The organism is Bacillus sp. FSL W8-0848, from assembly GCF_038007805.1.
Taxonomy (GTDB): domain Bacteria; phylum Bacillota; class Bacilli; order Bacillales; family Bacillaceae; genus Bacillus; species Bacillus glycinifermentans.
This window is the reverse complement of record NZ_JBBOYB010000001.1, coordinates 2,872,501-2,987,843: the sequence shown is the minus strand read 5'-3', so window position 1 is coordinate 2,987,843 and position 115,343 is coordinate 2,872,501. Positions and strand designations below refer to the sequence as shown.

The 115,343-nt window shown below is 45.5% G+C and carries 119 protein-coding genes, 1 tRNA gene, 1 rRNA gene, 1 pseudogene and 1 riboswitch (2 of these 123 only partly in view); of the genes and pseudogenes, 74 read left to right on the top strand and 48 right to left on the bottom strand.

The genetic code is table 11. From position 1 onward, the window contains the following. On the bottom strand, positions 1-241 hold the start of the coding sequence (locus NSQ39_RS15775; protein WP_046131714.1) for a biotin transporter BioY. It extends 356 nt beyond the left edge of the window; only the first 241 of its 597 coding nucleotides appear in the window; it begins with the start codon at positions 239-241; the stop codon falls past the left edge of the window. A 100-nt stretch (positions 242-341) separates the two neighbouring features. Between NSQ39_RS15775 and NSQ39_RS15770 the strand changes: the two genes are divergently transcribed. Further along, positions 342-938, top strand: coding sequence for a sulfite oxidase-like oxidoreductase (locus NSQ39_RS15770; protein ID WP_216898677.1), 597 nt, complete (start codon positions 342-344; stop codon positions 936-938). 63 nt (positions 939-1,001) lie between these two features. Here NSQ39_RS15770 and ald read toward each other — a convergent pair whose 3' ends face one another. Together ald and NSQ39_RS15760 are read right to left on the bottom strand one after the other, a co-directional pair. After that, complete coding sequence (gene ald / locus NSQ39_RS15765) at positions 1,002-2,141, bottom strand: alanine dehydrogenase (RefSeq protein WP_175077279.1); 1,140 nt, start codon at positions 2,139-2,141, stop codon at positions 1,002-1,004. A gap of 113 nt (positions 2,142-2,254) precedes the next feature. Further along, the gene (locus NSQ39_RS15760) at positions 2,255-3,493 is read right to left on the bottom strand and encodes a PucR family transcriptional regulator (protein WP_341015862.1); all 1,239 of its coding nucleotides are present in this window, start codon (positions 3,491-3,493) and stop codon (positions 2,255-2,257) included. A 485-nt stretch (positions 3,494-3,978) separates the two neighbouring features. Between NSQ39_RS15760 and NSQ39_RS15755 the strand changes: the two genes are divergently transcribed. The 9 genes from NSQ39_RS15755 to NSQ39_RS15715 all read left to right on the top strand — a co-directional run bounded on the left by NSQ39_RS15755 (position 3,979) and on the right by NSQ39_RS15715 (position 15,976). Continuing rightward, positions 3,979-4,275 carry a WXG100 family type VII secretion target gene (locus NSQ39_RS15755; RefSeq protein WP_046131711.1) on the top strand — a complete coding sequence of 99 codons (297 nt, stop codon included), beginning with the start codon at positions 3,979-3,981 and terminating at the stop codon, positions 4,273-4,275. Positions 4,276-4,355: 80 nt separating this feature from the next. Next, a complete protein-coding gene (locus NSQ39_RS15750; protein WP_046131710.1) occupies positions 4,356-4,595 on the top strand; it encodes an EsaB/YukD family protein in 240 nt (79 codons plus the stop codon). Between the two features lie 14 nt (positions 4,596-4,609). Beyond that, a complete protein-coding gene (gene essB / locus NSQ39_RS15745) occupies positions 4,610-5,926 on the top strand; it encodes a type VII secretion protein EssB (protein ID WP_175077277.1) in 1,317 nt (438 codons plus the stop codon). A 36-nt stretch (positions 5,927-5,962) separates the two neighbouring features. Beyond that, positions 5,963-10,447: a type VII secretion protein EssC gene (essC, locus tag NSQ39_RS15740; RefSeq protein ID WP_341015857.1), complete on the top strand. Its 4,485-nt coding sequence runs from the start codon at positions 5,963-5,965 to the stop codon at positions 10,445-10,447. Continuing rightward, complete coding sequence (esaA, locus tag NSQ39_RS15735) at positions 10,444-13,542, top strand: type VII secretion protein EsaA (RefSeq protein ID WP_175077275.1); 3,099 nt, start codon at positions 10,444-10,446, stop codon at positions 13,540-13,542. Before essC ends, esaA begins: the two co-directional genes overlap by 4 nt. Position 13,543: 1 nt before the next feature. Continuing rightward, positions 13,544-14,014: a type VII secretion protein EssA gene (gene essA / locus NSQ39_RS15730; RefSeq protein WP_231947385.1), complete on the top strand. Its 471-nt coding sequence runs from the start codon at positions 13,544-13,546 to the stop codon at positions 14,012-14,014. An 11-nt stretch (positions 14,015-14,025) separates the two neighbouring features. Continuing rightward, on the top strand, positions 14,026-14,481 hold the full coding sequence (locus NSQ39_RS15725) for a hypothetical protein (protein ID WP_175077274.1): 456 nt from the start codon (positions 14,026-14,028) through the stop codon (positions 14,479-14,481). Between the two features lie 21 nt (positions 14,482-14,502). Continuing rightward, entirely contained in the window at positions 14,503-15,234 is a 732-nt protein-coding gene (locus tag NSQ39_RS15720; RefSeq protein ID WP_046131704.1) for a (S)-benzoin forming benzil reductase, read from the top strand. 211 nt (positions 15,235-15,445) lie between these two features. Then, positions 15,446-15,976: an HD domain-containing protein gene (locus NSQ39_RS15715; protein ID WP_046131703.1), complete on the top strand. Its 531-nt coding sequence runs from the start codon at positions 15,446-15,448 to the stop codon at positions 15,974-15,976. Here the strand turns inward: NSQ39_RS15715 and NSQ39_RS15710 are convergent. The 3 genes from NSQ39_RS15710 to NSQ39_RS15700 all read right to left on the bottom strand — a co-directional run bounded on the left by NSQ39_RS15710 (position 15,973) and on the right by NSQ39_RS15700 (position 19,035). Beyond that, the gene (locus tag NSQ39_RS15710) at positions 15,973-17,427 is read right to left on the bottom strand and encodes an esterase/lipase family protein (protein WP_175077273.1); all 1,455 of its coding nucleotides are present in this window, start codon (positions 17,425-17,427) and stop codon (positions 15,973-15,975) included. The two genes, NSQ39_RS15715 and NSQ39_RS15710, sit on opposite strands and share 4 nt — an antisense overlap. 146 nt (positions 17,428-17,573) lie before the next feature. Next, positions 17,574-18,470 carry a prolyl oligopeptidase family serine peptidase gene (locus tag NSQ39_RS15705; RefSeq protein ID WP_175077272.1) on the bottom strand — a complete coding sequence of 299 codons (897 nt, stop codon included), beginning with the start codon at positions 18,468-18,470 and terminating at the stop codon, positions 17,574-17,576. A 124-nt stretch (positions 18,471-18,594) separates the two neighbouring features. Next, positions 18,595-19,035, bottom strand: a complete 441-nt coding sequence (locus NSQ39_RS15700; protein WP_175077271.1) for an Rrf2 family transcriptional regulator — start codon at positions 19,033-19,035, stop codon at positions 18,595-18,597. Between the two features lie 181 nt (positions 19,036-19,216). On the opposite strand from NSQ39_RS15700, the gene NSQ39_RS15695 reads away from it, so the two are divergent. The 7 genes from NSQ39_RS15695 (at position 19,217) to NSQ39_RS15665 (ending at position 24,980) form a co-directional block, all read left to right on the top strand. Beyond that, entirely contained in the window at positions 19,217-20,320 is a 1,104-nt protein-coding gene (locus tag NSQ39_RS15695; protein WP_175077270.1) for an AI-2E family transporter, read from the top strand. 72 nt (positions 20,321-20,392) lie between these two features. Further along, the gene (locus tag NSQ39_RS15690; RefSeq protein WP_046131698.1) at positions 20,393-20,617 is read left to right on the top strand and encodes a spore germination protein; all 225 of its coding nucleotides are present in this window, start codon (positions 20,393-20,395) and stop codon (positions 20,615-20,617) included. Positions 20,618-20,691: 74 nt separating this feature from the next. Next, positions 20,692-20,940 (top strand): YueH family protein, encoded by a 249-nt coding sequence (locus NSQ39_RS15685; protein ID WP_046131697.1) that lies wholly within the window; start codon positions 20,692-20,694, stop codon positions 20,938-20,940. A gap of 99 nt (positions 20,941-21,039) precedes the next feature. After that, positions 21,040-21,432, top strand: coding sequence for a YueI family protein (locus NSQ39_RS15680; protein ID WP_046131696.1), 393 nt, complete (start codon positions 21,040-21,042; stop codon positions 21,430-21,432). 137 nt (positions 21,433-21,569) lie between these two features. Further along, on the top strand, positions 21,570-22,121 hold the full coding sequence (locus NSQ39_RS15675; RefSeq protein ID WP_046131695.1) for a cysteine hydrolase family protein: 552 nt from the start codon (positions 21,570-21,572) through the stop codon (positions 22,119-22,121). 17 nt (positions 22,122-22,138) lie between these two features. Then, entirely contained in the window at positions 22,139-23,608 is a 1,470-nt protein-coding gene (locus NSQ39_RS15670; protein ID WP_046131694.1) for a nicotinate phosphoribosyltransferase, read from the top strand. 154 nt (positions 23,609-23,762) lie between these two features. Further along, complete coding sequence (locus NSQ39_RS15665; RefSeq protein WP_046131693.1) at positions 23,763-24,980, top strand: EAL and HDOD domain-containing protein; 1,218 nt, start codon at positions 23,763-23,765, stop codon at positions 24,978-24,980. A 50-nt stretch (positions 24,981-25,030) separates the two neighbouring features. Here the strand turns inward: NSQ39_RS15665 and NSQ39_RS15660 are convergent, their stop codons facing one another. Next, a complete protein-coding gene (locus NSQ39_RS15660; protein ID WP_236809861.1) occupies positions 25,031-25,378 on the bottom strand; it encodes a hypothetical protein in 348 nt (115 codons plus the stop codon). A 492-nt stretch (positions 25,379-25,870) separates the two neighbouring features. Between NSQ39_RS15660 and degQ the strand changes: the two genes are divergently transcribed. From degQ to NSQ39_RS15630, 6 genes are all read left to right on the top strand, one after another. Beyond that, positions 25,871-26,011 carry a degradation enzyme regulation protein DegQ gene (degQ, locus tag NSQ39_RS15655; protein WP_046131692.1) on the top strand — a complete coding sequence of 47 codons (141 nt, stop codon included), beginning with the start codon at positions 25,871-25,873 and terminating at the stop codon, positions 26,009-26,011. Between the two features lie 186 nt (positions 26,012-26,197). After that, positions 26,198-27,079 carry a polyprenyl synthetase family protein gene (locus NSQ39_RS15650; RefSeq protein WP_175077268.1) on the top strand — a complete coding sequence of 294 codons (882 nt, stop codon included), beginning with the start codon at positions 26,198-26,200 and terminating at the stop codon, positions 27,077-27,079. Positions 27,080-27,082: 3 nt separating this feature from the next. Next, the gene (gene comX, locus NSQ39_RS15645) at positions 27,083-27,256 is read left to right on the top strand and encodes a competence pheromone ComX (protein ID WP_175077267.1); all 174 of its coding nucleotides are present in this window, start codon (positions 27,083-27,085) and stop codon (positions 27,254-27,256) included. Between the two features lies 1 nt (position 27,257). Then, a complete protein-coding gene (locus NSQ39_RS15640; RefSeq protein WP_175077266.1) occupies positions 27,258-29,561 on the top strand; it encodes an ATP-binding protein in 2,304 nt (767 codons plus the stop codon). An 82-nt stretch (positions 29,562-29,643) separates the two neighbouring features. Next, complete coding sequence (locus NSQ39_RS15635) at positions 29,644-30,282, top strand: response regulator transcription factor (RefSeq protein ID WP_046131689.1); 639 nt, start codon at positions 29,644-29,646, stop codon at positions 30,280-30,282. Between the two features lie 19 nt (positions 30,283-30,301). Next, on the top strand, positions 30,302-30,694 hold the full coding sequence (locus NSQ39_RS15630) for a hotdog fold thioesterase (RefSeq protein WP_046131688.1): 393 nt from the start codon (positions 30,302-30,304) through the stop codon (positions 30,692-30,694). A 41-nt stretch (positions 30,695-30,735) separates the two neighbouring features. Here the strand turns inward: NSQ39_RS15630 and mnhG are convergent, their stop codons facing one another. The 7 genes from mnhG to NSQ39_RS15595 are packed head-to-tail and all read right to left on the bottom strand — an operon-like array spanning position 30,736 to position 36,502. After that, complete coding sequence (gene mnhG / locus NSQ39_RS15625) at positions 30,736-31,110, bottom strand: monovalent cation/H(+) antiporter subunit G (RefSeq protein ID WP_046131687.1); 375 nt, start codon at positions 31,108-31,110, stop codon at positions 30,736-30,738. Beyond that, a complete protein-coding gene (locus NSQ39_RS15620; protein WP_046131686.1) occupies positions 31,094-31,378 on the bottom strand; it encodes a Na(+)/H(+) antiporter subunit F1 in 285 nt (94 codons plus the stop codon). The genes mnhG and NSQ39_RS15620 overlap by 17 nt, the downstream gene beginning before the upstream one ends. After that, positions 31,378-31,854, bottom strand: a complete 477-nt coding sequence (locus tag NSQ39_RS15615; RefSeq protein WP_046131685.1) for a Na+/H+ antiporter subunit E — start codon at positions 31,852-31,854, stop codon at positions 31,378-31,380. Before NSQ39_RS15615 ends, NSQ39_RS15620 begins: the two co-directional genes overlap by 1 nt. A gap of 5 nt (positions 31,855-31,859) precedes the next feature. Then, the gene (locus NSQ39_RS15610; RefSeq protein ID WP_046131684.1) at positions 31,860-33,338 is read right to left on the bottom strand and encodes a Na+/H+ antiporter subunit D; all 1,479 of its coding nucleotides are present in this window, start codon (positions 33,336-33,338) and stop codon (positions 31,860-31,862) included. Next, entirely contained in the window at positions 33,331-33,672 is a 342-nt protein-coding gene (locus tag NSQ39_RS15605) for a Na(+)/H(+) antiporter subunit C (protein ID WP_046131683.1), read from the bottom strand. The genes NSQ39_RS15610 and NSQ39_RS15605 overlap by 8 nt, the downstream gene beginning before the upstream one ends. Continuing rightward, entirely contained in the window at positions 33,672-34,103 is a 432-nt protein-coding gene (locus tag NSQ39_RS15600) for a Na(+)/H(+) antiporter subunit B (protein WP_046131682.1), read from the bottom strand. The genes NSQ39_RS15605 and NSQ39_RS15600 overlap by 1 nt, the downstream gene beginning before the upstream one ends. Next, entirely contained in the window at positions 34,100-36,502 is a 2,403-nt protein-coding gene (locus NSQ39_RS15595; RefSeq protein ID WP_046131681.1) for a Na+/H+ antiporter subunit A, read from the bottom strand. The genes NSQ39_RS15600 and NSQ39_RS15595 overlap by 4 nt, the downstream gene beginning before the upstream one ends. Before the next feature lie 243 nt (positions 36,503-36,745). Between NSQ39_RS15595 and NSQ39_RS15590 the strand changes: the two genes are divergently transcribed. Next, positions 36,746-36,967: a hypothetical protein gene (locus tag NSQ39_RS15590; protein WP_046131680.1), complete on the top strand. Its 222-nt coding sequence runs from the start codon at positions 36,746-36,748 to the stop codon at positions 36,965-36,967. Positions 36,968-37,015: 48 nt separating this feature from the next. Here NSQ39_RS15590 and NSQ39_RS15585 read toward each other — a convergent pair whose 3' ends face one another. The 10 genes and pseudogenes from NSQ39_RS15585 to malK all read right to left on the bottom strand — a co-directional run bounded on the left by NSQ39_RS15585 (position 37,016) and on the right by malK (position 48,067). Next, complete coding sequence (locus NSQ39_RS15585; RefSeq protein ID WP_341015829.1) at positions 37,016-38,356, bottom strand: 2-hydroxycarboxylate transporter family protein; 1,341 nt, start codon at positions 38,354-38,356, stop codon at positions 37,016-37,018. Between the two features lie 263 nt (positions 38,357-38,619). After that, entirely contained in the window at positions 38,620-39,408 is a 789-nt protein-coding gene (locus NSQ39_RS15580) for a phosphatidylserine decarboxylase (RefSeq protein ID WP_046131678.1), read from the bottom strand. A 34-nt stretch (positions 39,409-39,442) separates the two neighbouring features. Then, positions 39,443-39,925 carry a DedA family protein gene (locus tag NSQ39_RS15575; protein WP_175077264.1) on the bottom strand — a complete coding sequence of 161 codons (483 nt, stop codon included), beginning with the start codon at positions 39,923-39,925 and terminating at the stop codon, positions 39,443-39,445. A 6-nt stretch (positions 39,926-39,931) separates the two neighbouring features. After that, a complete protein-coding gene (pssA, locus tag NSQ39_RS15570; RefSeq protein WP_046131676.1) occupies positions 39,932-40,465 on the bottom strand; it encodes a CDP-diacylglycerol--serine O-phosphatidyltransferase in 534 nt (177 codons plus the stop codon). A 228-nt stretch (positions 40,466-40,693) separates the two neighbouring features. Beyond that, positions 40,694-41,653, bottom strand: coding sequence for an ABC transporter permease (locus NSQ39_RS15565; protein ID WP_341015826.1), 960 nt, complete (start codon positions 41,651-41,653; stop codon positions 40,694-40,696). Continuing rightward, positions 41,654-42,686, bottom strand: a pseudogene (locus NSQ39_RS15560) (ABC transporter permease). Continuing rightward, positions 42,679-44,214, bottom strand: coding sequence for an ABC transporter ATP-binding protein (locus tag NSQ39_RS15555; protein ID WP_046131673.1), 1,536 nt, complete (start codon positions 44,212-44,214; stop codon positions 42,679-42,681). Before NSQ39_RS15555 ends, NSQ39_RS15560 begins: the two are co-directional and overlap by 8 nt. A 114-nt stretch (positions 44,215-44,328) precedes the next feature. Further along, complete coding sequence (locus tag NSQ39_RS15550) at positions 44,329-45,408, bottom strand: BMP family lipoprotein (protein WP_175077262.1); 1,080 nt, start codon at positions 45,406-45,408, stop codon at positions 44,329-44,331. Between the two features lie 357 nt (positions 45,409-45,765). Then, positions 45,766-46,473 (bottom strand): response regulator, encoded by a 708-nt coding sequence (locus NSQ39_RS15545; protein ID WP_046131671.1) that lies wholly within the window; start codon positions 46,471-46,473, stop codon positions 45,766-45,768. Next, positions 46,466-48,067: a malate sensor histidine kinase MalK gene (gene malK, locus NSQ39_RS15540; protein WP_046131670.1), complete on the bottom strand. Its 1,602-nt coding sequence runs from the start codon at positions 48,065-48,067 to the stop codon at positions 46,466-46,468. The genes NSQ39_RS15545 and malK overlap by 8 nt, the downstream gene beginning before the upstream one ends. A gap of 192 nt (positions 48,068-48,259) precedes the next feature. On the opposite strand from malK, the gene NSQ39_RS15535 reads away from it, so the two are divergent. Both NSQ39_RS15535 and NSQ39_RS15530 read left to right on the top strand, forming a co-directional pair. Next, complete coding sequence (locus tag NSQ39_RS15535; protein WP_046131669.1) at positions 48,260-48,817, top strand: YufK family protein; 558 nt, start codon at positions 48,260-48,262, stop codon at positions 48,815-48,817. A 95-nt stretch (positions 48,818-48,912) separates the two neighbouring features. Then, positions 48,913-50,468 (top strand): IS3 family transposase gene (locus NSQ39_RS15530; protein WP_341014421.1). Its coding sequence is split into 2 segments (ribosomal slippage): positions 48,913-49,570 and positions 49,570-50,468, totalling 1,557 coding nucleotides; the frame shifts between segments, so codons are not numbered across the junction. A gap of 62 nt (positions 50,469-50,530) precedes the next feature. Here the strand turns inward: NSQ39_RS15530 and NSQ39_RS15525 are convergent. The 3 genes from NSQ39_RS15525 to NSQ39_RS15515 all read right to left on the bottom strand — a co-directional run bounded on the left by NSQ39_RS15525 (position 50,531) and on the right by NSQ39_RS15515 (position 54,111). Beyond that, positions 50,531-50,929 carry a thiol-disulfide oxidoreductase DCC family protein gene (locus NSQ39_RS15525; RefSeq protein WP_046129953.1) on the bottom strand — a complete coding sequence of 133 codons (399 nt, stop codon included), beginning with the start codon at positions 50,927-50,929 and terminating at the stop codon, positions 50,531-50,533. 30 nt (positions 50,930-50,959) lie between these two features. After that, complete coding sequence (locus NSQ39_RS15520; protein WP_046129928.1) at positions 50,960-52,843, bottom strand: transglycosylase domain-containing protein; 1,884 nt, start codon at positions 52,841-52,843, stop codon at positions 50,960-50,962. A gap of 89 nt (positions 52,844-52,932) precedes the next feature. Then, the gene (locus NSQ39_RS15515; RefSeq protein WP_175077107.1) at positions 52,933-54,111 is read right to left on the bottom strand and encodes an MFS transporter; all 1,179 of its coding nucleotides are present in this window, start codon (positions 54,109-54,111) and stop codon (positions 52,933-52,935) included. A 296-nt stretch (positions 54,112-54,407) separates the two neighbouring features. Here NSQ39_RS15515 and kapD point away from each other — a divergent pair, with 296 nt between their 5' ends. Then, positions 54,408-55,025 carry a 3'-5' exonuclease KapD gene (gene kapD / locus NSQ39_RS15510; protein ID WP_046129929.1) on the top strand — a complete coding sequence of 206 codons (618 nt, stop codon included), beginning with the start codon at positions 54,408-54,410 and terminating at the stop codon, positions 55,023-55,025. Positions 55,026-55,053: 28 nt separating this feature from the next. Here the strand turns inward: kapD and NSQ39_RS15505 are convergent, their stop codons facing one another. After that, the gene (locus NSQ39_RS15505; RefSeq protein WP_046129930.1) at positions 55,054-55,440 is read right to left on the bottom strand and encodes a kinase-associated lipoprotein B; all 387 of its coding nucleotides are present in this window, start codon (positions 55,438-55,440) and stop codon (positions 55,054-55,056) included. A gap of 59 nt (positions 55,441-55,499) precedes the next feature. Here NSQ39_RS15505 and NSQ39_RS15500 point away from each other — a divergent pair, with 59 nt between their 5' ends. Continuing rightward, positions 55,500-55,694, top strand: coding sequence for a hypothetical protein (locus NSQ39_RS15500; protein WP_046129931.1), 195 nt, complete (start codon positions 55,500-55,502; stop codon positions 55,692-55,694). A gap of 29 nt (positions 55,695-55,723) precedes the next feature. Here NSQ39_RS15500 and NSQ39_RS15495 read toward each other — a convergent pair whose 3' ends face one another. After that, positions 55,724-56,887, bottom strand: coding sequence for a MalY/PatB family protein (locus tag NSQ39_RS15495; protein ID WP_216899553.1), 1,164 nt, complete (start codon positions 56,885-56,887; stop codon positions 55,724-55,726). 168 nt (positions 56,888-57,055) lie between these two features. Between NSQ39_RS15495 and NSQ39_RS15490 the strand changes: the two genes are divergently transcribed. Then, positions 57,056-57,310 (top strand): DUF1871 family protein, encoded by a 255-nt coding sequence (locus tag NSQ39_RS15490; RefSeq protein ID WP_046129933.1) that lies wholly within the window; start codon positions 57,056-57,058, stop codon positions 57,308-57,310. Between the two features lie 308 nt (positions 57,311-57,618). Here NSQ39_RS15490 and NSQ39_RS15485 read toward each other — a convergent pair whose 3' ends face one another. Beyond that, positions 57,619-58,440 carry an alpha/beta fold hydrolase gene (locus NSQ39_RS15485; protein ID WP_046129934.1) on the bottom strand — a complete coding sequence of 274 codons (822 nt, stop codon included), beginning with the start codon at positions 58,438-58,440 and terminating at the stop codon, positions 57,619-57,621. Between the two features lie 180 nt (positions 58,441-58,620). On the opposite strand from NSQ39_RS15485, the gene NSQ39_RS15480 reads away from it, so the two are divergent. From NSQ39_RS15480 to yugI, 3 genes are all read left to right on the top strand, one after another. Further along, a complete protein-coding gene (locus NSQ39_RS15480) occupies positions 58,621-59,121 on the top strand; it encodes an Lrp/AsnC family transcriptional regulator (RefSeq protein ID WP_046129935.1) in 501 nt (166 codons plus the stop codon). A gap of 1 nt (position 59,122) precedes the next feature. Then, on the top strand, positions 59,123-60,283 hold the full coding sequence (locus NSQ39_RS15475; protein WP_046129936.1) for an aminotransferase: 1,161 nt from the start codon (positions 59,123-59,125) through the stop codon (positions 60,281-60,283). 206 nt (positions 60,284-60,489) lie between these two features. Next, positions 60,490-60,879: a S1 domain-containing post-transcriptional regulator GSP13 gene (gene yugI, locus NSQ39_RS15470; RefSeq protein WP_046129937.1), complete on the top strand. Its 390-nt coding sequence runs from the start codon at positions 60,490-60,492 to the stop codon at positions 60,877-60,879. A 55-nt stretch (positions 60,880-60,934) separates the two neighbouring features. On the opposite strand, the gene NSQ39_RS15465 is transcribed toward yugI, so the two are convergent. Beyond that, positions 60,935-61,171 (bottom strand): DUF378 domain-containing protein, encoded by a 237-nt coding sequence (locus NSQ39_RS15465; protein WP_046129938.1) that lies wholly within the window; start codon positions 61,169-61,171, stop codon positions 60,935-60,937. A gap of 136 nt (positions 61,172-61,307) precedes the next feature. Between NSQ39_RS15465 and NSQ39_RS15460 the strand changes: the two genes are divergently transcribed. From NSQ39_RS15460 to NSQ39_RS15445, 4 genes are all read left to right on the top strand, one after another. Continuing rightward, the gene (locus NSQ39_RS15460) at positions 61,308-62,471 is read left to right on the top strand and encodes an iron-containing alcohol dehydrogenase (protein ID WP_216899551.1); all 1,164 of its coding nucleotides are present in this window, start codon (positions 61,308-61,310) and stop codon (positions 62,469-62,471) included. Positions 62,472-62,753: 282 nt separating this feature from the next. Further along, positions 62,754-64,106, top strand: a complete 1,353-nt coding sequence (locus NSQ39_RS15455; protein WP_046129940.1) for a glucose-6-phosphate isomerase — start codon at positions 62,754-62,756, stop codon at positions 64,104-64,106. 132 nt (positions 64,107-64,238) lie between these two features. Beyond that, a complete protein-coding gene (locus tag NSQ39_RS15450) occupies positions 64,239-64,805 on the top strand; it encodes a DUF421 domain-containing protein (protein WP_046129941.1) in 567 nt (188 codons plus the stop codon). A gap of 44 nt (positions 64,806-64,849) precedes the next feature. Beyond that, on the top strand, positions 64,850-65,254 hold the full coding sequence (locus NSQ39_RS15445) for a YugN-like family protein (protein ID WP_046129942.1): 405 nt from the start codon (positions 64,850-64,852) through the stop codon (positions 65,252-65,254). On the opposite strand, the gene NSQ39_RS15440 is transcribed toward NSQ39_RS15445, so the two are convergent. Together NSQ39_RS15440 and NSQ39_RS15435 are read right to left on the bottom strand one after the other, a co-directional pair. Continuing rightward, the gene (locus NSQ39_RS15440; RefSeq protein ID WP_046129943.1) at positions 65,251-66,234 is read right to left on the bottom strand and encodes a potassium channel family protein; all 984 of its coding nucleotides are present in this window, start codon (positions 66,232-66,234) and stop codon (positions 65,251-65,253) included. The genes NSQ39_RS15445 and NSQ39_RS15440 overlap by 4 nt on opposite strands. Continuing rightward, positions 66,231-66,485 (bottom strand): protein mistic, encoded by a 255-nt coding sequence (locus NSQ39_RS15435; protein ID WP_046129944.1) that lies wholly within the window; start codon positions 66,483-66,485, stop codon positions 66,231-66,233. Before NSQ39_RS15435 ends, NSQ39_RS15440 begins: the two co-directional genes overlap by 4 nt. Positions 66,486-66,675: 190 nt before the next feature. Between NSQ39_RS15435 and NSQ39_RS15430 the strand changes: the two genes are divergently transcribed. The 7 genes from NSQ39_RS15430 (at position 66,676) to NSQ39_RS23130 (ending at position 72,573) form a co-directional block, all read left to right on the top strand. Beyond that, the gene (locus NSQ39_RS15430) at positions 66,676-66,900 is read left to right on the top strand and encodes a hypothetical protein (protein WP_046129945.1); all 225 of its coding nucleotides are present in this window, start codon (positions 66,676-66,678) and stop codon (positions 66,898-66,900) included. Positions 66,901-66,999: 99 nt separating this feature from the next. After that, positions 67,000-67,677 (top strand): zinc metallopeptidase, encoded by a 678-nt coding sequence (locus tag NSQ39_RS15425; RefSeq protein ID WP_046129955.1) that lies wholly within the window; start codon positions 67,000-67,002, stop codon positions 67,675-67,677. A gap of 76 nt (positions 67,678-67,753) precedes the next feature. Further along, positions 67,754-69,016 carry a hemolysin family protein gene (locus NSQ39_RS15420; protein WP_373688043.1) on the top strand — a complete coding sequence of 421 codons (1,263 nt, stop codon included), beginning with the start codon at positions 67,754-67,756 and terminating at the stop codon, positions 69,014-69,016. Between the two features lie 238 nt (positions 69,017-69,254). Further along, positions 69,255-69,986: a GH12 family glycosyl hydrolase domain-containing protein gene (locus tag NSQ39_RS15415; RefSeq protein ID WP_046129956.1), complete on the top strand. Its 732-nt coding sequence runs from the start codon at positions 69,255-69,257 to the stop codon at positions 69,984-69,986. A gap of 91 nt (positions 69,987-70,077) precedes the next feature. Continuing rightward, positions 70,078-71,763: a glycoside hydrolase family 13 protein gene (locus tag NSQ39_RS15410; RefSeq protein WP_046129947.1), complete on the top strand. Its 1,686-nt coding sequence runs from the start codon at positions 70,078-70,080 to the stop codon at positions 71,761-71,763. Positions 71,764-71,799: 36 nt separating this feature from the next. Beyond that, positions 71,800-72,201 (top strand): secondary thiamine-phosphate synthase enzyme YjbQ, encoded by a 402-nt coding sequence (locus tag NSQ39_RS15405; RefSeq protein WP_046129948.1) that lies wholly within the window; start codon positions 71,800-71,802, stop codon positions 72,199-72,201. A gap of 249 nt (positions 72,202-72,450) precedes the next feature. Further along, entirely contained in the window at positions 72,451-72,573 is a 123-nt protein-coding gene (locus tag NSQ39_RS23130; protein ID WP_302052233.1) for a hypothetical protein, read from the top strand. Here the strand turns inward: NSQ39_RS23130 and NSQ39_RS15395 are convergent. Next, positions 72,553-73,290, bottom strand: coding sequence for a protein-glutamine gamma-glutamyltransferase (locus tag NSQ39_RS15395; RefSeq protein WP_046129949.1), 738 nt, complete (start codon positions 73,288-73,290; stop codon positions 72,553-72,555). The two genes, NSQ39_RS23130 and NSQ39_RS15395, sit on opposite strands and share 21 nt — an antisense overlap. Positions 73,291-73,466: 176 nt before the next feature. Here NSQ39_RS15395 and tlpB (NSQ39_RS15390) point away from each other — a divergent pair, with 176 nt between their 5' ends. From tlpB (NSQ39_RS15390) to tlpB (NSQ39_RS15380), 3 genes are all read left to right on the top strand, one after another. Continuing rightward, a complete protein-coding gene (gene tlpB / locus NSQ39_RS15390; protein WP_046129950.1) occupies positions 73,467-75,452 on the top strand; it encodes a methyl-accepting chemotaxis protein TlpB in 1,986 nt (661 codons plus the stop codon). Between the two features lie 144 nt (positions 75,453-75,596). Beyond that, positions 75,597-77,582: a methyl-accepting chemotaxis protein TlpB gene (tlpB, locus tag NSQ39_RS15385; RefSeq protein ID WP_046129951.1), complete on the top strand. Its 1,986-nt coding sequence runs from the start codon at positions 75,597-75,599 to the stop codon at positions 77,580-77,582. A 129-nt stretch (positions 77,583-77,711) separates the two neighbouring features. Next, positions 77,712-79,697 carry a methyl-accepting chemotaxis protein TlpB gene (gene tlpB, locus NSQ39_RS15380; protein ID WP_216899546.1) on the top strand — a complete coding sequence of 662 codons (1,986 nt, stop codon included), beginning with the start codon at positions 77,712-77,714 and terminating at the stop codon, positions 79,695-79,697. Positions 79,698-79,744: 47 nt separating this feature from the next. On the opposite strand, the gene NSQ39_RS15375 is transcribed toward tlpB (NSQ39_RS15380), so the two are convergent. Further along, complete coding sequence (locus tag NSQ39_RS15375; RefSeq protein ID WP_046131325.1) at positions 79,745-80,731, bottom strand: Gfo/Idh/MocA family protein; 987 nt, start codon at positions 80,729-80,731, stop codon at positions 79,745-79,747. 217 nt (positions 80,732-80,948) lie between these two features. On the opposite strand from NSQ39_RS15375, the gene NSQ39_RS15370 reads away from it, so the two are divergent. From NSQ39_RS15370 to NSQ39_RS15360, 3 genes are all read left to right on the top strand, one after another. Further along, a complete protein-coding gene (locus NSQ39_RS15370; protein WP_175077093.1) occupies positions 80,949-82,100 on the top strand; it encodes an AI-2E family transporter in 1,152 nt (383 codons plus the stop codon). Positions 82,101-82,201: 101 nt separating this feature from the next. After that, positions 82,202-83,032 (top strand): undecaprenyl-diphosphate phosphatase, encoded by an 831-nt coding sequence (locus tag NSQ39_RS15365; RefSeq protein ID WP_216899544.1) that lies wholly within the window; start codon positions 82,202-82,204, stop codon positions 83,030-83,032. 187 nt (positions 83,033-83,219) lie between these two features. After that, positions 83,220-84,038, top strand: coding sequence for a metallophosphoesterase (locus NSQ39_RS15360; protein WP_046131328.1), 819 nt, complete (start codon positions 83,220-83,222; stop codon positions 84,036-84,038). 29 nt (positions 84,039-84,067) lie between these two features. Here NSQ39_RS15360 and NSQ39_RS15355 read toward each other — a convergent pair whose 3' ends face one another. Further along, positions 84,068-84,616: a YkoP family protein gene (locus tag NSQ39_RS15355; protein WP_046131329.1), complete on the bottom strand. Its 549-nt coding sequence runs from the start codon at positions 84,614-84,616 to the stop codon at positions 84,068-84,070. 94 nt (positions 84,617-84,710) lie between these two features. On the opposite strand from NSQ39_RS15355, the gene NSQ39_RS15350 reads away from it, so the two are divergent. Both NSQ39_RS15350 and NSQ39_RS15345 read left to right on the top strand, forming a co-directional pair. Further along, positions 84,711-85,823: an MGDG synthase family glycosyltransferase gene (locus NSQ39_RS15350; RefSeq protein WP_175077092.1), complete on the top strand. Its 1,113-nt coding sequence runs from the start codon at positions 84,711-84,713 to the stop codon at positions 85,821-85,823. Positions 85,824-85,857: 34 nt separating this feature from the next. Beyond that, positions 85,858-87,339 (top strand): alkaline phosphatase family protein, encoded by a 1,482-nt coding sequence (locus NSQ39_RS15345; RefSeq protein WP_175077091.1) that lies wholly within the window; start codon positions 85,858-85,860, stop codon positions 87,337-87,339. Positions 87,340-87,353: 14 nt separating this feature from the next. On the opposite strand, the gene NSQ39_RS15340 is transcribed toward NSQ39_RS15345, so the two are convergent. The 3 genes from NSQ39_RS15340 to NSQ39_RS15330 all read right to left on the bottom strand — a co-directional run bounded on the left by NSQ39_RS15340 (position 87,354) and on the right by NSQ39_RS15330 (position 88,336). Further along, positions 87,354-87,527 carry a hypothetical protein gene (locus tag NSQ39_RS15340; RefSeq protein ID WP_164918174.1) on the bottom strand — a complete coding sequence of 58 codons (174 nt, stop codon included), beginning with the start codon at positions 87,525-87,527 and terminating at the stop codon, positions 87,354-87,356. Between the two features lie 19 nt (positions 87,528-87,546). After that, entirely contained in the window at positions 87,547-87,753 is a 207-nt protein-coding gene (locus NSQ39_RS15335) for a zinc ribbon domain-containing protein (protein WP_216899542.1), read from the bottom strand. A 109-nt stretch (positions 87,754-87,862) separates the two neighbouring features. After that, a complete protein-coding gene (locus NSQ39_RS15330; protein ID WP_216899540.1) occupies positions 87,863-88,336 on the bottom strand; it encodes a hypothetical protein in 474 nt (157 codons plus the stop codon). 313 nt (positions 88,337-88,649) lie between these two features. Between NSQ39_RS15330 and NSQ39_RS15325 the strand changes: the two genes are divergently transcribed. From NSQ39_RS15325 to NSQ39_RS15250, 16 genes are all read left to right on the top strand, one after another. Then, entirely contained in the window at positions 88,650-89,012 is a 363-nt protein-coding gene (locus tag NSQ39_RS15325; RefSeq protein WP_216899537.1) for a hypothetical protein, read from the top strand. An 18-nt stretch (positions 89,013-89,030) separates the two neighbouring features. Continuing rightward, complete coding sequence (locus NSQ39_RS15320) at positions 89,031-89,387, top strand: WXG100 family type VII secretion target (protein WP_216899535.1); 357 nt, start codon at positions 89,031-89,033, stop codon at positions 89,385-89,387. Positions 89,388-89,398: 11 nt separating this feature from the next. Beyond that, positions 89,399-90,106 carry a DUF5081 family protein gene (locus tag NSQ39_RS15315; protein ID WP_216899533.1) on the top strand — a complete coding sequence of 236 codons (708 nt, stop codon included), beginning with the start codon at positions 89,399-89,401 and terminating at the stop codon, positions 90,104-90,106. After that, the gene (locus NSQ39_RS15310; protein WP_046131336.1) at positions 90,103-90,426 is read left to right on the top strand and encodes a hypothetical protein; all 324 of its coding nucleotides are present in this window, start codon (positions 90,103-90,105) and stop codon (positions 90,424-90,426) included. The genes NSQ39_RS15315 and NSQ39_RS15310 overlap by 4 nt, the downstream gene beginning before the upstream one ends. 15 nt (positions 90,427-90,441) lie before the next feature. After that, positions 90,442-92,169 carry a glycohydrolase toxin TNT-related protein gene (locus NSQ39_RS15305; RefSeq protein WP_216899530.1) on the top strand — a complete coding sequence of 576 codons (1,728 nt, stop codon included), beginning with the start codon at positions 90,442-90,444 and terminating at the stop codon, positions 92,167-92,169. Between the two features lie 13 nt (positions 92,170-92,182). Further along, a complete protein-coding gene (locus NSQ39_RS15300; RefSeq protein ID WP_341015791.1) occupies positions 92,183-92,788 on the top strand; it encodes a hypothetical protein in 606 nt (201 codons plus the stop codon). 262 nt (positions 92,789-93,050) lie between these two features. Continuing rightward, a complete protein-coding gene (locus NSQ39_RS15295; RefSeq protein ID WP_341015787.1) occupies positions 93,051-93,314 on the top strand; it encodes a hypothetical protein in 264 nt (87 codons plus the stop codon). 158 nt (positions 93,315-93,472) lie between these two features. Then, positions 93,473-93,760: a hypothetical protein gene (locus NSQ39_RS15290; protein ID WP_341015785.1), complete on the top strand. Its 288-nt coding sequence runs from the start codon at positions 93,473-93,475 to the stop codon at positions 93,758-93,760. Positions 93,761-93,785: 25 nt separating this feature from the next. Further along, positions 93,786-94,184 carry a hypothetical protein gene (locus NSQ39_RS15285; protein WP_341015782.1) on the top strand — a complete coding sequence of 133 codons (399 nt, stop codon included), beginning with the start codon at positions 93,786-93,788 and terminating at the stop codon, positions 94,182-94,184. A 191-nt stretch (positions 94,185-94,375) separates the two neighbouring features. Then, positions 94,376-95,107, top strand: coding sequence for an EndoU domain-containing protein (locus NSQ39_RS15280; protein WP_341015779.1), 732 nt, complete (start codon positions 94,376-94,378; stop codon positions 95,105-95,107). 20 nt (positions 95,108-95,127) lie between these two features. Further along, positions 95,128-95,511, top strand: coding sequence for a ribonuclease toxin immunity protein CdiI (gene cdiI / locus NSQ39_RS15275; protein WP_341015776.1), 384 nt, complete (start codon positions 95,128-95,130; stop codon positions 95,509-95,511). A 219-nt stretch (positions 95,512-95,730) separates the two neighbouring features. Further along, positions 95,731-96,039, top strand: a complete 309-nt coding sequence (locus NSQ39_RS15270; RefSeq protein WP_341015772.1) for a hypothetical protein — start codon at positions 95,731-95,733, stop codon at positions 96,037-96,039. A 377-nt stretch (positions 96,040-96,416) separates the two neighbouring features. Next, entirely contained in the window at positions 96,417-97,388 is a 972-nt protein-coding gene (locus tag NSQ39_RS15265; RefSeq protein WP_341015769.1) for an ADP-ribosylglycohydrolase family protein, read from the top strand. Positions 97,389-97,568: 180 nt separating this feature from the next. Beyond that, entirely contained in the window at positions 97,569-97,772 is a 204-nt protein-coding gene (locus NSQ39_RS15260) for a hypothetical protein (protein WP_006640628.1), read from the top strand. A 102-nt stretch (positions 97,773-97,874) separates the two neighbouring features. After that, positions 97,875-97,947: transfer RNA gene (locus NSQ39_RS15255), tRNA-Ala, on the top strand. 1,031 nt (positions 97,948-98,978) lie between these two features. After that, positions 98,979-99,704, top strand: a complete 726-nt coding sequence (locus tag NSQ39_RS15250) for an NPP1 family protein (RefSeq protein WP_175077079.1) — start codon at positions 98,979-98,981, stop codon at positions 99,702-99,704. A gap of 141 nt (positions 99,705-99,845) precedes the next feature. Here the strand turns inward: NSQ39_RS15250 and NSQ39_RS15245 are convergent, their stop codons facing one another. From NSQ39_RS15245 to cudC, 3 genes are all read right to left on the bottom strand, one after another. After that, positions 99,846-101,153 (bottom strand): bifunctional DedA family/phosphatase PAP2 family protein, encoded by a 1,308-nt coding sequence (locus tag NSQ39_RS15245; protein ID WP_175077078.1) that lies wholly within the window; start codon positions 101,151-101,153, stop codon positions 99,846-99,848. A gap of 12 nt (positions 101,154-101,165) precedes the next feature. Next, entirely contained in the window at positions 101,166-102,386 is a 1,221-nt protein-coding gene (hmpA, locus tag NSQ39_RS15240) for an NO-inducible flavohemoprotein (RefSeq protein WP_175077077.1), read from the bottom strand. A 100-nt stretch (positions 102,387-102,486) separates the two neighbouring features. Further along, positions 102,487-103,041: a choline uptake/conversion transcriptional regulator CudC gene (cudC, locus tag NSQ39_RS15235; protein WP_046132342.1), complete on the bottom strand. Its 555-nt coding sequence runs from the start codon at positions 103,039-103,041 to the stop codon at positions 102,487-102,489. A 321-nt stretch (positions 103,042-103,362) separates the two neighbouring features. On the opposite strand from cudC, the gene betB reads away from it, so the two are divergent. The 3 genes from betB (at position 103,363) to NSQ39_RS15220 (ending at position 106,757) form a co-directional block, all read left to right on the top strand. After that, entirely contained in the window at positions 103,363-104,835 is a 1,473-nt protein-coding gene (gene betB / locus NSQ39_RS15230) for a betaine-aldehyde dehydrogenase (RefSeq protein ID WP_175077076.1), read from the top strand. 17 nt (positions 104,836-104,852) lie between these two features. Then, complete coding sequence (locus NSQ39_RS15225) at positions 104,853-106,061, top strand: iron-containing alcohol dehydrogenase (protein WP_046132340.1); 1,209 nt, start codon at positions 104,853-104,855, stop codon at positions 106,059-106,061. A 114-nt stretch (positions 106,062-106,175) separates the two neighbouring features. Then, the gene (locus tag NSQ39_RS15220; protein WP_046132339.1) at positions 106,176-106,757 is read left to right on the top strand and encodes an MOSC domain-containing protein; all 582 of its coding nucleotides are present in this window, start codon (positions 106,176-106,178) and stop codon (positions 106,755-106,757) included. Between the two features lie 52 nt (positions 106,758-106,809). On the opposite strand, the gene NSQ39_RS15215 is transcribed toward NSQ39_RS15220, so the two are convergent. The 5 genes from NSQ39_RS15215 to NSQ39_RS15195 form a co-directional block, all read right to left on the bottom strand. Beyond that, complete coding sequence (locus tag NSQ39_RS15215; RefSeq protein WP_236809849.1) at positions 106,810-107,295, bottom strand: DinB family protein; 486 nt, start codon at positions 107,293-107,295, stop codon at positions 106,810-106,812. A 124-nt stretch (positions 107,296-107,419) separates the two neighbouring features. Next, positions 107,420-108,067, bottom strand: a complete 648-nt coding sequence (gene pcp, locus NSQ39_RS15210) for a pyroglutamyl-peptidase I (protein WP_175077074.1) — start codon at positions 108,065-108,067, stop codon at positions 107,420-107,422. A 108-nt stretch (positions 108,068-108,175) separates the two neighbouring features. Next, positions 108,176-108,304: a hypothetical protein gene (locus tag NSQ39_RS15205; RefSeq protein ID WP_269082056.1), complete on the bottom strand. Its 129-nt coding sequence runs from the start codon at positions 108,302-108,304 to the stop codon at positions 108,176-108,178. Next, on the bottom strand, positions 108,305-109,417 hold the full coding sequence (locus tag NSQ39_RS15200; protein WP_046132336.1) for a response regulator aspartate phosphatase: 1,113 nt from the start codon (positions 109,415-109,417) through the stop codon (positions 108,305-108,307). Positions 109,418-109,649: 232 nt separating this feature from the next. Next, the gene (locus NSQ39_RS15195; RefSeq protein WP_046132335.1) at positions 109,650-109,838 is read right to left on the bottom strand and encodes a hypothetical protein; all 189 of its coding nucleotides are present in this window, start codon (positions 109,836-109,838) and stop codon (positions 109,650-109,652) included. Positions 109,839-109,996: 158 nt separating this feature from the next. On the opposite strand from NSQ39_RS15195, the gene NSQ39_RS15190 reads away from it, so the two are divergent. Then, positions 109,997-110,992 carry a processed acidic surface protein gene (locus NSQ39_RS15190; protein ID WP_046132334.1) on the top strand — a complete coding sequence of 332 codons (996 nt, stop codon included), beginning with the start codon at positions 109,997-109,999 and terminating at the stop codon, positions 110,990-110,992. 66 nt (positions 110,993-111,058) lie between these two features. Beyond that, positions 111,059-111,631: a class D sortase gene (locus NSQ39_RS15185; protein WP_046132346.1), complete on the top strand. Its 573-nt coding sequence runs from the start codon at positions 111,059-111,061 to the stop codon at positions 111,629-111,631. A gap of 15 nt (positions 111,632-111,646) precedes the next feature. Here the strand turns inward: NSQ39_RS15185 and thiT are convergent, their stop codons facing one another. After that, positions 111,647-112,231, bottom strand: a complete 585-nt coding sequence (gene thiT, locus NSQ39_RS15180; protein ID WP_175077073.1) for an energy-coupled thiamine transporter ThiT — start codon at positions 112,229-112,231, stop codon at positions 111,647-111,649. A gap of 108 nt (positions 112,232-112,339) precedes the next feature. Beyond that, positions 112,340-112,439: riboswitch (TPP riboswitch) on the bottom strand. Between the two features lie 157 nt (positions 112,440-112,596). On the opposite strand from thiT, the gene NSQ39_RS15175 reads away from it, so the two are divergent. Together NSQ39_RS15175 and NSQ39_RS15170 are read left to right on the top strand one after the other, a co-directional pair. After that, entirely contained in the window at positions 112,597-113,700 is a 1,104-nt protein-coding gene (locus tag NSQ39_RS15175) for a GntR family transcriptional regulator (RefSeq protein ID WP_216899526.1), read from the top strand. A gap of 560 nt (positions 113,701-114,260) precedes the next feature. Next, positions 114,261-115,343: ribosomal RNA gene (locus NSQ39_RS15170) — 16S ribosomal RNA — on the top strand (it continues 467 nt past the right edge of the window).

The following is a 115,343-nucleotide window of genomic DNA, read 5'->3' as shown; positions in this document are numbered from 1 at the left end:
ATTGCGCGAAAACAGGAGCCCCTATAATGCCGACGAGAGCATAAACGATCATCGCAAGCGTACCGAGCCTTCGTCCGAGCAGCAGGCCCGCCAACAGGCAGAAGAAGGGCTGCATCGTAAGTGGAATACCGCCGATTTGCAGAAACGGGGCAAACGATGTGATATTGGCGCCGATCCCCATCAGGGCGGCAAACATTCCGACAAGCGCCATGTCACCGGCGCGAAGCTTTTGCTTTTTCATGTTTGTTCCTCCTAGAAAGCCATTCACACACTTATCGTAAGAGATCGGCAAACAGTTTGTCAACCTATAAATTTAATAAGTTAACAAAAGGGGAGATCGAATGTTTTTCGGGAAAATAAAACGGCACAATTTGTCTGACAGAGTTCCGCCTAACCAAAACGTTACAACGTCATTCCCGGTTCTTCATGCGGGCAGCGTCCCCGATTATCACGATTTGTCAAAATGGAATCTGCAAATCTACGGCCTTGTAGAATGTCCGCTTCTGTTAACCTTTGAAGAGCTGAAAAAAATGCCGCAAAGCGAAGTGACAAATGACATTCACTGTGTAACGGGATGGTCGAAGCTCGATAATGTCTGGAAAGGGGTTAAAACAAAGGAGATCGCGGAAAGGACAAAGCCGCTTAAGGAAGCGCGGTACGTCATCCTGCACGCTGAGGAGGGATGGACGGCAAATGTTCCTTTGGAAGACTTTTTGATGGATTCCTCGCTGCTCGCCCATTCTTACAACGGCGCTCCGCTCACTCCCGAGCACGGCTTTCCGCTCAGGGCCGTCATGCCGCACCTCTATTTCTGGAAAAGCGCCAAATGGCTGAGGGGCATACAATTTACAAAGGAAAACCACCCGGGATTTTGGGAGAAGAACGGCTACCATATGAGGGGTGATCCATGGAAGGAAGAAAGGTACAGCTTTGATTAAAGAGCGGTTTTTAATAAAGCGAAAAAGCAGAAGCCCCTTTAACGGGCTCCTGCCTAAAGCCGATTATGCTTCAGCCGCGGATGACAAGTTTTCGATCGCCAGTTCGGCCGGCACGTAATCGTAATTTAAATCTCTTGCCACTGCTTCATATGTGATATGTCCGTTCGCCACATTGACGCCCGCTTTTAAGGCCGCATTTTCCAAAATGGCTTTCACTGCGCCTTTGTTCGCGATTTCAAGCGCGTATGGAACCGTAACGTTTGTCAATGCCACGGTTGACGTTCTCGGTACGGCGCCCGGCATGTTGGCGACGGCGTAATGAACGATTCCGTGTTTTTCGTATGTCGGGTTGTCATGGGTTGTGATATGGTCGACCGTTTCGACGATGCCGCCCTGGTCAATGGCTACATCGACGATCACAGAGCCCGGCTTCATTTGCTTCACCATTTCCTCCGTCACCAAAGTCGGAGCTTTGGCGCCCGGAATCAGCACAGCGCAGATGAGAAGATCCGCTTCAGCCACTGCGTCAGCGATATTGACCGGATTTGACATGAGCGTTTTAATTTGATGGCCGAACTGATCGTCAAGCTGGCGCAGCCGGTCTGCGCTTAAATCGATCATCGTCACGTCTGCTCCAAGACCTACTGCGACCTTTGCGGCGTTCGTACCGACAACGCCGCCGCCGATGATGGTCACTTTTCCGCGGGCGACGCCGGGAACGCCGGCTAACAGGATTCCTTTGCCTCCTTTCGGCTTTTCAAGGAATTGCGCGCCGATTTGGGCGGCCATCCGCCCGGCTACTTCCGACATCGGCGTCAGCAAAGGAAGGGAGCGGCCGTCGCTCACCGTTTCGTAGGCGATGGCAGTGACCCCTTTTTGTTTTAACGCTTCAGCCAATGAAGGCTCTGCAGCCAAATGCAGATATGTGAATAAGATCAGACCTTCTCTGAAATACGGATACTCTTCAGGAAGAGGCTCTTTTACTTTCATCACCATCTCGGCAGAATCCCAGACGGCTTTCGCCTGTTCAGCGATTTCGGCTCCCACGGACACGTAATCTTCGTTATCAAAACCGCTTCCCGCACCGGCATTTGTTTCTATGATGACGCGGTGCCCTGCGGCGATAAGCTGCGAAGCTGCACCGGGTGTCAAAGCCACCCTGTTTTCATTGTTTTTAATCTCTTTTGGAACCCCGATAATCATCGTAAATCCCTCCCCCTTCTTCAAAAAAACTTTCTGTTCTTTAAGTGTATATTGATTTTTTGGAATTTTCTTTGTTTGATCGAGAAAATAAAAAAACACGCATTTGTGGAATTTCACAAATGCATGTTTCTCAGTTTGATTTCAAGGTAAATCGAGAATTTCTCATTGATATTTTTTAAATCGATTTCCGCGATGTTGCCGATGCGTTTCAGCCGGTAATTTAATGTATTGACGTGAATGTTCAGCTTTTTGGCGGCCGTGTTAACATTGCTGTCGCATTCGATAAATTGCTCAAGCGTTTCGACAAGGTTTGAATTGTGTTCTCTGTCATACGCTTCAAGCCGTGTCAGAGAATAGTTTGGATAGTTGGCGTGCTTTCGTTTTTCGGCAAGCACGTCGAGATATTGATAAATGCCGAGTTCAGAAAAGCTGACAAGGTGCTTTGTTTCCGCAGCAAACCGTTCTTTTACCTTTAAAACGGAGAGCGCTTCCTGATAGGACTGATCGACGCGGGTGATCAATTCATACATTCCGCCGATCGACAGCGTGCAGTCATGGAGCTTGTAGCGTTCTTCAAGCTGTTTTTGAATATTTGCGGCAAATTGTTTTAAATCGTTGAACGGCTGTCCGTTAAGCCCCTTTTTTGGGGATGCGAGGATAATCAGTTCATTATAGTCAAGCGTGGCCAGCAGAATTTGCACCTGCTGAGTCGTTTCCAATAAATAATGAAGCTGTTTTTCCGTTTTCTCGTCAATTTCGTTTTTCAGGCGCACGATCAGCACCGAATAGGATGAGGGAACACCGATGCCGAGCTGGTGAAAGCCGTCCGCGATTTCCCGTTCCTCTGAAATGTGCCCGGTGAGCAGCTTCCAGAAAAACTCCTGGCTGCGCTGTTCGTTTTTTCTTTTGCGGATCTGGTAGGGCAAAAGCTTATTTTTAACAGATTCGGCTGCCAGTTTCAGAAGATGCAGCTCTTCCTCAGAAAGCGTTTTTTGGCTTTCGAGCGCCCAAATAAATCCGATGACTTCGCTGTTTTTCCAAATCGAAATCGCGACGCGGCTGCTGAGCCCGACTTCGTTAATCTGTTTTACCCTGACAGGCTCGTTCGTTTTCAGCAGGGCTGGAATGGTCCCGTCTTTCCAGAGCTTGTTGATCACCTTTTCGGGTACGCGGCGGCCGATGATCGTCGATGTTCTCGCCGGATCCGTATAATCGCTGTGCGTGCTGTAGGCGAGAAGCCGGTGATTGACATCTTCTATTGTAATAGGACAGTTCAGCACCTCGCTGATATGGTCTGCGATATCTTCGAGACGATCGTAGCTGTATTTAAAAGGATTCGGTCGATTGTTCATAAAAAACCCCTACTTTGTTCATGAAAAATTTATAGCTCATCCCCATCTTACTTTTATTATGGATATAGGTGTTTGGGGAAAGCAACAAAAAAGTTTCCTGTTATTTGTTGCTTTTATAAATATGAAACAGTGCTTCAGCAGGTGTGCGTTAATCAAGATGACATTCATTATAATGAGGACACAACCTTTTACCTAATGTCCGTCCGCTTGCGATCGATGAAAAGCAGGCGGATGTTACAGTGATTATATAGAACTATGTCTTTTGATTCATTCTTTGTCAAGACACAAAATTGAGATATTTTTACTAGATTTCTATAATTTCAGCCGCCTGGAAACAGAGGAACGATAAACCTTTAGACTCATTTTGTAAAAATACAACAGATTTGTTTGACTGTGCCTCAATCTTGTTTTTATAATAAGAGCGTTCAAAAAAATAAGTTATTTAGCCCATATCTAGGGCGAATAGCGCAGGAGGTATAAGGAATATGTCAGGAATCATTCGTGTAACGCCGGCTGAGCTGCGGCAAATGGCTGACAGATATCAAAAAGAAAGCGGAGATGTAACTGAACAAGTAAACCAGCGTCTTGATCAAATGATCAACCAGCTTCAAGATATGTGGGAAGGTGAATCAAGCCGGGCATTCTCAGAGCAATACCAAGAGCTAAGACCTTCTTTCCTTAAAATGGCTGAACTTCTAAGCGATGTTTCTAAACAGCTTCATCAGACTGCTAACACTCTTGAAAGCACTGACCAAGATATCGCTAGCCAAATCCGCGGCTAATTACAGATTAGAAGAACGAGAGAAGCGCCTAATTCAAAAGAAGATGACGGCGCTTTTTCTAATTGAGAGGTGATGAACCGGTGTATGTTGACATTACCATCGATTTAAAGCACTATGACGGCAGCGCTTTTGATCTCAGACTGTCAGATTACCATTCTATTAAAAAGGTCATCGACATCGCATGGCAGGCCAAAAGCATTCCCTTGCCCCCGCGCGAAGGCTGCTGGATAAGGGTGACGAATAAAGACGCCGTTTTTTCAGGCGAATACACGCTGGCCGACTGCGGGATTACGACAGGAGACCGCCTGGAAATACTATGAAAGGATCTGAATGAATGGCAGAAAAAAAGAAAACGTATTTGGAAAAGCAATTAGAGGCCGTCATGACGAAAGAAAAAGATGCCTATATCTTTCGTTTTCAAAGAGAAAAAATCAATCTTGTAAACGGCTTGGAAGCAAACGTCATTAAAGAAGTAAATCCTTCCTTTCAAAAGGAAACCGTCATGACTGAAGACGAAGTTCAAATTTCGATTCAGCCTCCTTCAGAATACAAGCCGTTTCGTCATTTGAAATCGAAAAACAAAAAGAGCAAGTGGCTGTTTGCCTATCAGCTCGTAAAGGCTGTTGAGGAGCATTCGGTCAAAAGGCTGCACATGATCGCAGCACCAGAAAACATTGTCTTTGACAAGGGGCTTACCCCTGCATTTTTACATTATGGAGTGAAAGAAAGCATTCCGCCATACGAAAACGACGAAGAACGACTTTTTAATGAAGTGAAAGCGGCGGCAGCGCTTGCCGTCGACTGGGAATTTTCCTTCGAAGATTACTTGAAATACAGCGAAACGATGAAGTTTTCTGACCAGGCCAAAGACATCATCTCAAGCGGAACGTACGGCGATTTGAAAGCCGTCATCCAAAAGAAGATCGATGAACTGGATGCCGAAGAAAAAACGCTTGTCCATCTTCCGAAGAAAAAATGGAAGAACCAAAGATACATAGGATTGGGACTCATTATATGTTTAATACCGGCTGTTTTATTTACATTTTATTCGCTGTTCTTTATCCAGCCGAAACAGGAAGCGTTTATCGAAAGCAACCGCCACTTCTTGAATAAACAATACAGCAAAGTCATCAGCACGCTCGATAAATATGGCGCCGGAGATATGCCGGAGTCTGTTCAATATCAGCTTGCTTATTCTTACGCGTCCGTCGACAATTATCTGAAGGAAACCAACGGAGGACAAGAAGCTGCCCTGAATTTGCTCACTCTTCAGGCCGATCCGAGGTATTTTCAGTACTTTATTCAAATTGGCCGGGGCGAAAATAAGGAAGCTTTAGAAACGGCCCGCCTGTTGGAGGATAACCGCTGGATCGGGTATGCGCTCATCAAATATGAGCAGGAAATCAAAGCGGATGACAAATTGTCGAGCGAAGAAAGAGAAAAACAGCTTGAGCCGATTGAAAAAGAACTCGAACAAGTGAAAGAGGATCAAGAAAAAGCAAAAAACTCCGAAGAAGCCGAGCAGACTTCCAGCGACCAGCAGCAGGCCGCACAAGAAGCGGAAAAGGCTAAACAGGAGGAAGAAAAAGCGAAACAGGCTGAAAAGGAAAAAAAAGAAAAGGAAGACAACAAGAAAAAAGATGACAAATAAAAGCGATAAAACCTGTTGTTTGCAGGAGGCGGAAAAATGAATCAGTTATGGATTTTTTATAACGAAAACTATCAAAACCTAAAGCTGGATCATCCCAGCACCCGCACGCTGACCATCGGTCCCGAGCTGAAGCATTCCGTCACCATCCGGCAATTCCCGTTTAAAAAAGGTCCGGTGATTTTGGAAAAGCATAAGGATGCCGACGCATACAGCGTATATCAGGAGGGAGAGCCCGCCCAGGTACTGGCGCTCGGCGAAAAAGCGGCAGTAAATGACGGGGAGGAGGAACTGGTCCTCTTTTTAACCGAAGTACATGAAAGCGCCCCTGCTTATTATTTAGGAGAAAGAAAGGAAATTACGATTTCCTCCGTTGATCAGGAAGCAGACGTCTATTTCTCCGGGACGGATTCATGTTTCGGAAACAAAGGTGCTTTCTCGATCATCAAGCTTGAAGACCGATGGAATGTCGTACCGAATGGCGAGAACGTCTATTTGAACGGAGAAAAACGATCAAAACCCGCCTCATTGCAAAACGGAGACGAAATCCTGTACGGACTCAATACCTTCCGGGTGATTGAAGGCGACCTTTTGGAAATCAATGCGTGGGAACCGTTTGAAACTGCCTTGGAACAAACGGTCAGACCAAGCTCTGAAACGAAAAATAAATACCCGCACTACCGCAGGCCGCCAAGAATGATCTATGATCTGCCTGATGACAAAATCTCCTTCAGCTTTCCGGCTCAGGAGTCAGACAATGACAACAAGGGGCTATGGCTCATGATCCTGCCTCCGATTGTCATGCTGGTCGTCATGGGAATCGTGGCGATCATTCAGCCGCGCGGAATTTTTATCCTCGTCTCCCTGGCGATGTTTATGATGACGCTGATTACGTCGACGGTGCAATATTTCCGCGACAAAAACCAGCGCAAAAAGCGCGAAGAGAAAAGGGAGCGGGTCTACAGCCTTTACCTCGAAAATAAAAAGAAAGAGCTGCATGAGCTTGCAGAAAGGCAAAAATTTGTCCTGAACTTTCATTTTCCTTCATTTGAAAGAATGAAATATTTAACGAGGGAAATCAGCGGCCGGATTTGGGAAAGGTCGATCGAAAGCGAAGATTTTCTGCAAATTCGCCTTGGTACCGGGACGGTTCACTCCTCCTACCAAATCAATTTGAACGGCGGGGATTTGGCAAACCGCGACACAGACCACCTTCTGGAACAAACGCAAAGAATGGAAGAGGTCTACAGAGAGCTGAAAAACGCTCCCGTCACCGTGAACCTTGCCGAAGGTCCGATGGGTGTCGTCGGGAAAGCAGCCGTTGTAAAAAATGAAATTCATCAGCTGGTCGGACAGCTTGCTTTTTTCCACAGCTATCACGATCTGCGTTTCGTGTTCATTTTTGACGAAGAGGAATATAAAGACTGGGAATGGATGAAATGGCTCCCGCATTTTCAGCTTCCGCATACATATGCGAAAGGGTTTATTTACAATGAACAGACGAGGGACCAGCTGCTGTCAAGCATTTACGAGATTTTGAGAGAGCGCGATTTGGACGAAAACAAAGAAAAAACGCGGTTCAGACCGCACTTTGTCTTTATCATCACAAATCAGCAGCTCATTGCAGAACACGTCATCTTAGAGTATTTGGAAGGCAAGCTGAGACATCTCGGCGTCTCGACGATCGTTGCCGCAGAGACGAAGGAAAGCCTGTCCGACAACATTCATACGCTTGTTCGTTATATTACTGAACAAGAAGGCGACATTTTGATCAAGCAAAAGAAAGCCGTCCAAATTCCGTTTCAATTGGATCACCATAAGAGGGAAGACAATGAAATCTTCTCACGGACATTGCGGACGCTTGATCACCAGATGGGCATGACCAATTCGATCCCTGAAACCGTATCGTTTCTTGAGCTCTTCCATGCAAAAGAAGTCAATGACATCGGAATCAGGGAGAAATGGCTGTCAAGCGAGTCGGCTAAATCGCTGGCCGTGCCGATCGGCTATAAAGGAAAAGATGACATCGTCTATTTAAACCTGCACGAAAAAGCGCACGGGCCTCACGGCTTGCTTGCGGGGACAACCGGATCGGGGAAAAGTGAATTTCTACAGACGTATATTTTGTCTTTAGCCGTTCACTTCCATCCGCATGAAGTCGCTTTTCTGCTGATTGACTATAAAGGGGGCGGAATGGCGCAGCCGTTCAGAAACATTCCGCATCTGCTCGGAACGATCACGAACATCGAAGGCAGCAAAAACTTCAGCACGCGCGCCCTGGCGTCGATTAAAAGCGAGCTGAAGAAAAGACAGCGCCTCTTTGACCAGTACAACGTCAATCATATCAACGATTACACAAAGCTGTACAAACAGAACAAAGCGAAAACGGCGATGCCGCACCTGTTCTTAATATCCGACGAGTTTGCCGAGCTTAAAAGCGAAGAGCCCGAATTTATCCGCGAGCTTGTCAGTGCCGCCAGGATCGGACGGAGCCTTGGGGTGCATTTGATTTTGGCGACGCAAAAACCGGGCGGCATCATCGATGACCAGATTTGGAGCAACTCCAGATTTAAAGTCGCTTTAAAGGTGCAGGATGCAAATGACAGTAAAGAGATCCTCAAAAACGGGGATGCGGCGACCATTACGGTCACAGGCCGCGGCTATCTTCAGGTCGGCAACAATGAAGTGTACGAGCTGTTCCAGTCGGCGTGGAGCGGTGCGCCTTACATGGAGGATGCATACGGTACAGAGGACGAAGTCGCAATCGTAACCGATACCGGGCTGATTCCATTGTCAGATGTAGACGCCGATCAGTCCGCGAAAAAAGAAGTTCAGACGGAAATTTCGGCAGTCGTTGAACAAATCGAGCAGATTCAGGAAGAACTGGGCATCGATAAGCTCCCGAGCCCGTGGCTGCCGCCGCTTGAAGAGCGCATACCAAAATCGCTGTATCCGTCAGATGAGGCCGATACGTTTAACTTCGCCTTTATCGATGAGCCGGAGAAACAAAGCCAGGAGCCGATCAGCTATCGCATGATGGAGGACGGAAACATCGGTATTGTCGGATCTTCGGGCTACGGAAAATCGCTCACCGCCATCACCTTCCTGATGAGCTTTGCGGCCGAATACACGCCTGAAGAGCTGCACAACTACATCTTCGACTTTGGCAACGGAACGCTTCTGCCGCTTGCGAGACTTCCGCATACGGCCGATTATTTCCTGATGGATCAGACAAGAAAAATCGAAAAATTCATGGTCCGCATCAAAGAGGAAATCGAGCATCGCAAAAATCTGTTCCGCGCGAAAGAAATCAGCCATATCAAGATGTACAATGCGCTGAACGAAGAAAAGCTGCCGTTCATTTTCATTACGGTGGACAACTTTGACATTATTAAAGACGAAATGCACGAGCTTGAAGCTGAATTTATTCAGTTTGCCCGTGACGGCCAATCGCTGGGAATTTATTCAATCCTGACGGCGACAAGGGTCAATGCAATCAGGCAGTCGCTCTTAAACAACCTGAAAACAAGGGTCGTCCATTACTTGATGGATCAGTCTGAAGCCTATTCGATCATCGGAAGGCCGGAGTACAGCCTTGAACCGATTCCGGGACGGGTCATCATCAATAAAGAGAACCAGTACTTCGCCCAGATGTTTATGCCTGTTGAAGCAGACAGCGAGATCGAACTGTTTGAAAACATCAAAGCCGAAATTCAGGCAATCGCGGACCGCTATGAAGGCATGAGAAAGCCAGCTCCGGTGCCGATGCTGCCGCTTGAGCTTTCCGTGACGCAGTTTATGAGAGATTACCCGCTTCAGCCTGAAAGAGGCATGATCCCGATGGGGCTTGATGAAGAGACCGTCGAGCCTGTTTATTTCAATCTTGAGAAAAACAAACACTGCCTTGTCATGGGACAAACGCAGCGCGGAAAAACAAACGTCATCAAGATCATCCTCGAGCATCTGCTTGATCACGACACGAAAAACATCGCTGTGTTTGATTCGATAGACCGCGGCTTGTCGCAATACGCAACAGAAGATGAGATCAGCTATCTTGAAACGAAGGATGACATTCTGCTCTGGCTGTCCGAGACGGAAGAAATTTGCCGGACGAGGGAAGCGATGTACGTGGAAGCCGTCAGACAAGGACAAAGCGCAAACCTCGATTTCTCGCCGATGGTCTTTATCGTTGACGGAATTTCGCGCTTCCAGCAAACGATTGACGCATCGATCCAAGACAGGATGGTCACGTTTATGAAATCGTACGCCCATTTAGGTTTCCATTTTATACCTTCCGGAAACCACAACGAGTTTACGAAAGGGTACGATTCATTAACAAGCGAGCTCAAACAAGTCAGACATGCTGTCCTGCTGATGAAAAAGTCCGAGCAAAACCTTATCCAGCTTCCGTACGAGCGGCAGGAGCCTGAAATTCAGCCGGGCTTCGGCTACATCGTTGAAAACGGTAAGGAAAGGAAAATTCAAATTCCTTTATGCTCTGTAGAAAGGAAGAAAACGATATGACGGAACAACAGAAAAGCTCGCTGAAAATCATCAGCGCCGTGCTTGTCATCATATTGCTGCCCGTCTTATTTTTCCGCTTCATCGGAGAGGATCCGACGAAAAAGGTATCGAACGAGACGAAGGAGATTGCCGTTGTCAATGAAGACATCGGCAGCGATCAAACCAATGGAAACGATCAAAATTTAGGCCGCGATATGTCGGCTGTGCTGGCTGAACGCCCTAACTATAAATGGACGGTCGTCAGCCGCAGCACCGCCGAGAGCGGACTCGCCGACCAAAAATACGATGCGATCGTCTATATTCCATCAGATTTTACGAACAATATTTTGAGCTACAATCATAAGCGTCCGCAAAAAGCCCAATTGGAATTCAGAATTCAAGGAAAGCTTGACGCGGTCAACAAGGAAAAAGTCCAGCGGGAGCTTCAGGACGCGCAAAAAACTGTCAGCAAAAAGATGACCTCCTTCTATTGGAAGGCTGTTAAAGAGAATATGAAAACCGTCAGGGACGAATTCGACAACATCGTAAACAAAGAATCAGAATTCCAAAACGCGATGTACAACTTTTACAAACCGAGCTCAAACAACCTGGCGGGCGAGGTCGAAAAACAAAAAGATATGATCGACACCTTGAAAGACTCGATCAACCAAACGAAAGACACGTCAAAAGACCGCAATGCAGGCGTTGAAGAAACAAAAAAACAACTGGACGCTTTTATCGAAAACGTCAACCAGTATAAAAAATACCAAGAGGAGCAGGCCAAACTGCTTCAAGCCGCCCAGGCTGACAGCGAAAAGCAAATCCAAACCGGCCTCGCGTCCATCAACGAAAAGCAGGCGAGCGCAGAAACAAGCTTCAACCAAAGTATGAACAATATGAACACGGCATTTGGGAATTTGCAGCAGCGATTCAACTTGGTTGTGAGATCTAAAGATATTTTACAGGAGTACAGATATAATCAGGTGCCACAGCAGCAGTTTAATGGAATTAATACGATTGAAAACAACCTGATTGATGATTATCAAGCCCAGACAAGACTATACAATTTAGATCGGATTCAGCCTTCAATGATTGATGCACGGTCGCGTTTAACCGAGGGACCGGGAGATGATTCACCGGGTACCGATCCTGGCGATGATCATAATAACGATGATAATAAAGATGATGATGAAGAACAGCCGAAGGATTTAAAGATTGACCTTCAAGAGCAGCAGGACGAATTAAAAAGCGTCGCAGCTGAACTAAAAGAGATATCGGACGGGTTGAAAGAATCTCCGGACAACGGAAGCGAAAACCCCGGCGATAATAATTCTACAGATGGATCAGATCAAAACCAGAATCAGGGGAACGGTCAAACCGGAAATCAGGACAACAGTCAAACAACAGATGACAATCAGACAGCTTCAGAAACGGCTGAAAATGGACAGCAGGATGATAACCAGACCCCTGAAGATCCAACCAATGATCCGGGAACCGGCGATGACGGACAGTCCGAGCAGCCGGGAGGCGAAACGCCTGACGATCAGAAGGACGATGAGATTGCCAAATTAAAAGAGCAGTTGAACAATGCCGCAGCCCGCATCAAAAAGGTGGAAGAGGATCTTAGGGCAAAACAGGAAACGCATAACGAAGAGCTTAATAAACAGCTTGAGAAACTTAATGAAAAAATCGATGGTTTAAATGAAACCATTAAAGGATTAAAAGATGAAATAACTGATCTGAACAATAGCATTACGAAGCTTGATAATAAATTTGATACGATGAAAACTCGTATTACAAATATTGAAAACAATATATTAAGCTATCTTCCAGATGGTGAGCGAAAAGAAAAGTTAAGAAAAGCATTTAATTCTGAGATTGATCCGAAAAAAGTAAATGCTTTACTTGATTACTATAACTATCTCTCAATTTATGAAGCGACACTTTTCAACTCATTAAATCCGGGAAAATCAGTTAAACAAAATGCAATTGCCGGCCAAACGGACAATGTCAACACAGTCCTCAAAGTCAGCGACGACGAAAACACAAAATGGGAAGACCTGAAGAACAACATGCTCACGACAAGCCAGGACATCGAAAATTACAAAACGGGTATGACCGATTTTGTCGATGAATACGGCACATTCATCAAACAAAAACAAGATGAAATCAATAATGAGCTTAAGGCGATTACCGAAAAGGCAAATGTCGTCAGTGAGCAACTGAGCAATCCGGCAGGTGCAGGATCCGCCGTGATGGAAGGGAATGCAACCGACGGTACAGTCGTTCTCAGCATGCAGGATACGCTTGGAAATGACATTCTCAACCTTTCAGATATGCTTGGTGCATTGTCAGAACATCAATCCGGGGTCATTAATTACACAAACAACATTCAGCAAAGTGTAAACGATGTTCAGACAAAGGCGGATACGCTGAATTCGAACTGGGGCAAAAACGTGAATTCCACTAAGCTTATCCGCGGTGATGTATACAGCGTTCTTGGAAATGCTTTCGGCGGCAATGACACGTATGTATACGACCACTTGGCAAATCCGGTGAAAATCAGCGGGGATGTTCCGGAGTCAAAAGCCCAGAATATTCCGCCGGTCGTCATTCTCGTGATTGTCATGATCTCAAGCCTGTTGATCGGATATTTCAGCCATCACTATCAAAAGGCACCGCTGCTTGTCAGAGGCGCGCTGTTTGGCATCCTGAACATCATTGTCGGCTTGATGATCAGCCTGTTCGGCTTGAATGTCTACTCTCTCGCCGATGACCAGGCGATCATGTGGTCGGTCTTTACGATCCTGCTGCTTGTCGCAAGCTCTGCGATTATCCGTACGGCATTCATGCTCGGATCAATCCCTGGAGGCGTGGCAACGGCTGCCTTGATTTTGTTCTACATTGCTCCGCTGCTCGATTTGGCTATGCCGAATTTCAGTATTAATGATCCGGTATCAACCGTTTATATGTCGATTCAGTACGGAACGGGAGACCTGTTCAGTCTCGGAATCGGAGCTTTGGTGTTAGTGACGGCTGTCGCGATCGCTATTCCTTTTGTTATATCAATCGCAAAATCAAAAATAGAGGAAAGCGAGGAAGACTATGAGGAGTAGTGTGAAATGGGGGAAGAAGGGGATCATGGCGATCATGCTCTCCTTCTTTCTTTTCACTCCGCTCGTGAAAGCGGAAGAGACCGATAATGTTGATGTTAAGCCTAATGAATATAAGAAACAGAACATCGAAGTCAATACAGATGATCTTCTGGAGGAAGACCCGGAATACCAAGAAGATATTTCGATTCCGGAGGAATTAAAACATTTTTCATTTAAAGAAGTGAAAAAGCCTGACCCAAAAGAAGAGCTGAATCAAATATTTGCGCTTGCATCGGATGAACCAAACACGGTGGCGGCGAAATTGAAACAGCTGTCATTTGATTCTGAGTCCTCACGCCTTGGCAAGGAGGATGCGGACAGCACCGACCAGCAATCGATCATCCTGCCGTTCCTCTACGGCGCGCTCATCCTTCTCGGCATCGCCGGCATCTTCTTTTTGATCCCGAGAATCAACGGGCAGCAGAAGAAATAGGAGCTGTTATGATGAAAAATCCGAGATTTTACAAACTGTTATCCGTATGGGCAGCCTTAGGGTTATCAATTTGCTGGTTTTTTATTCTGGTTACAGTGAATGGTTTATTTCTACTGGAATCCATGCTCTACTTACTTGCGGTTATTTTTACATTTGGGATCGTTTTGCTGCTGTTTCCCTCGCTTGTGGAGGACCATGATCAGTCGATGATGGACTTCTTTCATACCGGTTTTGGCATCGCGGGATCAATGTTGGCAATCGTCATCATCTTGTTTGCTTCAATCATGATCACGATCAAACAGGACGGTCCTCGTCTAAAATGGCTGCTCGTTGTTGGCGCTTTGCTTCAACTCATCGTATTTGATTTGTTCAGTGTTTTGACAGCGGCTTTTTACGTGCTGGCGGCATTTCTGCCTAATCGGGGGAAGGAACCTCTTGAGGAGACGGCGGCGAAATCGGTACACTAATGGATAAGGAGGGAAATCCGCATGCATTTATCCATTGTCACAGGGGCGTCAAAAGGCCTCGGTGAAGCGATTGTCAAAGGGCTTTTGGAAAAAGGGCATCTTGTCCATGCCGTATCGAGAAGCAAATCCGGCATCCGCCATGACCGGCTGAGTCAGCACGAGGTCGATTTGACGCAGCTTGCCGAAGCAGAAATGTGGTTTGCAAGGTTTACGGACGCCGTCCAACCGGCTGATGTTGATTCCATTACGCTGATCAACAACGCGGGAATGGTAACGCCGATCAAACGCGCGGGCGAAGCCGGGCGGGAGGAGCTGAGGCGCCATTATGACCTGAATTTATTAGCGCCCGTAATCCTCAGTCAGCTGTTTACAAAATGGCTAGAAAGTTTTCAGGGCAACAAAACGATCGTTAACATATCCTCAGGCGCAGCCAAAAATCCTTATAAAGGCTGGAGCGCCTATTGCAGCTCAAAGGCAGGGCTTGACATGTTTACGAAAACATTCGGCTTCGAACAGGAAGACGAGGACTTTCCGGTAAAGATGATTTCGTTTTCGCCCGGCGTCATGGACACGGGCATGCAGGAGGTTATACGGTCCTCATCGAAAAAAGATTTTTACGAAATCGAACGGTTCAAAGCGTACCAAACAGAAGGTAAGCTGAGAAGCACATCATTTGTCGCCGGCATTTTGCTCGATCTCCTTGAGACCGAATTTGAAAACGGCAGGGTGTATGACATCAAAGAATTTTTATAAAAAAGGGCCTTGAAAAAGGTCCTTTTTTCTGTTTTCCTCCGATTGCCCGTCTTACACACAGCCCTCTTAAGATCCACTAAAAAATGTCCGCCGGCGCAGCATTCCGCAAAAAACAAACGAAAGCGGAATTCTCATTGATGATGTGTCAGAATCATTGAGATTTCCGCAAAAATATGTTAGGATTCTAAAAATATATAAAGGAGGGGTTTACATGAGAAACGTAACATTAATGGATGTATTCACCCATCCAATCGCACAAAAATATTTAAGACGATCAGGCGTCGCCCATGCTGTGGCGTGTGCGTACCATGCATACCGCCTGGCTGTTAAAGCCGGCGTTGACCCGGATGTTGCGACAAAAGCAGCGCTGCTGCATGATATCGGCCATTATGAATGGTATACAGATGGCGAGTGGGACTATGAAAAGTACAAACAGAACGACATTCATGCCATCAAAGGAGCGGAGCGCGCCCACAAGCTGCTGATCCGCCTCGGCGAGGAGCCCAAAGCCGCAAAAGAGATCGCCTTGGCTATTCTGCTTCATACCGATTCATACCTGCCAGAAGGCGACCTGGATAAAAACAAGCTGCAGCAAATCGTCAAAAAAGCCGATGAGCTTGACGAAGAGCCCGGCGGAAATCATCATTACCGCAAAATCGATCCTGAGCTTGCAGCCGAAAAAATCAAGCAGCTTGATCGCATGGTTGAGCAAGCGCGTTTACCCATGAAAAAAACGGTTTAATGCAAAGGGTTTTGTTCGAACCTCTGCCCTTTGTCATTTACATAAACGGATTTGATGATCGTTCTGTTAAACGCCTTATCGTCCGCTGTTTTTCCTGAGATGTCGAGCGTCACCGAATACATTCCCGCTTGTTTGAACGAAAGGTTTTGCTGCAGCGTTTTGGCTGTGACGGATTTGAGCCCTTTTTTCTCAACCTGTTTTCCGTTTTCATACCGTATGGAGCGGACGGCGGTTTTGACATTTGCAAGGCTTGACGTCTTCGCATCAAGAGTCTTTGCAATCTGTTGATCGAGCTGGGAGTCAAATGTTGCGACGAATAAATAGGCTTCCTTCTGCTTTACGGAAGATGAGATCTTCCATTTTCCTGAAACCGGGTGTTTCACAGTAGCTGAATGAACAAACCCGCCTTTAAATACGTCTGCTGTTTTTGACAGCGAAAAGCCCGTGACAGCTTTGCCGTGAGGGTCTGTCAGTTTGATATTTCCCGAGGAATGATTGCTCAGCCAATGAACGGTAATTTCTTTTACCCCTTTCTCCACCGAAAACTCTTCTTCTTTTATCCCTTCATTTATCCCGCCCCTGATGTACGGGTAGGAAACTTTTTCTGTTTGCGATTCTGCACTTGCATGTTGACCGATCGGTAATAAAGACTGAAAAACGGGAAACGTGATATTCCCTTTTATAATCGAAAAATGATCCCATTTTCCGGCTGCCACGTTTGACGCGTACGGCAGCCTCGCGTTTTTTTCGACCACAGCCCCGTCATTTGCCCCGAACATGTTTAAATAGACGCCTCCGAAAAACAATACGCTCCCGAATCCGCCGATTTTATTGCCCGCCAATGTGTAATAGCGCGTTTTTGCCCTGTTTGGGTGGCTGTCGGCCTGCTCCCGGAAGGAGGCCATGTAGCCGGTCTGCAAAGAATAGACAGCGTCATTTTTTACGCCTATAATTCCGGCAAGCCATCCGGCCCAGCTGCTGTATGCAAGGTCTGCCAGCTGTGATCCGTAATGGGGGGTTCCGAGTGTAATGACATGCTCTACATAGCGGTAGGCGTCATGGTAAATAAGCGCTGATTGGGTGTCAATGCCGCCTTTGCTGTAGGAGACGAGAATCATTTTCCGGCCGAAGTGTTCATACATTTCCCGCAGCCTGGAGGCGAGGAGCGCTCCGTTGTCCCGCATGTCTTTATCAGGGTACAGATCGATATAGGCTGTTTCATAGCCGTTTTTCCATGCCTGTTCCGACATGTCATTTTCATCAAACCAAATACTTGACGACCCGTTTAAGCCATGGATAAAAACGATCGGCGGTTTTTGCGGATCAGGGGCTTCTACAGGATCGCCCGTGAACCAATAGCCGGGGTCGCCGTCTCCTCCTTTAAAGCCCGCTTCTGATGTAAGCGGATACAAAAACAGCAGCACAGCAATCAAGAAAGCCATTTTTTTCATAAAGTTCACCTCGGGGTTTAATTTGTAAGCGGTTTCATAATATTATCGCGAGGCGAACTTTATACCGTCATCTGAAAAAAAATTTAGAGAATCTTCATAAACGGGTGGAATATTTTCAAGGAAGGCCGGGACACCGGCCTTCCTTTTCAAGCTTTCCGGGGATGCAGATGCTTGCGAAAGAACGATTTGACAACGTCGAGGATATGAGCCTGCGTAAATCCGCTGTGACCGGCATCATTTATTTTATACATCACCGCATCACAGTCCTCTCTTTTTAACGCATGAAACATTTGAACGCTTTGTTCATAAGGGACGGTATCATCCTGATCCCCGTGCATGATCAAGATAGGGGGCGCATCCTTGTGAACGTAGTGTATCGGACTCGCTTTTCTTGCCCGTTCTCTGTTTTCTTGAACAGCTCCGCCGATCAGTTTGGATTCCGGAGAATCAGGAGAATCGTGGTCGAAGATTGATGGATATTTGCTCATCGAAAGAAGATCTGTCGGGCCGAACCAGTCGGCAACTGCATGGACTTTGCTCGAGACGTGGCGGTATTCGTTCCCTTCAAACTCTTCAATTCCTTCAGTCAATCCGAGCAAAAGAGCCAAATGGCCGCCTGAGGAATCTCCCCATACTCCTACTCTGCCCGGATCAATGTTGAAGCGGGAAGCATTTGCCTTTAAAAAACGAACCGCCGTCTTGACATCATGAAGCTGTGCCGGAAATACCGCTTCCCCGCTCCCTCTGTATTGAACGCTTGCCACGACATAACCCTGCTCTGCAAACTGAACAAGCTGCGGAATAAAGGCGGACGTATCCTGCTTTGACCAGCCCCAGCCCGACCCTTGCAGGTAAATCATCAATGGATACTTCTCCTGATTGCCTTTTCTGCCAAACAACGCATCCATCGGGTTGCGGTATACGAGCAGATTCAATGTTAGCGATGTGTTTCCCGCTTTTGAAAATTCAATATTAGGGATCAATTGAATGTAGGAATTGATATGTTGCTCCCAGTTTAATTCTTTTATCGTATTTTCAGCCATGCTGATTCCTCCCTTTATGTTATTGGCGCCTTTGTTTCCCGCCTCCTTTCGTTGTAATAAATTTTATTACAACGAAAACGAAAAAATCTGTTGTAATAGAATTTATTACAACGAGGTGGAAAAATTATGCTTCCTGAGAAGCATTCTTTTTTTGGATGATCAGTTCAGTCACATCCTGTATGGAAACATCCCGGAGGATATTCTCCATGGCTGTTTGCGCTTTTACCAATATAAGCTCCAGAACCTGGTTGATATTCGCTCCGACCCAGCAATCGGGGTTCGGATTTTCGTGAGTGTGGAACAGTTCGCCTTCGCCGACGACCTCAACTGCTTTATAGACATCATATAAAGAAACGGCGTCAGCATCTTTCCGCAGGTAGGCACCGCCGGAGCCGCGCTTCACCTCAATCAGGCCTGCTTTCTTTAATAATCGGCTGATTTGGCGGATGATAACCGGATTTGTATTGACGCTGCCGGCGATTTGTTCCGATGTCAAAGGGTCGCTTCGAACGTGCAACAAGGCTAGCATATGAACCGCTATCGTAAATCTGCTGCTGATTTTCATCAAAATCCTCCTTTCGTTGTAAATATAATAATTACAACGAGGGGAGATGTCAAATGATTTGGCCATAAGAGGAAAATGAAACCCTTTTTCGGTTTCTTCGTATGTATGGAAGAAAAACAGTTGACAGGCGATGGTGTGAATAGTAGTTTTTAGAGTAATGAAAAAACCGGGAGGAAAAAAGTTGTTTAAATCAAAGACTCATTTTTGGACGGTACAAATTTTATTGGTACTCCTTATTATTTTTGTTTCTACAAAAGTGTCTTTCCTGTTCGAACCGATTATTGTGTTCGCATCGACACTGTTTTTTCCGGTATTGATCGCAGGGATCTTGTATTTCATCTTCAACCCTGTCGTACGGCTTTTAGAGAAAAAGCTGCCGAGAACTTTGTCCATTTTGCTGATCTATTTGGCGTTTCTGGCGCTCATCGGGTTTGTGCTGTCATCTATCGGCCCAATGTTTACAAAGCAGGTCACCGATTTATTTAATAATATTCCGGACATTGTTAAGCAGATCCAAATTTTCATCAAACAATTATCGAATTCACAGTGGTTCACATGGATGATGAATCAGGATTTTGTTTCTGTATCAAAAATCGAAAGATCAATCGGAGATTTTCTGACAAATCTGCCGGAAAATATTACGGCGAGCCTGTCTTCCGTGTTTGGGGTTGTGACCAATCTTGCGCTGATTGCTTTGACCGTCCCGTTTATCCTGTTTTACATGCTGAAGGACGGACACCGTTTTCCGAATTTGGCTGTAAAAATTCTTCCTGATCAATATAAAAACGAAGGCTTGAAAATTTTCAAGGATTTGTATGATACGCTTGCCGCTTATATTCAGGGACAGCTGATCGTCTGCCTTTTTGTCGGAATCGGCTGCTACATCGGGTTTTTGATCGCCGGTGTGAAGTATGCGCTGATTCTCGGCATGATCATGACCGTGACGAACATCATTCCTTATGTAGGTCCGTTTCTTGGTGCGGCTCCGGCGGTCATTATCGCGTTTCTCGACTCGCCGACGAAAGCCCTGATTGCCGTGATCGTGGTTGTTGTCGTCCAGCAGATCGACGGAAACCTCGTGTCGCCGCTGATTATCGGCAAGCGCCTTAACACACACCCGCTGACGATTATTCTTTTATTGCTCGGCGCCGGCAGCTTCGGGGGCGTCCTCGGCATGATACTTGCCGTTCCGACCTACGCTGTGCTGAAGGCTTTCGCATTGAATATCGTCCGGCTCGTCCGTTTAAGGCAGAGATCGAAAAAGGAAATGACGAAAGAAGCTTAAGATCAAATTTCTGAGAACCTTTTTTCCGCAGGGCCCATATCCTATCGTAAAAGGAATGGCGGAGGTGGAATGATGCCTGCAATTGTAGGGCCGGTTCTGATTCGGGAGGTCGTCGACTCCAGCGCCATTTTTTTTGGAGACGTGTTTGCCATTTCTCCAAAAACGGCGCAATCGTCCGAAATCGGAGGATGCGGAGGGTTTCATGTTGGCGACTTTGGGTACGTCAATAACAAAAGAAGCAAAACAAGCTTCATGGACGCGGATGTTTTCGATGGAACGGTGGGCTTTAACGCATGACAGTCTCTTTTAAAAGAGGCTGTTTGTTTTTTGTAGTATAATGGGAAAAAAGACAGACAGGCAGGTGGAAAGACATGAAAATAAGGAAAGCGAACGTAATGAACGGAGAAACATTGATCACGGATGTTTTTCTGCATGAAAATAAAAAGCAGTTTCATACGCTTGTAGCCGTTCCGGAACTGGAATGGAGCATGCTGATCTCCTATGAGGAAGAAAAGCAGGTGCTCGCAGATAAACTGAAAAGTTCATTGCTAAAAAACATGCAAAGTGATGCGGCAGAGGAGCTTTCGCTGAAGATCGTTCAATGGGTAACCGAAATGTAGAAGAGAAGTTTATCCCCGCCCGTTTCATGCCATACTGGATAAAAAACGCTGCGGTCATCACCGCAAATTTTGCAGCCAAGATAAACTGGGGGTCTTAACATGAGCGATGAATCAATCGATCTATATTTGCAGCAGGGGATGCACGGAGTCCGCGAAACAAAGCCGGATGAGCGAAGGCTGTTTTTGGGCTCGTTGAGGGAAAGGGTGATCATCGCTTTAACAAAGGGACAAGTTCTCCGCCCGAAAGCGTACGATGAAGTGATCACCGCGATCGAATCAAACTCTGATGCGGCATTGCTGTTGAACGGAGACATCGATTATTCCCGTTTTTCCGTCTACATCAAGGCCGCGAACAAGCACGGGGTTCCTTTCTCGATCGTCTCAAACCGGGAGTCTGACACACCGCTCGGGTTGATTCTCGTATCGAAAGACGCTGTTGATAAACAATCGATTTATGTCGAGGACGATATATTTGAACGTTCAAAAGGCTAAAAAACGTTTTGTTTTTTTTCTTAAAAAAGCCGCTTGCGGCGCGGCTTGCCAAACTCTTCCGGCTGTTTCGCCCATTCACTTGTCCGAGTAGATAAGTTATAATGTTACCTATCATACAAAAGGCGGGGAGGGCGTCAATGAAAAAAGCTCTTATATGCATAGATTATACGAACGATTTTGTCGCATCAGACGGAAAGCTGACGTGCGGGGAGCCGGGCCAAAAAATTGAAGGTGCCGTCGCAAAGCTTGCGGAAACGTTTATAAACAGCGGCGACTTTGTCGTCTTTGCGGTCGATGCCCATGATGCTCTCGATTTGCATCACCCGGAAACGCGCTTGTTTCCTCCCCACAATATAAAAGGCACATCTGGACAGGCTTTATATGGAAAGCTCGAAACGCTTTTTAAAAAACACGAAAATGACAGTCATGTATACTACATGGAAAAAACAAGGTACTCCGCTTTCGCGGGAACGAATCTCGAATTGAAGCTTCGCGAAAGAGACATCAAAGAACTGCATTTAATTGGCGTGTGCACAGATATTTGCGTATTGCATACAGCAGTTGATGCTTATAATAAAGGGTTTGATCTTGTCATTCATCAAAACGCAGTGGCTAGCTTCAACCCGGATGGACACGACTGGGCTCTTACCCATTTTGCAAACGCCCTTGGAGCCTCAGTGTCGGATTGAGGAAGGAGAAATGAAGGTTGGAACACCGGTTTACAGACGACAGTTTGTCACTTCATACAGATCTTTACCAAATTAACATGGCGGAAACCTATTGGCGCGACGGCATTGATCAAAAAAAAGCCGTCTTTGAACTGTTTTTCAGAAAGCTCCCTTTTGACAGCGGTTTTGCGGTATTTGCCGGTCTGGAGAAAGCGATTGAATATTTGCAAGGTTTCAGATTTACTGAAAGCGATTTAGCTTATTTAAAAGAAGAGCTCGGCTTCAAAGACGATTTTCTCGCCTTTTTAAAAGGGATGAGATTTACCGGGTCCCTTTATTCCATGCAGGAAGGGGAAATCGTTTTCGGAAATGAGCCGATCATGCGGATCGAAGCTCCGCTGGCCGAGGCGCAGCTTGTTGAAACCGCTTTGCTCAACATTGTGAATTATCAAACATTGATCGCTACGAAAGCAGCGAGAATCAAGAGCGTGATCGGTGACGAAACAGCGCTTGAATTCGGAACGAGACGCGCGCATGAAATGGATGCGGCGATGTGGGGTGCAAGAGCGGCGATCATCGGCGGCTTTGATGCCACGAGCAACGTCCGCGCCGGAAAGCGGTTTGACATTCCGGTTTCAGGCACGCACGCCCATGCACTTGTACAGGCCTATCGAGACGAATACACAGCATTTAAAAAATATGCGGAAACCCATAAAAAATGCGTGTTTTTAGTCGATACATATGATACGGTCCGCTCAGGCATTCCCAATGCGATAAAGGTAGCTAAAGAATTCGGCGATAAAATCGAATTTACAGGAATCCGCCTTGACAGCGGCGATCTTGCATACCTGTCCAAAAAGGCGAGAGCGATGCTGGACGAAGCGGGTTTTAAAGATACGAAGGTAGTCGCCTCAAGCGATCTTGACGAATATACGATTATGAACCTGAAAGCCCAAGGGGCGAAAATCGACGTCTGGGGCGTCGGAACAAAGCTGATTACCGCCTATGACCAGCCGGCTCTCGGTGCGGTTTATAAACTCGTCTCAATCGAGGAGAACGGGAAAATGACAGATACGATCAAGATTTCTTCAAATCCGGAAAAAGTAACGACTCCCGGCCAGAAAAAAGTGTATCGGATCATCAACCAGCTGAATCATCATTCAGAAGGCGACTATATCGCTTTGGACTACGAAAAGGTGAATGAGCAGGAGCGGCTTAAAATGTTTCATCCCGTCCATACGTTTATCAGCAAATTTGTTACGAACTTCGACGCAAAAGATCTTCATAAACCGATTTTCGAAAAAGGCAGGCTCGTTTATGAGAATCCGAGCATTCAGGATATTAAGCTGTACGTTCAGGAAAATCTTAATTTGCTTTGGGAAGAGTATAAACGGATCAGCAAGCCTGAAGAATATCCGGTTGATTTAAGCGAAGCATGCTGGAATAACAAAATGCAGCAGATTCATGAGGCGAAAATCAAAGCGATCAAAAGCCTGGATCGGGACTGATCATGCAAACGACCGTATAGCTGGATGCTAAAAACAGATAATTCTCGGGGATTATCTGTTTTTTTTCAATGAATTTTTTCGCAAGTCGAAGGGATTCGTCCATTTATTTGATATACTTAGATCAAAGGTACCTGAGTCGCTAGGGGGAAGAAGAATGAGGGTATTTGTTGCCAGACAGCCAATTTTCAACAGAAATGAACAAGTCGTTGCATATGAGCTTTTATACAGGGAAAGCGAAGAAAACTTTTTCTCTGGAACGGACGGCGACCAGGCGACGACAGAACTAATGATCAACAGCTTTGTAAATATCGGAATCAATAAACTGACAGAAGGTAAAAAATACTACGTAAACTTTACAGAGGGCCTTTTGAAATCGGGATTGCCGACGTATTTTGATCCCGATCGGCTTGTCGTGGAGATTCTCGAAGATGTCCCGATCACCCGGGACCTGATCAGAAGGTGCAGACAATTGAAAAAGCTCGGATATACGATCGCCCTTGACGATTTTTGTTTAAAACACAGCGGGAATCAAGAGCTTCTCAATCAGCTGCTGAAGTATATCGATATACTAAAGGTCGATTTTTTCAAAACGACGCAGGCCGAACGGCGGTTCATTCTGCATTCCTGCCGGTCTTACCATCTGAAATTTCTTGCTGAAAAAGTCGAGACGAGAAAAGAGTATGAACAGGCCGCGGCCGACGGTTTTCATTTGTTTCAAGGGTATTTTTTCAGTGAACCTGTCGTGATCGACGGTCAGGACATTACATATCATTTTCATGCCTATTATGAACTGCTTCATGAGCTAAGCGAAGAACAGCCTGACATTCAGGTTGTCACAAATATTATTGAAAAGGATTTGTCGCTATCCTACCAGCTCTTGAAGCTGCTGAATTCTGCAGCCAGCCGGCCGATACAAAAAATTAAAAGCATCCGCCAGGCGATCGTGCTGCTCGGATTTAAAGAAATCAAAAGATGGATCTACATCCTCTCATTTAAAGACCTGACAAAAAAACAAAATTCAAGCAAAAACGAAGTCGTGAAAATTTCGCTGATCCGGGCGAAGCTTTGCGAATTGCTGGCCAAAAAAACAAGGCGTCCCCAGCCTTCTTCCTATATGCTGACAGGAATGTTTTCATTTATTGATACGCTTTTGCACAAGGAACTGACGGAAGTCATCAGTGAACTGCCGCTGACAGACGAAGTGGGACAGGCGCTGCTTGGCAAAGAGAACGACTATCGAAAAGTTTTGCACCTTGCGAAATTAATTGAGCGAAACGAATGGGAAGATACCTCGCAAACAGACGGCTTAACAAAGGAGGAAGCACACCGATGCTACCTTGAAGCCATCGAATGGTGTCACAAGATATTATAACGTCCAAAAATCCGGCTGTTCTCATACGAGAAGCCGGATTTTTTGCGTTTTCAAGACCAGCGCAGCATCAGTGACATTGTACTGGATGGATTGATGAGAATAATGCGGAGGCCGTCCGGATTGAAGGATACGTCAAGCCGGCTTCTGATACCGGTTTGTCTCAGAAGCGCGATGACGGTTTCTTTTTGCGATCTTTGCGCAGCTTCCATAATTCTTCGCGCAAGGTCGCGCGAAGCAGTTATTCTGTTTAGGATCAGCTGCCCGTCAGCCATCAGGCTGTTTGCGGTTCTTGCGGAGCGGAGAAACACGTCTGTTTTGACCTCGGGAAATAGCTGCCGATCATGAACATGACGGTACGGATATGCCCAATACGCGTTGATGATGTAACATGGAAACAAACTGAACACCTCATTTTTCATTTTACGGGTCAAATTGCGGTTTTTGCGGTGTGAGCACAAGGAATGGTTTTTTCAGGATAAAACATACGCAATATCGTTTTGCGTTTTTTTTCGGTGTTGACGCCGCGGTTGCGTTCCGCAACTCCGTCCGTTTTTTTGCTTTCCATCAGATGATACTTTTGGCTTACGGTCATAAAACGAACTGATTTTGCTCTTATTCCTGTTATAAAAGGATTTTGAAGAGGGTTGAAGTTTTCCTTTTGAAAAAAATGAAAAGTTTTTAAATTTTCTTAGGGTTTGAGAACTAGTGCTCGATGATGTAAAATGGGTGTTATGGTCTATTGAATGTTTGCGGTGTAACGCACGAATGTCAGGCCAACTTTTCGGTGAAAAAGTGGTCATTTCCCTTTAAACTTGTATTAACAGATCAAATACCTATGACTCGTTCACTATACACAAATTGATTGATCTTCCAAAAGGAGTGTGGAATCAGTGGAAAAGCAACAAATTGAAGAGTTAAAGCAATTGCTTTGGCGGCTTGAAAATGAAATCAGGGAAACGAAAGACTCCTTGCGCAAGATTAACAAAAGTATCGACCAATATGATAAATACTCATATTTAAAAACCTCTTAAAAGGACTTGTTTCACAAGTCTTTTTTTTTTTGCGGTTACGACCCAAAAAAAGGATAAATTATTATATAATTGTTAAAAAAGAAAAATGCACTGTCAATCAGGAATTTGATTTAGTAAAATATGAAGAAAGGAGGGAGTGTCATCTCTAAGCTTTTCAGTCTAGATCATGATAAAATCAAGCAAAAAATGAATCATTTTATAGACGATGAAATTCCCAACGGCGATTTAAATCAAACATTGCGCTCTTTTGTAGATGCAAAGGACCATCTGCATTTCAGCGAACTTGTTTTTTACCATTACTTTAGTTTCGGCGGCACAGATACGGATAAAGCAGAAACGCTTGGAGCAGGGATCGAACTGCTGATACTTTCGTTTGACATCTTCGATGATTTAGAGGATGAAGACAGTCCGGATGAGCCTTGGATGAGGATGAACCGCGCGGTCGCTCTGAACGCGGCGACAGCCCTTTACACACTTAGCATCAAAGTGATCAGTTGTGTTTCAAATGAGCCAGTATTTTTACATAAATTGATGGAATATACGCTTCAATCGATGCAGGGACAGCATGATGATCTGAGCAATCGGCCTGCAACCGAAGATGAGTGTCTCGACATGATTAAACGCAAATCGGGCTCCCTGACGGCTCTTCCGTGCGTTTTGGGAACGATGCTGGCCACGGGCGAATTCAATCCGACGGTCGAAGAATACGCCTGCCAGTTGGGAATTGCAGCACAGATCGAAAACGATTATAAAGCCCTTTTTTATAATTCAAAAAGCGACATCGCCAAAAAGAAGCGGACGCTCGCTTACTTATATTTGACAAGAAAATTTAATCAGGCGTCAATTGATTTGTTAAATATATTTGAAGATGAGGATAAATTTACCGATATAGAAATAAAATGCTACAAAGAAAAGTTAAAGGCAGCAGGCGTCACTCAGTATATGTATGTCATGAACCAGCTCGCTATTCAGAAATTTAAAAAGGGGATAGCGGGGTTGGAATTGGAAGAGATAAAAAAACAGCGTTTGACTTCGTTTGTCTTGAAGATATTTGGAAAGGAGTATTAGAATGTGCAGGAGATCGTAAACTTTTTAGTTCAACATCCAGAGGTTTTAGAACAGGTTATTAATGGGAATGCTTGTCTATTAGGATTGGATATAGATCAATTAATGAGTATCATTGATGGATTTAAATTATTGGAATCATCAATTGGAAGGCCGGTTCCGTTTTGGAGAAGTTTTTAAAATGAAATTCCCCTTGAAAATTGTATCAATTATACTGATCTGTCTTAGTTTTATCTATAGTTGTTACGTCGTATATATATGTTATAACAATTTATTTGTAGGTGCATATTTAAAGTACAATTCTGACAATCAACTTGTGGTTGACTATATACAAGAGGATTCACTAGCGGATTACACAGGTTTAAAAGCTGGAGATATTATTCTTAAAGTTAATAATGAAAAGCCGTCTAAGGACGTGCCAAAGAATAATATACTAGCTAATGTTAGTTCCCTTTCGATTGAGAGGAACGGACAAATTATCACAACTGATACAAGAGACACCATCATTAGCTATGATATCTTATTTACTGTTTTAATCCCGGTGGTGTTTTATTTATTATGCTTGTTTTGTGTTATTTTAATTTTAAAATCTAAAAAGACCAAAAAACAAACGTCTTCATTTTTATTAATCCTATTTTTGCTTACTATATCGATTGCCTATGTAAGTGCAGGAGGAACTTCAAGGGGTAATGTGTTTAGTAGGTATGTAAATTTGTTAACCTTTATATCAATTCCAATCAATTACTTGCACTTTTTATATCAATATTTTAAAGAGATAGGCAAAAAATTATGTAGTAATAAGGTGTTTTTCTTTTATTTACTGCCGCTTTTTAATCTAGTTCTTGAGATTTTAAGTAGTACTTTTGAAAAACTTAAAGACCCTATTCCGTATATTAATTTGTATTCATTCTTCATAGGACTAGTATTAGTGATATTTGTTTTTGTTTACGGCTTGGTTAAACATAAAAATACAGAGCAAACTTATTTTTTGAAAATGCTCATGCTTGGCAACTTTTTTGCCGTCTTTCCTTTTATTGCATTTTATCTCGTCCCGGTTTTAGTCATTGATGATTTTATTTATTCTGCAGCAGTAGTTGCTCCCTTTCTATTAATTATTCCTTTTACATTAGTTTACCAATTTATATCAAACAAAATTTATGACGTGGAATTTTTGATAGGAAGGTTAAAATATTATGGACTGCTTGCAATTATCCCAACTATCATCATGATTTCTACCATAAAGCTAATGAGATTTCAGGAAGGAGACTACTATGATGCAAGATTGGCAATCTATATTTATCTTGTGATCCTAGGCGTTTTCTATCTTAAAGAAATCTTGGACTATCGCTTCCGTCTGAAGCGGTTCTCGGAGAAATTCAATTATCAAGACAGCATTTTTAAGTTTACGCAAACGATCCGTACCTTCACATCCTTAAACCAAGTTTTGCTGGAATTAAAACAAACAATTTTAGATGTACTGATTGTCAGTCAGGCGCATGTACTGAAAGTAAAAAACAACGGAACGATATCTTTTCTCGAGGGAGAAACGGAAGAATACCCGTGGATTCCGTATGAAAAAGAAGTCGCCAAGGTCATCACCGAAATCGGCAAAATCGTCGAAGTCGACCGCGGGTTTCTCATTAAAATCGGTGAACGGGGCGGGACGTCTTATGTCATGTTGTGCCTGTCGATTTTAAATACGCCTAGGCTGACCCGTGATGAGATTTCGTGGCTTGAGACGCTGGCATTTTATACGAGCGTTTCCTTGGAAAACGTTCTGAAGATCGGCGAGCTGATGGAACATCTTGAGAATGTGAAAAAAGAAGGGCCGAATCCGGCATGGCTGAATAAGCTGATGTTTGCGATCGAGGAGAAGCAGAGGTCCGATTTGGCGAGGGATTTACACGATTCGGTGCTTCAGGATATGATTTCTTTGAAGCATCAAAGCGAGATGTTTCTTGCCGATTTTGAAAAAGATAAAGTGTGCACGGCCGAAATTGAGCAAAGGCTCGTCAATATGAATGAGCAAATGTCGAATGTGATCCAGATGACGAGGGAGACGTGCCAGGAGCTGAGACCACAGCTGTTGTACGATCTCGGCCTCGTTAAAGCACTCTCCAAACTGGCGGCGCAGCATCAGGAATCCTCTTCGATTCGGATCAGATTAAACACGGAAAGGTTTTCAAAAGTGCTTGATCTCGATACACAGTTGAATCTGTACAGAATCGTCCAGGAACTTTTGAGCAACGCAGTGAAACATTCGAAGGCGCATGAGGTTTTGGTTATGCTCGTTTGCATTAAGGAAAAAGTCGTGCTCCATTATGAAGATGACGGCATCGGTTTTGATCAGGACAAGCTTTATCAAAACAGCTCCAGTATGGGGCTGTCGGGAATTCGCGAGCGCGTCCGCGCATTGAACGGTAAACTGGACATTAAAACAGCAGAGGGAAAAGGATTCAAGGTCATCATTGAAATGGAATTGTAATGTTTAGTAAAGGAATTTTGCTTGTCATCTACCAAGTTTTTTCTATAAAATGGTGTTAGGTGAACGGAAAAGGGAGGAAATTATGAGAAGATTACTTGTGATCGATGATCATCCGGCTGTCATGGAGGGGACAAAGGCAATTCTTGAAACGAATCAGGATTTTCTTGTCGATTGCCTCAGTCCGGAAGCCAGCGAACAATTTCTGACTAAACATGATTTTTCTGCATATGACCTGATCTTAATGGATTTGAATCTGGGCGAAATCAACGGAATGGACCTCTCCAAGAAAATCCTTGAGACCTGTTCATCATGCAAAATTATCGTTTATACCGGATACGAAGTAGAAGATTATTTTGAAGAAGCGATTCGTTCCGGCATGCATGGTGCGATCAGCAAAACAGAGTCAAAGGAAAAGATTATTGAGTACATATATCAGGTGTTGGATAATAAAATTGTCGTCGATTATGATTACTTAAAAGATCTGATCACCAAGCAAAAAACAAAATCAAGCAGCCAAGAGACCCAGCATGACGTATTGACTGAAAGAGAACGCCTGATCTTAAAAGAGGTCGAAAAAGGCTATACGAATCAGGAGATTGCCGATGCGCTGCATCTGAGCAAACGTTCGATCGAATACAGCCTGACTTCCGTATTTAACAAACTGAATGTCGGATCACGTACGGAAGCTGTATTGATCGCAAAATCCGAAGGCGTACTTTAAGGAAAGGAGAACTTGTCCAGTGGAGACGAAACATACGCTTCTTGAAGCGCTTGGCATTGAAGTGACGGAATGCAATAAAGAACGCTGCGTTGCTGTCATGCCTGTTGATGAAAGGACGCGCCAGCCGTTTGGCTTTCTTCACGGAGGGGCATCTGTCGCACTGGCCGAAACGGTGGCCAGCATCGGAGCATATCAGCACATCGATCCAAAGCGGCAGGCCTGTTTCGGGCTTGAGATTAACGCCAACCATATCAAATCCATCAAGGAAGGGACTGTTAAAGCGGTCGCAACCCCGCTTCATGTCGGAAGATCCACGATGGTATTCCACATTGACATCCGCGATGAAGAGGATCGGCTCATTTCCGTGTCTCGATGCACCATGGCGGTCGTCCAGCATTCCTCCTCATCATAACCATTTCATCAAAAAAACTCGCCCGTTTCGGCGAGTTTTCTTTATAAATAAGAGTCTTCTTTCTTTTTGATGACGAAATTTCTGTATCCTTCGTAATCATCCTGGACGCTTTTCTCTTCCATTTTCACCCCTGAATTGTAAGCGGCACGTGCGATCAAATGGGCGCCTACGGGAGACGTCAGGAAGACAAAGACGATACCGAGCAGCACCTTTGCCGCGATGATGCCGTGGAGGAACCAGAAGTAAAAAAAGACGCCGAGCAGAACGCTGATAATGCCTAATGTCGCACCTTTTGAAGCGGCGTGGATTCTCGAATAGACGTCAGGGAGCCTTAACGTTCCAAATGACGCGGCAAGGGAGATCAGCGCCCCTAAAAGAATGAAAACGGCAATGACAATTTTAGCGGCTTCGATCATTTTCAATAATCTCTCCTTTCTCAAGGAATTTTGAAAATGCAACAGTTCCGATAAATGCTAAAATGCCGATCAGCAAGATAACCTCTAAAAATGTGGACGTATTTAAAAGAATCGAGACGAGAGCCGTAATACCGATCAGATTGATGCCGATCGCATCAAGCGCCACCACTCTGTCAGGGATGCTCGGTCCTTTGATCACCCTGATGACGTATAAAAAAGTGGAGATCGCCAGGATGCCGAGCGAGAGCTGGAGAATGAATTCAAACATCAGCGGCTTACCTCCTTAATGGCCTCTTCAAACGAATGCCGAATGTCGTAGATGGCTTTTTCGGCATCGTCTATATCGACCGCATGTATATAAAGAATCGAACGGTCATCTGAAATATCGATAACCAATGTGCCGGGCGTCAGCGTAATCAGGTTCGCCAAGGTCGTAATTTCCCAGTCTGCTTTCAGGTCTGTTTTAAAAGCGAAGATCCCCGGCTTATTTTTCAGCTTCGGCGCCAGGATCGTCTTCAGCACGCTGAGATTGGCGAGCAGCAGTTCTTTGATGAAAATCAAGAGAAGCATGATGATCGCCCAAATGTTCAGGACGTAAAAACGGCGCGGAAAGAAGCGTCTCAGTAAAAAGAGCGAGAATAATCCCATCGCGTAGCCGGTGATAAAGCCGACGGCGGTTGGATCATTGTTCAGAAACATCCAGCACAATGCAAGAATAACATTCAGCAAGATTTGTAATGCCATGCGATCTACTCCTTCAAAACGGCTTCAATGTATTTTTCAGGGTGAATCAGCGTATCGGCTGCCTGATGAAAGTACGGAGCGACGAACTCGGTGCCGATTCCGACCGCGAGTGACAGAAAGAGCAGGATTGCTGCCGGATAAATGAAGCCTTTCACCGATCTGTTTCGCGAAGCGTCTTTCCGTTCTTCCCCCCAAAACCCGTATATAAATATTTTCATGACGGAATATAAGACAAGCAGACTTGATAACAGCATCAGCAGGGTGATGACGAACTCTCCGCTGATAAAGCCGCCTTCGGCAATTTTCAGCTTTCCGATAAAGCCGCTGAAGGGCGGAATTCCGGCTAATGAAACGGCAGAAATCATGAACATCCAGCCGAGGGCAGGATGGGTTTTCATATAGCCGCTCATTTTTTTCAGGCTGTTCGTTCCGGCCAGCGCAAACAGCGCCCCGCACAGCATAAACAACGCTCCCTTAATGATCATGTCGTGTATCAGATAATAGATGGATCCCTCGATGGAAGCGGGCGTATTGGCGGCGATGCCGAACAGAATCACCCCGACCGCTGTCACGATATTGTAGATGATGATTTTTTGGACGTCCCAATAGGCGATTGACCCGATAACGCCAAATATGATCGTGAGCGCCGCAAGCCAGACCATCAGCTGATGGGTATATCCGGCGTTTTGCGTGAAAATCAGCGTGAAAACGCGGGCGATCGCATACATTCCGACTTTGGTGAGCAGCGCCCCGAACAAAGCGGAAACGGCCGCAGGCGGCGCATAATAAGAGCCGGGCATCCAAAAATAAAGCGGGAAAATCCCGCCTTTCAATCCAAAGACGATGAGAAACAGCACGGCGATAACGGTGATCAGCCCGGCGTGTCCGGATTCGCTGATCCGCACGCTGAGGTCCGCCATGTTTAATGTGCCCGTCACGGCGTATAGATAAGCGACTCCGATCACGAATAAAGCGGAAGAAATAATATTAAATACGATATATTTCAATGATTCTCTCAGCTGGATCTTCGTGCCGCCGATGACGATTAAAACGTATGAAGCCATTAAAAGAACTTCGAAGAACACGAACAGGTTGAACAAATCCCCCGTTAAAAAAGCTCCGCTTACACCGGCAAGCAGAAATTGGACAGCCGGATAATAAAAGAAGCGCTCCCGTTTTTCCCCGATTGAACGAAACGAATACAAGACGGTCGCGAATCCGATGATCGCAGTCGTCAATGCGAGAATGCTGGCGAATTGATCGGCGACAAGGATGATCCCGAACGGAGGCTTCCACCCGCCAAGATACAAGGTTTGTATCCCGTCCGTGAATACGGTCTGAACGAGCAAGGCCGCCGCTGCCACGGCTGCAAGGGAAGAGACGGCGCTGAAGGCGCGCATCAGCTTGATCGATTTGTTCATAAAGATTAGCAAAACCGCGGCCAATAAAGGAATCAATATTGGCAGAATGACAAGGTTATTCATGTTGATCATTTCCCCTCATTTGTTCCATATCGTCCATTTTCAGCTCCTGGTAGGCGCGGAAGGCCATGACCAAAAGGAAAGACGTGACGCCGAAGGCGATGACGATCGCCGTCAGAATAAGAGCCTGAGGGATCGGATCGACATAAGACGCTGTATCGTTTTTTAAAATCGGAGGAGCACCCTTTTTTAATCCTCCCATCGTCAACAAAAGGAGGTGTACGCCGTGGCTGAGAACGGCCGTTCCGATGATCACCCTCAGAAGGCTTTTTGACAGCATTAAATAAGTCGCTGCCGTGAACAATATTCCTACAATAAACGCCATTAAAATCTCCATTATTCTCTCTCTCCAATCGTCTGAATAATGGTCATCGTCACTCCGACCACTACGAGGTATACGCCGGTGTCAAACAGCACGGCGGTGGCGAGCTCCGTTTTCCCGAGAAGCGGAAGGTGAAAATAGCCGAACGCATGCGAGAGAAACTGAGCGCCGAATACAAACGACCCGATCCCAGTGCAGACGGAGATGAATAAGCCTGTTGCAGCCACATAAATAAAATTGATAGGCAGGATGTTCTTCACCGTTTTCAAATCATAGGCAAGCAGGAGCAGCACGAAGGAAGAAGACGTCATCAGCCCTGCGATAAAGCCGCCTCCCGGATTGTTATGGCCTGCAAAAAACAGGTGGAATGAAAAGAGCAAAATGATAAAGCAGGCGACCTTTGTAACGGTCTGCAAAATCACATCGTTTGTCTGCTGTTTATTCAATGCTCTTCTCCTCCCTTCTCCATTCTGAGCCTGATCATTCCGTATATGCCAAGCGCGGCGATGACAAGCACGGTAATTTCAAATAATGTATCAAATCCCCTGAAATCAACCAGCACCACGTTGACGATATTGTGGCCGCCGGCTAGCTTATAGCTGTTTTCAATAAAATAAGACGAAATGCTTTCAAGGGAGCGCTGGCTGTTTGAAGCTAAAGCAAGCAGCGTCACGACAGCTCCGACGCCAATCGAAACGAGTGCATTCGTGATCCTGAATGTTTTCGTTTTCGGTTTGAAGTTGAGCTTCGGCAGATGATAGAAGCACAGCAGGAACAGCGCCACTGAAATCGTTTCGATAATCAGCTGCGTCAGCGCCAGATCGGGCGCTCTGAAAATTACAAAGAACAAAGCGAGCGTATAGCCGATGACACCGAGTGCGATAATCGCCGTCAGCCTTGATCTCGCAAAAACCGTTCCAAAAGTGGCGGCAATCATGACCGCTGACAAAACGAGCTCATAAACGCCGATTGAAGCGGTCCCTTTCACGCTGTAGGAAAAGCCTCCCGTCAGCACAAGCGTACCGCCGACTGCGATAATGAAGAATGCAAAAATGTATACGAGGTAATCCCGAAGGAAACCCGTCATGTACGTCCGTGTGGCTTTGTTGGAGCCCTTTTCAAGCCCGTAGAGGGAACGGTCGTACAAGTTGTTCAGCGTCAGCTTATCAGGAAACAGGCTATAGACCTTCCTCCATTTGCCAAGGGTTCGATAAGCGAGAACACCGAGCACCGCAACTCCGATCGTCATAAAGAGCTCAGGCGAAAAACCGTGCCATATCGAAATATGGACCTTGAATTTTTCATCCCCGTCCAAAAGGCTCGGCATAATTGAAGCAGCCGCAGGCTCAATGATCGTATAAGACAGAATGTTCGGGAAAAAGAAAAAGATCACAGCCAGAGACACGAGGATGATCGGCGAAATCAGCATGCCGAGCGGAGCTTCGTGCGCTTTTTTCTCAAGCTTTTCAGGCTGATATTTCCCCCCGAATGTCTGAAACAGCAACACCATGCTGTAAATAAACGTAAACACACTGCCCGTCCAAGCAAGCACAGGGAACAAAAAGCTCCACGTATCAGCGCTGAACAGGTTGAAGTCAGTGATTCTAAGCATGCTCGTAAAAAACATTTCCTTGCTCAAAAACCCGTTAAACGGAGGCAATCCCGCCATCGAAAACGCGCCGATCAGCGAAATGGTAAAGGTGATCGGCATGATCGTCATTAAACCGCCGAGCCTGCGGATATCCCGCGTTCCGGTTTCATGGTCGATGATTCCGACCGCCATGAAAAGGCTGCCTTTAAAAGTGGCATGGTTGATCAAATGAAAGACGGCGGCAATGACCGCGACCAAATAATAATTAAACTGCTCAAAGTGCAAAGCCGCCGCCCCGACGCCGAGCATTGACATGATCATTCCGAGCTGGCTGACGGTGGAGAATGCGAGAATCGCTTTTAAATCCGTCTGTTTGACGGCATTGAATGAACCCCAGAAAAGCGTAATGATCCCGGTCAAAGATACGATCCAAAACCACTCTCCCGAAAAAGCGAAAACGGGCGTGAATCTTGCCACCAAATAGATGCCCGCTTTGACCATCGTCGCCGAATGCAAATAAGCGCTGACCGGCGTCGGTGCTTCCATCGCATCCGGAAGCCAGATATAAAAAGGAAATTGAGCCGATTTTGTAAAAGCTCCGATCAAAATCAGCACGAGAGCCGGCAGGAAAAAGCCGCTCGCCGATATGGCGTCAACCTGGCTGATCATTTCCCTGATGCTGAATGAACCCGTGATGATATAGAGCAGGATGAATCCTCCAAGCAGCGAAAGGCCGCCGAAAATCGTGATCAGCATCGATTTTGTCGCGCCATAACGCGACTTTTCCCGCTTGTGCCAATAGCCGATAAGCAGGAAAGAAGAGATACTGGTCAATTCCCAAAATAAATAAAGTACAATGACGTTATCAACAAGTACGACGCCGAGCATCGCTCCCATAAACATGAGCAGATAAACGTAAAACGGCCCGAGCTGTTCCTTTTCCTTGGACAGATAATAAATGCTGTACAGAACAACCAGTGCCCCGATCCCCGTAATCAGGAGGGCAAACAGGAGTCCCAGACCATCGACATAGGCGGTAAAATTAATGCCGAAGGAAGGAATCCATTCCAAAGTTGCTTTTAACGTCCCGCCATGTGAAGTCATGCCGATCATACGGAAAAAATAAACGAATAATAAAACAGGCAGAATAAGAACAAACCAGCCCGTATGAATCTTGCGGACATATTTCGCCAACAGCGGAATCAAGAAGGCGAGTACTAAAGGCGCTACTATTGCAATATGTAAAGACGTCATCATTAACCTCCTTTTGATAGCTTATATACATACATTTTGTTCCATACGATCATTTTCAAACGTGCTGTACTTTTTTAGAGCTGGCGACCTAGACAAATTATAACTCAATTTTTGGACGGCTGCATGACCGCGAAGGATCAAGGTTTTATGGGGTCTTATGAACTTGAAAACAATTTTATCAAAAAATAAGGCATTTGTATAATACATTTTTTTTTGAACAAACTATTCGAAAGGTGATAAAAGATGAGAACAAAAGCTTTTGCCAGCCTCGGTTTGTTTTGCTCGATGTTTGCGGGAGCGTTTATCATCAACAGGGAAATGCCCATTGAAAACGATCCGGAAGCAGGGGCGGAAGAAGAGCGGACGTCTGAAGGCGATTTCGCCCCGATGCAGACGGAAAGCGGTATGGAAAAAGAAAACGCTCCTTTTAAACCGAGGGAATATATCAGAGTTGTAAAACGCTGAAAACAAAAAAAGGAATCCGATCGTATCGATCAGACTCCTTTTTGTTTGTTATGATGTGAAAAATCTCAATAAAATGGTTGCCATAATAACCGTGGATGCGCCTCCGAGACGCGTAGAGATTTGTGCGAACGGCATGAGGCCCATTCTTCCTGAAGCCGAAAGGATGGCGACGTCCCCGGTTCCGCCAAGACCGCTGTGGCAGCCTGTTACGATCGCTGATTCGACAGGATACATGTTCATCAATTTTCCGACAAAGTACCCTGAAGTGACCATTGCGATAACGACGGATGCACAGACGATAACGAAGCGAACAGAGATGACTGCTGCAACGTCATCAAGCGGGATATAAAGAATGCCAAGTCCGACCATCAGCGGCCAAGTAAAGCTTGATGACATGAATTTGTAAAGCTGGTGAGCGCCTTTTTCCATGCTGGCCGGCAGCAGTTTCGCATACTTCACTGCAGCCGCTGCAATGATCATTAAAATCGCCCCTGGAATCGCGATGAATTTCGAAACCAGGCCGCCGAAAATGAAGAACGTACAAGCGATCAGAACGCCCGCGCCCATTAATTTCAAATCAATTTTAGGCTCTTCTTCTTTTTGGTTGAAAATTTCATCGTCTTTTTTCGATTTGACAAGCCGTCCGTTTCCGTTTAGCTCAGGACGCTTTTCGCCAAGTTTTTTCATCAATCCTGCCGCGATGATCGCCACGACGTTTCCGATAATCGCAGCCGGAATGAGCTGTGAAACAAAGACATCGGTAGATTGTCCCAAAATATGCGAATAGGCGAGAGACAGCGGCAAGATTCCTTCGCCGATACCGCCGGCAATAATCGGTACGATAATAAAGAAGAAAGATTCATAAGGGCTGTAGCCTAGTATTAAGCCGACGAGTATTCCGGCAGCGACGGCGGCGATAGTACCGGCCAAAAGCGGCACGAACATTCTCATAAAGCCTTGAATTAAAATCGTGCGGTGCATGCCCAAAATGCTTCCGGCAACTAAACAAGCGATATAAAAATACAGAAAGTTAGACGTTTTCATTAGTGTTGTAACCGCATCCAAAGACGCCGGGTTGAGCACTTTATAAAAGACTAAAAATGAAGGAACGAACAATGAAAGAATCGCAGGTCCGCCGATATCTTTTAAAATCGGAATCCGCTGGCCGATATCTCCGAGCACGACTCCCAAAATCATGATGATGGCGAATCCGCCGAGCATATCGTTAGGCAGCTGGTTAAAATAAGCTGATAGAAAAATAATGATGGATAATGCCAGATAAAGCGGAAACGGAATGACGCCGATCTTCCAATGAATCAATTTTTGAAATGCATTTTTATGTTCTTTTTGATCGGTTGTAATCGGTTTCAAATTCTTTGCTACTTCCATGAAAAACACCCCCACATTTGTATGGTTACAATTGTAGAAGAAAAGTGTATTTTTTGTGTATTTTTAAATTAAAATAAGTGATTGATAATTAAATTAAAGAGAAAAAAGACCCCTTAAGAGAGCGCTTTCCTTCAAAACTCTCTATTTTATAGGTCTTTTGGATCAAAATGAAAACCCTTTCTCTGTTTTTTGATTTAGGAGACGGAGCTTTTTAAATCAGCGGATTAAAAAATCCCCCGGAGGTGTACTCGGGAGATTGAGGTCTATTTTACGCTTGCCAGTGAGCCTAAAATGTCCCCCATTTTTACTTTCAATGAGGGACAGAGGGTGCCGACCGGGATAAAAGTATCTTTTTCAAACAGCAAAATAACGGTCGAGCCGAATGAAAAGTAGGCGATTTCTTCGCCTTGCCGCCAGTTTTTCGCCTCCTGCAGCATGACGATCGAATTAATGTACATCGCTCCGACTTTTACGAGAAGGGCTGATCCGTATTGATGCCTGATTTCAGAAATCATCCGGTAATTTTTCGTCAGCGGCGACTTGCCGTATGTCAACCCTGTCTTGTTAACAGGGTATGAAGAGCTGCCGAGCGAATATTGCGTTTCGAGCGTGCCATCCGCCGGGCTGTGGATTCTATGATAGTCCCGTGGACTCAAATAGATGATGATATAGGTTCCGCCTAAATAGCGGTTTGCGATTGCATCATTGCCGATCATTTCCTCTAATGAATAAGGTTTATGTTTGACGATAAACTGTTTATCTGCGGAGACTGTGCCCATTTCTTCTATGACTCCGTCAACCGGGCTGATCAGGCAGTCCGGGACCGAAGGAATAGGGCGGGCTCCGTCTTTCAGCCTTCTGATGAACAGCTCGTGCAAACTGTTAAAAGAGCTGACATCCTCGAGCATTTCTTCCGTATTGATTTGGAAGGTTTTCATATACGGGCGGATCAGCGGTTTGCTGAGTTTTGACTGAGCAAATTTTTTCAATGCCCGGGACACGCCCTTTTTATTTGTCAATTCTATCAAACATCGGTAAAGCCGCTTTTTCAAGCTGTTCACTCCTTCTGCATCATCCGGGAAGCTATTAAATTACGCCGATTGTGTACCCGATCGTGATAAAGACGAGACACCAAATAAAAGCTCCTGAACCGGCAAAGGTCAGAAACTTTTTCATTTTCATTTCGTTCATCCCCGAGAGATAGCATGTCACATGGCGGATGCCCGGAATGAAATAGCCGAAAACGATCGTCCACGGTCCGTATTTGTCGAACCAGCGGCGGACGGTTTCCAGCCTTTTCGGGGTCAGGCCTATCCATTTTCCGAACTTGTCTAAAAGCGGTTTGCCGATTTTCTTGCCTAAAAAATAGCTGATGACCATTCCTGATAAAGCGCCTGAAAAGCTGATCACAATGGCTAAACCGTAATGTAGAATATGAATGGAAGACAGGTATCCCACAAATGTCATCATCACTTCGTCGGGAATCGGCAGCCCGATAATTCCGAGGACGAGCATGCCGAAAATCGCAAAATACCCGTACTGGGAAATCAATTCTTTTGCTACATCCATTAAACCCTAGCTCACTTTCTTCAATAAATTTTTCCCTTTTAGGCTGATGACTTTGATCCTGCTGACCATGAGATAGGACAGGAATAAGGTGATCATAATGAACATCTTTTTGCCAAGGATATCAAATAAAAGGTTCAGGATCACGAGAATTGTGCCGGCCGCAGTAATCGGCAGTCCTGTGAAATATTCCTGCTCCCCTTGAATATTGAAGCGGGCGAGCCGAAGGGCTCCGCAGACAGGGAACAAGAGTGTTGAAGGGAGGCCCATCAGCGGCGCATCGTGAAAAATAACAGAATATGTAATAATGGCCGGAGCAATGCCAAACGTAATAATATCGGCCAATGAGTCCAGTTCTTTTCCGAACGGAGTGACGGCATTCAGTTTTCGGGCGGCCATGCCGTCAAGCATATCAAAAATGGCGCCGATCAAAACACATAGAATCGCCAATAATAAATACCCTCTGAACGCCAATAGCAAGGCCGATAATCCCGAAACAAAGTTTCCAATCGTAATCAAAGAAGGTATGATCGTTTTTTTCAATTGATTTCGCATCCTTTAAATAAAACCGTTTTATATTCAAATTAAACAATATTACATTTTATATCATTTGTTCAGCCTCTGCAATAAACAGACAGTAACCAGACTTTTTCATCATACCATAAAAGTGGTAAAAACATGGGTTTTGCTTAAAAAATTTTAGGTTTTATTAAGGGAATTGGCGAAAAAAGAATAAGAGAACACAATGTTCTCTTATTCGGGTTTTATTTGTCATCGTTTTCCTTTTATATACGGATTTCCGTTTGCCTTCGGCGCGTCCGCCCTGCCGATAAAGCCCGCAAGTGCGAGGATCGTCAGGACGTAAGGCGCAATCAGCATGTAGACATTCGGTATTTCTTTAAACAGAGGGAGCATGGAGCCGATGATGCTCAAGCTTTGTGCGAAACCGAAAAACAAGGCTGCCCCGAGGGCGCCGATCGGATGCCATTTTCCGAACACGAGCGCAGCGAGGGCGATGAAGCCCTGTCCCGTGATGGTGGCGTGCGAAAAATCAAGCGTGACCGTTGACGCATATACCCCGCCGCCCAAACCGCCGAAAAGGCCGCTGATAAAAACGCTGATGTATCTGATTTTGTAAACATTCACGCCCATCGTATCAGCGGCCATCGGATGTTCGCCGACAGAGCGTATCCGCAGGCCGAACGGTATTTTAAACAAAACGAACCATGAAACGCCGGCGAGTACAATCGCCAAAATCGACGTGAAATAAACATCTGAGAACAAAATATCGCCGACTACCGGTATACTGCTTAAACCGGGGATATCCGTTTTGTAAAAAGGTTCGGGGATTTTATCCGTTTGGGCTTTTCCGTAGATCAGCTTTACGAAAAACAGCGTGCTGCCGAGCGCCAGCATGTTGATGGCAACTCCGCTGACCGTCTGATCGGCCCTGAATGAAATCGAAGCGCCGGCGTGAATCAGGGAGAAAAGCCCGCCTGCGGCCATTGCGGCGGCAAGCCCCAGCCACGGCGTAAAAGCCCCGAACTGCTGGGCGAAAAACAAATTGAAGATCACGGCCGTAAACGCTCCGACGATCATCAAGCCTTCAAGCCCGATGTTTACGACCCCGGATCTTTCGGAAAAGACGCCTCCGAGAGCGGTTAAAATAAGCGGCGCAGAATAGACGAGCGTAGCCGGAACGATAATGCCGAGTATTTGCAGGATATCCACTTATTTTCCCCCCTTGCTGCCCAGTTTTTGAATCATGAGGCGGATGATGTAATGCGATGCGACAAATAAAATAATGATGGCGATGACAATATCCACGACTTCGGTCGGAACGCCGGCTTCGATCGGCATGTTCAGAGCGCCGACTTTTAATCCCCCGAGCAGGCAAGCCGCGAGTACGACGCCAAGCGCCGTATTTCCGCCGAGAAGGGCGACGGCAATTCCATCAAAGCCGACCCCTGTAAAAGATCCCTTTACTGAGGCGTATTCAAACGTTCCGAGACCTTCCATCGCTCCCGCCATACCGGCAAATGCACCGGAAATCACCATCGCCGTGACCACGTTTTTCTTTACGCTCATGCCCGCATATTGTGATGCATGCTGGTTTAAACCGACGGCGCGCAGTTCAAAGCCTTTTGTCGTTTTTTGAATGATGATCCACATGATGACAGCTGCGAGGAGGGCGATGACGATTCCCCAATGAAGCCTTGAAAAATCGGTAATTCTCTCAAGAAAGTCCGATCTGAGTGACGCCGTTTCGGAAATCTTTTCCGTTTTATCCTTATGATCTGTCATGACGTACATGATCAAATAGTTGGTGACGTGCAGCGCGATATAGTTCATCATGATCGTCACGATCACTTCATGTACGTAAAAGCGCGCTTTTAAAAAGCCGGGAATGAATCCCCACAGAGCGCCCGCAAGCGCGGCGGCGCAGACGGCGAGCGGAAGGTGGATGAACATCGGCGCTTCGACGGCGGTCCCGATCCAAACGGCTGCCGTCCATCCCGCAAGCAGCTGTCCCTCGACGCCGATGTTGAATAATCCCGTCCGAAAAGCGAACGCTACGGCAAGGCCTGATAAGATGTAAGGGGTAATCTGTCTGACGGTTTCGCCGATATAATAGGTTTCCCCAAAGATGCCGTTCCAAAGGGCGGAATATCCGCTCATGACGTCATATCCGCTCAGCTCCGGCGAGCAATCCGAGAATAATGGCTGTGAGCGGTATGAGTAAAGACGATAATCGTTTATACATTTGCTTCTTTCCCCGCTTCCTTTTTCTTGCTTCCGGCCATCAGGAGGCCAAGCTCCTGTTCAGTCGCGTCTTTTGGATTGACTTCAGCGATGATGCTGCCTTCAAATATGACGGCGATTCTGTCACTCACATTCAGGATTTCATCCAATTCGAATGAAAGAAGGAGCACCGCTTTTCCTGCGTCCCGCTGTTCAATCAGACGCTTATGAACGAATTCGATCGCACCGACATCAAGGCCCCTTGTCGGCTGGGCGGCAATTAAAAGATCGGGTCCGCGGTCCACTTCGCGGCCGATGATCGCTTTTTGCTGATTTCCGCCCGACAGCGCCCTGGCCGGCGTGTATTCATCAGGCGTGCGCACGTCAAATTCGCCGATGATCTGTCTTGCTTTTTGATAGATTTCTTTTTGGTTCAGCAGGCCGAATTTGGAGAAAGGGCGTTTGTAATAGCTTTGCAGGACGATGTTTTCGCCGATCGGAAAATCGAGAACGAGGCCGTGTTTGTGCCGGTCCTGCGGGATATGCCCGACGCCTGCTTCCGTGATGCGCCGCGGCGTCAGGTTCTGGATTTCTTTTCCGTTTAAGGAGATGGTGCCGGCATGTGTTTTCTTCAGACCTGTAATCGCTTCAATCAGCTCTGTCTGCCCGTTTCCGTCAACTCCGGCAATGCCGACGATTTCCCCGGCTGCGACCGATAAATTGAGCCGTTTGACGGCTTCGATGCCGCGCTTGTCTTTGACAGTCAAATCTTTGATCAACAGGACTTTGCCCTTCGGTTCAGCTTCCTTCTTGGCGGTTGTAAAAGAGACGTCCCGTCCGACCATCAGGCTTGCGAGCTCATCCTTATTCGTGTCTTTGACATTGAGGGTTTTGATGCCTTTTCCCTTTCTGATAATCGTGACCTTTTCAGCAACCTCCATGATCTCCTTCAGCTTATGGGTGATCAAAATAATCGATTTGCCCTCGTTTACAAGGTTTTTCATGATTTGAATCAGTTCTTTGATTTCCTGAGGCGTCAAGACTGCAGTCGGTTCATCGAAAATGAGAATGTCGGCGCCGCGGTATAAGGTTTTCAATATTTCCACGCGCTGCTGCATTCCGACCGACATGTCCGACACCTTTGCTTCCGGATCGACTTTCAGCCCGTAAGTTTCGGAAAGCTCGCGCACCTTTTGGACGGCACGTTTTTTGTCGATCATGCCGAATCTTTTCGGCTCTTTTCCAATGATGATGTTTTCGGCTGCGGTAAATGTGTCGACAAGCATGAAATGCTGATGGACCATGCCGATTCCAAGGTCGTTGGCGATGTTGGGGCTGGTGATCTTCACCGTTTTGCCGCGCACCTTGATTTCGCCTTTTTCAGGCTGGTACAAACCGAAAAGCACGTTCATCAAAGTCGATTTCCCTGCGCCATTTTCGCCGAGGAGCGCATGAATTTCGCCTTTTTTTACTTGCAGGGTAATATGGTCATTGGCGACGATACCTGGGAATTCCTTGCGTATGTTTAGCATTTCAATGACATATTCCACGGTTCAGGTCCGCTCCTTTGTTTTAAGATCAGCATAAGAAAAGCTGCATGACTGCAGCTCCTTTAGGCTTCGGCAAAGCCGTCCGCCTGCTATGAACATTGTTTTTGAGCAACGTTATATCTTGAAGTTTTTTAGCTCTTTGCGGGAAGAAGGTACTTTGACCTTGCCGTCGATGATTTTTTGTTTCCATTCGTCGATGGCTTTGATTGTGTCTTCTGAGAGGTTATCGGTTGTCGGAGCGATGCCTACGCCGTCTTCCTTAAGGCCGTACGTGATCGTTTTGCCGCCCGGAAAATCGCCTTTGCTTGCTTTTTCAGTCAAGTCTTGAACGGCAACATCAACCTTTTTGATCATAGAGGTCAGCGTGACATTTAAGTCGGTTCCTTCGACCTGTCCTTCTGTGTGTTGGTCTTTATCGACGCCGATAACCCAGACGCTGCGGTTTTTATCTTCTTTTTTCAGATTTTTTGCTTCGGTGAATACGCCGTTTCCGGTTCCTCCGGCTGCATGGTAAATGACATCGATACCCGATTTGTACATGCTTTCAGCCGTAGCTTTTCCAAGATCGGCTTTATCGAAGGCCCCCGTGTATTTGACCTGTACGGTCGCTTTTGGATCAGCGGCCTGTACGCCCGCGCGGAATCCGGCTTCGAACTTTTCGATCAATTCCGACTCCATTCCGCCGACAAAACCGATCTTTTTCGATTTGCTTGATAAAGCTGCGGCAACCCCGACGAGGAATGAGCCTTCATTCTCGTTGAATGTGATGCTTGCCACATTATCTTTTTTCACGACGGCGTCAATGATAGCAAAGTGGCTGTCAGGACGCTGTTCGGCGATTTCGGTGACGGCATCCTCCATCAGGTAGCCGACGCCGTAAATGAGGCTGAATTTTTCGCGTGCCAGCTTGTTGAGATTTGTCGTATAGTCAGCATCTGATTTCGATTGCAGATAGTCGTACCCGTTTTTGCCTTTTTCCATGTTATGGGCTTTTCCAAAAGCCTGAATCCCTTCCCATGAGGATTGGTTAAAAGATTTATCATCTACCCCTCCGACATCCGTTACCATTGCGACCGTAAAATCGTCTTTTTTCTTCTCGGCACCAGTTTTATTTCCGCCTGCTCCGCATGCGGTCAAGATTGCACCTGCGGCCACGACAAGCGAAAGAGCCAGTCCAGCTTTGCGCTTATTCAAGAAATAACCCCCCAATTTTGTATTGATCGGCTCCGGAATACATATTTATCTGCGGGAGGACCAATGTCTCACCATCCCCGATAAATGCCGGCATATCATCTGTACCGGTCCCGATTTTTAGGTAATAAGACATCTGTCTTATTTCACAATCAGCCAATCAATCATAAATTTATCACTTTGTTCAGAATAAATAAATAGAAAATTCCCTGAATTTCAAAAAACACTTCAATTTTGAAATTTCACCTGACACGATCTGAACTATTTTGTATATCGCGGCCCGTGCCGGATCAAGCGGTCTGCCACGTTTTTTCTGCAAAAAAAATCCCCCCTTCAGGCGGAGAAGGGGGGAGGACGGGCCTATAAATACTGGTTAATCACATTTATTTGGCTTGTGTTTAGTTTGTACTGGAAGACGGGTCTTCCGATCGTTCCATAGGCCATTTCAACGTTAAGAACCTCGATTTCTTCGAGAAATTTCAAATACTTCCGGATGGATACCTGGGAGATTTCGGTGTGTTTTGCCAGGTCTTCCGTCGTAAACGTCAGGCTGTCAAACGATTTGATGCTTGACCAGATCAACTTCAAGGTGCTTTTTGTCAGCCCTTTTGGCAGATGGACTTTTTCAGGTGCGCGCTTCTTTTGAAAAAGCTCGAAGTCGAGTTCTTTTTGGCTGATATTCCGGTTGCTTGCATAGATTTGCTGTTTTCGCTTGTAATCGGTGAGGGCGGATTGAAACCGCTCGAATTCAAAAGGTTTAATTAAATAATCGACTGCGCCGAAACGAAGCGTCTTTTGAACAACGTCCATTTCGCTTGCGGCGGAAATGACAATCACATCGACCGCCTGGTTTTGGCGCCTGATTTCTGTTAAGAGCTCAACGCCGTTTCTGCCCGGCATGTAAATGTCAAGCAGGATGAGGTCGACATGGTGCTCCCTCAGGAAAGAGACTGCCTCCTGAAATGAAGCGGCGATCCCCTTCAGATGAAATCCGTCTATTTGGCTGAGATAGCGCTTATTCAGCTCTCCTACCATCGGGTCGTCTTCAACAATTAATACGTCAATCATGGTCTTCCTCCTTAGGTTCGTACGGAATGCGGAGACTGAACGTCGTCCCTTCATTCTTTTCGCTCGTCACGATGATATGTCCGTTTAAATTTTCGAGGCTTTGTTCTACGAAATAAAGTCCGAAGCCCCGGTTGGATCCTTTTGTAGAAAAGCCTTGTTCAAACATTTTCCGCTGGTCTTCTTCAGATATGCCGATCCCGGTATCCGTCACCTCGATATCAAGCTGGCCGTCATGGTATCTGAACGATATCGAGATATTTTTTTTGTCCGAAGCGGAGACGGCATCCAAGGCATTGTTGAGCAGGTTGCCGATGACCGTGATCAGGTCATGGATCACTTCCGTATTCGCCGTATTCGGAATCGTCGTTGAGCAGTTCACTTCCAAAGACGCTCCCTGCTCCCGGATATAGCTCTGCTTGCCGAGCAAAAAGCCCGCAAGTACGGAATTTTTAATATGGTTAATGATTTCACTCGTTTCAGACTGCTGGTAAATCGCAATATCTTTAATATAGTTTCCCAGTTCATCATAGTTCTTTAATTGGACGAGTCCAAGGATGACATGGAGTTTGTTCATGAACTCATGGGATTGCGCTCTCAGTGCATTTGCATACATTTTAACACCTGACAGCTGTTCGGCTAAATGTTTAACCTCCGTTTTGTCGCGGAACGTGGCGATGGCACCGACGATGTTGCCTTTTTTTAAGTGGATCGGCACTTCGTTAAAGACAAGCTCAAGGCCGTTTATTCTGACGTCCCGGTCGTTTAGCGGCTTCTTCGTTTCGATGACTTGCTTCAGCCGGCTGTTTGGGAGAAGAGTGCTTACGTCCTGATCAATCGGGCTTTCGTTGATCCCCATTTTTTTGAACAGCCGTTTTGCTTCAGCGTTGGCCAGCTTGATACTGCCGCTTTGATCGACGGCGAGAATGCCTTCTTTCGTCGATTCAAGCATGGCGCTCCGTTCATTCAGCAGTGTGGCGATTTCGTAAGGCTCCATTCCGAACATGATCGTCTTGACTTTTCTGGCTACGATGACAGCTCCGATGATGCCGGCGCAGATGCTGAGAACGATGACCGTATATAAAGGACGGAGGCTCCGGTTGATAATCTCCTGAATTTCATTGAGGGTGATCCCGACCGCAACAGCTCCGAGCTGTTTACCTTTTTCATTATAAACCGGGACAAAAGCCCTCTGGGATTCGCCGAGCGTGCCTTTTGCCGTGCTGATATGCTGGTGGCCTTTCAATGCTTCGTTTTCGTCTCCGCCTGCAAATTTCTTGCCGATTTTATGAGGATCGGGGTGGGTTTTGCGAATGCTGTTCATATCCATCACAACGACAAAATCCGTTTTGGTGATTTTTTGAACGCGGAGCGTATAGTCCTGAAGTTCTTTGTATGTGCCGCTTTCAAAAGCATACACCGTCAACGGGGATTCAGCGACAAGCTGCGCCGTCTGGAGCGCGATCGTTTGTTCCTGCTCCCGGATGTTCCTTGCCGTTTCAGAGCCGATCATAAAAAAGGTGATCAATAAAGAAATAAATACGACAACACAGACAAATATCGTCAAGCGCGTCTGGAGTGTTAATGTTTTTTTCAATGGCGATTCCTCGCGATCTATTGATAAAGTCAACAATTAATACTTTACAGGCAAATGGCGGATTTGTGAAGAATCCTGCATGTTCCGCCGCTGAAACAGCCGGTTTAGATAAAAATATGGAAAATATTCTTGTCAACAGGTGCTAAAGTCGTACATAATGAATGGTGGAACATATCAGAAAGGGTCTATTTCATGAAAAATACTTATGTAACAGGTTATTTTCCGTTTTTTGCAATATTGCTTTTCAGCTCCTCACTGGCGATTTCAGCCGTTATCTATGCCATGCAGCTTTTGTCAACCTTCGGCATCTACGAAGGAATGCTTGAGTTTTTTTCTGAGAACGGCATCAGGATGGCTTTGTTTGTTGTTTTCGCACTGATTTCTTTTATGGTGTTTTCCGCGCTTAAATTAATCGCCAACACGGTGACAGAGCTTTCCCTTTTATTTTTTGCAAAAGATCCTGAAGGCGCAAACTTGAGGAAGATCAGGATCGGTTCTGTCATCTATCTCGTAGCAGGGCTTTTATCCTTTATTTTTGTCCAATTTCCTGTCGGAATTGCAGCGCTTTTCCTGCTGGCGACGCTTGTTTACTTTATTTTTATCGTCTATGCGATTCACAGCACGCTTTCATTTGGTTCGTTGATCGGCTTTATTATGTTTGAGCTGCTGTTTTGGTTTACGTTTTTCATCGGAACGATTTATCTCATATTTAAGCTGTACAACGGCATTATGGCCAGCCTGCCTGCGTAAGACGGGAGGCATGAAAAAACCGGAGACAGTGATATGCTCCCCTAAAGGTAGACAGATGAAATAAAAAAATCTGTTTGCCTTGGGGGAGTTTTTTCATGGCTGGAAAATGGTTTTCAAAAGAAGAAAAATTGAATATTCTATCAGAATGTGATCAGGGCAATAATTCGGTGAAGGAGATTGCAGAAAAATATGACATTCATGCCGAAACAATTCGTGAATGGAGAACATCGCATGATATGGCGGGTGTGGAGAGTTTGGAACGTTCAAAGCGCCATAAGTTCTATCCCGCAGAATTAAAATACAATGCCGTGAAAGACTTCTTATCCGGACGCTACTCTCAAAGAGAAATCTCGAGAAAATATAAGATTTCCAGTAAATCCGTACTCATGAAGTGGGTTGAGCTTTATAATGGTCATAAAACGTTAAAAGACAGCGGGAGAGGAAGGAATCGTTTGATGACCAAACGGAAGAACGTTTCATTGGAAGAACGGATTGAGATTGCGAAGGATTGTCTAGCTCATGGAAAGGACTACGCCAGATCAATGGAGATTCATCAAGTCTCCTACCAACAGGTGTATCAATGGGTGAAAAAGTATCAAGAAGGCGGAGAAGAGGCCTTAAAAGACAACCGAGGGAAACGCAAAACCGAAGAAGAACTGACACCTGAAGAAAAAATTCAACGGGAAAACAAACGGCTGGAACAGGAAAATGAGCGTTTGCGCGCAGAGAATGCGTTCTTAAAAAAGTTGGAAGAGATCAAAAGGAGGCGGTTCTAAGTCAGGTTCGGTACGAAGATCGATATCTCGCCATTTTAGAGCTGAATCGAAAAGAAGGCTTTTCTGTCCAAATGTTATGTGAGATTGCCGAAGTTTCGCGCCAGGGGTATTACAAATGGAGGAGCCGAGTACCTTCAGCGAGAGAAAAACAGAATGAAAAGATTATCGCCAAAATGGCGCTACTTCACGAACAAATTGGCGGTATCTACGGATACCGCAGAATGACCTTAAACATGAACCGCCGCTTTAAAGAGCGCCTCAATCATAAGCGCATCTATCGGCTGATGAAAATTGCCAAGCTGGAGTGTGTCATTCGGCGGAAGAAAAAACGTTACGGCAAAGCGACGCCTCAACATGTGTCCGAAAATATCCTGAATCGAGAGTTTAAAGCGGACAAACCAAATCAAAAATGGGTGACTGATGTGACAGAGCTAAAATACGGCCATCGGAAAGCGTACCTCAGTGCCATTTTAGATCTTCATGAGGGAATGGTCGTGTCTTATGTGCTGGGGAAATCCAATAATAACGCCCTTGTGTTTAAAACCTTGAACCAAGCGCTTGAGGCAGCCCCAAACGCACGTCCTCTCCTTCACAGCGACAGAGGTTTTCAATACACGTCCCACCAGTTTAGAAGGATGATTGAAAACGCAAATATGACACAGAGTATGTCCCGCGTCGGCCGCTGTATTGATAACGGCCCCATTGAGTCGTTTTGGGGGAAATTAAAATGCGAGAAATACAGACGGAATTCGTACGAGACATTTGAGGCACTTCAAAGCGCAATTGATGAATATATCCACTTTTACAACCACGATCGTCTACAAGAAAAACTAAACGGCCTCAGCCCAGTGGAATACAGGGCTAAAGCCGTCTAGTGTGTTTTAGTTATTTCCACTGTCTACTTGACAGGGTGCAGATCAACTGCTCCGGTTTTTTGTTATTCGAGAAATCTTTTTTTGATATCAGGGCCGGGGATCATGCACGATTCTTTTTTGCCGAACCATTTATAGCGGTTTTTCGCCAGCAGGTCGTATACCGCGTCGCGCAGCGGCTTTGGAATGATGAGAAAAACCGCCGCTGCCCGCCACAGCCCGGAAAGGCCCTTTGCCACATGCAATACCGCCGCGGACTTCGCATAGACGCGGCCGTTTTTGATCAATATCATGCTGTCAAAATGATCGGCCGAAAGCCCGTGCTGCTCAAGCAGCTTCCGGCCGGTGTCAGATTGCAGGGGAGCGAATGAAAACAAGCCTTTCGGATCATGCTTGATGATAAATTGAACGGCTCCGTCGCAAACATTGCATACACCGTCGAAAAGGACGATTGTGCCGGGCATATCTTTCACCTCGAGACCCCCGTTTCATGCTTAATATGCGTTTTGCAGCGTTCCTTTCCAAATCAAAAGTTGAGGCGCGGTGTTATGGAGAAATTCCACATTGCCTTTCGCTTCTTTTCCGACCCATACGCTCATTGTATACACATCCGTCAGTCCGACAAACCACAGGTCTCTGAAGTCGTTTGACGTTCCTGTTTTTCCTCCCCGGTATCCGCCGCCGAAATTCGCTTTTTTTCCGGTTCCTTCTTTGACGACTGCTGACAGAAGCGTGCGCATTTGATTGTTCGTCCTGATGCTGAAGACCTGCTTCGGTTTGTCCTTCCATTTGAAAAGCGTTTTCCCTTTCAGATCCGTCACTTTCGTAATCGCATGGTTCGCCGTGTAGCTGCCGTTATTCGCGAAGGTTGTATAGGCGTCCGCCATTTCAAGCGGTGAAAATCCGTCCGTAAAACCGCCAAGTGCAGCAGGAAGCCGGTAGTCCCTCTGAACGATTTTATCGAATCCGAACGGTTTTAAATAGCTGAACCCTTTCTGCACGCCGATCTGGTTTAACATCCGGACGGCCGGCGTATTATAGGAGTATTTAAAGGCCGTTTTGAGCGAAACGGTTCCGTACGTTTTTTCGTTATAGTTGTTCGGGCAGTAATCTCTGCTGCAAAATCTGCTGGCATCGATCATGCTCCCCGCAGTCGCACCCGTTTCCTCGATATAAGGGCCGTAGTCGAGGAGCGGCTTAATCGAGGAGCCGGGCTGTCTGTAAGCTTGATAGGCCAGATTGAAATTGTATTTTTTATAATACTTTCCGCCTGACATGGCGACAATTTGATGCGTTTGGTGGTTGATGACAACCGCACCGCCTTGGACGCCTTCATACGGAAGCTTGCTGTTGACCTGCTGAACGACCCGGTTCTGCATCGCGGGGTCGAGCGCCGTATAGATTTTGACCCCTTTTGTCAAAAGGGCGGTGATCCGATTGGACAGCTCTTTCTCGATTTTTTTCTTCTCTTCTTTTGTTTTTGCCTTTTTCAGCCGTTCGTCAAACCCTTCGGAAGAGGAAACGAGCTTGGTGAATTCGTCATTGACATAAGTCGTATAGTCGGGATAAGCATCTTTCTTTTCTTTAATGTCAAGCTTGATTTTTTGCTTTACCGCTTTTTTATATTCCTTCTTAGAAATGACCCCCGCGTTTTTCAGCTCTTTCAGAAGCCGTTCCTGACGGGTTTTCGTGTAGTCAAAATGTTTTAAAGGATCATATAATGTAGGGTTATTAGGGATCGCGCAAATAAAGGCCATTTCAGCAAGCGACAGGGATTTCAGCGGTTTGCTGAAATAAAAAGAAGCCGCAGATCCGATCCCGTATACACCATTATTAAAGTAAATCGTATTTAAATATTTCTCAAAAATTTCTTCTTTTGATAGCTTTTTTTCAAGCTGATACGAATACAGGAGCTCAGTCAGCTTGCGGTCGAAGGAGCGCTCATGGCTCAAATACAAGTTCCGCGTAAGCTGCTGTGTAATGGTGCTTGCTCCCTGATCGATGCCGCCTTTTTTGAAATTGGCCGCGGCTGCCCGGACCATACCCATGAAATCGAAGCCTTTATGCTGAAAGAAATGGCGGTCCTCCGACGTCAAAAACAGCTGTTTTACATTTTCAGGAATATTTTTGTATGGGACAAACACCCGATTCTGGTGATCTGAAACGATTTCAGAAATCAAAGCGCCGTCGCTGTCGTACATGTAGCTGTTTTGTACAAGGCCGCTGTCTTTTAATTTTGAATCGATCTTCTCATCCAGCACCTCATCCAACGGTTTCATGACCTGGGCTTCCTGTCCGGAGGCGATTAACGTATATACAAAAATAGGAATCAATAAAATAAGTAAAAACCATCCAATGATTGAACGCAACTTAGTCACTCTCTTTTCCGCAAATTTCTAGCCATATCGTACCATTCTTTTTGAACGGGGAGAAGGATATTTTAGTAGATTTCTCATTTTTATACTCGTCAGCTGGCTTTTGCCTCCGATTTTTTTGCTTGAGCTCTTTGGAACAGCAAAAGGCAGGCTCCGGTCAAAAAGAGAAAAGCGGTGACGTAGAAGGCGGAAGAAATGCCGAAATGGCTTGAAATCATTCCGCCGAGCACCGGGCCGATGACATTGCCTAAAAATCTGAAACTGACATTATAGCCAAGCACTTCCCCTTGAATGGCGCCCGGAGCCTGTGTGCGGATTGCCGCCGTGATGCAGGGAATCATTCCGCCCAAGGCGATACCGAACAGAAAGCGGAAGATGACGAACATCACATATGACGATGTCAGGCCTTGGGGAATAAAGAAAACCGCCGCTGAAAGCGAGAGGATGATCAGGATCTTTCCATATCCGTACCGGTCGCCTAAAGAGCCCCACTTTCTGGCAGACAGCAGGCTCCCAAGTCCTGTGGCGGAAAACGCCAATCCGGAAAAAAATGCAAGATGCTCGGTGCCGTGCAGCTCTCCGACGTACAAGGCAAGAAGCGGCTGAATGCTGAAGGTTCCGATTTGGGTGACCGCTGTCAGCAGCATAACCGTGATCAGCGGCTGACGGCCCAAAATCGTTTTTAATACCTGTTTTCTCGAATAGGAAGCGGAAGAGTCGCGGGTTGTTTTCAGAGGGCGCTCCCTCACCCCGGTCAATACGAGAATGACGGCCGTGTAAATGACGAATGCCGTAATATAAAAGGTATATGTAAAACCGACATGATCGGCAAGAAGCCCGCCGAGCAAAGGGCCGAATAAACCGCCGGAAACCGTGCCCATCTGCAAAGTGCCAAGCACTTTGCCCGCCGCTTTTTTCGGCGTCTGAGCAGAAATCATCGCGAGAGACATAGGAATGAAGCCTGTGACAAGACCCATCGCCATTCTCAAAAAAAAGAGCTCATAGACAGACGAGACAAGGGACATGAGGAGAATGCTCGTTCCGATTCCGAAGCCCGTGATCAGCAGGATCTTTTTATAGCCGTGTTTATCGCCGAACCTCCCCCAAAAAGGGGAAACCAAAAAAGCCATTAAAAATGTGACGCCAAAAACATATCCGCTCCATTTTTCGGTAAATCCGTCCGGATGCTCACCAAGCGTTTTGATGTACAGAGAGAGAAACGGAAGAACCATCGTGGAGCTTGCCGCGACAAAAAAGTTCGCAAACCACATAATCAAAAGGTTTTTCTTATAAACAGAGATGGAAATCACCTTCTTAAAAAGTTGGATTCCTTTTCATTATAAAGGAATATCGGAAATGACGTTCCCGGGTTCGAGGAAAGAGAGACGTTTGAACGAATTTTCTACCTTTTCAGAAAATAATCGCTTAAAGATAGAAATATAATGATATAATAAAAGAAAAGTTAACGTGTTTTTTAAAATCAAAAACAAGCTGAAAACATTGGGACGGGGACCGTGCAAATCAAGTGAAAGTCTTTATATTGCGATAAGAAAGGCAGGTGTAAAAAGTGAAACCAGATACATTGCTGATTATCGATTTTGAATTTACAATGCCTGAGGGGAAATATCATCCGCAAAATTTTTTTCCGGAAATCATTGAAGCGGGGGTTGTCAAAGTTGCGAATGGTGAAGTGACAGAGACGTTTTCCAGCTATGTGAAACCAAAGAAATTTCCAAAATTAACAAGACGGTGCAAATCGTTTTTAAACATCACACAGGAAAAAGTCGATCAAGGCATCGCGTTTCATTCCTTGATTGAGAAGCTGAGGGAGCTTGATTCGGATCAAAACAGCGTCATTATTACATGGGGAAACATGGATATGAAAGTGTTGAAGCAAAATTGCATGTTCAACCACATTCCGTTTCCATTTAAAGGGGAAATGAGAGATTTGTCAATGGAGTACAAGGAGTTTTTCGGCGACAAAACGCTGACGAATTTGTGGAAAGCTGCGGAGGAATACGGCGATTCAGGGACGGGAAAACAGCATAAAGCGCTTGATGATGCCATGACAACATATAAGCTGTTTCAGCTGGTGGAACGGGATAAAGAGTATTTGGAGAATCCTAAACCGACGACGATCGGAGACAGGATCGACCTTTCGAAAGTATTTCCGCATGCCACATAAAAAGCCCAATCTTATACAAAAGATTGGGTTATTTGTTTGGAAAATATTCTTTTTCGAGCCCAGCGGCGCATTCCAGCGATTTTGCCGCATAATCGGAAGCGTCTTGTAATAGTTCTCTTTTAAAACGATCCAAAGCATCGCGAAGCGATTCCTCATAATCCGGTACCCGACCGTCGAACGGCTTCACCATATGGTGCGGAATGTTTGTTTGTTCCCGGTAAGCAAGCGCCTTCCGCTCATGAAAAAAGGGCACATCCGCATCCTTTGGGTGGTGAAGGTCGCCCTGCTTCGGATGGGTCAGGACCGCGAGGATTTTGACGAGATAGTGCATCGGTTTAATATCCGTAATAACTCCAATATATACGCCTGTTTTATAAAAGCCTTTCACTTTATCTCCGACTTGAAACTGATTCACTAAAAACCCCTCCTGATGGTATGATGGTGTTATAAAACATAATCGGGGAGGAAGGAACATTGCCGCTGCTCATTCAGTTCATGCTGTATTTCCCTGAGGATAAAAGAGAATACATTCCTTCTTTTATCACGCTGGCTGTTTTCTTTATCATCGCCGCATTCGCATTCAGGCTGATCGTCAAGCATTCCCGGCAAGAAGCGAAAAAAGCCGAACAGCTTGAAAAAAAACTGCATCAAGAATGGCATAAGCGGTAAAAAGAGCACCCGGCCTGCGGCCGGAGTGCTTATGATAAGGCCGTTTTCAGCCGTTTCAGTCCCTCTTTTACGACCTGCAGCGAACACCCGACATTCATTCTCACAAAACCTTCTCCGCCAGGGCCGTACTTCGGTCCCGGCTCAAGGATGAGCTTTCCTTTATGGAGCAGCCTGTCCTTTAATTCCTGATCTGAGAGGCCGAGCGCCCGGCAGTCGAGCCATATCAAATATGAAGCATCAGGAATCATCATCTTGACCTCCGGCAGCTCACGGGCCAAAAAGGCGCGTACTTCTTCCATATTGTTTTCGATATAGGAAATCAAGCTGTCGAGCCATGGTTCTCCTTTTGAATAGGCGGCTTCCATACCGGTGACGGCAAACGCGTTTAAAGATGACAGCCCGACGCGCTGCATCGTCTTTAGAAATGCATTTCTTTTCGCCAGATCCGGTATGATGATGGCTGACACCTGAAGGCCCGCCAAATTAAACGTCTTGCTCGGAGCGATGCATGTGATGGAAAGCTCGGCTAATTCCCGGGAAATGGAAGCGAACGGTGTATGCTTCAATCCGTGCAGCATCAGGTCGGAATGGATCTCGTCAGAAACGACGGTCACCTGGCGGGAAAGACAAAGCTGGCCCAATTTTGCCAGTTCATCCTTCGTCCAGGAACGTCCTGAAGGATTATGCGGATTGCAAAGGATCAAAAGCTTCACATTCGGTTCTTGAAGCTTCCTTCCAAGATCGTCAAAGTCCATTTCATAACGTCCGTTTTTTTCTATTAATGGATTATATAAAACGTTGCGGCCGTTTCTTTTCACCATGTCAAAAAACGGAGGATAGACGGGCGGCTGCACGATCACGCTGTCACCCGGATCTGTATACGCTTGGACGGCGATGCCGAGAGCGGTTACAATGCCCGGGCTGAAGGTGATTGCTGACGGATCGATTTCCCAGCCGTGCCTTCGGCTGAGCCACTCCGCGACAGATTCCTTCGTGGCTGCATTTGGAGACGTATATCCAAATACTCCGTGCTCGATGCGCTGTTGAAGCGCATCAATGACTTCTTGAGGCGCGCGAAAATCCATGTCCGCCACCCACATTGGCAGCGCGTCTTTCACGCCGAACAGCTCCTCGGTCAAATCCCATTTGACGGACTGGGTTCCCAGTCTGTTATGTTCTGTATTAAAATCCATGATCTCACCTCATGTCTCTTTCATATGTTATACATTAACGATCATGAAAAGAGATTGCAATGGTTAAGCAGGAAAAATGAAAAGGGAAAAAACGAGCTTTTCTTCCCGGACACCTCGATCCTTGTGGTACAATAGCCGTGTATAATTACACGTTAAGCGGTGATAAACATGGAAGAAAGTCAAGCAGCAGCGCAAATCATTCAAATGATAAAAAAATGGGACCCATTTCAGGCCGGAGGGGATTTTTACGAAACGGAAGCGGCGGAAATCGTCCAGGCCGTCTATACAGAAGATGATCCCGAGCGGCTTGGAAAAGCGATTCAAACCATTTTTGACGTATCGTTTGACAAAGAGCTGCCTTTGGAGGATTGCAAAAAGCTGGCGGAGCGGCTGCTCGTCATTAAAGACAGCAGCACCTGCTGATATCATATGAAAGCACCCGGCCAAGCCTTGTGTGCCGGAAAACGAAAAGCCGCCGGTGTTCCGGCGGCCTCAGATTGTTGACAAAATCCTAAAACGATGTAAAGTTTTAGGGTTTTGTCATCCTTTCAGCGTGAGGCGAAACCCTTGCGGTCTAGGAAGGCCGAGCATCAGCTTTCACAGGACGTGATGACGGCGGCGTGCAGGCAGTAGGAGCCGTTAGCCGCTGTTCTTTTGAGCACCGGCTTAGCAGACCTGGCAACGAATGCAGGGGGTGCCGGCACGCTGAAGCCGCCTTGATGGGCGGTTTTTTATGTGAGGACAAACTCTGCGATCCTGTCTGATACGTAATCGGGGTTTTCTTCAGGAACGAGATGCCCGGTATGCTGCAAAGAATAGAACGTGGAATCAGGCAGATCCTGATGCAGCCTTTTTCCGATCTGGACCGGGACGATGCGGTCTTCCTCACCCCATATTAAAAGGGAGGGGGTTATGATCTTTTTTAAATCGTCGGGTGTTAAGTCTCCTTCGCGGTGGCGGATGAGCCGGGCGAGCGCCCTGAAAATCTGGTCGTCGAGAAACGGCTTCAAATAGCCGTCGATCATTTCCTGATCGATCAAAGTACTGTCATATACGACGTTCCGCAAATTTTTCAGAACGTCTTGTTTGGACAGCCAGCGTTTAATGTACAAATAAAAGTACGGAATATGGCTTCCGAAAACAAGCGAACGGGGCGACCGCTTCAAATACCCGGAACTGCACAGCAGCACGACCTTTTTAAACAATTCGGGCCTTTCTTTTACGGCATAAAGCGAGATTTGCCCTCCCATCGAATGGCCGACCAGGATGGCCTCGCTAATATTGAGCTGTTCAATCAAATCGATGACCACCTTGGCCATATTCCTGTAGGTATAAATAAAAGTCTGCGACTTTTCCGATTGACCGAACGGAGGCAGGTCAATGGCGATGATGTTAAATTCATCCTTTAATAAAGGAATGATTTTTCTGTAGCAAAACGAAGACGAAAGAAATCCGTGTATTAAAACCAGCGTTGTTTTTCCGGGATTATCATAATGTTCGTAATAGATATCGACCCCTTGTATTTTCTGTGTCGAAGGTTTTGTTAACAGCATGATAAAAATCACTCCGAATGGTTTTGTTTCATCGTAACGCGACCTGACTGCACATCGTCAGCCAGTCTTTCATATCGTACCCGAAAAAATTTTTTTTACGCGATTTTTTCCGGACTTACATTCGCAAAAAATCGTGCTATAATAATCAGAAGATTTCTCGACATAAAAGGTGTGAAGCAGATGAAGCTAACAGAAAAAGAAACCGAAATACTGGAAATATTAGAGGAGAACAGCCGCCTGAATCCGGAAACGATTGCGAAAATGGCGAATATTTCTCAGGAAGAAACAAAGGCCATCATCGAAAAGCTTGAAAAAGAAAAGGTAATCATCGATTATTCGGCGATGATCGACTGGCGGAAAGTAGACGGCCATGAAGGCGTGACGGCGATGATCGATGTCAAAGTAACGCCGAAGCGCGGCGTCGGGTTCGATGAGGTGGCAGAGCGCATCTACAGGTTTGACGAAGTTGAATCCGTTTACTTAATGTCAGGAGTATATGATTTGTCTGTTGTCATCCGCGGCAGAACGATGTCGGATATTTCTCACTTCGTATCGGAAAAATTATCGACGCTTGAATCTGTCGTATCGACAACCACTCATTTTATTTTAAAGAAATACAAGCACGACGGTAAAGTTTTTGACTCCGGTAATGATGACAAAAGAATCGTGGTGTCTCCTTGATATGAGAGCAACCTATGTATCAAAAGCAGCACAGCAAATCAAACCGTCCGGCATCCGCAAGTTTTTTGATCTTGCGTCCACGATGGAGGGCGTAATTTCTTTGGGGGTCGGGGAGCCTGATTTTGTAACGGCATGGAATGTGAGGGAAGCGAGCATTCTATCGCTTGAACAAGGCTACACCTCCTATACCGCCAATGCCGGTCTGCCTTCTTTAAGGAGGGAAATCAGCGCTTATTTAAATAAACGCTTTCATCTTGACTATTCCCCGGATGACGAGCTGATCGTGACAGTAGGGGCAAGCCAGGCGCTCGATATCGCCATCAGGGCAATACTCGACCCTGGGGATGAAGTGCTGATTCCAGAGCCTTGTTTTGTCGCCTATGAAGCTCTCGTCGCGTTGGCCGGGGGAAATCCGGTCCACATTCATACGAACGCCGAGCGCGGATTCAAAGCGCGTCCCGAAGATTTTGAAGCGGCCCTTACGGAAAAAACGAAAGCGATCATTCTTTGTACGCCGTCAAATCCGACCGGGTCTGTTTATTCGAGAGAAGAGCTGGAAGAGATCGCTGATTTTGCGGAAAAGCAAGATCTCATCGTTATTGCCGACGAAATTTATGCAGAACTCACCTATGACGAAGCATTTACGAGTTTTGCCGCGATCAGGGGAATGAAAGAGCGGACGATTTTGATATCGGGCTTTTCAAAAGGCTTTGCCATGACGGGCTGGCGTCTCGGGTATGTCGCGGCACCGGCTTTTTTAAGGGACCCGATGCTGAAAATTCATCAATATTCGCTGATGTGTGCGCCGAGCATGGCGCAATTTGCGGCTGAAGAAGCGCTGAAGAACGGTTTGGATGATGTGGAAAAAATGAGAAAAAGCTATCGGCGCAGGCGGAACCTTTTTGTAGATGCATTAAATGAGATGGGGCTGGACTGCCACCATCCGGGAGGCGCTTTTTACGCATTCCCGTCGGTCAAAAAAACCGGCATGACGTCAGAAGTGTTTGCCGAAGAACTTCTCATGAAGGAAAAAGTCGCCGTCGTTCCCGGAAATGTATTCGGTGAGAGCGGTGAAGGCTACATCAGATGTTCGTATGCGTCATCGCTTGAGCAGCTTCAGGAAGCGCTCGTCAGAATGAAGCGGTTCGTTCAAAGCATATAGAAAAAAATGCGAAACCTTGAAAGGTCCGCATTCAAAATAAGGGGGGAATACTAGAAAGCCTAATGATTCTCAGTATTCCCTTTTTCTTTGGACTGTAAACATATATTTTCGAAAAAAGTTTTTTTGCTTATAAATGACTTGTATGATATAATTTTTTATTGCGTATAAAAAGAGATTAAATTCATAAGATTTAGGAGTTGTTAGGTATGACAGCAAAATTTGAAGTGGGCAATGTTTACACCGGAAAGGTGACTGGATTACAGGCGTATGGAGCGTTTGTAGCCTTAGATGAAGAAACTCAGGGACTCGTGCATATTTCAGAAGTAACGCATGGCTTCGTTAAAGATATCAATGAACATTTGGCAATCGGCGATGAAGTGCAGGTGAAAGTTCTTTCTGTAGATGAAGAAAAAGGAAAGATCAGTCTTTCCATCCGCGCGACACAGGCAGCTCCTGAACGTAAAGAAAACAAGCCTAGAAAGCAAAAGGCCGCTCAAGCGGAAGAAGCTACTACTCCTCAAGGCTTCAACACGTTGAAAGATAAGCTTGAAGAGTGGATTGAGCAGTCAAACAGAAAAGATTTAATTAAAAAATAAGGCGGCAAAAAATAACTCCGGTTAAAAACCGGAGTTATTTTTATATCTGCATGTTTTAGCGCATTTCAGGCTCTTTGGCGTCTTCCCGGACGGTCTCCTCGTTAGGTTTGAATAAAAGCCCGAGGTTGATTAAACCGGCAATTCCGACAAGCGCGTAAATCGTCCGGGAAATGGCGGAGCCTGGACCTCCGAAGATGGCTGCGACCAAATCAAATTGAAAAAAACCAATCAGTCCCCAGTTAATTGCCCCGATGATCGTAAGCAACAATGCGATTCGTTGAAGCGTACTCATGTATTTCTGTTCCTCCTTTTTCATATCATGAACATTTATAGATTGTGACGGTTTTGGAAAGTTTATACGTAGAAGAGCAGATCGCTTTACATGGCGGAAGGTCTTTCAAGATAATATGGATAAAGGAGGAGATTGCATGGACAGCTTTACATATTGGAATCCCACAAAACTCATTTTCGGACGAGGCGAAGTCGAAAAGCTTGCCGATGAGGTCAAACAATACGGCCGAAACGTGCTGCTTGTTTACGGAGGAGGCAGCATTAAACGAAACGGTTTATATGATCAAGTCGTTTCCATCCTCGAAAAAGCGGGGCTGAATGTTCATGAACTCGCAGGCGTTGAGCCGAATCCGCGGGTCGTAACAGTCAATAAAGGCGCAAGGCTCTGCAAGGAACACGATATCGACTTTCTCTTGGCGGTCGGAGGCGGAAGCGTCATCGACTGTACAAAGGCGATCGCCGCCGGTGCAAAATATGACGGAGACGCCTGGGACATCGTTACGAAAAAACACATCCCGACCGAAGCGCTGCCGTTCGGCACCGTTTTGACATTAGCGGCGACAGGTTCGGAAATGAATTCGGGGTCCGTGATTACAAATTGGGAAACCAATGAGAAGTACGGATGGGGCAGCCCGCTTGTTTTCCCTAAATTTTCGATCCTCGATCCGGTTAACACGTTCACGGTTCCTAAAGACCATACGATCTACGGCATGGTCGATATGATGTCACACGTGTTCGAGCAATATTTTCACCATACGAAAAATACGCCGTATCAGGACCGGATGTGTGAATCCCTGCTGAAAACGGTGATTGAAACTGCTCCGAAGCTGATCGAAGATCTTGAAAATTACGAGCTCCGCGAAACGATCCTCTACACGGGCACAATTGCGCTTAACGGCATGCTGTCAATGGGCGCGCGCGGAGACTGGGCAACCCACAATATCGAGCACGCTGTGAGTGCGGTGTACGACATTCCGCATGCCGGAGGGCTTGCGATCCTGTTCCCGAACTGGATGAAGCACACGCTTTCTGAAAATGTCGGCCGCTTTAAACAGCTTGCCGTCCGGGTGTTCGATATTGATGATGCGGGTAAAACTGACCGTGAAGTCGCGCTTTCAGGCATTGAAAAGCTTTCTGAATTCTGGACCAGCCTAGGTGCGCCGAACCGCCTCGCCGATTACGGCATCACCGATGAAAAGCTTGACCTCATTGCTGACAAAGCGATGGCAAACGGCGAATTCGGCCGCTTTAAAACATTGAATAAAGAAGACGTGTTGTCGATTTTGAAGGCTTCTTTGTAAAAGCGAAAGGAAAACGGCTCGGGAAGAACCGGCTCTTCCCCGGCCGTTTTTTGTTGCCATTTTGACAAAAATCAATCAGTTCCTTTAAACAATCGTTTTTCCGGGCCGGAGATATGCCATTTATCCCTTTTCATCACTTGATTTCGCAATGGAGTTCATATAAAGTGAAAAGGGAAAAGGCTGTCGCCGAAAATCGACATGTCAGAGCCCCGGCTTTACTTTTAAAATGAAAGCGCTGGCGGGATATCTGAACAAAACAGTGAGTACTGGAGGTTTATTATCATGACGCATGTCCGTTTTGATTACTCAAGAGCATTGCCTTTCTTTAAAGAACAGGAGCTTACATATCTGCGCGATTTCGTAAAAGTCGCCCATCACTCCATCCATGAAAAAACAGGTGCGGGAAGCGACTTTTTAGGCTGGGTCAACCTTCCGACAGATTATGACAAGGAAGAGTTTGCCCGGATTAAAACATCCGCTGAAAAAATTAAAAACGATTCAGACGTTCTGCTCGTCATCGGAATCGGCGGTTCATACCTCGGAGCGAGAGCTGCGATCGAAATGCTGAACCATTCATTCTACAACGTATTGCCGAAAGGAAAGCGGAAGACGCCTCAGGTGATTTTCGTCGGCAATAATATCAGCTCTTCTTATATGAGAGACGTAATGGATCTTCTTGAAGATGCCGATTTCTCAATCAATGTCATCTCCAAATCTGGAACAACGACAGAACCGGCGATTGCTTTCCGGATCTTCCGCAAGCTTCTTGAAGAAAAATACGGAAAAGAAGAAGCAAAAGGCCGCATTTATGCAACGACTGATAAAGCGCGCGGTGCATTAAAAACGCTTGCTGATGAAGAAGGCTATGAATCGTTCATCATTCCTGACGACGTCGGCGGCCGCTACTCTGTTTTGACTGCTGTAGGTTTATTGCCGATCGCCGTAAGCGGAGCCGATATTGACGAAATGATGAAAGGTGCGGCCGATGCCAGCAAAGACTTTGCTTCCTCAGAGCTTGAGGACAATCAGGCGTACCAATATGCCGCCGTCAGAAACATCCTTTACAATAAAGGCAAAACGATCGAAATGCTGATCAACTATGAGCCTGGCCTTCAGTACTTTGCAGAATGGTGGAAACAGCTGTTTGGAGAAAGCGAAGGAAAAGACGAAAAAGGCGTTTATCCGTCCTCCGCCAACTTCTCAACTGACCTTCACTCTCTTGGACAATACGTACAAGAAGGAAGAAGAGACATGTTTGAAACGGTGTTGAACGTTGAGAAACCGAGACATGAGCTGACGATTGAAGAGGCGGAAAATGACCTTGACGGCTTGAACTATCTTGCCGGAAAAACGGTTGATTTCGTCAATAAGAAAGCGTTCCAGGGCACGATGCTTGCACATACGGACGGAAACGTGCCGAACCTGATCGTTAACGTACCTGAAATGAACGCTTATACGTTCGGATATCTTGTCTACTTCTTTGAAAAAGCCTGCGCGATGAGCGGCTACCTGCTTGGCGTCAATCCGTTTGACCAGCCTGGGGTGGAAGCGTACAAAGTGAACATGTTCGCCCTTCTCGGCAAACCGGGCTTTGAAGAGAAAAAAGCTGAGCTTGAGAAGCGTTTGGATCAATAAAATCTTCATATTGGCGTCCCGCCGTGTATAACATGGCGGGGCGCTTTTTTGTCTTTTTTTGAAAAAGTCCCTGTAAGGCATAGTGAACAGCCTCTTAAGAAATACTAAATGCAATGAATTAGGAGGAGAAAAATGGACTTTATTTTTAAAGCATTTATTCTAATTTTAGCAGGCATGTGCTTGGTGAGGATTTCAGGCAGACAGTCCGTTGCCCAGATGACGGTCACAACAACCGTTGTTATGGTTTCGATAGGCACGATGATTGTCCAGCCGATCGTTCGGGACGGCAACAGCGTCTGGAAAACGATTGTTTCCGTATCTATCTTTATTTTCACGCTGATGGTCATCGACTTTTTTAGACTAAAATTTAATTTTTTTGAAACCGTGATTTCCGGAAAAGCCGTTATTCTCATTAAAGATGGACATCTGCATGAAAAAAACCTCAAAAAGCACAGAATGACGGTTGATCAGTTGGAAATGCACTTAAGAACGTCAGGTATTTCAAAAATATCTGATGTAAAGACAGCGACTCTTGAGCCGAACGGCTTAATTGGCTATGAGTTAACCGATGATGCCAAGCCTTTGACAATGGGGGATTTAAAAAAACTTTTGCGCTCACCGCACAAAAAGTCAGAGAACGATTTATTCAAAGAAATATCTGACGGTCATCAGAAAGAATTAAAAAAAAAACTGCAGTAGCTTTTCTTCATTTAACATGACATTTATCGGAAAGGGGTCTTAACATGATCAGCATACCTTCTGAACTTGAAAATCGTTCGTTTTCGCTTTACCATCTTGAACAAACGCTGAAGCCGCTCGGGTTTATCATCGGCGGTGGCTGGGAATATGACCGCGGCTTTTTTGATTATAAACTCGACGACGCGGACGGTTACCTTTTTTTGCGGCTGCCGTTTGAAGCTGAAGACGGGCAGCTTGATTCACAAAACGCCACCGTCCAACTGGGCCGGCCTTTTTTGCTCCGCCACGTCTATCAGGAGGCGCTTGATGATCATGTGATACAGGGAAATGTCCGGGCGTCTTTTGACCAGTTTGCCGAACCGAAGGAAAAAGACGCCGATATTCCGGATGTGTATGTCGAGCTCGGGCGTTCTTCGGTAAAGGAGCTCGAAAAAGCGCTGTTGTCTTAAAGCGACAGCAGTTTATCCGTTTTCTTTATCGTGTAAGAAAATGAAGGGGATAAAATCGGGCCGTCTTTTTGCTGCACGCCGATAATTAAAATGTGCTCGTTCATAAAATGGCTGACCGCCTCCTGAAAAGAACTGCCCGCCATCCGGTCAGGCACGGGAATCGCATGAATTTTCAATTGAACGTCTGCCTCGTGAAAGAGCGGGTCAGAAAGCTGGTTTTTGATGAGAAAATGCCGGAGCATCGCCGTTTTTAAAAGCTCCGCCGTGCTGAAAATTTGATTGGCTCCAGCGCGTTCGGCATTTTTTCTTTGTTTTTCTGTTAATATTTCGACCAGGCAATAGACCGACGGATTGAGCCCTTTTACCGCAAGCAATGTCAAGATCGACTGCATATCCGCATCCGCTTCGTTTTTGTGCTGGTCTGCCGTGATAAACACGATCTCCGCCTCTTCAATGTTTGCTTTTTGCAAAACGGCGTCATCTGCCGCATATCCGCGGATGAAATGGATGTTTTCCAACAGGGGCCCTTCCCTCAGCGTTTCATCGATCAGAACGATCGTTTTGTTTGCATCAGCTGATTGCAGCGTCCTCATCAATTTATTCGCTTTTTCGTTCCAGCCGATCAAAATCATATGGCCGCGCCCCTTGTAATTCACTTTGCCTTCCGCATAGCGCTGCTGTTTATGGAAAGCGGCCGTTGCCATCGTCGCAAAATATGCCGTGACAAACGCAGCTCCCAATAACACGAGCAGCATGCCGACGATTTGCCCGGCAGGGGTTTTGGGAACATAGTCGCCGTAGCCGACGGTAGAAACGGTAATCAGCGCCCACCAGATTCCTTCAAAAACGTTTGGAAATTGTTCAGGCTCCACCAATGAAATGAGCTGTCCGAATAAGATGATCAGCAAAATGATAATGGTCGCGATGCGGAGAGAAACCGGCCATCTGAGCCATCCGATGAACACGCGGTTTGATTTCACGATTTTTCACCATCTTTCAAAAGAGAAAACGATAAAATTTCTTTTATGATCGCATTTAATTTTTGATTAATACTTTCCTTCCCGTATTGCTCGATCGCCTGCTTAATAACGTCAGCCGTTTCATCTTCATAGTCGATCAGGGGCTCGTCCTTTACCGATTCATTATAAAGGAGAATAAATGCATCAAGTCCTTCATTCATTTTGTCGATCGCCGTGCTGAGCTGTTCTTTTTCCTGGTCTGTTACTTTCACCGTGTCACCACCCCGAAATGCGTTTTTTAATCAGTATATCCCTAATTTGTGAAAATTTTTCAGGTCATAACAATCCGCGCTTATGCGGATAATAAATAATGTCATTCTTGAAATATACATGTTTTGCCCCGGCATATTGATTCTTGTCTTTCCATACACTGTTACAAAACGAGTGAGGGATGAGAGACGAATGTCGTGTCTGGCGAGACTCATCATGATGCTGATCGGGTTCCACCTGATGGCCGGGGCATCCGTTCAATTTGTTTTTGATTTAAATGAGGTTCATCATTCCTCTGACGGGGTGTTCTGGAGGGAGTTTTTTAAGGAGCTGGTTACGAGGCCGCCTTTATACGTGATGATGTCGGGGATGGTGTTTTTGTTTATCGGGGTGTGCTTCCCGCGAAAAAGCAGGTGATGCACTTTTCTGTACAAAAAAGGATCCCTCAAATAAAATATATATAATATTACGATAAAAAAACTATTTAGCATAAAGAGGGAAGATGATTGCATGAGCATGATTTTTTACTTGTTGACATTTGCTGCATTAGGTTTGTCGATTTGGGCACAATTTAAAGTAAAGGGCAACTTTGAAAAATATTCGAAAGTAGAGGCCTCAAGCGGGAGAACTGGAGCGGAAGTGGCCAGACATATTCTTGACCAAAACGGCCTTTACGATGTGCCGGTTGAACCGGTAAGTGGAACCTTGACAGACCATTACGACCCGACGACACGCGTCGTGCGCTTGTCAGAACCTGTATACTACGGCCGTTCGATCGCATCGATTTCCGTTGCGTCTCATGAAGTCGGACATGCCCTGCAGCATCAGGAATCATACGGCGCGCTTGTGTTAAGACATAAAATCTTTCCGATCGCAAACTTTGCTTCAGGCGTTGCGCCATTCCTGTTCCTTGGAGGCATGCTGCTCAGAAGCTTCAATTTGATCGGTCTCGGCATCATTTTATTTTCAGCGGCCGTATTCTTCCAGCTCGTGACCCTGCCTGTTGAATTCAACGCAAGCTCCAGAGCGAAGAGGATTATCGTCTCAGAAGGAATGATCCGCAACAATGAAGAAAGAGGCGTAAGCAAGGTGCTTGATGCTGCTGCCTTGACATATGTTGCCGCAGCGCTCGTTTCATTGTTCGAATTGCTGCGCTTTGTGGCGATTTTCCTGTCCGGTCGTAATGATGATTAACCTTTAGTCAGAGGAGGTGACCCCTTACCATGTTTGGTAAGGGTTTTTTTTGAATATCCTGAATGTCATACTCGTCATGCTTTTAATCGCAGCTACGGCTTTCTTTGTCGTCGCAGAGTTTGCGATTGTCAAAATTCGCGGCACGAAAATCGATCAATTGGTTGCGACCGGAGATGTGCGGGCGATCGCAGCCAAAAGGGTCGTTTCAAACCTTGATGAATATTTATCCGCCTGTCAGCTCGGCATTACCATTACGGCTCTGGGACTCGGCTGGCTGGGGGAGTCGACGTTTGAAAAAATCATCCACCCGGTATTTGCCTACGTCGGCATGCCTGAATCTGTTTTAAGGATCGCGTCGGTCGTAACGGCTTTTGTCGTCATTACCTTTCTTCATGTCGTAATGGGAGAACTTGCACCGAAGACGGTTGCGATTCAAAAAGCGGAGGCTGTCAGCTTATGGACGGCGAGGCCGCTTATTATTTTCTATAAAATCATGTTTCCTTTCATTAAATTATTAAACGGCTCAGCCAGCGCGCTGGCCAAGCTGTTCGGCTTTCATTCGGTGAAGGAGCATGAAGTGGTAATCAGCGAGGAAGAGCTGAGGATCATGCTTTCCGAGAGCTATAAAAAGGGAGAGATCAACCAGTCGGAGTATAAATATGTCACAAAAATCTTCGAATTTGACAACCGGCTGGCAAGGGAAATTATGGTGCCGAGGACGGAGATTGCGGTGATTTCGTCGGATCAGTCGATGAAGGAAGCGATTGAAACGGTCATGAATGAACGCTACACAAGATATCCGGTGATAAAGGATGATAAAGACCATATTATCGGCATCATCAACAGCAAGGATCTCTTTAAATCGTACTTTCTCGATCAGACAATTGATTTGTCCGAGCTGATGAGGCCGGTCATCAGAGTGATCGAAAGCATCCCCATCCAGGAGCTGTTGATCAGAATGCAAAAAGAGCGCATCCACATGGCGATCCTTGTCGATGAATATGGAGGAACGGCCGGCCTTGTCACCGTTGAAGACATTTTGGAAGAAATTGTCGGGGAAATCAGGGACGAATTTGATCAGGATGAAATGCCGCATATCGTTAAAAAAGGCGAGCATCATTATATCATGGACGGCAAAGCGCTCATTGACGAAGTGAATGACCTGCTTCACATCGCGATCGAAAACGAAGAGGTCGACACGATTGGCGGATGGCTCCTCACGCAAAAAATGGAACTCAAAAACGGCGATATTTTCCGTTCGGAGGGATGCGAATTTAAGATTCTTGACGCTGAAGATCATCATATTCGCTTTGTCGAAATCAAAAAAACGGATTTTTAAATTGCAGCTGCCGGGACCGTGCGGCTGCTTTTTTAGTTCTATAGCCGCTGTTTGCTTCCTGTCTGAAGGGTAATGTGAAAAAGATAAGAAGATGTATTCATGGGAAATCATGACTTTTTGCGAATGTACTGTTGTCCAATCTCTTTTATAATATCGTCTGTACATCATATAAGGAGGTTTTGAAAACGTGAACAGACATGCCGTAAAATCAATTCTTCTATTTGGCATCGCATGCATCATGTTATTGGCGGGGCCGCTTACGGCCTTTGGAGCTTCGTCCTCAACCCCGTCAGACAAAATATATTTTAAAAACAAAAAGTACTACATTTTCAACAATGTATGGGGAGCTGATCAAGTCAGCGGCTGGTGGCAGACCATTTATCATAACAGCGATTCCGATTTAGGCTGGGTATGGAATTGGCCGAGCAGCACAAGCTCTGTGAAGGCGTATCCGTCGATTGTCAGCGGTTGGCATTGGACAGAAGGCTATACGAAGGGAAGCGGACTACCGACCCGTCTGTCAGATCGAAAAAATATCAACACAAAAGTCAGCTATTCGATCAGTGCGAACGGAACGTATAATGCCGCCTATGACATTTGGCTGCACAACACGAATAAAGCGAGCTGGGACACTGCTCCAACCGATGAAATCATGATTTGGCTGAACAATACAAACGCCGGGCCGTTAGGTTCTTACGTCGAAACTGTTTCAATCGGCGGCCACAAATGGAACGTGCACAAAGGATATGTAGATGCAGGGAACGGCAAGGGCTGGAATGTGTATTCCTTTGTCAGAACATCAAATGTTCAAAGCGCAAGCCTAAACATCCGCGACTTCACAAACTACCTCGCGGATTCAAAGAAATGGCTCTCTAAAACCAAATATGTCAGCAGCGTCGAATTCGGAACGGAAATTTTCGGAGGGACGGGACAGATTAACATTTCCAATTGGGATGTTACGGTCCGCTAAAGGTGATACCGCCGCTCTTTTAAAAGGGCGGTGATTTTTTTGCGCTTTTTTCTATATATATCAAACGAAATAACTGATAAGGAGTGTGCTGATGACAAGGGCATGGTGGAAAGAGGCGGTTGTTTATCAAATTTATCCGCGCAGCTTTATGGATTCGAACGGAGACGGTATCGGGGATATTAACGGAATCAGGGCAAAGCTTTCTTATATAAAAGAACTGGGGGCTGACGCCATCTGGATTTGTCCCGTTTTTGATTCGCCGAATGCCGACAATGGCTATGATATTAGAGATTATCAAAGCATCTTAAAAGAATTCGGGTCGATGGACGATTTTGACGCCTTATTGTCTGAGACCCATCAGCTCGGCATGAAGCTTGTCATCGATCTTGTCATCAACCATACCAGCGATGAGCATCCATGGTTTATCGAATCAAGGGCTGATAAAGAATCGCCGAAACGCGACTGGTATATTTGGAGGGACGGGAAAGACGGCGGTGAGCCGAATAATTGGGAAAGCATATTCGGCGGCTCCGCCTGGACGCATGATCGTCAAACTGATCAGTATTACCTGCATGTATTTGCGGAAAAACAGCCTGATTTGAATTGGGAAAACAGCGGCATGCGCCGCGCCGTATACGGGATGGTGAACTGGTGGATTGCAAAAGGAATAGACGGTTTCAGGGTGGATGCGATTTCCCATATTAAGAAAAAGGAAGGGCTCCCCGACCTGCCCAATCCGAATGATCTTCCCTATGTACCCTCCTATGATTATCACATGAATGTTGACGGGATTATGGAATTCCTTCGGGAGCTGAAGCAGGAAACGTTTGCAAAACACGGGCACATCATGACGGTCGGGGAGGCAAACGGGGTCAAAGCGGATGAAGCTGCAGAATGGGCCGGCGAGAAAAACGGGGTTTTCAACATGATTTTTCAGTTCGAACATCTCGGCCTTTGGGACATTGAGGGAGGAGCGCGAATCGATATCGTTAAACTGAAACGCATTTTGTCAGACTGGCAGACCAGCCTTGAAGGGGTGGGATGGAATGCGCTTTTTACGGAAAACCATGATCAGCCCCGCTCTGTTTCGGTATGGGGGGATGACGGGACATACAGAAATGAGAGTGCGAAAGCCTTGGCTGCTATGTATTTTTTAATGAAGGGTACGCCTTTTATTTATCAGGGGCAGGAAATCGGAATGACAAATGCTGCGTTTTTCGATATCGATGATTATGACGATATTTCCGTAAAACATTATTATGACAGGCAAAGACAAGCCGGCAGATCACACGAAGACACGATGAAAGCGATTTGGATGAGGAGCAGGGATAATGCGAGGACGCCGATGCAATGGACGGATTCCGGCAATGCCGGCTTTTCAAGCGGAATACCGTGGCTGCCCGTTAATGAAAATCATCGCTTGATCAATGTCGCCTGCCAGCAGCAGGACCCGGATTCGATCTACCATTTCTACAAACGGATGATCGCCATCAGGAAACGGCATGATGTGTTCATTGACGGCGCGTTTGAAATCATCCTTGCGGAGGACCCGCAAATTTTTGCCTATTTGCGCAAGCTTGAAGGAGAAACCGCGCTAGTGATGGCAAATCTCAGTCCGGATTCCGCGCTTTACCGTCATCCCGCTTACCCTTTATCGAGCGGCGGACTCTTGCTTTCCAATATCGCTATAAAACCTCATCAGCATCTGACTTCGTTTATGATGAAGCCTTATGAAGCACGGGTTTATGTCCTGCCAAAACAGGAGATCGGAAATTGACAGCGAATTGAAGATGAAAGAAAGGAGCAGATTGACATGTTGAAAAAAATAGCCATTCAGACGAACAAACGGGATGAAATGCTCGATATCACTGACGAAGTGCAGGCATTTATCAGCGAAGAGGAAGTATCCAGCGGCGCTGTTATCGTCTATTGCCCGCATACGACGGCGGGCATCACGATCAACGAAAATGCCGATCCCGATGTAAAACGGGATATGCTGAGGCGGTTTGACGAAGTGTATCCATGGGAACACCGGCTTGACCGCCATATGGAAGGAAATACTGCGGCACATATGAAGTCAAGTACAGTCGGTGCGTCGCAGCATATCATCATTGAAGACGGGAAGCTGGTGCTCGGGACATGGCAGGGGATTTATTTCTGTGAATTTGACGGTCCGAGGTCGAGGACGTGTTATGTTAAAATCATCGCCGGCTAAAAAGAGGAAATACGATGAATGAGTTTATGAAGGGTTATCGCTACCCGTCATACAGGCGCCGCCGACGCCCGCACTTGCTGCAGCCGTCCCCGAGCTGAAAAAACGGGGCTGTTGTGCGGTCTTAGTGAAAGAGACAGTTCTGCTTGAAGAAAGGAGAATGGATCTCATCGTCGTCCAAGGAAGCGAAGCGGGCGGCCGCAAGGGAACTTTCTGCAGACGAAAGGAGAGCCGGCCGGCGGCTCGACGGCCTTGATTCTGCAAGCTGCCGATCATGTGTCTGTGCCGCTCATTGCGGCCGGCGGCAGGAAAACAACCGTAAAGGAACTGCTGGATCAGCTTGTGCCGTCCGAGCTATCTAACCATCTGGTATAACGCCGGAATATCAACCCGCGTGGTTTGGGCAAGAAGGTGGGCGGACGTCTGTGCACCGGGCTTTCTCAGCCGGTTCAGCTTTTCAATGATGCTTCCCGCACTCAAAATGCCTAAGCCGTGTGCCGCATATTGGTCATTGCCTAAAAAAATGGCGTTTTCCCCGCGCCATTGGGGTCTTGACGGGTCGAAATCGGGATTTTGGAAATACAGGCAGTCTCCCGGAAGAAAATCGTTTCCTTTTTCGGTGAAGATCGGCAGCTTCTCATAATGCCAATCATATAGAATGATCCTGTCATAATGCCTGTCAAAAGCCTGATCGCCGATCGTCCTGACCAGCGCCATATAAAAGATGATGACGATCGCGGTCGCACATTCAAACGCGTAAAGAGAACCGCTTCCAAAAATGTTTTTAATCGCATTGGAAGCGGACGCTCTGTACCTCAATTCTAACGCTCCTTCCGGCGTCACCCTCCAGAACGCCTCATTGCCATACGTCTTTGAAAAAGTGGCAAACTTTGCTCCGCTGTTGATCAGCGCTTTAGCCGATTCGACGGTATGTTCCCTGAAGCTGAGTTCGAACAGCAGCTCGCGAACCGCATCATATCTATACTGTGCAGGCATTGAAATCATCTGATTGACGATGTTCTTTTGCATTTGGCTGATGTTCAGTTTCTCCGCGTCTTCCGGGCGAAGCCAATATCCTGAAATATTGATCATAAAAAGCACCCTTTTTCCTTTTTTATTATCGTATGCCTAAAGCTTGGGCAGGGGAAACGGCGGCATCGATTCGCGAAAGGGCTGTTTTTTGAAAATTACTTTTTTTCTTTTTCGATGTAAAAACGGGCCCCTTCTCCGATATTAAATGAGTAAATCGATGAAAAGGGGTAAGGAAAATGAAAAGGGTATTGGATTGGATCAAGCGTCCGTCTATTTCAAAAAGATTAATTTTCTCATTTATTCTGGTTTTGACAGTTCCGATTCTCGTACTTGCGGCAAGTTCGTATTATACGGCCAGCAGCACGCTTAAAGAAGAAATCATGAGAAACGCGAAAGCCAATGTCGATGAGTTAAATGATATTATCAACCAAACTGTCGGGAGCAAGGAAACCGATGTGTCTTATTTTAGCGAATGGATCAATAAAAAGGCCTATACCGAAAAAGGACAGGCTTCTTTAAAAGAAAAATTCGAACAGTACATTAAGCAAAACAAAGATGTCGAGCTTGTATACACAGGATCTAAGGAAAGCGCCTATACTCAATATCCGAATGCAAAACTGCCGAGCGGCTATAACCCGGTTGAGAGGGATTGGTATAAGCAGGCCGTTGAGAAAAAAGGCGAGACGATCGTCACTGAACCTTACAAGTCTGCTTCAACAGGCCATATGGTCATAACAATCGCCAAGCAAAACGACGATGGCTCAGGCGTTGTCGCGCTTGACATGAACATCGACCAGCTGATTGAATCGGCAAACAGCGTCAGCATCGGAAAAAGGGGATTTGCCTTTATTTCAAGCGCTGAAAAAAAATACGTAGCCAACCCGAAAATCGAGGCCGGAACCGAAGTCGAATCAAGCTTGTCAGAGCAGATGTACGGCAAGGAAAAAGGTATGCTCACATACAATGATCAGGATAAGGAGATGCAGACGGTTTATACGACAAACAAGCTGACAGGCTGGAAAATCGGCGGAACGATGTTTACGGATGAAATAACAGATGCGGCACAGCCCGTTTTCAACATGGCGGCAATCGTTTTGGCCGCCGCAATTGTCCTTGGCGGCATTCTTGTATACTTCATCGTCCGTGCCATCAGCAAGCCTTTGAATCAGCTCGTATCATCGGCGAAAAGCATCAGCAACGGCGATCTGACGCAGAAAATCGACGTCCGCTCAAATGATGAGCTCGGACAGCTCGGCACAAGCTTTAATGAGATGGCTGAATCGCTGCGCTCTCTGATCAGCGCCATTCAGGAATCGGTCGAGCATGTGGCGTCTTCTTCAGAACAGTTGACGGCAAGCGCAGATCAGACGAGCAAGGCGACGGAGCACATCACACTGGCCATCGAGCAATTCTCCAACGGGGCTGAAAGCCAAAGCGAAAAAGTCGAGGCGAGCTCGCACAGATTAAGAAACATGGATGACAGGTTAAAGGATATGACCCGGGTATCAGAAGAGATAACAGATTCCTCGGTACAATCGACAAAAATGGCCGAAACGGGCGGGAAGCTCGTGCAAAAAACCGTCGGCCAGATGAATTCAATCGATCGCTCAGTCAAACAGGCCGAAGGCGTCATTAAAGGGCTTGAAGCCAAATCAAAGGATATTACGGCAATCTTGCGCGTCATCAACGGCATCGCCGATCAGACGAATTTGCTGGCGCTGAACGCTGCAATCGAAGCCGCACGCGCCGGGGAGTCGGGCCGCGGATTTTCCGTCGTTGCTGAAGAGGTGCGGAAGCTGGCCGCCCAATCGGCAGGCTCTGCTAAAGAGATCGAAGATTTAATACAGAAAATCGTCAAAGAAATCGAACATTCCCTTACGATGTTCCAGTCGGTCAATCATGAAGTGCAGTCAGGTTTGAAAATCACCGAAGAAACCGAGTCCAGCTTCAAACATATTTATGAAATGACAAATGAGATTGCCGGCAAGCTGCAAACGATGAACGCAGCGGTCGAACATCTGTCAAAAGGCTCGCAGGACGTATCGGAAGCTGTCGGGGACATCGCCGAAGTCTCAAGAGAAAATACCGCCGGCATTCAGGACATCGCCGCATCTGCGGAGGAACAGCTGGCATCGATGGAAGAGATCAGCTCGTCCGCGGCGACGCTTGAGCAAATGGCTGAAGAACTCCGCGACCTGACGAGAAAATTTAAGATTGAATAATAGAAGGAGCTGCCTGGCAGCTTCTTTTTGTTGTTTATTTTTAGAATATTTCAAAACACTTAAAAAAGTTTTTTTATATACATAAATATGATAAAGGTCCGATATTAATTTCATGAATTTGAAAGCTAAAAGGAGTTATATCATATGAACAAACTATTGGAATGGATCAAACGTCCGTCAATTTCCAAAAAGCTGTTTTTAAGTTTTCTATTGGTTTTGACGGTTCCGATTTTGGCGCTCTCCTTCAGCGCCTATCAAACCGCGGGAAGCACCCTTGAAAGCGAAATTATGAGAAGCGCCCGCGACAATGTTGAACAGTTGAATGAAATCATTGATCAAAATATCGAAAAAAAAGAAAATGCAGTTTCATATTTCGGCGACTGGATTAATGAAAAGCTCTATAAAGAAAAGGGAAACGCTACGTTGAAGGAAAAGTTTGAGCAATACGCAAAGCTCAACCAGGATGTTGAAGCCATCTATACAGGCTCAAAAGACGGCCTGTTCGTCCGCTATCCTGAAGAAAAGATGTCAAGCGATTATAATCCTGTTGAAAGAGACTGGTATAAAAAAGCCGTTGAGAAAAAAGGCGAAGTGGTCGTTACAGATCCTTATAAGACCGCTTCAACAGGAACGACGGTTGTCACGATTGCAAAACAAACGGCAGACGGCTCAGGGGTCGTCGCGGTCAACATGAAAATAGATGATCTGATTAAAACGACGAAGCGTGTCAATATCGGAAAAGACGGGTTTGCATTTATTGCAAGCGCGGATAAAAAATATATCGCCCACCCGACAATCAAAGCCGGAACGGAAGGCCAGGGCGATTGGGTTACACAGATGTACGGCAAAGAAAACGGTTCGTTTAAGTACACCTTTGAAGGCAAAGAAAAGCAGATGGCTTTCACAACAAATAAATTAACCGGCTGGAAAATCGGCGGAACGATGTTCACAGATGAAATAACACAAGCGGCGCAGCCGGTCTTCAACATGGCCGTAATCATTTTAGCCGTCGCGATTGTGCTTGGCGCCATCCTCGTCTACTTCATCGTCCGCGGCATCAGCAAGCCTTTAAATCAGCTCGTATCATCGGCGAAAAGCATCAGCAGCGGCGATTTGACGCAGCAGATCGAAGTGAAGTCAAAAGACGAATTCGGTCAGCTCGGCACGAGCTTTAACGAAATGGCCGAATCATTGCGCTCATTGATCAGCGTCATTCAATCGTCGGTTGACAATGTGGCCGCATCTTCTGAAGAACTCCACGCAAGCGCTGCGCAGACAAGCAAGGCGACTGAGCACATTACTATGGCGATCGAACAATTTTCGGACGGAAACGAAAGCCAGAAAGAAAAAGTGGAAGCAAGCGCGCATCAGCTAAATAAAATGAATCACGGGATTCATGACATGACAAAAACATCGGCTGCCATTACCGATGTCTCCGTAAAATCAACCGAGATCGCCGGAAAAGGCGAGGAGCTCGTTCAGCGGACGGTCGGCCAAATGAATTCGATCGACCGGTCAGTCAAACAGGCAGAATCTGTTGTCAAAGGGCTTGAAGCCAAGTCAAAAGACATCACAAGCATACTGCGCGTCATCAACGGAATTGCCGACCAGACGAACCTGCTGGCGCTGAACGCCGCAATCGAAGCAGCGCGCGCCGGAGAATCCGGCAGAGGCTTTTCAGTCGTTGCCGAAGAAGTGCGGAAGCTGGCTGCACAGTCGGCAGGCTCTGCTAAAGAGATCGAAGACTTGATTCAGGAAATCGTCAAAGAAATCGACAACTCGCTGAATATGTTTAAATCGGTCAATCATGAAGTTCAGTCAGGGCTTGAAATAACCGATGAAACACAGTCAAGCTTCAGAACGATTTACGATATGACAAATGAGATCGCCGGCAAGCTGCAAACGATGAATGCAGCGGTCGAACAGTTGTCAAAAGGCTCTCAGGAAGTATCCGGCGCCGTCGAAGAGATAGCGGACGTTTCCAGAGAGAGTTCGGCAAGCATCCAGGATATCGCCGCTTCAGCGGAAGAGCAGCTTGCCTCAATGGAAGAGATCAGCGCATCCTCTACGACCTTGGCGGAGCTTGCTGAAGAACTTCGCGATCTGACAATGAAATTTAAAATCGAATAATGAAAGCACCCGGGCGTTCCCCGGGTGTTTTTTTGGCGATCTGCTATTATAAAAAATTAAAAAATCAATAAAAAATTTTTTATAAGAATCCGATATTAAAAATATAAAAGAAAAGGGGTCAACTAGAATATGTCAAAAATGATAAATTGGATCAAACGTCCCTCAATTGTAAAGAAATTAATTCTTTCATTTTTGTTAATTTTAACCGTTCCTATTATCGTGCTCTCTTACAGCGCCTATCATACGGCCAGCAGTACGCTTGATACAGAAATCATGAGCAATGCGCAGGAAAACGTAAAACAGCTCAATGACATTATCGATCAGAATATCAGCCAGAAATCGACGGCTATATCCTACTTCAGCGACTGGATTAAAGAAAGTGCGTTTAAAGAGAAAGGCAACGCCACTTTAAAAGCAAAGTTTGAACAGTACGCCAAGCTGAATCAAGATGTTGAAGGCATTTTCGCCGGATCAAAAGACGGGCTGTTCGTCCGCTATCCGTTTCAGGAGATGCCGAGCGGATATAATCCGGTTGATCGGGACTGGTATAAGCAAGCCGTTGAAAATAAAGGAAAAGTGATCGTTACAAATCCATATAAGACAGCTTCAACCGGAACGCTGGTCGTCACAATCGCCAAGCAAACGTCAGACGGCTCCGGGGTTGTGGCGGTCAACATGAAGATTGAAGCGCTGATTAAAGCAACCGACCGCGTCAAGATCGGGAAAAAAGGCTACGCCTTTATCACAAGTGCCGACAAAAAGTTCGTTGCCCATCCGACAAAGGAAGCGGGCACAGATATTGGAGACAGCAGCTGGTCCAAGCAAATGTATGCAAAAGATGAAGGCATCGCTAAATTTAACCTGGACGGCGACAAGCAGATGGCTTTTGCAACAAACAAGCTGACGGGCTGGAAGATCGGCGGTACGATGTATGCGAATGAAATCGAAGAAGCGTCCCAGCCTGTTTTGTATGCCGCTCTCATCACGCTGGCCGTTAGCATCGCAGCGGGCGTGATCCTGATGTTCTTCATTATCAGATCGATCACAGGACCGTTAAGCGAGCTCGTTTCTTCGGCGAAAAGCATCAGCGCCGGCGATCTCACGCAAAACATCAACGTCCGCTCCAAAAACGAAATTGGACAGCTCGGCATGAGCTTTAATGAAATGGCTGAATCATTGCGCTCGCTGATCGGCGTTATCCAAACGTCCGTGGAAAATGTGGCGTCTTCTTCAGAACAGCTGACCGCAAGCGCGGATCAGACAAGCAAAGCGACCGAGCACATTACAATGGCGATCGAACAATTTTCAAACGGAAATGAAAGCCAAAGCGAGAAAGTCGAAACAAGCTCCCAGCAGCTGACTCAGATGAACAAGAGACTGCTTGAAATGTCTAAAGTTTCCGCTGCGATTACTGATTCGTCCGCACAATCGACGCAAATCGCCGGTACGGGAGGAGATCTCGTCCAGCAAACGGTCGGACAGATGAATTCAATCGATCAGTCCGTGAAACAGGCGGAATCTGTCGTCAAAGGACTTGAAGGAAAGTCAAAAGATATTACGGCCATTCTCAGAGTGATCAACGGCATTGCAGATCAAACGAATTTATTGGCGCTTAATGCCGCGATTGAAGCGGCAAGGGCCGGCGAAGCGGGACGCGGCTTCTCGGTCGTAGCTGAAGAAGTGCGCAAGCTGGCAGAACAATCGGCATCCTCTGCGAAGGAAATCGAAGGCCTCATTCAGGAAATCGTTCAGGAGATCGGAAAATCGCTTGACATGTTCCAGGCCGTCAACCGCGAAGTTCAGTCCGGGCTTACGATTACGGACGAAACGGACAAAAGCTTTAAGCAAATCTACAATATGACGAACGAAATCGCGGAAAAGCTAAAGGACATGAACGCGGCTGTTGAACAGCTCTCAGCAGGGTCTGAGGAAGTCGCAGGAGCCGTTGAGGAGATTGCCGATGTTTCAAGGGAAAGCTCGGGCAGCATTCAGGATATCGCTGCCTCGGCGGAAGAACAGCTCGCTTCAATGGAAGAGATCAGCTCGTCCGCGGCAACGCTTGAACAAATGGCGGAAGAGCTCCGCGATTTAACGACAAAATTTAAAATTGAATAGCAAAAAGGGCTGCCGGACTTTTTCCGGCAACCTTTTCTTCAGGCTGATCATGCTTGATCGGCGGGGAAAACGAGGCCGATCTGTTTCCGTGCTTCATCCATGACGGATAACGTGTCAAGGGAGCGTTCGAACGTATTCAGCCGGGATTCAAGCCGTCCCTGTTTGATTAGAGTGATGAACTCCTCAATTTCGTAAAACATGGCCGGTTTTTCGTCCGGAACCGTAATATCTTCGACTCTTCCGTCGCGGTAGCGGATTTCGACTTTTTCAGGGCGGTGAATCTTATCGATGACGATTGACCCGTCTTCCCCTTGAATTTCGGCCGGCATGAAGGAATTGGATATTTTCGAATGCATCAGAACGGCTTCATGCTCCGGATATGTTAACAGAATCGTCCCTTCCCCGTCGGCGCCTGACTCGAGAATCAGACCATTCGCTTTGACTTCAAGCGGCTTTCCGAACAGGACAACTGCCGGATGGACGCAATAAACGCCGATATCCATCAGCGAGCCGTTTGAAAAAGCGGGGTTAAACGCATTTAACACGGTTCCGCTTTTATACGCGTCATACCGTGAAGAATATTGGCAATAGCTGGCTGTAAAGCGGCGGATCTTTCCGATTCGCGGCAAATGGCTGATGATGTTTGTAAAGTTTGGCAGAAATGTCGTTTTCATCGCTTCCATAAAAGCGACTTTTTGGATCTTTGCGGTTTTCACCATTGCTTCGGCTTCTTTCATATTGGATGCCAGCGGCTTTTCGCATAACACGTGCTTTCCGTTTTCCATGAACATGATCGCTTGTTCTTTATGTAAAGAATTAGGACTTGCGATATAGACAGCGTCAATCAGATCGCTTTTCGCCATCTCTTCTGCATCTGTAAAAACCGCCGTAACGCCGTATTTTTGGGCGAACGCCCGGCCGCGCTCCTCAGACCTGGAATACACGGAGGTGAACTGAAAACCGTCCGCCATTCCGGCAGCTTCAAGAAAGCGGTCTGTAATCCAATTGGTTCCGATAACCCCAAACCGTACCATATCAAATCTCTCCCTTTCGCATGGTTATACTTCATATTATACCGTAAATGCCGGGACAAGCGCGGGCAAAGGGAGCGGCAAAAATGAAAAAGCGCTGTCGTATATGTATAAAGGTAAAAGCGGAAAAAAAGACCAAAATACATACGGATTTTATTTTTCAGTATAGGAGGAATAGTGTACAATTTATAAAAAAGATCAAATATAATGGAGGATCGCCATGAACTCTTTACATATGTGGGGCGGCAGGTTTAAACAGTTCTTTTTAGACAACAAATTCGTACTGTTTTTGCTCGTCCTGCTGCTGATCGGTTTGAACATCTTAGTATTTACGAAAGCGTCTTTTATTTTCACCCCTTTTATCGTTTTGGTTGAAACGGTCGGCCTGCCCGTTGTGCTGACGGGTGTCGCCTATTATCTGCTGAATCCGATCGTCGATTTTCTGGAACGGAAAAAGGTAAAAAGGATTTATTCGATCCTTCTTCTGTATATCGTGATCATCGGGCTTATTACGATCTCGATCGTCTCGGTGATTCCGCTTTTGAAAGAACAGATCACGAGCCTTGTCGACAATTTTCCAAGGTATGTCCATATTGTCGAAGACCAAATGAAACAGCTGATCGGAAGCCAGTTTTTCAACCAGGCCCAGCAAACGCTGAACATCAACTTGACGGATTTGGCCAGCAAAGTATCCGATCAGGCGAGCACGATATTAAACAGTACTTTTACAGGCGTCGGAACCTTCATCGGCGCCGTGACGGAAATCGTGATTTCCATTGTGACGGTACCGTTTATCCTGTTTTACTTATTAAAAGACGGCAAAAAGCTGCCGCTGTTTATCTTAAAATTTGTCCCGACCCGTCTGCGGGAGCAGACGTATGTCGTCATGTCCGAAATGAATCACCGCCTGAGCTCCTATATCAGGGGACAGATCATTGTCAGCTTCTGCATCGGATGCCTGTTGTTCATCGGTTATTTGATTATCGGCCTTGATTATGCTTCACTGCTTGCACTTGTTGCTGCCTGTACGAGCATCGTCCCGTATTTGGGCCCGACGATCGCAATTACGCCGGCGATTATTATCGCTTTGGTCACATCTCCGTTCATGCTCGTGAAACTGATCATCGTCTGGACCGTTGTCCAGCTGTTTGAAGGGAAATTCATTTCTCCGCAGATTATGGGAAAAAATCTGCACATCCATCCAGTCACGATCATTTTCGTGCTTTTGACGTCAGCCAAGCTGTTCGGCGTCATCGGCGTGATCCTAGCCATTCCGGGATATGCCGTCATCAAAGTGGTGATCACGCATTTGTTTGACTGGTTTAAACAGCGTTCAGACCTTTATGAAAAAACGAACGAGAACAACGCATAATTCATCGGCATAAACGCCGTTCAAACATATATAAATGCCTATAAGAGACAAGTTTTAAAAATTTCGGCACAAAGAAGCGTGTCAAGCGAAGGGAAGGACTTATGAACATTTGGGATATCATTGTTGCAGTCATTTTAGGAATCGTTGAAGGTTTGACGGAATATGCGCCCGTTTCTTCTACGGGCCATATGATCATCGTCGATGATCTCTGGCTGAAGTCAAAGGAGATCTTGACTCCGGAAGCGGCGAATACCTTTAAAGTCGTCATTCAGCTCGGCTCGATTCTGGCCGTCGCCATCGTGTTTAAAGACAGGATTCTGAATCTGCTTGGAATGAAGAAAAACATAACGGAAGCCCAAAAAGAAGGCAGCCGCCTGACGATCGCCCAAATCGCGGTCGGACTCGTTCCCGCGGCGGTATTAGGATTTCTATTCGAAGATTATATTGACGAGCACCTGTTCTCCGTCAAGACGGTGGCGTTCGGCCTGATCGCAGGGGCCGTGCTGATGCTTGCCGCCGACTGGATCAACAAAAGAAAACCTGCCACAGATTCAGTCGACCGGATCACCTATAAACAGGCGTTCGGCATCGGACTCTTCCAATGTCTCGCCCTTTGGCCGGGCTTTTCAAGGTCAGGCTCGACGATTTCCGGCGGCGTCATCTTCGGATTAAACCACAGGGCGGCCTCAGATTTTACGTTTATTATGGCGATGCCGATCATGGCGGGGGCAAGCCTGCTGTCATTGGTCAAAAACTGGGAATATCTCAGCACGGATCTTCTGCTGTTTTTTATCGCCGGGTTTATCAGCGCTTTTATTGTTGCTCTGTTTGTCGTCCGTTTTTTCCTTAAATTGATCAACAAAATTAAGCTTGTTCCGTTTGCCATCTATCGGATCATTTTAGGGATCGTATTATTTGCTTTATTTCTGTAAGAGGTGGAAGATCATTCCGCGTCAGGCTGTAAGAAGAACGCTGATGCGGCAGGCTTTCTTCGCATGCAAAACCGATTTCGCTGACGAAATCGGTTTTTATATAGGTCAATAGATTTACATCCTAATATTTCCCACTGTTAAACAGCCTCCTGACTTACTATACTGGTAGGAGGGAGGAGATATTGAAATGTTTTTTGCTGTTGTTTTTTTATTGTTGTTCATAGGATTTGTTCCTTTTTTATATAAAGCAAATCACAATACGAAAGATGTGAAAGTCAACACCATATCTGTCGATCGTGCGAAAGGCGACACTTTCAAGAAGAAGCTCAACATTCTTCATCTGTCAGATCTTCATTTAGAAAACATTTCGATTTCACCGAAACAGATTCTTGACCTTGCAAAGAAAAAACAAGTCGATCTTATCGCGTTAACCGGCGATTTTCTCGACCGAAAAAGAAATATTCCTAAACTCGCAAACTACTTGAAAGCTCTTCAGGAGCTCAAACCCGCCTATGGCATGTACGCCGTATTCGGAAATCACGACTATATCCTGAAAGGCGAACACTTCGAAAAGCTGAAACGCGTATTGGAGGAAAACGGGTGTATCACCCTTCAAAACAAAAATGTCTCCGTTCAAGTCGGCGGCGAGACGCTGAACATTATCGGCATCGATGATTACAGTACGAACAGAAGCAATATAACCGACTCCTACAAAGGGGTAAAGGATGGCTACCGTCTCGTACTGACGCATGATCCAAACGTTGTCCTCGAGATGAAGGATTTTCATTTTGACTATCTTCTATCAGGACATTTTCACGGCGGACAGATCCATTGGCCGAAGCCTTATCACCTTGTCAAAATGGGAAAGCTCGTCCGCATGAACATGATCAAAGGGCTTCACTATCTTCATAACAAACCGTTTTACATCAGTGAAGGGCTGGGCCAGACCGGGGCGAATATCCGCATTGGCAGCCGTCCTGAAGTGACGTTCCACCATATTTCATAAAAAAAGAGGCTGGAGTATCAGTCTCTTTTTTATTTATGCAGATAGGAATTGAACAGCTTTTCTTTAGAGATAAACAAATAGCGGGAAGGGGGAATGCCGCGGAAAGAAAATTGAGAAGTCGTTAAATATAAAATCGGGATTTGCGTCAGCTTTTTAAAAAACCGGTAAAACCGATTTGCAGGCTCAACGGCTTCGAAACCGAGTCTCTCCACGCCTTTATGCAGCGTCGTAATGCCGATAATGCCTTTAATTTGATCCGATTTCCGATGGTTGTTGACATATTCCGCCAATGCCGGCATTGAAATACACGTCTTTTGATAAATGAGAATGCCTCTTCTGACAGCGCTCTCAATATGTTGCATCTCCTTGATCAGTTTAATATTATGCAGATGAATTTTAATCAGAACATCATTCTTTTTAATCACCGTTCCATCGCTTAATACCACATCTATCCCTTTGTATTTCGTTAAGCGGACGCGAAAAATGTTTGATTGGCTTTTATCGATGAGCGTCAGTCTTGAAAAAAAATAATAAAAAGGGTCAATCACGCTCCAAATTGACAAAAAACAGCTTCTCAAGTCGTCACCTTCCTTTTATTTCAGAAAATGCACTTATATTTTGCCTTGATTATTTGAAAAATATAAATGGAAAACAATTTCATGGAGGATAGAGATGACAACGATTCTGATTTTTCCTTTTCTCAGCATTTCGACCGGCCATCACCACGTTGCCGATTCGCTTCATACAAATCCTGGCATCCAAGGGCACCAATGCGAAAAAATCGATATTTTTTCATACGCGTACGGTCGCGTCGAACGGATGTCCTCCTCAGCATACTTGAAGTGGATCCAATATTTCCCGAAAGTGTACAGCGCCGTCTATCATCTTCTGGCGTGCGGGAATCATCGCCCGAAGAAACGCCATTACATATATGAGCTGATGTTTTTAAAGAACATGCAGAAGATCATTGCCGAAAAAAAACCCGATATTGTATTTTGCACGCATGCGCTGCCTTCCTATTTGCTCAATCGGCTAAAAGTCCAATATCCCGGGCTGATCGTTGTGAATGTCTATACGGACTTTTTCGTCAACCGAATATGGGGAAGGGAACATATCGATTATCATTTTGCGCCGATCAAAGACATAAAAGACCAGCTCATATCTGAAGGAGTTGATGAAGGAAAAATCTTTTTAACCGGCATTCCGATCCACCATTCGTACAAGACGGCTGCGGCGTTTATGGAAGAAGAGGGAACGCAACCGCACTACAACATTCTCATAACCGGAGGAAGCATGGGAGTAGGCGGCATTTTTAAACTGGTGAGGGAGCTCTCGCCTAAAGGGCGTGCCGTATACCACATATTATGCGGAAAAAACGAAAAGCTCTACCGCTATGTGAAAAGGGCAAACGATCCTTTCATCAAACCGCTGCCTTATATCGAAAGCAAAGCCGAAATGAACCGATTATACGAGCAGGCCTCGGGAATCATTACAAAACCGGGGGGCGTGACAATCAGCGAATGCATTGAAAAAAGGCTGCCGGTTTTCATTTATGATGCGCTGCCTGGTCAGGAGGAAATGAACCTGAACATTCTCAAGAAAAAAAGGCTTGTCATGGAGCTGAAAAAGGGAAAAGATGAACCGATTGAAAAACAGCTGCTATCCTTTTTAAGCTCGAGAGACGGAACCATCCGCCATTCCTTAAACATCAGCCGATACATGCACGAAACGTCTGAACGGGACGTCGAGGAAATACTGGAAAAGATCATGACGGCGGCCAAATAGATAGAATGGCTGCGAGAGAAAGGAGATAAGGGTTATGAAAGCGGAAGACAATAAGAAATCTGTTATCATGCTGCTGATCGATTCGCTTATGCACGAGCCCCTCAGCCGGGCGATTAATAGCGGACAGGCTCCAGCCATGAAATTTTTGCTAGAAAACGGCCATTATGAACCGAATGTCATCAGCCCGTTTCCGACAATGTCCGTCACCGTCGACAGCTCGCTGTTAACGGGCGTATACAGCGACCGCCACAAGGTGCCGGCCCTCGTCTGGTTCAACAAGAAAGAAAACCGGATCATCAACTACGGCAGCCATATCCGCGAGCTGATCAAGCTGGGCATCAAACAATCATCTCGCGACATCTTCTATAATTTGAACCAAACGCACTTGAATCAGCAGGTGAAAACGATTCATGAAGAGCTTGCCGAAAACGGCATTGAAACATGCTCGATCAATGCGCTCATTCACAGGGGAAGCAGGGACGGCTATCTGCATGTTCCCGTACTTGCTTCCTGGGTGACGGGGCTGAATCATACCGTGAAAATCAATGCACCGCAGCTGTTTTCTTACGGAGGTTTTTCAAAAATAAATCCGGGAAACCTTTCCCTTTTGAAAAAATTCGGATTCAATGACCGCTTTTCAGCGAACGAATTGAGCCACCTGATCCGATTAAATCAAGTCCCTCCGCTCGTTCTCGCATATTTTCCCGACCTTGACCAGCATGTACATAAAAACGGGAGAAACGACGTAAAAGGAATCGCAAAAGCCGACAGGCATGTACAAAAGATTTTGAACAGCTTTCGGTCATGGGAAGACGCGCTAAAGCAAAACATCTGGATCGTGTTGGGGGACAACGGCCAATCGTGGATCAGCGAAAAGAAACAAGAAGCGCTGATTGACTTAAGGGGTCTTTTGGATCGCTACCGAATCGTAAAGCTGAAAAAAGGCGTGACATCTGATGATGAAATCGTTCTGGCCGTGAATGAACGGATGGCGTTCATCTACACGCTGGATCAAAAAAAGCTGCCGCTGCAACAGGTTGCCGAACAGCTTAAAAAAGACGAAAGAATCGACATCATCGCCTGGAAAAATGAAGAGAATGCCGTAGAGGTGATATCAGGCGGACGGGATGGAAAGCTGATATTCAAGCAGGGGGGCGATAGAACGGACGAATACAGGCAATCGTGGACATTGGAAGGCGACGGCAAATTGCTCGATTTGACGGTTGCAGAGACAAGCGTAGCTTACGGGAAATTTCCGGATGCTTTGGCAAGGCTGTACAGCTCATGTTTTTCACATGAAGGCGACTATTTGATCGTCAGCGCAAAGCCAGGCTGCGAATTCATCGGCGAGGGGTCACCGACGCACATCGGCGGCGCGAGCCACGGAGCCCTCCACGAGCAGGATTCGCTCGTATCCATGATCATCTCCGGAATCGATTCAAAGCCAAAATACAAGCGGATCATCGATGTGAAGGAATGGATAAAGCAGATCGTGGAATCACAAAGCGGGGGATAAGCGAATCTCCCGCCTTATGACGGCTGCTTCAGGCTTTTGGCAAACGCTCCAACACCCGCAGCGACCATCACAACTAAAGATACCGTTTTGACGGCCGTTTGAAGCAGAGGATTTTCCAAGATGATATTTGAATGGACGCATAAAGCGAAAATGAATACAGCAATAAATAAGCCGTACTTTTCCATCATGCCGATTCATCCTTTCTAATCATCCAAAGAATAAGTCGATAATGTTTCCGGCTTTGGATGATTCTTTATTATAAAGCTCCGAATAACCGCAGTTTTTGCAATACACGACGAGAAAACGGTTGTGCTGGACATCAAACAATTTAGACAAGCCGGTCCCGGTCGTTGCGATTTCTTTTTGTCCTGCATCTGTACTGCCGCATTTGATACATCCTTTTTTGCTGTTCATGGGTCATCTCCTTGGCTTCTATGATACAGTTTATTATACACAAATTTTTTGAAAAGAGCTGCCTCAGAAGGGGATGCTGAAGCAGCTTAAGCAACACGCGGATAACGGATTAGTCGTAATACACTACTGCATTGCCTTTTAAAGACACAGGCGCGGATGTGTTATTGACCGCCTGGAGCACATACGTTTTGCCCGCCGTCAAAATATTGGTGGCGAACTCCCTTGAGAAATAGCCGTTCACATTTGTGACGTCAATAAAGCCCAAAACAGGACCCACTTCGCTGCTGTTGACTCTTTCGCGGATTTGATATCTGACTCGTGCAGCCGTCCCTTGCGCCTCCTGATAGCCGCTGATCGACATGACCGTATTGTACTTGTAGAGGACCGTATCCAGGATGACTTCTCCGCCGGTGGTTGAAATCGATTTGTTCCACTCCCCGACCGTTTCGATTCCCATCAGTTTAACATTTGACACTTGCAGCGGTTTTGAAGGCGCCTGCTCCGCGGCGGAAGCTGCACCGCCGATCGAAAGGGCAAGTGCTGAAGCAGACAGAAGGGAAACGCCCGCTTGTTTTAACTTCATTTTAAACACTCCTTTGAATATTTGGATACATTTGTAATTATTAAACGCTGCGTGAAAGATTTCCTCTGTTTTAAATGTTAAAGATTTGTGTCTGGAATGCCGAAAAAGACAGGATAAAAATACCTGTATTTTTCCTTTCTAATAAGACTTACGGCTTATGCACCCCCTGTCCTCTCTCCAAAAAACGATCCATTTCACCTATTCATTCGTCCGGAACCTTCCTGTAACATTAACATATTAGCCCTATTACAAATTCATCCACGAGAGGAAAATAGTTTGTATTGACTAGGAGAATGGAAAGGAGCCGCTGTGTGTGAGCGAAGGATTTTGGGATTCAGTAGGTAACTTTTTTCATATTTCTTATACAGAGTATGAACGGAAGCGCGATCAGTACAAAAATCTATATGACTATTTATCTGATAAGGAAAGCGATGTCAAATCAAAACTATCAGAGGTCAAATCGGCAAAGAATTCATATCAAACAAGCAACCTCCCGGACATGAAAATTCCTTCTCACGAATTCGAGGATACGCGTCATATAAAGGATGCCGAACTAAAGACGCTGATCACACATTTCGACGACATGCTGGACGATATTCAGCAGGCAAAGACGAAGGCCAAAAGCAAATGGGAGCATTACAAGGCAAAAGCGGAAGCTGAAGAAAAAAAAGCATAGAGGAGGGGCAGCCGAATCATGGACGGATATGGCTATTACAATTACGGCTACAGCGCCGCTGAATCGAAAGTAGGCGGACAGACTGTTGACATTTCACTAAATGAAACGAGTAAGGCTCTTTCCCATGCAAAGGCAATCGAAAAGCATGTCAGCGACTCGCTGAGTCAGGCGAAAGAGTTAAAAGCGTTTATCGAGAGCGGAAAATGGAGCGGGAAAACCCGTGATGCATTTTTAAGCTATCTTGAACTGATAATCGATTTGAATGCAGATATGAAAGACGCATTGAAAGAGCATACCTCCGCACTGGATGCACTGGAGAAAAACATCAGCGATTTTTCAAAGCTCAGCGAAGTGAAAGAAATACAAAATCTATGAGGAGGAACGACATGCAGGTGAAAATAGATGCGCTGACGGCGGCAGAGCTCTATGTGCTGGCGGGAGCGGCCGGGGTGAACTACATCTTCGGCCTTCCGGAGCGTGAACAGCTCGCTCTGATCGAGCCTGATTGTGCAACAGAAGCAAAAGACAGCCTGATCAAAAAAGGAATCCTGACAGTAGAAGGCAAGCTGACGAGTGCCGCTTATTTCTTAACGGAAATGCTGAAACGCTATCAAGAAAGCAAAGAATACGTCCGCTTTAATAACGTTTTGTGCGCTTTTCTTCCGGAGGATGAGGAACGCGTGCTCGTCCTGACTGAAATAAACAAAGGCAAAGAATACACATTTGACTATCTGGAAAAACGAGAAGTCTATTTGTCGATCATTTCTAACGTGTCATTTTTAAGAAGAAGACCAAGTGAAAAAGACCGCGCTTTCTTGACAAAACCGATGAATCCGGAAGAAAAAGCGGAAGTTCGGGAAATGGATTTGGACAAAAAAGAGATTCTCGCTGTGGAAACGTTCAACCTTGCTTCAGTTCCAAGCTTGACAAACCCCGGATTTCAAACGACAAATTTGTACTTCACAAAGGGCGAAGACTTTATCTGCATCGATCCGCTGCAGGACCGTTATGAATGGGTCAGCCTTTATATAATGAACAACCGGATTTATGACGCGCTGCACATTAACTTCAGAGCAGGGAGGGCGATGATATGAATGCCGAAGGCGGAGCAGGAGGCGGAGGTACAAACATCCAGCTTCAGTTTGAAGAAATGATCACCATTGCAAATAAACTGCAAACCATTTGTAACCTCTATGCGGAAGGGGTTCAGCCCGAAATCAAAAAGCTCACAGATACCCATTTTTATAAAGCCGGACAAGCCATGAAAACGATGAAAAGCTATCCGGAGATACTCGGAAAAACGATGGAGCTGTTTGATAATTATTCGATGGCCGCTCAAATTGTCAACTATGCGATGGAAAAAATGTATGAAACAGATAAAGAGCTCCAAAAACTCTACACGATCCAGAAATAGAGAGGTGTTCACCTGATGGATGTAAAATACAGTTCCGAAGACTGGCAAGGCATGAAAGACGGCCTTGATACACTAACGGGAGGAAAGTACGGGGGCGGAGCGAAATCGGGCCTTTTGCAGCTCAATGACCTCCTGGAAGACATCGAATCAAAAATCAATGACAAAGACAGCGACGGCAGCATCAGCTTCAGCCATTCAAGCCAAAAAAGCAAAATCGATGAGCTGTTTAGCGATTATCAAAAACTGTCTGATTTCTGCCTGAAAGCAGGCACCTTAGTAGAAGACCACATCGACAATCCTTTTTATAAAAAGCTCGACGCTTTTGCAGACAAGATGGAAGGCATGTCAATCCACAACTACAAAACGAAAAACCGCATCGGCTCCAAAGAAACGACCTATGTCGGCTACGGCATGAACAAGACGGCCGTCCAGCAAGATAAAGAAGAAATCACCGTAAACGATATTTTCAAAGACGCGGCAGCGTTTGATCATGTGCTGAGCGAAGAATATAAAGCGTTTAAAGAACAAAATCCCGACATCGATTTAAACTATGAAGACTATTCGAAGGCGATCTTTTCCGCCCGCGGCTTTCAGTACGAATCGGTCAGCGACGTCCAAAAGAGTCAGGAACTGTGGCGGGATCTGATCATCGGCGGAGGCATTATCGTCCTCACCGTCTTTTGCGCGCCGGCAGGCATTATCGCAGCAGGCGCATACGGTACAGCCCAAATCACAAGCGCAGCCACAGGGAAAGACTGGATGACGAAACGCGAGCTAAACACTGGCGAACGTTTTGAAAGAGGCGCGTTCGGCGCACTTGACATGCTTCCGGCCGCCGGTTTAGCCGGAAAAGCCTTCAAAAGTACAGCAACAATCGGCGAAATAGCAGCCGCAGGCAAAACGAAAAATGTGGTACAATCTCTTAAAGAAAGCAAGAACACCTGGTCAAACCGCATGAGGGTCAACAGCCTGAAAGCCCAGGACAAACTCAACGACGCAGGCTACGCCATCAAAAAACAATTCGCAAAAAGCGCAGACGCCTTGAGCGACATCGCCCGGGGATCGGAAGTAGGAGCCGGAGGCACCCTTGCACGGAAAGGCTCCGATTTCTATGGGCATGTTAACGATGCTCATAAAGCTTCGAAGGCGAAGATCCAGGAGTCGATTCAGCGGGTAGAGACTGGGAAAGGTGTTAGAAAAGGAAACATTAGGTCAGATGTTGAGAAGACGAATAAAGCAAAAAGGGTAATTTCTGAAACAGATAGGGCAAAGCTAAATGGTTGGAAGTATGCTCCAAGTGATGAACTCTATTTAAAATATAAACATGTTTATGATAACCCTAAATATTTCAATCAAGAAACTGGCGAAATAAATTGGCCCGGAACTAATGGGGATCCAAATATAGACGGTTTTGTAAATGGAGAATATAAAATAGAAACTCTTAAACCTGGATTGGAAATTGATAGATTTGGAAGTAATCCTGGAGGACAGTATTTTTCTCCAGCAGGATCGAGTTATGAAAGTAGAGCGTTGCCACCACACATGTCGGAACAACCTTACACAAAATACCGTGTCGTCAAAGAATTTCAAGTTAGATCTGGGAAAATAGCTCCATGGTTTGACGAAGTTGGAGAAGGCATTCAATACAATTCACAATTAGAGATCGTAGATGATTTTGGTAACATGCAAAAGGCTACTGTGAAAAACCTGTTGGATTTTGGCTATATTGAAATAATAGAATGAAAGGGAGATACTGTTGAATAGAGATCAATTAGGGCATATTTTTAATGAATTAGGCATAAAAATCAGTGTTAATGATAACCTAATAAAAGAAGAAAGCGGATATTATGAAAATTATAATCAGATAGAGAACGATGGGGTAAATTGGGTTTATTCTGAAATGAATTTTGAAATAAGACCACTACCAGAAAAAGAAGACATAAAAAAATTTGATGATGAAAAAGAAGCTATTAAATATTTTTTTATAAAAACTTTAAGAAAGTTTTATTTTAATAAAATTCATACAACCAATAATCCTATTAGACAAATCGACACGATTGAAGAAGCAAAGGTGTTTTTTCAGAATTTAGGCATTGAGGATGATTACTATAGCTTTAAAGTGATTAGGCCGCATGAAGTGTATGCTGAAATTGGTGATGATAAAATAAAAGTTAGCTTTATAGATGAAAAAAAACAAAAGAAATTTACTACACTGCCATTAGATATAAAAAGAGGGCTTTTTGTTATGTATAGATTGAGTTATTCTCTACATTTATTAAAGATGGTAGAGAAAGAGTTTCTCCGGAGGGGAATTTTAACAGAAAAATTTAATGATAATGACATAGAATTATTTATAAAATAAAATATTTTAATATAATCTATTTCGGTGAATTAAGATTCAACATGAGGAGTACAAAAAAGCAAATAGAATGTCCGTTATAATGACTTGTATATGGTTTAAATCAAAAACGTATGGAGAGGTTAGGCTCCATACGTTTTTGTATGCAAATCCCTGCCGGATTTATTTTGAAAAGTTGCTGTAGGTCAGCAGCATCCCATCATGAAACAAAATAAGAAAGTGACCAAATCCATTTTAAGATGAATATAGCACCTGGTCAAACCGCATGAGGGTCAACAGCCTGAAAGCCCAGGACAAACTCAACGACGCAGGCTACGCCATCAAAAAACAATTCGCAAAAAGCGCAGACGCCTTGAGCGACATCGCCCGGGGATCGGAAGTAGGAGCCGGAGGCACCCTTGCACGGAAAGGCACTGATTTTTACGGGCATGTTAATGATGCTCATCAAGCTTCGAAGGCGAAGATACAGGAGTCGATTCAGCGGATTGAGAAGGGGATTGAAGTGGGAAGGGTGTTGGGCAAAATATAAACAATACCGGTAAGAGAGCAATTGGCACTAAACCAATACAAGCTATAAAAAACCATTTTCCAGAAGATCAACAGCTTGGTAAAAGATTTAACTTTGCGGTCGAGAATGGTAGAATCAAAAATATTAATGGGATCAATGAAGTTGATTTTGTTATTGATATGGAAGGAAACCTGCATATCGGTCGTGGCCATTCTTTTTTGGCAAATGGTAAAGATGTGCAAGCTGCGGGGAAATTGAAAATAAATGGCCAAGGTCAGATTAGAAGAATAAGTGATGAATCAGGTCACTACCGACCTAATGCAGAACAAGCAAAAAAGTTTCCTGATGCCTTTAATCAAACGGGGTTAAATGTAAAAAATGCTTGGCTAGAGATTCATGAGTTTGAGAGTAATATATCAGATTATATTGTTGACGATAAAATAATATTTAATCAAAAAATAAAATGAACTCGGTAAAGGAAGGTGGATGAAAATGGAAAATATAACTCAAATGAATAAAGAAATATTTAAAGAGAATTTATTAAAAACTTTAAAGGAATTAGAACAACTTAAACAATTAAACTATGTACATAGTAAATTTTTAATAATACCTATAGAAGAGCCTGGAAAAGTGCTTGATGGCCGTGATCAAAGAATGCGCTTATGGGCGTTAAGTGAAAAAAATATAGGCAATAGATTTTTGGAAATTGATGAAGTTGTGAATTTACTGGGTAGTCAGTCTCCATTTGTGCCCATATGGATTAACGTATCTTTTGTTGAAATGAAAGAAGACGTTGCAATTTTCAAACTGGAGTGTAGCTTAAGATTTAGAAAACCGACATTGTTAAGAAATGCGGAAACAGGACATACTCCTTTTAAAGCAATTCTTTAATATGATTGAATAAAAATGAATAAATTAAAATCACAATAAAACACAAGTACTATAGTATTGTTATAACGCATAGAAAAATCAAATCTATGCGTTTTTTTATTCCTGATCGGGTCTAATGACTGAAAGCCCAGGACAAACTCAACGACGCAGGCTACGCCATCAAAAAACAATTCGCAAAAAGCACAGACGCCTTGAGCGACATCGCCCGGGGATCGGAAGCAGGAGCCGGAGGCACCCTTGCACGGAAAGGCACTGATTTTTACGGGCATGTTAATGATGCTCATAAAGCTTCGAAGGCGAAGATACAGGAGTCGATTCAGCGGATTGAGAAGGGGATTGAGACTGGGAAGGGTGTTGGGAAAGATAGTAGTGAGTTGGGCGCTAAGGTGATGCCCAATGTTAAGGTCAATTTTAAATCAGGTTACGATACACATTTAATAACAGTAGAAGGATTTAAAGCCAAACCGACTATAGGAATAAAGGGTGGTCATAACCTTGCAAATTTTGAAAAGTATATTTTAGATAATTTTGGTGATCAGGTTAAGGATATTAACCAAGCAGTGACAAAAACGCCACATCCAGATATTCAGGGGATTTATGAGATTAAATATAAACTCCCTGTTTATGACGGAATGAGCACAGCTAACGGTGGAAAAGGCAATTTCACTGGTCAGTGGAAAGAGTATAAGAACCCAAAAACTGTATTCGATCCAAGAATATTTTCTGATGAACAGATATTGAAGTTGGGAAGGGAAGCAATGGAAGAAGGGGTTAGTAGTAACAGGATAATTATTGGTTCAACTAGGTCTCCAAGTGATATGGTAGAAGGTTATGCTAATATAAATGGGAAAAAACTAAAATTTATGGGTTTTAAAGATAAGGTTACTGGTGAGATTACAAACTTTTTCCCAGTACTTAATTAATATTGTTAGGAGAGGTTTAAATGGAAGATGAGGTTTTTATAATTGAAAGCTTTTCTGAAAAGGTAGAACTTATGAGATTGTACTATAAAATAATTGGTGACGGTAAGTTTGTACAAGCTATCAATCACTTTAAAAATGGAGAGGGGTTTGGTATTGATCCAGTGAGTTGCACTTTTTCTCAAGAGTATCAGCCTGGAGAAGAAGGATATTTTGGTGAAAGCGGTGTTAATTTTAGTTTGCAGCCTCCAATGGCTGAAATTGAAGAAAATGCTATTGTGGACTATGAGACGTTTTTTAAATATTTAACTGAAGCAAGTGAGAATTATTTAACCCGTAATCCAAATGATAAAGATCATGTGGAATCTTGTTTGACGTTAATCAAACAACACTTTAAAATATCGTAATGAGCTACGACGTAATATATTTCTTTAAGATTATTCGTTATAAGGGGAGAGATTGAATAGGTTAGAGAGTAGATTGCTGTCTACTGATGATCATTCAAATGACTTTATCTTTGATAAAATTGTTTCAAATAAAATTAATACACTTCATTTTTATAACATCAGATGAAACACCGACTGATTGAATTTGGTAAATAGTCTGGCAGCATAATTCAAAAACGAATGGAAAGTTGGTTTCCATTCGTTTTTTTGTATCTTAAAGACGGTAGCGACTCACATAATTACCTGCAGTATACATCCCTCAGCAAAACGAAGCAAACGGTCAAATCGCTTAAAGAGGATAAAGTAACTAAGCTTAACGACGCCATCAAAAAACAATTCGCAAAAAGCGCAGACGTCTTGAGCGACATCGTCCGCGAAACGGAAGCAGGCGCCGGCACCATTGCTTGGAAAGGCTCCGATTTCTATGGGCGTGTTAACGATGCTCATAACTTCGAAGGCGAAGATACAGAAGTCGATTCGGCGGATTGAGACTTGGAAAAATGGCAGACGTATACATAGTGTCGATCAGTTAAGCAAAGCTATTACACTGGTATCGGTGCTGAAGAAATTATTGAAAGTATGAAAGTGAATGGATGGAAAGGTGAACCTATTGATGTTGTTAAATGAGTGATGGAAAATACAACAAAAGATAATACGAGAGTAGTAGCTGCTATGGAGGCAGGAATTAAAGTAAATTCAGACAAAAATACATGATGGAAATAAACCTCTTTCGGAAAATTGTGTTGATAGATTTACAATAATAAAAAGGGGTTCCGGAGAAGAGCAATAGAATTAAGAAATGGAAAACAAAAGGATTCCTTATGAAGGGAAAATATAGTGGAATAATTAAAAAGTGGGAATTTTATATGAAAAGAAATAAATTGGTTGATGAAAGTATACGTCTTTCTCCAAAACAAAAAATCCTCCCAACCATCCTCGGCGGAATCATCGGCGACGCGTTGGGAGTTCCGGTCGAATTTAAAGCCAGGAGTCTGTGTAATATACAAGAAATGACCGGCTACGGGACTTACAACCAGTCGCCTGGAACCTGGTCTGATGATACTTCGCTAACGCTGTGTTTGATGGAGAATTTGATTGAGGGACAAGCTGAAATCGGATTGATGAAAAAGTTCTTGGCCTATCGTGAAGGGTATTGGACGCCTTATGGCCGCATGTTTGATATCGGGAGAGCGGCCGATGAGGCGATTGAGCGTTTTCAGCGGGGCGCTTCAATCGATGAATGCGGCGGAAAGACCGAGTTTGACAACGGAAACGGAGCATTGATGCGAATCGCCCCGTTGGCTTTTACGTTATGCAGCGAGCCTGATTTTTCAAAGAGGAAAACTGAGGTCGAGCGCTGGGCGCTGATAACGCACCGCCATCCTCGTTCAACGCTCGGATGCATTTTTTATATAGAGTTTTTGATCAGATTATTTTACGATGATACACCTTCCGATGCATATCGGAAAGCAGTGGATCTGTGTGTAAGGCATTTGGCGGGAACGGAATACGAAGATGAATATGAGGCTTATGAAAGAATCATCAGCCGCGAGCTGCCGGATCTTCAGAAAAAAGACATCTTTTCTGACGGCTATGTCGTTCATTCTTTGGAAGCGGCTCTGTGGTGTTTTCTCAACCATGATGATTATGCGGAGGCCGTACTCTCAGCTGTCAACTTGGGCAAGGACACAGACACAATCTCATTTTTAACAGGAACGATGGCAGGCATGCATCATTGTATGGACGGCATTCCGGAAGAGTGGATCAACGCCTTGGCTCGAAAAGAGGACATTTTTGATTTATGTGAAAGGTTTCTTCAATTTTGTGTGAAAAAATGAAGAGCGGTTCACCTATACAACTAAGGAAAACGCCAGACCCGTGGTCAGCGTTTTCTTTTGGTTGCGATGCAGAAAAAAAGAAAGAAGACATGAAAACACCATCAATGGTATGATAGAGAAAGCGATGAAAATATTGTCATCGGCAACCACCCATGACAAACATGAAGGAGATGCGGCAGCATGGCTGATAAAATAACGATTCTGAGAGAAACATTCGAAAATGGAGAAACGGGACAGGAAGTCGAAGGATTGACTCTTATGATAGACGGCAAGATGAAGGACGTGTTTGACATTCTCATCAGCCAAAACGATGATTACAATGATTATACAGAAATCATGAGAGATATTGTGATCGCGGGTGTCAATCATATCATCAGCAAATAATGTCCGGATGATCTTTCGAGAACATCTTTTCCCCGGCTGAGTCAAAAAAGCACTTGCTTTTATTCAAAATACCCTCTATAATAAATCATGTCTCAAATAAACGGGGCATTAGCTCAGCTGGGAGAGCGCTACACTGGCAGTGTAGAGGTCAGCGGTTCGAGCCCGCTATGCTCCATCTCGGGAACCCTTGATTTATCAAGGGTTCCTTTTTTATTGTTTTTCTTAAAATCGGCCAGATTACTGAGTTGTTGGCGAATTGTTGGCAAACCCTTTTTTCAATGGTCGATACCAATGTACTTAGGATTTAAATTGATCAAAATACCCGACGGTTTCACTTTTAAGTTTTCCCCTGCTTCTATAAGATAATGCTACGATAGTGTACGGAAGATCATGTAACCTTCCTTTAGTTTAAACTTCGACCGCTTTCTTGTTGATTGGTATGGCATAATAATACGGCTTTCCTTTTCCGCTAATGAGGTCATTAGAAAATCAAAAGAACCGCAAAAAAACACCGGTAATGCCGGTGTTTTTCTAAAAAATATTGACAGTAATTACAACCCAAGCAATATAGGGTTTTTCTCTTTTCTATCTAAATATCCGGACATGAAGAATCCGAGACTAAGCATGATATAAGATGCAAATTTAAATATGACTTGAACGGATTCAGGTGTCGCTGCCCAAACCAGCACAAATACGAGGGATAGAAAATAAGCGGCCTTTTCTATAATTCTAGAGTCTATCTTCATCCATCATATGACCTCCTTTTCGTTCTTATCCTCCAATCTAATTCTGTTTCTTTTCTTTATATGAAGCAAGCTGTACGACAAAACCAGTCAAAAACATCATCAAAAAAGTCCTGTTATCATTGATCTATCATATCGTAAGGAAGCCGATCGCGCCTCTCATTTTGGTAGTTTAGATTGATCTGAAGATAATCGTTTTGGATCATTGTTACCTGCTGAAAAATTTGTATACTAAGCTCAAAGAAAGGAGGGGAAAGAAGAGAAAAACAAGGGTGTTTATCTGATCCTGCATGACAAATTAATATGAAGGAGGCAATGAAAAAACGCTTACGAAAAGAACAATGATGGTGCCATAATAACCAATCCATAACTGTTTTTTCGCAAACGTTCAATGTGTATTTCTTTATTATAAACGATATTTCAAGAAAATTCCGTAAAAAAATATTGAGAGGAAGCTGAAAAAGTGAAAAAATTGATATGTTTAATATGTTTGGCGTTTTTTGCTTCTGTCATTTTTGTGCCGACAGCTGACGCTGCAGTTAAAAATCATGATGAAATTGTTGGCTTTAAGGAAGTAACGCCTACAACTGTTACCCAAAAAGCGGCTAAACGTTTTCAGCCGTATTTGAAGGTTGCTCACGGATGTGTGCCATTTCCTGCAGTAGATGCACAGGGGAACACAAGCGGAGGACTGGAGCCGACCGGTGCGCCTGAAGGACATTGCAGCAAAAGCACCGGACAAGTATATTCCCGTTCTGCGTGGCATAATGGGGTATGGGCCATTATGTATGCTTGGTATTTTCCTAAAGATTCCCCGCTTCCTGGGTTAGGCCATAGACACGATTGGGAAGCCATTGTCGTTTGGATTGACAACCCTGCGAATCAAAATCCGAAAGTTCTGTCAATTGCATATTCAGGGCACGGAAAATTTGAAAAGGTAACCCCAACTCCAAATAGTGTGATCATGGAAGGTGATCATCCTAAAATTAGATATGATGCACCTCAAGCGCCATTAAACCACAGCTTGTTTGTTGATAGCGCAAAAGGCGGGATGCAGCCGTTAATCGGATGGGAAGATTTAACCCCTGCTGCGAGAGACGCATTAAATACGACAAAATTTGGTGCGGCAAATGTTCCTTTTAATCAGGATAATTTTGTGAATAATCTAAATAAAGCTTGGTTTAAATAAAAAAATATCTTTAGAAGAGTACAGTTTCGGCTGTACTCTTACTTTTTTTAAAGTTGTTTTTAGCATTTGCTTAAGCCTGTAATTAAACCGGATCAAGATAATACTATAAATCCGAGCCGTATCCGTTATTTCCGCCTGCGATCACCGCACGCGTTTCAACCTCCCAAACCTCCGCGAAAACCGAAAAAGCTCCATAACGAGGACATTCAGGCTTAACCAGACGCCGCCGAACGCATAGCCGGCGATGACGTCGCTTGGGAGCTGCTGCCGCAAATAAATACGGCTTAAGCCGATCAGAACTAAAATGATGGCAAAGCACAGAAAGGCGAGTGTATGCAGCTGCGCTTTTTTGGAGTGCCGGACCAGAAGGTAAGCTGAAAAACCAAACAACACAAAAGCCGTTAATGTTTGCTCGCTCGGAAATGGGTACAGGACATGCTTTGATAACGGAGGGTGTACCGGGTGAAGATGCTGAAAGATGCGCCTGATTCCCTCCTCGTAGATTTCTCCGCCGCCTGCCGTGAAGAATAAGAAAAACACTTCAATCCTCCGATCCTTTCCTTTCCACACAATCCATAAAAGGGTTAAAACGATCAGGGGGATCAGTACATATACAGATGCCAAAAAGCCGAAACATGCCATCCAATACGCCCAGCGTTCGTTAAATAGTAACGGAACCAACGTCATCACAACATGATCGAATTGCTGCAATTCGTTGTTTAAATAGCCTTCTGTCAAGTTCGTCATAAACAGGGCAAAACCGAGAAACAGAATGGCAATGCAGGCGATCAGCAGCCTTAATCTGCGGAGGGAGTGAAAGCGGAGAGCTCCTTTGCCGATTCCTTTGATGATCCATTTTTTCATCTGTGCTTTGTAAGCCCTTAGAAAGTACAGTGCGATCAGAATGAGAACGGCGATCACGCCTCCGATCAAAAGGTATTTCTTGATGGATGCATGGAACTGATCCCATTTCGGCCCCAGTATGTTCCCAAGAAAAATAAACGTCCCTGTCCAAAGAAAAGCGCCGCAATAGGAAAATAGCATATATGTACGAAAAGGGATTTGCGTAATGCCTGAAAAATAGCCGGTAATATGGCGGACGCCCGGGATGAAATAGGCAAACAGCAACAGTTTGTTTCCGTACGTTTCAAACCAGCGGGACGTTTTTTCGAGCTGTTCGGGACCGAAATGAATGCGGCGGCCGTATTTGTGTAAAAAAGGGGTACCCAGTTTATATCCTGTCCAATATGAAAGCGTCATCCCTAAACAGCTGCCGGCACCTGACAGAAGGATGCTCAGGATCCAATTCAGCTTGTCCTCATAGACCAGCACGCCTGCATATCCGAGGAGAAAGTCTCCCGGCAATGGAAGGCCGAGGAGCTCTGCCATAAGGGAGAAAAATAATACAGCATATCCGTATTTCCCAATCAATCCTGTGAGAAACTGCAAATCGATGTCCCCTTATTCTTCTTCTAAAATCGCAACCGGGTTAAACACTTCATAATGGATGTTGTTTTTCGGCACACCCCATTCTTTCAGCGCCCCGTTGACGGCTTTCATAAAGGGAATCGGGCCGCAAAAGTAAAAATCCGCATCCCTTCCCGGGAGGATGGATTGCAGCCACTCTAAGTCGATAAAGCCCTCCTTATCAAAGTTTTGCAAGGAACGATCTTCTGAAGAAGGCGCTTCATAGCATACAAAAGACCGGATATTTTCGTTCTTTTCAGCCAAATCGGCCACATGTTTTTTAAAGGCGTGAAATTCGCTGTTCTTTGCTGAGTGAATAAATGTCACTTGTCTGTTGGGCTGTTGTTCAGCAGTCGTGTTTAACATGCTTAACAGCGGCGTAATGCCGACGCCGCCGCTGATCAATACAAGCGGCAAATCGGTGCTGCTGATCACGAAATCGCCTGCCGGAGCGGAAAATGTAAGAATATCGCCTGTTTGCACCTGCTGATGCAAGTACGTTGAGACGATGCCTGCCGGTGCATCACCATGCGCATCTTCGCGCTTGACGGAGATTCTGTAATACTCTTTGCCAGGGGCGTCGGAAAGGCTGTAATGCCTGATGTGCGTATACGCCTCGCCTTCGATTTCCGCTTTTATCGTCAAATACTGTCCAGCCTCATATGAAGCGATCGGCTTACCATCCTCAGGCTTTAAGTAAAACGATGTAATCAGACTGCTCTCTTTCACCTTTTGATCCACGCGAAATTTCCGGTAGCCTTCCCATCCTCCGGGTAGCTGCTCGGTTTCTTGATAAAGCTTTTGTTCAATATTGATAAAGGCTTTTGCAATTTCGCCGTAAGCTTTTTTCCAGGCTTCAAGCACTTCTTCGGTTGCAGCATCGCCTAATACATCTTTCACCGCTGCGAGCAGCGTCTCGCCGACGATTGGATATTGTTCAGGCTTTACGCCGATTGCCCGATGCTTTTCGGTAATTCTTTTAATGACGGGCTCTAAAGCCTCCAGATGATCGATGTTTTCACCGGCGGCATATACCGCATAAGCCAAAGCTTCCTGCTGTATTCCGCGTTTTTGATTGGTCTGGTTGAACATATTATGCAGTTCAGGGACTTTTGAAAATAACAGTTCATAGAACCGCTTGCCGATTTCTTGGCTGTGCTCCTTCAGAATGGGGGCTGTCGACTTTACGATCTGGATCGTTTCTTTATCAAGCATAAGGGATCATCCTCCTTTCCTTTAGTCTTTTGCTCAGAATCGGAATTATGCGTAAAAAAAGGTTTTTAGCCGCTCTTTTGACAGGGCAGCTAAAAACCTTTTATTTTTTGTCTTCAATCGGAATGAACTTGAATATCTCTCCGGACTGCACTGATTGTGCGAGTCTCATCAGCCAATCGTAATAAGTCTTTGACTGTTCGAGCTGCTCATAAAGCGCCTTCGCTTCTTCTTTTACGCTTTGTTCCAGTCCGCTGTCTTCTGCGACATTCTGCAATGCCTGCTGGGCATCTTGAATGGCAGCCAGATTGACCTTTACTTCTCTCTCCCATTTTTGCGGAAAAAAGCTTGTGAAAAATGTAAAGAAATCTTTTTCAGCCACAAAGCTGTGTTTTCTTCTTCCTCTGTGAAACGTTTTTTTCACAATGTTTAAATCCTGGAGCTTTTTAACGCTCGTGCTCATGCTCGGCTTGCTCATCTGCAGCTCTTCCCGCATTTCGTCCAGCGTCATTTCATCTGAAAGGTACATCGTTCCGTACAAAATGCCCGCACTCCGGGTGATGCCGTACAGATCCATCGTTTCTGCAATCGAATCGATGACTAAATCTTTCGCTTGTGCGATCGCTTCTTTTGCCGAAAGATCACGTGGCTCGTCCATCATTATCCTCCTTCCAAAGGAGCGGAAACATCAATGAAAAAGACCCAATCCCCATAAAAATCGGGACCGGTCCTGAAATCCGCGTTAAATTTGTTAAGTAATTTCTTTATGTTCTTTATCTTAACGAAAGATATCAAAAAGTCAAAATTAAATTTTTTTTGAAAACGGCTCAGTCCGCATGAGGCTTGAGATCACATAAAATTCAAACAAATCGTCCGGCCGATTTTTCTTTGACACGGTTTTATACGCGTGTTAAATTCAAAGTGTTAAAAACGTTAAATTTTTATTTAACAAACTTTGCGTGATCGGGAGGTTGCTTTTATGAGTCAAACACTTTTCATTGACGGAAAATGGGTGAGCGCTGAAAAAGGCGGCACTCGCAAGATTATCAATCCCTTTAATCAGGAGCATATCGAAACCGTCAGTGAAGGAGGCAGAGAAGACGCTGTTAAGTCCATAGCCGCTGCGCGCCGTGCCTTTGATGCAGGCGAATGGTCAAATACAACCGGTCTTGAGCGCGGCAATATTGTATTGAAGATTGCGGAGCTCATAAGGCGGGACCATGATGAGCTTGCGGAGCTTGAATCGCTCGATACCGGCAAAACGCTGGAAGAAAGCAAAGCCGACATGGATGATATTGCAAACGTATTTCAATATTATGCGGGGCTTGCGGATAAGGATGGGGGAGAGATCATATCCTCGCCGATTCCGAATTCAAAAAGCGAAATCGTCAGAGAGCCAGTCGGAGTCTGCGGACAAATCACGCCATGGAATTATCCGCTTTTGCAAGCCAGCTGGAAAATCGCTCCCGCTTTGGCGGCCGGCAATACAATCGTTGTAAAGCCGAGCGAGATCACGCCTCTGACAACGATTAAAGCATTTAAATTAATGGAAGAAGCTGGCGTGCCAAAAGGCGTTGCCAACCTTGTCCTCGGACCGGGAGATACGGTAGGCGATGAGCTTGCCAGAAATACGGACGTCGATCTGATCTCATTCACGGGCGGAATTGAAACAGGGAAGAAAATCATGCAGGCAGCAAGCACGAATGTCAAGAAAATCGCCCTTGAGCTCGGCGGAAAAAATCCGAATATTGTGTTTAAAGACGCTGATTTCGATGCTGCGGTTGACCAGGCGCTAAACGCCGTGTTTTTCCACGCCGGCCAAGTCTGCTCTGCCGGTTCACGGCTGCTCGTGGAAGAATCGCTACACGACGAATTCCTGGAAGAACTTATTAAGCGTACGAAAAATATTAAGCTTGGCAACGGATTCGCTCCAGAAACGCAGAGCGGTCCGCTCATTTCCGCTGAACACCGAAGCAAAGTGGAACAATACGTGGAAATCGGTCTGAGGGAAGGCGCTAAGCTTGAAACGGGAGGCAAGCGTCCAGAAGATCAAGAGCTGCAGGACGGTTTCTTCTACTTGCCGACGATTTTCTCAGGGTGCCGGTCGGATATGAGAATCGTGCAGGAAGAGGTGTTTGGGCCTGTTTTGACTGTTGAAACATTCCGTACCGAAGAAGAAGCTGCCGCGCTTGCAAATGACACGATCTACGGCCTTGCCGGGGCGGTTTGGACAAACGATATTGAAAAAGCGGAGCGCGTCGCTTCCAAGCTGAGAATGGGTACGGTGTGGATCAATGACTTCCATCCATACTTTGCTCAGGCGCCGTGGGGCGGATACAAGCAGTCAGGGATCGGCCGCGAGCTTGGCCGCATGGGTCTTGATGAATACACGGAAGTGAAGCACGTTTACCGCAATACAAAACCGGCGGCTGTCAATTGGTTTAAAGCATAAGAGGAGGAGAATCGCGAATGACTTTAAATATGAAAGTAGAAGCCATGAACAAATTCCATACGTTTGAAATTCCGACCGTTATTAAGCACGGAATCGGAGCCGTAAAGCATGTCGGGGAAGAAGTGAAAAAGCTTGGCGTAACGAAAGCGCTGCTTGTCACAGACCCGGGCATTCACAATGCCGGTGTTACAAAACCTGTCGTTGAATCATTGCAAGAAGCCGGCATTGAAGTCGTCGTCTTCAATAAAGTCGAACCAAATCCGCCCGTGCGTCTTGTAGCAGAAGGCTCAAAGCTTTACGCTGAAGAAAACTGCAACGGTCTTGTGGCGGTCGGCGGAGGAAGCTCAATGGACACGGCCAAAGCGATCGGAGTTGAAGCGACCCACGAGGGTACGGTGCTTGATTATGAAGCGGCAGAAGGAAAAAAACCGCTTGAAAACCGGATTCCTCCGCTAACGACGATTCCGACGACAGCAGGTACAGGTTCAGAGGTTACGCAATGGGCAGTTATTACGGATGAAGAGCGCGAATTCAAATTCAATACGGGAGGACCGCTGATCGCGGCGCATTTGACAATCATCGATCCTGAACTGCACGTATCGATGCCTCCCCATGTCACGGCGATGACGGGAGTCGACGCTTTGGCCCATGCGATCGAATGCTATACGATGAAGTTTGCGCAGCCGATTACCGATGCTGTCGCACTGCTTGCGATTGAATATGCCGCACATTATATCCGCAGGGCGTTTGCGGACGGTGAAGATCTTGAAGCAAGATACGGAATGGCTCAGGCGGCAATGCTTGCAGGCCTTTCCTACGGCAGCGAATCAGCGGGTGCGGCTCACGCGATGAGCCAGACGCTCGGCGGCATCATCCCGGTTGCCCACGGCCAATGCGTGGCGGCTATGATGGGACCTGTGATGGAATACAATTGGAAAGGCTACCCTGAAAAATTTGCGCGCATCGCAAAAGCATTCGGCATTGATACAAGCGGCATGACGACGGAAGAAGCGGCAAAAGCCTCCGTCAATTGGATGTATCAGCTTGTAGAGGATTTAGAGATTCCGGGCCTTGAAGAACAAGGCGTATCACCTGAGATGATCGAACGCCTTGCAAAAGAGGCGATGAAAGACCCGCAGACGGTCGGAAATCCGAGAGACCTAAATGAACAAGCCTACATTTGGATTTACAAACGCTGTTTTAATAAAACGCCGAAAACTGTATAAGCCCATCCCGGAAACCCGCGTGTGCTTCCAAGCACAGCGGGTTTTAAAACGATTTGAAGAAAAAAAGGAAGCATTGTAAAATAATTCTCATATTCAAAAAAGGAGATGGGTTGAATGTGGGAAAGACGGAAAGCGACGGCGGAGAACGTATACATCGCCGATACCCCGTCATTTGTGACGGAGAAAAAAGAAGAAATTTCGATTGACTATGGAGGAATTCCCGGTGATCTGCATTTCGGCCTGACAAAGACGGCCGGCGCCAGGGAACCGATGTATAAAAAAGGTACGGAGATTTTTAACAGACGGCAGATTTCGATCGTCTCTGTCGAAGAATGCCTGGCGATTGCCGAAAGGCTAAACATCCCTGCTGTACTTCCGGAATGGCTCGGAGCCAATATCGCATTAAGCGGGTTGCCTCAATTGACGCATGTCAGGGAAGGAAGCAGACTCATCTTTCCGAGCGGTGCCGCGCTTTTGTGCGAAGGTGAAAATGAACCCTGCATCCAGCCCGGCGAGGTCATTCAAAAACAGTTTCCGGACAAGCCGAAGCTCGCTTCCCGTTTTGTACGCCATGCCATGGGCAGAAGGGGGATCGTTTGTGTCGTTGAACGGCCGGGAGTGATTGCACAAGGCGATCAGGTTGACGTATGGTCGTACTCACCGAACGCCGTAAAAGACGCAAGATCGTTCGCATAAGAAAGAAGGGGAGGTATGGAAATCCTGATGAACATGCCTCCCGAATGTCTTTTCACGACAATTTCTTTTTGATCTCCTGAATTTGTTTGACATGTCTTTTTTCATGATGGCCGATAAAATCGATCCATTGTCTCACCGTAAGCTCTTTAAAGACGGAATGAGGAAGCACCCTTTCAAAATCCTCCTCCTGAAGCGTGGCGATTACCGTTGTAAGCTGTGAGCGGGCATGGTCCAGTTCGGCTTTGATTGCCAGCAAATCCGTCGTTTTTCTCTCGGGCTCCAAAGAATCTGGAGCTTTTCGTTTGACAGACCGGTCTTCAGACACATGGACCGGCTTGGCTTCAATCGTTCGAAAAGGAGCGCTTCTGATTCGTTCCCTGAATAACCGGGCTGCCTGCAAATCGAGTTTTTTTAGGTGGTCAAGGACTTCCTGAATGCTCCATTCATCTTGTTCAGGCCTTTTGTTGATGTCATCGTCTGACAACTCCCGTATTTCGCTCCATGTTTCTTTTCTGGCCTCATTAAAAATGCTCATCATATCCCCTCCTATTGTCATTATTATTGTGAAACCTGGTAAAATAACCAAAATATCTCTTGGGGATAACCGCAGGGAGATTGCCAATACGCAGCGGTACGATCCGACTCATCCGCCGGAGCTCGAATCAGTCGAGTGAACCGCCTTGTTCGCGGATATCGGTTTCATGGTTGGCAGCCGTTAATGCCGCGATGCGCAGCGCTTCGACGATCACGTCAAGGCTAAGGCTCGGTTCTTTTTTATCGATGGTTTGTTCAGGAAGATAGGGAATATGGATAAATCCGCCCCTCGCACCTGATGATGAAAGGGCTAAATGGTGCATTAGCCGGTAAAATAAATGATTGCAGACAAAAGTGCCTGCTGAATTTGAGACAGATGCGGGAATCCCGTTGTGTCTCAAGTTTTGTACGATGCGTTTGATCGGGAGAGTCGACCAATAAGCGGCAGGGCCGTCTTGTGCAATGTTTTCATCTATAGGCATCATGCCTTCATTATCGGCGATTCTGGCGTCATCGATATTAATCGCTACCCGTTCGGGTGTGATATGCGGCCGCCCGCCGGCTTGTCCCGTACAAATGATAATGTCGGGCTGATGTTTCTCGATCGCTTTCTCCAAAACGTCAGCCGATTTGCCGAAAACGGTCGGGATTTTTTCAGCTGCAATGGAAATGTCACCGGCCGTTTCACCATGAAGCCGCTTAACCGCCTCCCAAGCTGGATTGACGGATTCTCCGCCAAAAGGGTCAAAACCTGTCAGCAGCACTTTCTTTTTCATATGAATCGCTCCTGAAAAATTGGAATGGTATAGGCAATAGCCAGACTTTTTATAAGGTGCAAAATCCCCATTCAGCTATGCAGTGAATGGGGATTTTGAAGGAAATGTTTAACCGCCTGCTCCGCGGGAAGCCAGAAGGATATTGTCGCTCTTTGAAACCGCTTCGGATGGATGGTTTGCCAACGAAAAGCTCAGTACCGCCCCTAAAACAGCGGCTGCTAATAAAAACTTTTTCATTTATTCTCCTCCTCTTCCGGCAAGCTTGCTCGCCTTATCAGTTTTAATGTAGAAGTATATGGCTTCTTCATATAGCTTCTTTTCCCTATAATAATTCGCCACGTCCATTAATAATTCCTCTAGATCAACCCATGCTTTTTCAGTTTCTAGCTGGTGAACAAAGTCCTTGATCATTTCCATTTTATTCGGCGGGCTTGTGTATAATGTATGTAAAATTTTGAATTTCAACTCGAATATTTTGCTGTTCATTTCGCGGGACTTTTTGAAACCTACATCGATCCATTGAAAAGCTTTGTCCTGTGAATTTGTTTTCAAAAGCGATCTTACGGTTTCGTACACACAGAGGAGATAAGCATATTGGGCCTTTGATTCAAAATCCTTGATGGCAAAAGCTTTATTGTAATATTTAAGCGCTTCCTCATGCTTTTCTTCCTTGCTTTTTAAAAAGCCCATATTATAGTAGGTGTAAGGTAGAAGAAATTGATCGCCGATTTTTTCCGTTCTATCGATCGCTTCATTTAATAAGGCTTCGCTTTCGGAAAATTTAAATTGGTCTATATAATTTAATCCTATCAGCATTTTGCAGTTGATAACCCGCTTGGTATACCCTTCATAGCCCTGAAAAATTCCGGCTGCGATATTGATATGGTGGATCGACAGCCAGGTCGCTTTTAAATTGTAGTACAGCACTCCGATTTTATAATGGAATTCAGCTTTTTCGATTTCGTTTTGAATCGCTCCGAGCCTTTTTTCCGCTATTCTGAAAAAATTGAGCGCTTCTGTGTGGTTTTGCTTATAATCTTCATAAATCCCTTTAAACAGATAAAAATAATAGTTCAGTTTATCATCCGTGCTCTTCGGATCATTGTCGTGAAACTCGATGGCTTCCAGCTTTTCGGTAGCAGATTGGCTGATATCTTCAAGTAGAAGCCGCAAGCGGAAATCAAGCATTTGATAATAAACAAGGACGTCCTGGTCTTCCTCCATCTCTTCAATTGCTTTATCTATGTCATCTTTCATTTCGATTGAGCGTGAAATGTCTCGTTTCTTCATCAGTATGTACCAGTCGTTCAGCATGTTGGCGACTTCTTGTGAAGCCACGGCTTTGCCCATTCTCTTCCCTCCAATCTTTTGTGAATTTTTTGTAAATTGAAGTTCTATTTATCATAGCATAAATTGCCGTCCTCTGTGAATAACGCCAAAGTGAGAGCTTTTCTTTTTTGAGGATGATTGGCAGCGGAAAAACGGCAATTGTATACGAAATTTAAGCGTTTTGCCCCATTTTTACGGGTGATGAGCCCTTTTGGAACGGGGAAGCAAATGACATTCGAATCGTTTCCCCGGTCTAAATGGTCATTTTCCAGAAGAAATGCGAAAAGAAAGCAAAAACAACGCCCAACGGAATACAGGAGATCATAACGGTTCCGTCGACGAGTCCGTCAGCTCCGCTTATTTTCAGGGCTTCTCTGTAACCGATCAGGAAATGGATGATCGACAGAACGTAGCAAAAGAGCATCATATAGTAAGGATTCACGTTTATACCTCCTCTATTTCGCTTTACTATATTACATTCAGCGAGAGCAAAGATTATGACTTTTTTTAAATAGAGAAAACGATTTTAAATTTAATGCATGTATTTTAAAAAATTTCTATTATAATCAAAAGGTAACATATAAATAGGGGGTCAATTTTATGAAGAAAAGGATGATGGCGTTTTTGATATGCGCGCTGTTTCTGGTGCCGTCCGCAGAAGCTTTCGCCGCACCGAAACAGTCCGAGCTGAACGAGTATCTTGGAGAAATAGGGATGACAGAAAAAGAATTGGAAGCCTATTTGCAAGATACATATGATGAAAGTTTGAAAGGATTTGAATCGGCGGAGGAATTAAGAGATTTTCTTGGAGAAAGGCTCGATGAAAAACGGCTTGCTTCATATTTAAAAGATTACGGCTTAAATGAAAAAGAAGCGGTCAAACTTCTCGTTGATAATGGTTATATGGAAGAAGGGCAAAGCATCCTCGATGCCTTCATGTTTGAGTATGAGCTGGATGATGCGCTTTGGAACGTGACAACTGACGAAGGCGACGCGGCAATCGAAAATCCGTTTCAGGAGCTTGGCGTAGACGATCAGGAATGGGAAAGGCTAATAAAGCATCTTAGGAGCGTCCGTGAAAAAAATCCGAATCTTGAAGATGAGTTGATGGCGATTGGGGAGCGACTTGAAGCGGTTGCCGATTTTGAGACGGTAACGGAGCTGAAAGCGAAAGATATCGCTCAAATGCTGTCTATTTTACACGATCTTCAGCAAACCCTTGAGGTGAAAACGAAATATTATTTAGTCAAAGACGGCAAGAAAAAGGAAGTATCACTGACGACGCCTGTCAGCGCAGATGAACTGAAAGGGGCAAGCTTGCTTGTACAAGTTTACGATCTTGAAGGAAATTTCATTTTGGACGTTTTGCTGACGCCTGACATGATTGGATCAGATTTATTTCATGAAACAGGAGCAAAAGTGAAGCAAACCCAAACAGCCGTTCAACATGATACAAAGAAGCAGCATGTGAAAAAGACGGTAAGGGGGGCAAAACTTCCAAAAACGGCCGGGCATTATGCGGAATGGTCGATCCTCGGTTTCGTGCTGATCCTCAGCGGATTTTTCTTGATCAGAAGGCTTCGCAAAGCGGCGTAGACAAAGAGGTGAATTGACATTAGAGCATCCCGTAAAAAAAGGGTGATTTGGCTTTTGGCGATCGCCATGATAACGGCCGGGCTGTATGTTGCAGCTACCAATGCGTTTAAGCTTTTTCAAGGACGCACACTTTCCGCTCAGCAGCCGGCTGAGAAGAAGCCGGCTGAAAAGCCGTCTGTTCAAACCGGAAAAAAACAAAAAGCCGAGACAGTACGAACGTTTGAAACCGGTGAAAAAATCGGCGACCTTGTGATCCCGAAAATGAAGGCGCGGCTTCCGATTTACCACGGAACAGACGAAGACGAGCTTCAAAAGGGAGTGGGGCATTTTGCAGGTTCCGTGCTGCCGGGCGAAGATGACAACTCGGTTCTGTCCGGCCACCGCGACACGGTTTTCAGAAGGCTTGGTGAAGTCGGCAAAGGAGACCGGTTAATTGTTGAAGCTGAATATGGAACTTTTACATATAAAGTGAAAAAGGTGAGGATCGTCGATGCTGATGACAGGACCGTTATCGTTCCAAAACCCAGGGCGACATTAACCGTTTCGACCTGCTACCCGTTCGACTTTATAGGCTCTGCCCCGGAGCGGTACGTATTGGTTGCAGAATTAATAAAAACGCAAAAAAAGCGGAACCTATAAGGTGTCCGCTTTTTTTCATCTCTTATCAATGCTCCGTTCCAAAAGCCTCGGAGCCGTCAGCAGCAACAGGCACAGCACGATTGCGCAAATGATGAACGACGGGAGCATATATGTTGCATTATACGTTAATGTATAAATCCAGACCGGCGTCCCTTTGGGTGCGTAATTTCCAAAAAAGACGGCGCCGCTAATGACGTGGGCGAGAAATTTCAGTCCACTTCCGAAAAAGACGGCAACCGTAACATATGATACCAGCTTTCCCTTTGCTTTCGCCGCGGCAGCTTTTCGGATCGGACCGGCAAATAAACCGCCGATTCCTGCAGCTGTTGGTGCGATAAAATAATCAAGGAGAAACTGTACGGGGTGAACCGCATAAAGCCCCCCGGTGACAAACTGCAGCAATCCTGCTAAAAATCCGGTAATCAGTCCGGCCTTCAGCCCCCATCGAAAAGAAATTAAAAAGATCGGGATCATCATGATGGCGATGGAGCCGCCTTGCGGCATTTTCAAAAACATTCCTGAAGCTATGTCCAATACGATCGCGATGCCTGTCATGACGGCGATTTCAATAAGCCGGACAAGTTGTTTTGATTGATTCATTGTAACCCTCACTTTTGATGAACAAAGGGGTACTGGACTTCTTTCCCAATAAAAAAGCAATGCGGGGAAGGAATAGGATAGTTTCCACGCACTGCTTTGGATGCAATAAGTTTTACTTTGCCACATCCCTACGCCAGCGTTAACTAACAGGTTCAAAGGGTCAGAACGGTTTGTTCACTCTCAGCCTGAGGCTCCCCTTGTGGTCATCAAGATTATTTAGTTATTTTCTACTATACTAAAAAAAGAAACGAACGACAAGCCGTATTTTTCAAAATTTTTTGCTTAATTTCTCCAATAAGTAGCAAAAATTGAAGCTTTTCCTTTATAATAGAAATTATTCGTACGTACAAGATGGGGTTGATCTGATGAGTGAACATACAAAATACAGCATGGTCAAAAACCAAATTAAATCGTGGATATATGAAGGGAAAGTTAAGCCCGGGGAAAAAATTCATTCGGAAAATGAATTGATGAAAATTTTCGATGTCAGCAGACATACGGTCCGCCAGGCGATCGGCGACTTGGTTCACGAAGGTCTCCTGTATAGGGAGCAGGGGTCGGGAACATACTGTTCACAACGCCTCAGGCCTTCGGAAAAAGGCAGGGAAAGACATAAAATGATCGGCGTGATCACGACCTATTTGTCCGATTATATTTTTCCCTACATTATAAGAGGGATCGAATCGACGCTGTCGAGTGAAGGGTACACGCTGATCGTAGCGAGCACGAATAATGACATTGAAAAAGAAAAGCAGTGCCTTGTAAACATGCTTGATAAAGACATTGACGGATTGATCGTTGAGCCGACGAAAACAGGAAGCTTTAATCCGAATTTAAACTATTACTTGACGCTTGAGCAGCACCACATCCCGTACCTGATGATCAATCAGTTTTACCAGGAGCTGAACCCACCCCACTTTATTTTGGATGATGAATACGGCGGGTTTATAGCGACTGACCATTTGATCAAGCTCGGCCATGAAAGGGTCTTTGGTCTTTTTAAACAGGACGATATGCAAGGCGTCAACAGGATGAAAGGATTTATCCGCGCCTTCAGGGAAAACGGTCTGTCATTTTATCCGGAAATGGTTGTTACCTATGAGACGGAGAACAAAGAGGAAAAGACGATCACTGAAGTGAGAAAACGTCTGTCTTCACAAGAGCCACCGACCGCCATTTTCTGCTATAATGATCAGATCGCTCTTTTAGTGCTTGACGTGATCAGGGAATTCGGGCTGAAAATACCAGAGGACATATCGATTGTCGGCTATGATGATTCGCATTTAAGCCAGGCGTCGGAGGTTAAGCTGACGTCGGTAACCCATCCGAAGATGCAGATGGGAATCGAAGCGGCAAAATGGATGATCGCGAAAGTGGAAGGAAGGAATATGGATCAGCTGGAACACTCTAAGGTATACAAGCCGGAATTGATCGTCAGACAATCGACCGCAAAATTAAAGAACGGTTAAAATAATACTAAATGAGAGGCTGGATCACTGTCTTGAATCTTTACGATGGTGATCTTTTTAAATGCGTGACGATAATAATAAGAAACGCGGCCGGATATAATAAAGAAAAAAAGCGCCTGTCATATAAAACTGCGGTACATTAGAAAAGGACCATCTGCCAACGGCAGCGAGCGGGATTCATCCGGCAGCATGAGTTGTAAAGCGTATGACCCGATGGTTATTGTGTTCACGCTGATGACTTTATTATTTTTTAAAAAAACTATTGTGTTAAATGAAAATAGATGATATATTAGTATTCGTCCTTAAAAAGACGGCTTTATAAAACAGCTGATTCAATATTTTTTAAAAAGTTGTTGACATTCACCTTGCTAGAATGTTATATTAATAAAGTCGCTTCTAACCGAAGCAAAAATGATCTTTGAAAACTAAACAAGACAAAACGTACCTGTTAATTCAAATAAATCGCACATAAACGTGCGTAGTCATTTTCAAACAGGCCTGCACGATGCAGGTCATGCAGATGTCGTCACAGGATGTGACGAACTTAATCTGCGTTCCATTTTATGGAGAGTTTGATCCTGGCTCAGGACGAACGCTGGCGGCGTGCCTAATACATGCAAGTCGAGCGGACCGACGGGAGCTTGCTCCCTTAGGTCAGCGGCGGACGGGTGAGTAACACGTGGGTAACCTGCCTGTAAGACTGGGATAACTCCGGGAAACCGGGGCTAATACCGGATGCTTGTTTGAACCGCATGGTTCAAACATAAAAGGTGGCTTTTCGCTACCACTTACAGATGGACCCGCGGCGCATTAGCTAGTTGGTGGGGTAACGGCTCACCAAGGCGACGATGCGTAGCCGACCTGAGAGGGTGATCGGCCACACTGGGACTGAGACACGGCCCAGACTCCTACGGGAGGCAGCAGTAGGGAATCTTCCGCAATGGACGAAAGTCTGACGGAGCAACGCCGCGTGAGTGATGAAGGTTTTCGGATCGTAAAACTCTGTTGTTAGGGAAGAACATGTACCGTTCGAACAGGGCGGTACCTTGACGGTACCTAACCAGAAAGCCACGGCTAACTACGTGCCAGCAGCCGCGGTAATACGTAGGTGGCAAGCGTTGTCCGGAATTATTGGGCGTAAAGCGCGCGCAGGCGGTTCTTTAAGTCTGATGTGAAAGCCCCCGGCTCAACCGGGGAGGGTCATTGGAAACTGGGGAACTTGAGTGCAGAAGAGGAGAGTGGAATTCCACGTGTAGCGGTGAAATGCGTAGAGATGTGGAGGAACACCAGTGGCGAAGGCGACTCTCTGGTCTGTAACTGACGCTGAGGCGCGAAAGCGTGGGGAGCGAACAGGATTAGATACCCTGGTAGTCCACGCCGTAAACGATGAGTGCTAAGTGTTAGAGGGTTTCCGCCCTTTAGTGCTGCAGCAAACGCATTAAGCACTCCGCCTGGGGAGTACGGTCGCAAGACTGAAACTCAAAGGAATTGACGGGGGCCCGCACAAGCGGTGGAGCATGTGGTTTAATTCGAAGCAACGCGAAGAACCTTACCAGGTCTTGACATCCTCTGACAACCCTAGAGATAGGGCTTCCCCTTCGGGGGCAGAGTGACAGGTGGTGCATGGTTGTCGTCAGCTCGTG

Excerpts from the sequence above, each read along its gene's own strand:
- NSQ39_RS15770 (WP_216898677.1), top strand. The coding sequence starts at position 342 with ATGTTTTTCGGGAAAATAAAACGGCACAATTTGTCTGACAGAGTTCCG.
- ald (WP_175077279.1), bottom strand. The coding sequence starts at position 2,141 with ATGATTATCGGGGTTCCAAAAGAGATTAAAAACAATGAAAACAGGGTG.
- NSQ39_RS15760 (WP_341015862.1), bottom strand. The coding sequence starts at position 3,493 with ATGAACAATCGACCGAATCCTTTTAAATACAGCTACGATCGTCTCGAA.
- NSQ39_RS15755 (WP_046131711.1), top strand. The coding sequence starts at position 3,979 with ATGTCAGGAATCATTCGTGTAACGCCGGCTGAGCTGCGGCAAATGGCT.
- essB (WP_175077277.1), top strand. The coding sequence starts at position 4,610 with ATGGCAGAAAAAAAGAAAACGTATTTGGAAAAGCAATTAGAGGCCGTC.
- essC (WP_341015857.1), top strand. The coding sequence starts at position 5,963 with ATGAATCAGTTATGGATTTTTTATAACGAAAACTATCAAAACCTAAAG.
- esaA (WP_175077275.1), top strand. The coding sequence starts at position 10,444 with ATGACGGAACAACAGAAAAGCTCGCTGAAAATCATCAGCGCCGTGCTT.
- NSQ39_RS15725 (WP_175077274.1), top strand. The coding sequence starts at position 14,026 with ATGAAAAATCCGAGATTTTACAAACTGTTATCCGTATGGGCAGCCTTA.
- NSQ39_RS15720 (WP_046131704.1), top strand. The coding sequence starts at position 14,503 with ATGCATTTATCCATTGTCACAGGGGCGTCAAAAGGCCTCGGTGAAGCG.
- NSQ39_RS15715 (WP_046131703.1), top strand. The coding sequence starts at position 15,446 with ATGAGAAACGTAACATTAATGGATGTATTCACCCATCCAATCGCACAA.
- NSQ39_RS15710 (WP_175077273.1), bottom strand. The coding sequence starts at position 17,427 with ATGAAAAAAATGGCTTTCTTGATTGCTGTGCTGCTGTTTTTGTATCCG.
- NSQ39_RS15705 (WP_175077272.1), bottom strand. The coding sequence starts at position 18,470 with ATGGCTGAAAATACGATAAAAGAATTAAACTGGGAGCAACATATCAAT.
- NSQ39_RS15700 (WP_175077271.1), bottom strand. The coding sequence starts at position 19,035 with ATGAAAATCAGCAGCAGATTTACGATAGCGGTTCATATGCTAGCCTTG.
- NSQ39_RS15690 (WP_046131698.1), top strand. The coding sequence starts at position 20,393 with ATGCCTGCAATTGTAGGGCCGGTTCTGATTCGGGAGGTCGTCGACTCC.
- NSQ39_RS15685 (WP_046131697.1), top strand. The coding sequence starts at position 20,692 with ATGAAAATAAGGAAAGCGAACGTAATGAACGGAGAAACATTGATCACG.
- NSQ39_RS15680 (WP_046131696.1), top strand. The coding sequence starts at position 21,040 with ATGAGCGATGAATCAATCGATCTATATTTGCAGCAGGGGATGCACGGA.
- NSQ39_RS15675 (WP_046131695.1), top strand. The coding sequence starts at position 21,570 with ATGAAAAAAGCTCTTATATGCATAGATTATACGAACGATTTTGTCGCA.
- NSQ39_RS15665 (WP_046131693.1), top strand. The coding sequence starts at position 23,763 with ATGAGGGTATTTGTTGCCAGACAGCCAATTTTCAACAGAAATGAACAA.
- NSQ39_RS15650 (WP_175077268.1), top strand. The coding sequence starts at position 26,198 with ATGAATCATTTTATAGACGATGAAATTCCCAACGGCGATTTAAATCAA.
- NSQ39_RS15640 (WP_175077266.1), top strand. The coding sequence starts at position 27,258 with ATGAAATTCCCCTTGAAAATTGTATCAATTATACTGATCTGTCTTAGT.
- NSQ39_RS15635 (WP_046131689.1), top strand. The coding sequence starts at position 29,644 with ATGAGAAGATTACTTGTGATCGATGATCATCCGGCTGTCATGGAGGGG.
- mnhG (WP_046131687.1), bottom strand. The coding sequence starts at position 31,110 with ATGATCGAAGCCGCTAAAATTGTCATTGCCGTTTTCATTCTTTTAGGG.
- NSQ39_RS15620 (WP_046131686.1), bottom strand. The coding sequence starts at position 31,378 with ATGTTTGAATTCATTCTCCAGCTCTCGCTCGGCATCCTGGCGATCTCC.
- NSQ39_RS15615 (WP_046131685.1), bottom strand. The coding sequence starts at position 31,854 with ATGGCATTACAAATCTTGCTGAATGTTATTCTTGCATTGTGCTGGATG.
- NSQ39_RS15610 (WP_046131684.1), bottom strand. The coding sequence starts at position 33,338 with ATGAATAACCTTGTCATTCTGCCAATATTGATTCCTTTATTGGCCGCG.
- NSQ39_RS15605 (WP_046131683.1), bottom strand. The coding sequence starts at position 33,672 with ATGGAGATTTTAATGGCGTTTATTGTAGGAATATTGTTCACGGCAGCG.
- NSQ39_RS15595 (WP_046131681.1), bottom strand. The coding sequence starts at position 36,502 with ATGACGTCTTTACATATTGCAATAGTAGCGCCTTTAGTACTCGCCTTC.
- NSQ39_RS15590 (WP_046131680.1), top strand. The coding sequence starts at position 36,746 with ATGAGAACAAAAGCTTTTGCCAGCCTCGGTTTGTTTTGCTCGATGTTT.
- NSQ39_RS15585 (WP_341015829.1), bottom strand. The coding sequence starts at position 38,356 with ATGGAAGTAGCAAAGAATTTGAAACCGATTACAACCGATCAAAAAGAA.
- NSQ39_RS15575 (WP_175077264.1), bottom strand. The coding sequence starts at position 39,925 with ATGGATGTAGCAAAAGAATTGATTTCCCAGTACGGGTATTTTGCGATT.
- NSQ39_RS15545 (WP_046131671.1), bottom strand. The coding sequence starts at position 46,473 with ATGATTGACGTATTAATTGTTGAAGACGACCCGATGGTAGGAGAGCTG.
- NSQ39_RS15535 (WP_046131669.1), top strand. The coding sequence starts at position 48,260 with ATGAAAAATACTTATGTAACAGGTTATTTTCCGTTTTTTGCAATATTG.
- NSQ39_RS15525 (WP_046129953.1), bottom strand. The coding sequence starts at position 50,929 with ATGCCCGGCACAATCGTCCTTTTCGACGGTGTATGCAATGTTTGCGAC.
- NSQ39_RS15515 (WP_175077107.1), bottom strand. The coding sequence starts at position 54,111 with ATGTGGTTTGCGAACTTTTTTGTCGCGGCAAGCTCCACGATGGTTCTT.
- NSQ39_RS15495 (WP_216899553.1), bottom strand. The coding sequence starts at position 56,887 with ATGGATTTTAATACAGAACATAACAGACTGGGAACCCAGTCCGTCAAA.
- NSQ39_RS15490 (WP_046129933.1), top strand. The coding sequence starts at position 57,056 with ATGGAAGAAAGTCAAGCAGCAGCGCAAATCATTCAAATGATAAAAAAA.
- NSQ39_RS15485 (WP_046129934.1), bottom strand. The coding sequence starts at position 58,440 with ATGCTGTTAACAAAACCTTCGACACAGAAAATACAAGGGGTCGATATC.
- NSQ39_RS15480 (WP_046129935.1), top strand. The coding sequence starts at position 58,621 with ATGAAGCTAACAGAAAAAGAAACCGAAATACTGGAAATATTAGAGGAG.
- NSQ39_RS15475 (WP_046129936.1), top strand. The coding sequence starts at position 59,123 with ATGAGAGCAACCTATGTATCAAAAGCAGCACAGCAAATCAAACCGTCC.
- yugI (WP_046129937.1), top strand. The coding sequence starts at position 60,490 with ATGACAGCAAAATTTGAAGTGGGCAATGTTTACACCGGAAAGGTGACT.
- NSQ39_RS15465 (WP_046129938.1), bottom strand. The coding sequence starts at position 61,171 with ATGAGTACGCTTCAACGAATCGCATTGTTGCTTACGATCATCGGGGCA.
- NSQ39_RS15460 (WP_216899551.1), top strand. The coding sequence starts at position 61,308 with ATGGACAGCTTTACATATTGGAATCCCACAAAACTCATTTTCGGACGA.
- NSQ39_RS15455 (WP_046129940.1), top strand. The coding sequence starts at position 62,754 with ATGACGCATGTCCGTTTTGATTACTCAAGAGCATTGCCTTTCTTTAAA.
- NSQ39_RS15450 (WP_046129941.1), top strand. The coding sequence starts at position 64,239 with ATGGACTTTATTTTTAAAGCATTTATTCTAATTTTAGCAGGCATGTGC.
- NSQ39_RS15445 (WP_046129942.1), top strand. The coding sequence starts at position 64,850 with ATGATCAGCATACCTTCTGAACTTGAAAATCGTTCGTTTTCGCTTTAC.
- NSQ39_RS15430 (WP_046129945.1), top strand. The coding sequence starts at position 66,676 with ATGTCGTGTCTGGCGAGACTCATCATGATGCTGATCGGGTTCCACCTG.
- NSQ39_RS15425 (WP_046129955.1), top strand. The coding sequence starts at position 67,000 with ATGATTTTTTACTTGTTGACATTTGCTGCATTAGGTTTGTCGATTTGG.
- NSQ39_RS15420 (WP_373688043.1), top strand. The coding sequence starts at position 67,754 with ATGCTTTTAATCGCAGCTACGGCTTTCTTTGTCGTCGCAGAGTTTGCG.
- NSQ39_RS15415 (WP_046129956.1), top strand. The coding sequence starts at position 69,255 with ATGTTATTGGCGGGGCCGCTTACGGCCTTTGGAGCTTCGTCCTCAACC.
- NSQ39_RS15410 (WP_046129947.1), top strand. The coding sequence starts at position 70,078 with ATGACAAGGGCATGGTGGAAAGAGGCGGTTGTTTATCAAATTTATCCG.
- NSQ39_RS15405 (WP_046129948.1), top strand. The coding sequence starts at position 71,800 with ATGTTGAAAAAAATAGCCATTCAGACGAACAAACGGGATGAAATGCTC.
- NSQ39_RS15395 (WP_046129949.1), bottom strand. The coding sequence starts at position 73,290 with ATGATCAATATTTCAGGATATTGGCTTCGCCCGGAAGACGCGGAGAAA.
- tlpB (WP_046129950.1), top strand. The coding sequence starts at position 73,467 with ATGAAAAGGGTATTGGATTGGATCAAGCGTCCGTCTATTTCAAAAAGA.
- tlpB (WP_046129951.1), top strand. The coding sequence starts at position 75,597 with ATGAACAAACTATTGGAATGGATCAAACGTCCGTCAATTTCCAAAAAG.
- tlpB (WP_216899546.1), top strand. The coding sequence starts at position 77,712 with ATGTCAAAAATGATAAATTGGATCAAACGTCCCTCAATTGTAAAGAAA.
- NSQ39_RS15375 (WP_046131325.1), bottom strand. The coding sequence starts at position 80,731 with ATGGTACGGTTTGGGGTTATCGGAACCAATTGGATTACAGACCGCTTT.
- NSQ39_RS15370 (WP_175077093.1), top strand. The coding sequence starts at position 80,949 with ATGAACTCTTTACATATGTGGGGCGGCAGGTTTAAACAGTTCTTTTTA.
- NSQ39_RS15365 (WP_216899544.1), top strand. The coding sequence starts at position 82,202 with ATGAACATTTGGGATATCATTGTTGCAGTCATTTTAGGAATCGTTGAA.
- NSQ39_RS15360 (WP_046131328.1), top strand. The coding sequence starts at position 83,220 with ATGTTTTTTGCTGTTGTTTTTTTATTGTTGTTCATAGGATTTGTTCCT.
- NSQ39_RS15350 (WP_175077092.1), top strand. The coding sequence starts at position 84,711 with ATGACAACGATTCTGATTTTTCCTTTTCTCAGCATTTCGACCGGCCAT.
- NSQ39_RS15345 (WP_175077091.1), top strand. The coding sequence starts at position 85,858 with ATGAAAGCGGAAGACAATAAGAAATCTGTTATCATGCTGCTGATCGAT.
- NSQ39_RS15340 (WP_164918174.1), bottom strand. The coding sequence starts at position 87,527 with ATGATGGAAAAGTACGGCTTATTTATTGCTGTATTCATTTTCGCTTTA.
- NSQ39_RS15335 (WP_216899542.1), bottom strand. The coding sequence starts at position 87,753 with ATGAACAGCAAAAAAGGATGTATCAAATGCGGCAGTACAGATGCAGGA.
- NSQ39_RS15330 (WP_216899540.1), bottom strand. The coding sequence starts at position 88,336 with ATGAAGTTAAAACAAGCGGGCGTTTCCCTTCTGTCTGCTTCAGCACTT.
- NSQ39_RS15320 (WP_216899535.1), top strand. The coding sequence starts at position 89,031 with ATGGACGGATATGGCTATTACAATTACGGCTACAGCGCCGCTGAATCG.
- NSQ39_RS15315 (WP_216899533.1), top strand. The coding sequence starts at position 89,399 with ATGCAGGTGAAAATAGATGCGCTGACGGCGGCAGAGCTCTATGTGCTG.
- NSQ39_RS15310 (WP_046131336.1), top strand. The coding sequence starts at position 90,103 with ATGAATGCCGAAGGCGGAGCAGGAGGCGGAGGTACAAACATCCAGCTT.
- NSQ39_RS15305 (WP_216899530.1), top strand. The coding sequence starts at position 90,442 with ATGGATGTAAAATACAGTTCCGAAGACTGGCAAGGCATGAAAGACGGC.
- NSQ39_RS15295 (WP_341015787.1), top strand. The coding sequence starts at position 93,051 with ATGAGGGTCAACAGCCTGAAAGCCCAGGACAAACTCAACGACGCAGGC.
- NSQ39_RS15290 (WP_341015785.1), top strand. The coding sequence starts at position 93,473 with ATGGAAGGAAACCTGCATATCGGTCGTGGCCATTCTTTTTTGGCAAAT.
- NSQ39_RS15285 (WP_341015782.1), top strand. The coding sequence starts at position 93,786 with ATGGAAAATATAACTCAAATGAATAAAGAAATATTTAAAGAGAATTTA.
- cdiI (WP_341015776.1), top strand. The coding sequence starts at position 95,128 with ATGGAAGATGAGGTTTTTATAATTGAAAGCTTTTCTGAAAAGGTAGAA.
- NSQ39_RS15270 (WP_341015772.1), top strand. The coding sequence starts at position 95,731 with ATGGAAAGTTGGTTTCCATTCGTTTTTTTGTATCTTAAAGACGGTAGC.
- NSQ39_RS15265 (WP_341015769.1), top strand. The coding sequence starts at position 96,417 with ATGAAAAGAAATAAATTGGTTGATGAAAGTATACGTCTTTCTCCAAAA.
- NSQ39_RS15260 (WP_006640628.1), top strand. The coding sequence starts at position 97,569 with ATGGCTGATAAAATAACGATTCTGAGAGAAACATTCGAAAATGGAGAA.
- hmpA (WP_175077077.1), bottom strand. The coding sequence starts at position 102,386 with ATGCTTGATAAAGAAACGATCCAGATCGTAAAGTCGACAGCCCCCATT.
- cudC (WP_046132342.1), bottom strand. The coding sequence starts at position 103,041 with ATGGACGAGCCACGTGATCTTTCGGCAAAAGAAGCGATCGCACAAGCG.
- betB (WP_175077076.1), top strand. The coding sequence starts at position 103,363 with ATGAGTCAAACACTTTTCATTGACGGAAAATGGGTGAGCGCTGAAAAA.
- NSQ39_RS15225 (WP_046132340.1), top strand. The coding sequence starts at position 104,853 with ATGACTTTAAATATGAAAGTAGAAGCCATGAACAAATTCCATACGTTT.
- NSQ39_RS15220 (WP_046132339.1), top strand. The coding sequence starts at position 106,176 with ATGTGGGAAAGACGGAAAGCGACGGCGGAGAACGTATACATCGCCGAT.
- NSQ39_RS15215 (WP_236809849.1), bottom strand. The coding sequence starts at position 107,295 with ATGATGAGCATTTTTAATGAGGCCAGAAAAGAAACATGGAGCGAAATA.
- pcp (WP_175077074.1), bottom strand. The coding sequence starts at position 108,067 with ATGAAAAAGAAAGTGCTGCTGACAGGTTTTGACCCTTTTGGCGGAGAA.
- NSQ39_RS15205 (WP_269082056.1), bottom strand. The coding sequence starts at position 108,304 with ATGAAAAAGTTTTTATTAGCAGCCGCTGTTTTAGGGGCGGTACTGAGC.
- NSQ39_RS15200 (WP_046132336.1), bottom strand. The coding sequence starts at position 109,417 with ATGGGCAAAGCCGTGGCTTCACAAGAAGTCGCCAACATGCTGAACGAC.
- NSQ39_RS15190 (WP_046132334.1), top strand. The coding sequence starts at position 109,997 with ATGAAGAAAAGGATGATGGCGTTTTTGATATGCGCGCTGTTTCTGGTG.
- NSQ39_RS15185 (WP_046132346.1), top strand. The coding sequence starts at position 111,059 with ATGATAACGGCCGGGCTGTATGTTGCAGCTACCAATGCGTTTAAGCTT.
- thiT (WP_175077073.1), bottom strand. The coding sequence starts at position 112,231 with ATGAATCAATCAAAACAACTTGTCCGGCTTATTGAAATCGCCGTCATG.
- NSQ39_RS15175 (WP_216899526.1), top strand. The coding sequence starts at position 112,597 with ATGAGTGAACATACAAAATACAGCATGGTCAAAAACCAAATTAAATCG.